This window comes from Chlamydiales bacterium (assembly GCA_016185065.1).
GTDB lineage: Bacteria > Chlamydiota > Chlamydiia > Chlamydiales > Rhabdochlamydiaceae.
On sequence record JACPOL010000004.1, the window covers coordinates 1 to 114,315 of the forward strand.

Here is a 114,315-nt window from a genome sequence, read left to right on the forward strand (position 1 = left end):
CAGCATTCAATCTGAACCAAGATCAAATTCTCAAAAAAAATTTAATCTGTAAAAAAACTCTTATTCTTTGACAGGCTTAGAGCAGTTAAAACTGCTCTATTTTGCACAAGCTTCTTTTGCTTGCACGTCACTTCTACTCTACTGTCAAAACATCTTATGCGGCTCTAACAGACCACATTGTTTCTTTGAAGACGATAAGTCATTCAAGGAAGCCAACACCATACAAAATGGTCTTCTTTTTGTGCAACGCTTTTTGAAAAAAAAGAAAAAAAATCTCTTTTTCCTCTATGGAAATCAGGAAAAGAGAAGATAGCAGCCCATGCCGGCAAGGTACCCAACCAGGACCGGAATAGTGGCTTTTTTGGCGTATGTGAAGAAGTGGATCTTCTCCATTCCCATCAGGGCTATCCCTGAGGCGGAGCCGATGATGAGAAGACTTCCCCCTGTACCTGCGGCATATGCGATCATGTGCCATAGAGAGGAGTCCATGGGGAATTCAGAAAGAGGGTACATCCCCATCGTTGCGGCAACGAGGGGTACGTTATCGATAAAAGCAGAGATGATACCGATAAGAGTGGCAAGCGTAGCTTGGCTCTGAATGACTCCGCTGAGGTAATGGGCAAGCCTATCCAGCAGTCCAGCGGTCTCTAAGGCGTTCATCGAGAGCAGGATCCCCAAGAAAAAGAGGACGCTAGAAGTGTCGATCTTCGTGAGGATAAAGGGAACGCGGAGGTGGTGGCGCTTCTCATGGTGATTGTGGTGTAAAATATCTGTTACTAGCCAGAGGACCGCAAGAGAGATGAGCATGCCCATGAATGGAGGTAGGCCCGTCCAAGCTTTGAAAATCGGAACGAAGATAAGCCCGCAAACTCCTAGATAAAAAATTAGGCGTCCATAGGGCTCTTCGTGAGACTTGTGCGACTCTTCAACAATTTTTGTGAACTTTCCCTTCTCTGTAAAAGAGAAAATAGCAAGCGGAACCAGCAGAGAGATGATGCTCGGCAAGAAGAGCGCTTTAATGACTGCAATGCTCGAGAGCTGGCCGTCGATCCAGAGCATCGTGGTGGTGATATCCCCGATCGGCGTCCACGCGCCCCCTGCGTTTGCTGCGATGACGATGATACAGGCGGGAACGATTCTCTCTTCGAGACGCGGAATCATCTTGCGGAGCAAGGAGATCATCAAAATCGTGGTGGTCAAGTTATCCAGGATAGAGGAGAGAAAAAAGGAGAAAATTGCCACGGTCCAGAGCATCTTTCGCTTTGATGGGGAGTAGATCGAGTCTGTAATGATCTTAAAACCTTTATGAGAGTCGACGAGCTCGACAAGGGTCATTGCACCGAGAAGGAAGAAGATGATCTGTGACGCTTTGGAGACGTGAATAGTGAGCTCGCCCAGCATCTCATTCGGGGGACCATTTGCCCATGTGAAGTAGATCATCCAGCAGGCTACTGCGAGGAAGAGGGAAACTGCAGTCTTATTAACTTTGACGTAGAACTCGAAGATCATCAGGAGGTAGCCGACAATGAAAACACCGACGAGAAAGCCTAGCGGAATACCCATGAGATCCATAATTCAGCTCCTATTTAAAAACCAACCAAAATTGAGGAATAAGAAAGGCGCACACAAGCACTACAGCTATCAGCAGAGGAGCGCGCACTTTCACTTTAACTCTCTCACGACTTCTTACATTCAGTGAAGAAAAAATGACAGCAAGAAGTGAAATTGCCACTGCAGCAATCGTCACATCAGCTCTTGGCATCGCTCGCTGAAGTGCTGCGACTGCAAAAGGAAAAGAGGTTAAAAGCACAAAGACGGGAGGAAGAATAAGCGCAACGAGATAGATCGCCCCAAGCAGAAATGCGACGAGAAGAAATGGGCTGGTTCCGATCATCCAGGAGAGAATGTTTCCAACTTGTGCGGGCAGAAGGGTCTGTTGCAGTGCTGCAGCGAAAAGAACTCCGCTTAAAGCGTAACTCCAAAAAGAGTCGTGAAGCAGTGGAGGAAGATCTTTAACTCTCCTAATTCGAATAGTTCGATCGAAGAGAGGTTCTTTGAGAGTGTAGGCTAGAGCAAAAAGAAAGACTGCTGTGAGCTGCGCACCGCTTGTGAGTGTGTACATGAACTCTTTTGCAGGTGTAATTCCCAAGAGTAGAGTGAAGGCGCCGCCGATTAGAAATATGAGGTCTTTTGGCACGCTTCTGCGGGTAAATGAAGCGATAAAAATAGTGGAAAAAATGAATAGAAGCTTTGCTGTCTTTAAATCCATTTGGTCGTCGTGCTCAAAAGTTATGCAAGTCCGGCCTGAACGACATCATGCATACGTATGATCCCTACAACTCTCTCATCATCGACGACTGGAACGACCATGACCCACTTCTTTGGATCTTTCTGCATGATCTTCACAGCATCCCATGCGAGGATGTTCTGAGGGACGCGGATCGCGGCTGCTGTCATCAGGCTCTGCATTTTCCTTTCTAACACATTTGCCCCCTGACTTTGCAAGGCCCGTCTTAAATCTCCGTCAGTAAAAATTCCGAGCAGCTTCTTTTTCTCATCGACAACAAGGAGACAGCCGCACTGTTTATTAGACAGCTCAACGAGGGTATCGACCAGACGATCATCGGGGCCACACAACGGGACCTTCCCCTCTTTAATCATGATATCATTCACTGAAAGGGTGGCCTTTTTGCCGATATTGCCCGAGGGATGGTTGAGGGCGTACTCATTCAATGAGAACTCTTTGGCCTTCATCATTGCGATGGCGAGGGCGTCGCCAAAAATAAGTTGGACTTCAGTCGAGGTGGTGGGAGCCAAGTCAAATGGACAGAGCTCTTTTTCGACGGGCAGAGAGATGCTTAGATCGGATTCTCTGGCAAGTCGGCTATGCGGATTCGATACAATAGAGAGGAGTTTAACTCCGCGTCGTCTTGCAAAGGGCAGGAGCGTTAGAAGCTCTTCTGTCTCTCCGCTCTTGCTGATGAGGATGAGCATATCATCAGATGTCATCATCCCGAGGTCGCCATGGAGAAAATTAGTAGGAGGCAGGTGCAGCGCCTTTGTGCCTGTTGAGACGAGTGTGGTTGCAATCTTCTCGGCGATGATGCCGCTCTTGCCTACTCCTGTAAATACGATCAGGCCTCTGCATTGAAGACACGCATCCAAAAAGGCTTGAGCCTGTTCTGCATCGATCTGATCGAAAAAGGTGTTTAGGTAGCGGCGCTGCTCGTTAAAAAGTTCTTTTATCATAATCTGTAGACTATAGTCCTTTTCCAAATTTGCTTGAAGTCTTCAAAAAAATCGCATAGAAGAAGGAATATCACAATTCACAAAAAAATTTTATGACAGAAGCAAAAGTCCCTATCGCAGTTGCCCGTGGAGATGGAATCGGCCCAGAGATCATGGAGGCGACCCTACATATTCTAGAAGAAGCTGGGGCCGCTATCGAAATCCATGAGGTGGAGATCGGAGAAAAGGTCTATTTAAAGGGCTCCCCTACGGGAATCGAACCGGCAACTTGGGAGACGATTCGCAGGACTAAGGCCTTTCTAAAGGCGCCTATCACAACCCCTCAGGGCGGGGGCTTTAAAAGTCTCAATGTGACGATCAGAACGAGCTTGGGGCTTTTTGCAAATGTCCGCCCCTGCGTCTCCTACTCCCCTTACGTTCAGACAAAACACCCCAACATGGATCTGGTGATCATCCGCGAAAACGAGGAGGACCTCTACGCTGGCATTGAGTATCGACAGACTCCAAATGTCTCCTGCTCTATCAAGTTAATTTCAAGAGCAGGTTCTGAAAAGATCGTGCGCTACGCTTTCGAGTATGCTAGGCGCTACAATCGCAAGAAGGTGACCTGCTTCACTAAAGATAATATTATGAAGTTTTCCGATGGTCTCTTTCACAAAGTTTTCGATGAGATTGCAGCGGAGTACCCAGATATCGTGAACGAGCACTGGATTGTAGATATCGGCGCGGCCAAAATGGCCGATACTCCTGAAGCCTTTGATGTGATCGTTCTTCCAAATCTCTACGGAGATATTCTTTCGGATGTTGCAGCCCAAATTTCTGGATCTGTAGGTCTTGCGGGCTCGGCAAATATCGGCGATTTCGGCGCGATGTTTGAAGCGATTCACGGTTCGGCTCCACGCCGGGCTGGGCAGAATGTGGCTAACCCCTCAGGCCTCCTGCTGGGATCTGTGCTCATGCTTCAACACATTGGACAGCCACACGTTGCAGCGCGCATACATAACGCTTGGCTAAAGACGATAGAAGAGGGAGTTCACACCTACGACATCTTTAAAGAGAAGACGAGCAAGCTAAAAGTGGGAACTAAAGAGTTCGCTCAGGCTGTGGCGCGCAATCTGGGGAAAAAGCCAGAGAAGCTGAAACCTGTGGCCTACGAGATGAGCCCGAAAGTGACAACGCTTCACGTCTCTAAGAGCGAGGAGTCAAAAAGGGAGCTGGTGGGCGTGGATGTCTTTATCTATTCTAACGATCCAGCTCAGACCTTTTATAAAAAGCTGGTGCCAGTCGATGTCTCTCCACTGCTGCTCAATATGATTAGCAATCGAGGAGCGCGCATCTGGCCAGAAGGACAGCCCGAGACCTTCTGCATCGAACAGTACCGCTGCCGGTTTATGCATAAAATGAAAAACCATAAGGTGGGCTCGGACGAGATCGTAGAGCTTCTAAAAAAGCTCCACTTCCTCGGCCATGACATCATCAAGACCGAGTACCTCTACACCTTCGACGGCACCCCAGGCTTCTCTTCCGCCCAAGGATGAGAAGTGCACAAGAAGAATTAAGATCGGGCACCGGCACGGGCACGCACACGTTCACGAAAGAGAAGAATAAGATCGAGCACGAAAGAGGGAGAGAGAGAGAGTCCTTTCCTATCCTTCGTGAACGAGCCCGTGTGCGTGCCCGTGCCCGATCTCCTGTTTTCTCTTCAGAGGGAGAGGTTGGTCTCGATCTGCTTTTTGAGGGCGCTTAAGAAGCCGCAGCCGTAGATGCCATCGAGGACGCGATGGTCGAACGTGAGCGAGACGTACATCAACGAGCGCACCGCGAGAAGGTCATCTTCAAGAGGGACGACCTGCTTGCAAGCGGCGCCGATTCCCACAATTGCAACCTCTGGATAGCGGATGATCGGAATTCCGATCTGAACGCCGGTCATGCCAAAGTTGGTAAGGGTGATCGTTCCCCCTGCACCTGAATCGGGAGCGAGCTTGCCAGAACGAGCTGCGGCAGAGAGGTCGCCAATTGCTTTTGCAAGTTCAGGGATCTCCATCTTCTGACTCTGTTTAATCACGGGCACCATGAGCCCCTGGTCTATACTTACGGCAATTCCTAAGTTCACAAAGTGCTTCACGACAATCGTATCTTTTTCAAGAGAGGAGTTGATGAGAGGATACTCTTGGAGCGCCTTCGCAATCGCTCGTGCGACAAAAGCAGTGAGTGTGAGCTTGGCGCCATGTTTAGCCTGGAAGCTCTCTTTCTCTTTCTGAATGAGTTTCAAGACATCGGTTACATCAACTTGCGTCACAAGGGTCGCATGAGGCGCTTCATAGAATGAGCGCACCATATTGTCGGCAATAGCCTTCCTCATGCCGCTCATCTTTAAATGTTCAACTTCTCCGGATGGAGGAGTTGGAGCGCACGCCTGTTTCGCTGCAGCAGCTGCTGGGCAGCTCTTCTTCTCTGCGTAACTTTCTAGGTCGCGTTTAGTGATTCTTCCCCCCTCTCCGGTGCCTGGAAGCTTCTGGAGCACATCTAGAGAAATCCCCTTCTCGGCAGCAAGGCGCAGAAGCGCTGGAGAGAAGAAGCCCTGCATCTCTGTGGAGGTAGAACTCTCTTCAACGCGTTTTTGAGCGGGCATCTCAACGCTCTTCTGAGCAGAGCTGCTTCCGCTTTTAACTACAATTGCAAGAGCCTCTCCTACGGAGAGCTCCTGATCGGGCTGCGCGAGAATCTCAGTGAGGATACCGGCTACGGGTGAGGGGATCTCGCTGTTAACCTTGTCGGTTGAAACTTCAAGGAGGGGTTCATCCAGCTGGACGGTGTCGCCCACCTTCTTAAACCACTGCACAATTGTCGCACTGACGATGCTCTCGCCAAGTTTTGGTAGAGCAATTTTATATTCTTCACTCATGGGCTTCTCTCACTATTTTTTTTATACATTCTTGCCAATCTGCCTGACCTGCGGTCCACTGGATCTCCACCTCAAGACTCTTGATGGGAAGCGAGAGTTCGAGAGCTCGCGGGAGCTTCACCGCATCTTTTTCTGTGCAGACAAGAAGATCGGCTCCTCTCTGTTTGCAGCGCTCTGCAAAGGCTTTAAGCTGTCTTTCGTCAAATGGTCTATGGTCTAAAGCGATCAGATCGTCGATGATGGTGCAGCCTGCCAGGCGAAGCAGCTCGAGGAAGCGCTCTGGACGGCCAAGAGCACAAAAAGCTCCTACCTTCTTTCCCTTTAAAAACTCCGTCTCTTTAAAGCTGTAGCGCATCGCCGCAACTGGCGCAGAGGTGTAGGGGGCGAGCTGCCTTAAACACCTGCCATAATGGATCGTATCGTAGACGTGATTGATGACGATGAGATCGGCCTGCTTCAATCTTTTGGGATCGTCGCGTAGAAGCCCTTTTGGGAGGAAGGCCCCTTTTGCAAAGAGATCTTTTCCATCTAGAATGACGATCTCGAAATCTCGCTCAAGGGCTCGATACTGCATTCCATCATCGAGAAGGAGAAGCGTTGCGTTTTTTTGCGCTGCAAGCTCGGCGGATCTCACACGATCCTTGCCAACCCAGACAGAGGCCTCTGGAAGTTTGTGCGATAGCCAGAAGGGCTCATCGCCATACCTCTTTGCTTCGGCCGGTTCAAGGGCGCTGATATTTAAAGAATTTCCTTTAAGATCGCCGCGGTATCCCCTAGTGAGAATAGCCACCCTCTTCTCGGCTCCCAGCTCTTTGGCAAGGAGGTGAATCAGGGGAGTCTTCCCGGTTCCGCCTGCTGCAATGTTGCCGATGCTGACCACAGGAAGGCTGGCCCTGACCCTTTTAAAAATTCTCTTGTCGTATCCCCAGTTGCGCGCACGCACAGCTGTCTGAAAAAAAGTGCTGAGGATAGAGAGGACCCCTCTTGTTAAAGGAGCGGGCCTCCGCTCTTCGATCACATCTAAAATATATTTTTCAATCTGCTCTTTCATGAGGGGACCCATGATCCCCCATTTCCCCTTTTTTGAACAGCTAGGCCTACATAACCACGCAGGCGCCGCTGGCCTCTGCCGAAGCTTCTGCCGGTTTTGCCGCCACTTGGACTCGAACTGCAGGCTCAGGATCAGCGTGTTTCTCATCAACACTTCTAGAAACGGCGCTGCTCAGCTGCACGGCGGGTGAGTGGACGCGGACTGCTGGCTCCGGTTCTGCAGCAGGTGGAGCCGCTGCCATGAGAGGTGCAGCCTGACCACTTTGACCTGAGGCTGTTGGAGATTCTGGAGCAACTGCAGCGGTAGCTACAGGTTCATCGTAGAGTTCCAGCTCAAAAGCGTGGTCTTCTTCTGTTGGTTCAGGTTGAGTTTCGGATTGAGCTACGTGTTTTTTATCGCCCTGCTCATCTGTTCGAGCTGCTGCGGCTCCTGCCGACTCGCCCATCTTTTCTTCTTCCTGAACATGCATTTTAAAGGGCAGCGCTCCCTCATCAGCTCCAGCATTTTCAACAGCCAGTTCGAATCTCGCTCCCGCTGCTTCAGGCTCTGCGACTGACTGCTGGCTCTCTTGGACACTATGAAGCTCGGCCTGAGACGGTGGTGCGACGCCTTGCGAAGGAGCAGGTAGAACCAGCCCCTCCTTTATCAGTGCTTGTCTTACCGCGCTCAGATCGGTTTTAGATGATTGTGAAGTATGCCTAAAACTTGCAGGAAGTGTCTGATGCCTGTTAGCAAAATTAACAAGTCTCTCCGCTTTAAAGCTCTTGCGGTACTTTTCAGGAAAACCGGACATTACTCGTCTTACTCTACTATCCAATTCGCTTCCGGTTCCTTTCAGTTGAGTGGGCATAGCTTTGAATATTTTTATGAGTCCCTCGGCACTACCAATCTCACTAGTTGCGAGATGAATAATTAGCCTTAATCTCATGATGTTGTGATTATGTCGATAGATCGCAGTTTGTATCTTCTCTTTGCCAACACCAGAAGCTTTTTCTAAGGTGATTAGACCGAATGCTGCTGCAGTAAATGCAATCCCCTTGTCGCCCTCTTGAGCCTGATAGAGGCCAAGTCCGGCGCCAGCTCCTGCTGCCAGATACAGCACAGGGCTCACTACGTAATAGAGTGCCTTTTCAACCGATAGGTAGGAGTAAGAAGAGCAGCAGGTAAGTTTTCTATTGTGTTGCTCATCCAATCTTTTCTGTGCAGTCTCTTTAGCTCTCTGAATCTCTTTAAGCTGAGTCTCGCAAAGACGAATACTGACAGCAAGGTCCACAAGTTCTGGATCTGTCTCTAAATTTTTTCCGACCCGACTTGCGATAGCATCAACAGCGCCTGCGGCTTCTTCAACGTTTTTGCCAAGTAGACTAACCTCTAGATCATCCCAGCGAGCGGCTGGATTTTCTGCGAATCCAAAAGAGCAGCAAGAAGCGACTTCTGCACAGCAAGAAGATTTGCATCCTGGTGGACAGGATGGCAATGAACAAGACGTCTTACATGAAACGGAACTACAGCATCCTGACATTTTGGCTCCTCCAATTGGAAATGAGGAGAGATGTTAAGACAAGTTTTTACTTAAATTCAAGAAATTACTGAGACTCTGCGCCCGCGTAAGCAAAGAGATGCTTTTCGACCATCTCTATGATGATGTGGATGGCGGTCATGTGCGCCTCTTGGATGCGATCGCTGTAGGTGAAGCCGCTGACTTGAAGCTCGAGGTCGCTCTGACCTCTGAGTTTACCGCCGCTCTTTCCGAGAAAGGAGATCGTTTTAAGGCCGCGAGCTCGTGCGAAGGGAACTGCTGTGACCAGGTTGGCGGAGTTGCCGCTTGTGGTGAGTGCGATGAAGACATCTCCCTCTTGGCCGAGGGCCTCGATCGAACGGGAGAAGACATCTTCGTAGCCGAGATCGTTGGCGACGCAGCTGATGTGGCCGGGGCAAGAGAGGGCGATTGCGGGAAGGGCTGGGCGCTTATGTCTGAAGACACCGGTGAGCTCTTCGGCAAAGTGCATCGCATCGCAGAGGCTTCCGCCGTTTCCTGCGATGAGAATCTTCTTCCCCTTCCTAAAACAGTCGCTGATCATCTCGGCAGCGCTCTCCATAAAGGCGAGGCTGCTGGGCTGTTTCAGAAATTCGATGGCGCGCACGCCATCTTCAACTGCTTGTAAAATCTGGTCTTTCATCTTGCAATCCTGGAGGAGAAGTCCCTATGATTACCGATGAGAAGGTTTTTTGACCAGAGAACAAAAAGATGCGAATTGCAATTGTCGGCGCAACAGGCGCAGTGGGCCGCGAGATGGTGCAGGTCCTTGAGAAGAGAGGGTTTCCGGTACGCTCACTTAGGCTCTTCGCCTCTCCTCGCTCGAGAGGAGTTCTTATCCCTTTCCGCGGAGAAATGGTCGCAGTTGAAGAGTTAAAGCCGGGCTGCTTTGCGGGAATCGATATCGCGCTTTTTAGCGCTGGCAAGAGGATCTCGCTCGAGTGGGCAGCAGAGGTCAAAAAGGCTGGTGCGCTGATGGTCGACAATAGCTCCGCCTTCCGCGAAGATCCTAAAGTGCCTCTCATCATCCCTGAAATTAATAGCCGCGCCTTTCAATCTCACGAGGGGATCGTCTCATGCCCCAACTGCACTACAGCGATCATGCTGATGGCGCTCGCTCCCCTTCACCAGAGAGTCGCGATTAAACGAATTGTCGCCTCCACCTATCAGGCAGCGAGCGGAGCAGGAGCAGTTGCGATGGAGGAGCTCCGCGAAGAGACGCGCGCGCATCTCGAGGGGAGACCTTTCGAGAGAACAGCGATGCCCTTCCCCTATGCGTTCAACCTTTTCACACACAACTCCCCTCTCTGCGAAGGTGGACACGTCGATGAGGAGGTGAAGATGGTTCGGGAGACGAAGAAGATCTTGGGATCCCCCTCCATTCAGGTGAGTGCGACCTGCGTGCGAGTCCCCGTGCTGAGAGCACACTCGATCTCTCTAAATGTGGAGTTCACGAGTCGTCTTACCAGTGAAGAGGCGTATAAAATTTTAGAAAAGAGCCCTGGCGTCTCGATCTTAGAAGAGAAGGGCAGAAATCGCTTTCCAATGCCGATCGACGCCTCCGGGCAAGATGCGATCCTTTGCGGACGCATCCGCGAAGACTCAACCCAGCCCAACACCCTCAACCTCTGGGTCGTCGGCGACCAGCTCCTCAAAGGCGCCGCCCTCAACAGCATCCAGATCGCCGAGTTACTAATCCTCTAGACAGATTGTTTTTTTATTCGGTGTACGTTTACCAGGAGAGATATGTCGGGTAGGCCAGGGGAAAGCTTCGCTTTCTCTCGGGGCCTCCCTGCGACCCTCTTGCGCTGCATGCAAAAGAAGGGGATCGGGCACCGGCACGGGCACGCACACGTTCACGAAAGAAAGACGGGAGAGGAGAATCGGACACGCTCTTCCGCGACCCCTCTCTTTCTCTCTTTCGTGAACGTGCCCGTGTGCGTGCCCGCGCCCGATCTTCTCTCCCTTCTCTTTATCTACAACTGCGACTGGACGCGAAAGGGGCCCCGCACCCGAGACGTTAGTCCGGCGGGGAATGAGCGCCTCGAGCAGCCCTTCGATGCATATCGCACAGCAAAATTGCACCCGCAGGAGAGCGCGGCGAGCGCGTTGGGGGGTCGTACAGAGGTACGCCCCTTCTCCGAGGACGCGATTTGGCAAAGCGAGATGCAGCGCAAGAGGGTCGCAGGGAGGCCCCTAGAGAAAGCGCAGCTTTCCCTTGGCCTACCCGACATGTCTCTCCTGCTATTATCACTTCATAAAACTAACAAAAAACTGAAAGCGCGAGGTGGGGGGGGAGGGAGAAGGAGAGGGGGGCTTTGGTGACGGGATGGGTGAGTTCGAGGAGGATGTGCTGGAGGGCGATTGCTTGAGTGTTGGGAGGGCCGAAGGGCTTCTGGCTTCCATACTTTCGATCGCCGATGATGGGACAGCCGATGGCTGCGAATTGAGCGCGTATCTGGTGGTAGCGGCCCGTTTCTAGATCTATCTCCACAATTTGAGGAGCAACCTGTTTATAGGTTAGGATCGCCTTCTTAGCTTCTGCGTTCTCTTTTGAAGCGACGCGTGCGCGGAAATCATCGTGAATGAGGTAGTGCTCGAGCCTTCCCTCTTGGGCGGGAACTCTTCCTTCGACGTGAGCGAGGTACCTCTTCTGAATCGTGCGCTCTCTCATCATCTCATTAAGCCTAGATAGAGCCTTGCTCGAGCGCGCAAAGAGTACGAGTCCACTTACAGGCTTATCCAGTCGGTGGATAGCAGCGAGAAAGACGTTTCCCTCCTTCTTCATCTCCGCCTTTAACCACATTTTTGCCCACTCCTCCAAATTCCTCCCGCCATCTCCAGAAGCTGGCTGCGTGGCAAGACCTGCGGGCTTGAAGGCGACAAAGAGGTGGTTGTCAAAAAAGAGGACGGCTGGGTTCATCTTCTTCTCTGCCTGAGAACTTCGTAAAGGAGGAGCGTTGCGGCGGTCGCCACATTCAATGAGTCTGCAACTCCAAGCATGGGCATGCGCACCTGTAGATCGCACGCGTTCATCCAGCCTTCGGTAAGGCCCAGCTGCTCTGTACCGACAACGATCGCCACAGGACCAGAGAGATCGACCTGAGTAAACTCCTTCTCTGCATGAGGCGTTGCCGAGACGATCTTGATCTTCTGCTCTTTTAGCCAGAGAAGGGTCTCGTGCCCTTTCGCCTCGATTACTGGCTGAGTGAAGAGCGTTCCGACGCTTGCGCGGACGACGTTGGGGTTGTAGATATCTGTGCACCTGTCGCAGACGATCACGCCATCTACAGCAACTGCGTCTGCAGATCTGAGCATGCTGCCTAGATTGCCAGGCTTTTCAATCGCCTCTGCAACAAGCAAGAATGGATTTTTGCTTCTGCTGACCTCTTTAGCAAGATCTGGAATTCCGTGTCTCATCTGACGCGCAACTGCGACGAGTCCGTCTGGGCGGTCGCGGTAGGAGAGCTTCTCAAAAATGTATGGCGCGCAAACGAAGATCTCGCACCCCTTTGCATGGATCTGCTCGATGAGTGCGGGCTCGTTTACACCGAGAAAAAATTCGTAACAGACAAAGAGTGCTACAAGCTCGACATTGCCCGCCGCAGCGCGCTGCACCTCGCGAAAACCTTCGATCAGAAAGAGGCCCGTCTCATCGCGTTCGCCGCGCTCTTTGAGTCTGCAAGCCTGCTTTATCTTGGGGTTCTGCGCGCTGCGAATGGTATCCCTATTTTCCACAACTCCACCTCGCGTAGCTCCCAGAAGGGACTGTTTTTTTACTTTCGGAAGGGAGAACCATCTCACCTGCCTCAATCACTCCATTTTTCATGAACTGCTCCATGAGCTGCTTCATCACGATTGGAGTCATCCCAGGTGTGTGTGTCGTAAAGATGACAAAGAGGGGTTTGTCGCTTAAAACTGCGCGGCACTTATCTAAGATTAGCAGAAGATCGCGCTCAATCTTAAACACCTCGCCCTGTTTCCCTCTTCCAAAGCTTGGAGGATCTAGAATGATTCCCTCATATCGCGAATTTCTCTTCTCTTCGCGTTGAAGAAATTTTAACACATCATCGACGATCCAGCGTATCGGAGCTCCAGAGAGCTGATTGAGTGCGGCATTCTCTCTTGCCCAGCTGACCATTCCCTGCGAGGCGTCGAGGTGGCAGACAGCAGCTCCTGCACGCGCAGCTGCGAGCGTCGCGCCGCCGGAGTAGGCGAAGAGGTTGAGTACGCGGACGCCTGCTGGTCGGCTTTTGATCTGCTCATCCATCCAGGGCCAGAAGAGGCTATGTTCAGGAAAGAGTCCGAGATGGCCAAAATCTGTCGGGGCTGTCTTAAATTTCAGCCCACCTAGCTCTGTCACCCACGATTCGGGAAGCGGTTTTTTTGAAACCCAGCGGTTCTCCACCTCTCGGGTGAATGTCGCATCGGCAGCCGCCCACTCTTTCTCCGGCAGCTCGGGCTCCCAAAGAGCTTGGGCGCAGGGTCGCACAAGCAGATGCTTTCCAAAGCGCTCTAACTTCCTCTGATTTCCACTATCCAGCAATGCGTATTTCATTTTAGAATCTTTGCAGTTTTTATTAAATGTCGAAAGACATAATACTATGCGGCATTAATTAATAAAAAGGTCATTATGAACCTATCTCACTATTTCCAAAATGCGCTTTTCGAGTCTTTTTCCCCACATTTTAGAGTCACTTCTTGGCCTACTTATTCAAGTATGTCCTGCGAAGTGACTCTAAAATCTGAGAAAAAATCCTTCAAAAATCATCAGTTTGAAATATTGAGATAGGTTCATGACAAGTGAAGTTGGAAGCAAAAGACTCCGCATTGCAGAAGAAGCACAGCAGGTCGCTTTCCCTGCTATGGGAAATCTAGACAGGATAGCTTATCGCCTGCGATTGCATATAACTACTTTTTTAAATCCACATGATAACGCCTTACTTGCAAGAAGTTGCAAAGGCGGATTGGAGATTGTTAGGGAGCTGTCGCTCACCAAGTTTGTTCAAGATTTTTTTCTTATGAATAACTTCTTTTTTCCTCAAGGAGCCTCAAGAGATAGATTTTTCCGAGACTGGCAAGGAGCGGTAAGTGCAACTAGAAATTTAAGTATCGACTGGGCATTTCTATCTCGAGATAATACAACCGCATTTCAAGATGCTCGCAAGATTCTGGGCATCGCTTCAGAATTCGATCCCCAATCTAGAAATGTGAGCTCTTATTCCACAAGAAGCTCTTCCCGTTTAATTCTATCTTCTTATCAAAGCAGAGAGATCGTAGCTCTTAGCAGCGCCGACGTGCTTAAACAGTGGAAGGAGTTTCTTTTCTCTCGCCCTTATCTCTCTTTTGCCGAAGCGGACTTCTTATTCATGTATGCAAAAGCCACCTGCGAGTATGAGGAGGCATTTGGATGCCAGCTGGTCGTCCATAAGTGGATGGTGCTGCTGTGCAAATTGATGGAGCTATTAACGGTAAAGAAGGTAGATCGAGTAAAAGAGAAGAGCGCTCTCATGGAGATCGCACGCAAAGCGATCGATGCGCCCTCTCCTCAGAAGGTCATTGTCGCCTTGATCGACTGTTTCAACTCTCTAGCAAACGATTCCAGAACTCTTCTGATGCACCACTTACTCGAGCATCTACTCTCTTTTTCACAAGAGCTCTCTCCTCCCGCCGTCATCTATCACGCTTCTGGGAAGATCAATGAGGGAAAATTCAGGATTCTAGTCTCAGCCTATTTTGACGAGAATCTTCCGACTACTATTCAGCGCGCTACCTTCTACTGCGATGATCGAATCGATGTGAATGTCAAGGGAGTTGCTTGGGCGCTAACTCAGATGGGATTCTTTAAAAAAGCGTAAAAGAGCTCTAGAAGGTGCGTCGCTGTTTGACTCATCATCTCCTCTCTTTCACCTTTGATAAAAAGAGAGTGAAGACGAGGAGCCTTCCCCCGCTCACCAAACGCCGCATAGACCGTTCCCACGGGCTTCCCTGCGCTTGCGCCTGTAGGCCCTGCGATTCCCGTAACGGCAATTCCATAGTCGGCGCGGGTTATGCGAAAGAGCCCAGAAAGCATCGCCTCTACCACCTCTTCACTCACTGCTCCCTTCTCTTCAATCAACTTGCTCGGAACTTGAAGTAGAGAGCTCTTAAGCTCATTCGAATAGACCACCAGCGATCCGAGAAAATAGAGAGAGGCGCCCGGCTCTCTTGTGAGCTCAGCTGCCATTCTGCCTCCCGTGCACGACTCCGCAAGCGCGAGCGTCTTCTTGGTTTTGATCATGTATTCTTGAATGCTCATTAGATCCTCGCGATTTGTATGTCGTGGGCATTAAGGCCTGGATGCTGACTAATCCACGGAAGGCAGGCCCTTCCCATGCGGATCGGCGCATTTGTTCGTTTCCCTTGAAAAACAAAGGGTGTTGGAAGGGTATTTGCTCTTAACCACTTCACAAGTTTATGAAAGAGGGCTGTGTTTGGAAATTCGGTAGAATCGACCACCTTTGCGTAGGCGTGAGTTTGCGGATCTTGATAGATCTGGGGATAAGAGAATTGGATGCCCCATGTGATGCTATCCTTTCCAAGAACCATCGAGTGAAATCTCCCGTCAATTGCCGAGACAAAGAAGCGGTGAAGCTGGAGCTGAATCACAGGCTTTATCGTTTTAATCAGATAGCGCTCTTTCCCCACCGGCATCGCATAGAGCGCTTCTCGCGAAACTGTAAATGCGGAAGAGAAGTAGGGGCGAAGTGAGGTCTCGTCTGGAAGAGCCCCCTCCTTCAGGGAGCGGATGTACTCTGCATATCTCTCCAAAAAACCCTCGTGTTCAATTAGCATCTGCTCCGCTACGACAGGATCGCTCACCCGAAAGATTTCAAAGGGAGAGAGGGCAGAAAAGAGATCTCGCATCTCTGTCTCATCCAGGAGCACCTGATGCTTTAGCGCCTTGGAAACGCGCATCACCCCCTGCTTTTCCGGGGAGCTAACTTGAATCGGTAGTGGATAGGAGTTCATTCGATCAAGGTAAGGTCATTACCCCCTTTATTTCAAGTCTCCGTGGCTGAGCTTTTTTAACCATCTAATAATTAGCATCTTATAAAATGATTGATCTGTAATTGTGTAACGGTATACAATTACACTCCTAAACGGAGCTAATAGATGAAAAATCCATCTGATAAGAAGAGCTATCAATCGTTCTTAAAACTGTGCACTAGAGCCTCATCTTCAGAAGAGCTTGAGAAAATTTTGGATCTCTTTTTGACGATTGAAGAGAAGGAGATCCTCTCTTCGCGCTACCAGATCATCCAAGCACTTCTTGAGGAGAAAATTAGTCAGCGAGAGATGGCTAAAACCCTCGGAGTCAGTATCTCACAGATCACTCGGGGTTCGAATGCTCTGAAGACAACCAGTGACGAATTAAAACAATTTATCAAGAAAAAATAGGAGCGCATCATGTCGACGGTTAATAGTTTCGAGAAACTTCCACACGGATGTGTGAGAAACACCTACCTCTTTTTAGACGCAACAGACGCCTTTTCGCTTAGAAGGGTCTGCAAAGAAGTCTACCCTCTTATTCGATCTAGTGCCTTTTTTGAGAAAGCCGCTGATATTTTATGCGGAGTAGAGCCTGTGAAACCTGCAAAACTCAAGCAGCTCTACCAGGAGTGTCTTTGGCAAGAGGAGAATCTCCGCTAATTTAAATAGTGCATTCGATCTTGGAACCCAGATCAACAAGCTATACTTCACTATACTGGGGTTAGAAAATCGTGTTCCACTCACCTCAATGGGACGAGGATCCAATCAGGCGCGTCTTCTAAGATGCTCAAATTCTTGCCAGGGAGAGTACGTTTTCAAATCGAGATCTCTGCTTGAGAGTTTCGGAGTTCCTAGTAGTGAAGGAGCCAAGAGAGAACAGCTAGCCTTCTTGATGGACGAGGGCCATGTCGCTTGCGTGCCCCCCACTTTCTATGTCGACTTTACTCAATTTGGATTGGGAGTCGGCTCCGTGCAGCATTATGAAGCATCTACAGCTCCTCTAGAAAGAGATAGATTTCACATGAAGGATGAGTCTCTTCAAGACGATTTACGCATTATCAGAATTTTTAACCTGATGATTCTGAATCTCGATGCCTTCTCTCACAACATCCTGATTACAGATAGATCTTTGGGAGCGCGTAGGTGCATCTCTATCGACCATGGATACAGCCTGCCAGAAAGGCTTGCTGGCGGTCCTCCGCGAGGGGATCTCTGCGGCGAAGCTCCCTTCTCTGAAAAAGAGAGACTGTACATCCGAAGCCTCTCCCAAGAGCGCACCCTCGCACTCTTGACAAAACACAAGATACATCCAGACGCCATCCAGATGCAGCAGGCCATGCTACAGACGCTTAAGGCAGCAGTGGAAACGCCTGGGGTTACCCTGTTTCACCTCTCTACCCTCTTCTACGGAAAGAGAAGAGAGCCCAGAGAGTTCGTGAGCGCAATTGGAGGATATGGAGCGATGGATCTGATGACTTTTAGTGATTCACTTGTCAGCCCTGAAGCAGACATGTGTGCCATTTTAAGCGCTAAGGCACCTGATGAGAGAAACGCGGCGATCAAAAAAGCTCTTAGAGCTTGTTAACACTCTCTAGACATTCTCTGAAGCGTCTACAGATTGCGGTTTAATGAGTGAGTGGATCATGAGCCAGGCGATTCCGCAGAAGATTGCGCTATCTGCGATATTGAAAACAGGAAAGGAGTGGCCCCAGAATCGAAAGTGGAACATATCGATCACATATCCATAGATAAGGTGGTCGAGAATATTCCCCAGGGCTCCCGAAATAATTAGAACAAGCGGAAGGCGCTGCTTTGAAACAGCGAACAGAAAGAAGTAGACGATCATGCCTCCTACAATTAGAAGGCGCGCATAGAAAAGGTATTGATGGAAATTCGAGAGCATTCCCCACGCGGCTCCTTTATTGAGCACGTGGTTGATCGAAAAATCGATACCAGCCCAGTTCTCGAACACTGCGACTCCCCCATAAGGATAGAGCTCGGAGCCCCATCCCATCATGGGAAGAAAGTGGTGCGCGTAGGACTTTAGAAAAAAGTCGGACGCCAGAATCAGCAGCGATGCAAGAAAAAGCAGAAGGGAACGATTCATCTAGAGCAGGCCCTTCTCAAACTTATCCTGCGCTTTCACTGTCATCGTTGCATAGGGAACTGCTTCAAGGCGTTTCACGGGAATCTCTTCGCCAGTAATGTCGCAGACTCCGTATGTGTTCTCATCGATCTTCTCCAGAGCGCGTTCAATCTGGCGCAAAATCGTATACTCTTTATTCGTCACTTCTAAGCTGATTGTGCGGACAAAGTCGTCTGTGCCCTCATCGGCCTGGTGCTGCGAATAGCCCTTAGACTTATCATCGGATTTAACTTCTTCTGTCGCTCCGCGAACGAGCTGTTGCAATTGAGCGCGCAATTCGAGCAGGCGCTGCTTAAACTTATCGATCTCACTCTTTTTCAAGGGCATGTCTTATCTCCATTTGTTCGTGTAGCACATCATCTTTGCCATCTTTTGTTTCAACATTCTGGAGTGCATCCACCAGTTCGTTAACATCTTTGAAACGGCGATAGACACAGGCGAAACGTATATAAGCAATTGCATCTAGTGCTTGCAAGTGCTTCATCGCAATTTCACCGAGCTCAGGAGTACTTATCTCCTTTATCTGCCGCTCCATCAGATCTGCAGTGATCTTGTAGGAGATCGCCCGAACCTGCTCGTGACTGATTCGCGTGTGTCGACATGCAGCATCAAGCCCTTTGATGAGCTTATCTTGCTGAAAGTCCTCATATCTTCCATCGCGCTTATGAACTTGGATCGTCAAATCGATCGTTTCAAAAGTCGTAAATCGACGGAGACACTTCAAACACTCGCGTCTTCTGCGCACCGCGTTGGTTTCCGCCGCGTTGCGAGAATCGGTTACTTTAGATTCATCATGACTGCAAAAAGGACAGCGCATATTCTGATGCTTTAAGCGATCGCGCGCTTTTTTGTGAACAATTTATTACCCAACAGCTGACAAAACGGAGGAGGTGGGATTCGAACCCACGAAACGTTTTCACGTTTACACGCTTTCCAAGCGTGCTCCATCGGCCACTCGGACACTCCTCCATAAAAAACCCATAAAAACTACTCCAGATTTTGTTTAACTACAAGATTATTTGCGTGCTTTGCAAAAACCTCAAACTAACTTAAAATGTCTCCCATGCGGACCTTCTTGCTTAAAATTTTTTCTATCCTTCTGCTTTTCGGGCTCACGGCTTGCCAGACTAGCCAGAAACCCGCTGCCTCCTCAAAACCGATCGTACTCGTCAGTATCGCTCCCTACGCCTACTTTATCGAGCAGATCGCAAAAGAGCGCGTTGCAATCGAACTACTCGTGCCTTATAGCGCTGATCCACACACCTATGAGCCCAATCCTAAGCAGGTTAAAACTGCCTACGAAGCGAAGCTCTGGGTGCGCATCGGAGATCCTTTTGAAGAGAAAATTTTAAAAATTTTGGAAAAACAGAGCTCCTCTCCTCTCACTCTGCAGATGTGGGAAGAACTCCCCCTCCTGCACTTGAAAGCAGATGAGCACGCACATTGTGAACATGGCCACCATCAGCATGGAGGCGAGGAGGCGCAAGACAGACACGTCTGGCTAAGCGCGAAGCTAGCAAAGATTCAAGCCGCTCGTATCGAGAAGGCTCTCTCCGAGCTCCTTCCTGAAGAGAGCGCTTTTTTCAAAAAAAACCTCACCATCTTCCTAGAAAAACTCGAGCATCTAGATCAAGAGATGGCGACTCTACTCTCTCCATTAAAAGGTAGAGCGCTTCTCGTCTCCCATCCAGCTTTTGGATACTTCTGTCAGGACTACAACCTAGTGCAGCTAGCGATTGAGGACGAAGGGAAAGAGGCGCTTCCGCAGAAAATTGCAACTACATTGAAAGAGGCGGGCTCCCTTCAGGCTCGTTGCGTGATCACTCAAGGCCAATACTCCACAAAGGCCGCCGAGCTGGTTGCAAAAAAACTTCGATTGCCTATTTTTCAGATCGATCCGTATGCTCGGGACTATTTTGAAAATTTGCACAAACTCGCAAGAATCCTCGCAGAAGCAGATACCGAGCAGAATGTCTCACAACGCCATTGAAATTGAAGATCTTAGCTTTAGCTATGAGAAGAGGCCCATCTTGTCTGGGGTCAACCTCTCTGTGCTCAATGGCGAATTCGTAGCTATTTTCGGCCCGAATGGCGGGGGAAAAACCACCTTTTTAAAGTTAGTGATGGGGTTTTTAGAACCAGATGCGGGAGAGATTCGCATTTTTGGAACTAGCCCAAAGAGAGCGAGAGGCTCGATAAGCTACGTACCTCAGGCAGCGCAGTTCGACAGACAGTTCCCCCTCTCAGTTCTCGATCTCGTACTGATGGGGTGTCTCTCAAAACAGACAGCCTGGGGAGCCCTTCCGAAGGAGTCGAAAGAGAAGGCTCTTCAAGCTCTTGATAAAGTAGGTCTTTTAGATAAGCAGCATCAGGCATTTGGAACTCTTTCTGGAGGTCAAGCGCAGCGCACGCTGATAGCACGCGCTCTTGTCTCAGATCCAGACCTGCTGATTTTGGATGAGCCAACAGCGAGCGTCGACCCGGAAGCGGAAGGGCGCATTCACTCTCTTCTGCTCGATTTAAAAAAATCGATGACGATTCTGATGGTTACGCATGATCTGCAGGGTATTATTGAAAAGGCGGATCGCATGATCTGCATCCACCGCACTCTGACAGCCTACACACCCAAGCAGGTGTGCGAACACTTCTCTGTAGGGCTCTACCACTCACCTCTCCTTAACCCCTCGAACCCCTTGCGGCGCCCAACATGACCTTTCTGGATATCTTTCAGACACACCCCTTTCTGCTGATGTCCCTGCTGGCAGGGCTCGCGGCATCGATTACCAGTGGAATTATCGGGTCTTATGTCGTCAGTAAGCGCATCGTATTCATCAGCGGCAGCATCGCCCATTCTGTCCTAGGGGGAATGGGCGTCTGCCTCTGGCTAAGACGTGTCTTGGGAATCGAGTGGCTCACTCCACTCCATGGGGCACTCTTCGCAGCGCTTCTCTCGGCTCTTTTGATCGGCTGGATCCACCTAAAATACAGACAGAGAGAGGATACCGTCATCGCAACTCTCTGGTCTACGGGTATGGCCATCGGCGTGATCTTTATCGCCCTGACGCCAGGGTATAATGTAGAACTGATGAACTTCCTCTTCGGAAATATCCTCTGGGTCAGCAGTTCTGATCTACAGCTTCTATTCGGACTCGACCTCATCACGATCGCACTCGTTGCGATCTTCCATCGTCGTTTTGTCGCTGTCTGTTTTGATGAGGAGCAGGCCCTACTTCAGGGCATCAATATCCGCGCAATCTACCTACTTCTGCTAGCGCTTGTCGCTATCTCGGTCGTGATTCTGATTCAAGTCGTTGGAGCCATTCTGGTGATCGCAATGCTCGCCATACCTGCGGCTATGGCAAGTGAGATGACCCATCGCATGGGCCTAATGATGCTCATTGCTATCGGTTTCGGATGCCTCTTCAGCATAACAGGAACAACAGCTTCCTATCTGCTGAACTGGCCTCCGGGAGCCACCATCTCACTTACCGCCGCCTGCTTCTACTCATTCTCTCTTCTTCGTAAAAAAAGAGAGAGGTGAGTTATCCCATTAATTTGTGCCAGAAATTGCTCCAAGCACCGCGTCTTTTTGCTGGTCTAGATTTTTTGCTTGTTGTTCTTCTTTTTCTGCTAGCTTTCATACAATTTCTCCTTAAATGGGTTTATTCCTGTTAGCTATAATATCTATGGGAGAAGATGCTCATTGCATTCTCTTCGCCCTTCTTCATGTTCTTGCTCTTGTGCTTACGGTGAGTCTTAAATGTCACTTTTGAAGACTTTCGCTTAGAGAATCTCTTCATAACAACACCCCTCGTTTAGATATGATTAATATCCGTTCCCTTATTTTTATATTATGAAATAGTTTAATTATTAATCAATTAATTTAGGTTAATTTAAAAAAATTATAATTAACTTAATTATACACAAAGAGAAAGAGCTTCGGCACCCCACATTAAGAATAGAGAGTTGACTAGGAATCTGCGGCTAGAGTATGATGCTTTTTCTATTCTTAGAGAGGAGATTTAAATGTACGCGATCATCGAAACAGGTGGAAAACAGTACCGCGTTGAGAAAGGCGACCTCATTGACGTAGAGCTACTTACACCTCCTTCTAGCGGTAAAGTAGAGTTCAAGAACGTCATTCTACTCAATGACGGCTCTTCAGTAAAAATCGGCGCTCCACACGTTGCAAAATCACGTGTTGTCGGCGAGCTGATCCAGGAAGTACGCGGACCTAAAGTCATCGCGTTCAAATACAAACGTCGCAAAGGAATCAGACGCAAGGTGGGACACCGCCAGCGCTACTCCCGCGTAAAGATTACAGACATCGAAGGTTAACAGAGGCTTCTCATGGCACATAAGAAAGGTCAGGGTTCTACCCGTAACGGACGCGACTCTAACGCACAACGTCTTGGCATTAAGGCAACAGCAGGCCAATTCGTCACAGCGGGAAGCATCCTCGTTCGCCAAAATGGCACAAAATGGCACCCGAGCAAGAACGTCGGTGTAGGTAGAGACTATACTCTCTATGCACTCGTAGACGGCTTGGTTGCATTCCGCAAGAGCAATCGGACTTTTGTTTCCGTGGTTCCTGCTACAACCTAATAACATATAAGTTAACCCGTGTTCATCGACTCAGTCACACTTACCCTTTCCGCCGGCAAGGGAGGCAATGGCGTCGTCGCCTGGAGACGGGAGAAGTATATCCCTAAAGGCGGCCCCTCTGGGGGCAACGGCGGCAAGGGAGCTTCCCTTGTTCTACGCGCCTACAATCAAGAAACCTCTCTCGAAGGCTTCAGAAATCGCCGCATCATCAAAGCGGAGAATGGAGGCGCGGGCGGAGGAGCTCACAAGCAGGGTCACAACGGGAAGAGCCTTGTTCTTAATGTCCCTTGTGGAACTCTCGTCAAAGACGCTCGCACTAAAGAAGTCCTCTTTGATTTCACAGAAGATAAGCAGGAGTGGATCGCCTGCAGAGGAGGAAGAGGAGGAAGGGGTAACGCCTCATTCCGCTCCCCCACTCACCAAGCTCCAAATATCTGCACAGAAGGGACTGAAGGAGAGAGCAGAGAGATCGAGCTCGAGCTTAAGCTCATCGCAGACGTTGGCCTAGTCGGCTTCCCCAACGCGGGTAAGTCAACCTTAATGTCAAAGATCACTAAGCTCCGCGTAAAGATCGGTGCTTATCCTTTTACTACCCTCTTTCCAAACCTCAGCTACATCGAACTTAGCAACTACTCGCGCATCCTCGTCGCTGATATTCCTGGCATTATCGAAGACGCACATGAAGACCGCGGCCTCGGCCTCTCCTTCTTGAAACACATCGAGCGCACGAGCGTCCTGCTCTTTGTGATAGACGTCTCCGGTTTTGAAGGAAGAGATCCAGTTCGCGACTATGAGATATTACGTGAAGAGCTCCGCTCTTACGATCCAAAGCTTCTAGAGAAGCCCTCCCTCGTTGCTCTGAATAAGATCGACATGGAAGGCGCAGAAGAGCAGATCGCTCGCTTCCGTGAGCAGTTCAACGGCAATCCTAAAACCATCTTTGAGATCTCCTCTCTCGAGGCACAGGGCTTAAAGCCGCTGCTCGCCGCTGTGGAAGAGCTCGTCTGCCCCGCACTCGCTCTCACCCCCTAAAAAGGAATCACGGGGAATTACACAGAGATCACAGAGAAAGAGGAGAAGATCATCTTTTCTGCTCTCCGCAGAAAAGATGGATGCTCTGCCGCTTCGCGGCAATTTTCTTCTCCTCCCCCTCTGTGTCTCTGTGATCTCTGTGTAAGATCTTTTTCTTTTTTCTAGTGGGCTTTGATCGTCACAGTTACAGGATCACTCTCGAATCCTGAGCTATTTACAGCTACGATGCCGTAGGTGTAGGTCTTGCCTTTTTTGCGATTGTGATCCTCAAATGTGAGGGGTGCGCTGCTGGAAACAGAGCCGATCTGCTTGCCATCTCTGAAGATGAGATAGTGTGTGACATCTGTTGAAGGGCTTGCGCTCCATTTGAGCACAATGAAGTAGTCGGCCTCTGAAAGAAAAATATCATGTTCGGCTTTTGCGCTCGCAGATGTAGGAGAGGAAGGAGCAGGAGAGGGAGAGGAGCCGCCAGCTATCACAACATTGAAAGGAAAACTTCCCGTTGCAAAAGGAATTGTTGCAATGACCGCATTACTTGCTGTTGAGATCACACTTACACTCGGACTGGGATTGGAGAGGTTTGTAACGTAAACTTCGCTTCCATCGGGAGTAATTGCCGACCCCTGCGGACCAGCGCCTACACCAATTGTGGCTGTGACCGTATTGCTTGTCGTCGAGATCACACTCACTTGATTTGTGCTTCTATCTGACACATACAGATCCGTTCCATGGAAGATAGCAAAAACAGGTCCAGTACCAGCACCCAAATCGATGGTTGCGACCACGCTATTTATCGCAGTGTCGATCACACTCACGCTATTACCGAGCGAATTCTCTACATAAGCGAATGCTCCAGTCACAGGAGTAAGCGCAATATATTCTGGCGCCTGACCTACATCAACTGTTGCTACCACACTGTTACTTGCTGTAGAGATAACGCTGACATTATTAAAACCGGCACCATTCCCAACATAGACATGAGATCCATCGGGAGAAGCTGCTATAGAAATGGGACTTGTACTCACCGCAACCGTTGCGATAACGGCATGTGTCGTTGGAGATATAACGCTCACGCTGTTGTTATTAAGAATGTAGGCCGTGCCGTTTGGAGTAATGACCACGAAACCTGGAGCAGCACCTACCGTTACTGTTGCAATTACTGCGTTAGTAGCTGTCGAAATAACACTTACATCGCCAGTGCTGAAATTAGGCACATAGACTTCCGTTCCACTTGCATTAATCGCAAGATCAAGAGGCAGACCTCCCACAGCGACTGTTGTGATGAGTGTATCTGTTGCCGTGTCGATGACAGCTACAGATCCGCCATCCAAGGCCACATAGACCTTGCTCTGATCTGGAGTGACCGCAGCAATCTCGCAACTATCACCGACGTCGATCGTGGCCACAATTGCGTTGGTTACTGTGTCGATTACTATTACGCTGTTGTTAGAGGTGGGAACATAAGCCTTGGCATCTGCTGCGATAAGCGCACCTGATAGAGCGACTAAAGCCATCAGCGACGATGCGAATATTCTAGAGTTCATGCGAGAGCCCCTCCATTTTTAAAAAATAGATTTTGCTCTAGTTGGAATAAAAAAGAAAATATTAAATTAGCTCCGCGGCAATCTTTGCGCGCCGTCTCTCATAAGAAATGAGAAGAGGCAGGACGAAGGCGACAGTGCCAAAGATGAGGATGGCAAGAGGATAGATGGTCGCATTGTAGAGGGCGCTTGTCAGCCCTACTACGAAGGCGGCGATGAGCAGGCGCGCACTTGTCATGAAGCTCGCTGTGATCCCTTTGATGTTTGGAAGAATCTCCATGCCTTCAGGGAAGTAGAGTCCGATGAGCCAGTTTGCACCAAATGCGTAGACGACCATTCCACTAGTTAGAAGGTAGGCGCTGCGCGGCGCAACAAGCGCAGCAATCGCGATCGCCACCCCACCGATTGCAAAAAGGAGAGTCCCCGCTCTTTTGATCTTGATAGTGCCCCATTTTGCAATGATGCGATTGAGGAGAAGTCCCGCAACAACCCAGCCTCCTAAAATCGCAGCTTGGAAAAAGGGAAAGGCCGCTTTACTCACACCCAGCTCAAGAACAAAGAGAACAGAGGTGTTAGAGAGAAAGGCGATGTATCCTGCGAAGACAAAACTGATCATCAAGGTGATCTGCCAGAAAGCGAGCGATGTTAACGCCAGCTTAAAATCGGTTGCGATCGCTTTAACTTTGAGCGGTGCTCTCTTCTCTTTGGGGAGCGTCTCTTCAAAAAAGAAGAGCGAAACAAAAAAGCTCACCAAGACAAAGAGGACGATTGCGAGAAAGTTTGAACGGAAGCCGTAGCTCTGATTGAGATAGCCTCCGAGCATGGGAGCTCCTGCCATGATTATTGGAATAGCCATGTTCAGCTTGTTAATCGCCTTTACAGCGTTCTCCTTCTGAAAGGCGTCGAAAATGATCGCCGTTCCAAGCGTGAAGCAGCCGCCGCTTCCAAGTCCCTGAAGGATGCGGCCCCAGAGCATCTCATTGAAACTCGAAGCAAAGAGAGTGAGCAGGCTTCCCGCTAAAAATGTCGCAAGAGCGATCATGAGAGGCCTCTTCCGTCCAAAAGAGTCGGAGACTGGACCATAGAGCGGCCCCGCTAGGCAGATCCCGATGAAATTCCAGGTAAGCAGCCCCTGAACAGCCCCCTCTGAAACGAAGAAGTGGCTCATCATATCGGGAAGCGCAGGCAAGAAGATATCCGTCTCAATGCACGCCGCGATAAAGATCACGAAGATAAGAAATAGGTATCTGAGCTCTTTAAGTCGATTCATAGGGGGTAAATTATACGACAGCAAAAAAAGGTTAGCAACTTCTAAAAGAATAAAACAAAAAATTTACTGTAAATGGTGACTCCATCTACTGTGTGTAAAAAATTGAGGTAGCTCTAATGGCCAGAAACCGGATAGAAAATTTTACGCTTAGCATCGCCACTCTCGCTCTCCTGGGGATCACCTTCCCCGCAGAGACAGTAACCACAAGTTGGAAAGCAACTCCTTCAACTAATGACATAAGAAATGGTTCCAACTGGAGCACAAATAGCCCCCCGGGAAGTTCCGATGTGGGACGTTTTTCCACCTCCACAATAACCGCTCTCCAGCTCTCTCCCACTGCAACTCCGGCTTTCTTCAACGTTGGAGAGTTTCACTTTGCCAACACAGCTCCCTCCTACACATTTGCCATCGCAGGATCACCTACAACCTCAAGCGCTCTTCGAATGCTGCAAGCGGGCATCACCGCAGACGTAGGCGCTGCAAGTCAGACATTTAACAGTGGAATTCAGGCCCAGATTCAATTTTCAGGAAGCTCATCTGCAGATGCTTCAGGAACTGGGCTTATTACCTATAACGTTACAGGTAGTCCGACAAATACCAGCACTATGGTGTTAGAAAACAGCGCAACTCTGGGAAGCGCAAACGTCAATCTTTCCAACCGTGCCCGACTTCTCATAGTAGACTCCTCCTCGGCAGGAAGCTCCACCATTACTGCAAACTCTTCATCACTGGTCTTTACAGATTCTACTACTGCAAGTAGCGCTTCTCTTAATTTAACAAATGGCGCCTCTCTGAGCTTTCAAGAATCTTCGTCCGCCGGAAATGCAACTATCACTCTTAGCGGAACTGATACAAAAGCATTTTTTTTAGGAGACCATTCAGGGGGAAACTCTGCTCTCACAGTCAACTCAAATGCAACTGTGAGCCTCTTTAGCAGCGATACATTTGGATCAATCGCAGGTAATGCAACGGGAATAATAGCATTTAATGATTTTCTTACAGTTACCGTGGGTGCAAACAGCAATAATACAACTTTCTCGGGGATCCTGAATGGCGCGGCAAACTTCACAAAAGTTGGCTCGGGCACCTGGATCTTCTCACCTTCAAACTCTAGCTCCTACGTCGGGACACTTATAATAGATGATGGCATCCTTGCACTCCCCGCAGTAGGAGCAATCGGCTCTAATTTAGACTTTCAAACAAATGGCCCAGGTATATTCCGTTTAGATGGAAGCAATGCCATTGGCTCCATTGGAAGCGACGCTTCTGGATCGATTCTATTTCAAGGCAATACGTTAACTACAGGCAGCTCCAATGCAAATACCGTGATTGCAGGTCCTCTAACAGGTCCAGGAAACTTAACGAAAGTCGGTCTCGGTAGAATGAATATCACGAGCGTCAATCCTGGCTTCTCTGGTGCGATCGCTGTGAATGAGGGAAATTTAGCCATAAACGGCTCCCTCGGAAGCAGCTTCTCTGTTGGACCAAGCGGAACACTCTCGGGATCGGGGGTGGCGTTTGGCGTTGTAAATAACAATGGGAAAGTAGCGCCTGGCAACTCGATCGGCTCGCTTGCTGTGGGCTCTTATGTGGCAAATGCAGGATCGATCACCCAGATCGAAGTGGGAGAGAATCTATCTTCTCAAATCGAAGCACAGAATGGGTTGGGTGCGGGAACTGTGACGATCAATAATGGAGCAGTACTCGAACTGACTTTTGATAATGGAGTGATTTACAACAACGGAGCCCTCTACACGATTATCACAGCTGAGAGCGGCTTTACAACTCCGACACACTTCGCTGTTGCGGGAATGCTTCCTGGCCACGTCTTCCAAGTGAACTATCTCACCAACGAGATCCAGCTGCTTCTAGCTGAGTTCGATTTTATGGAAAAGACGCTTTCCGGCGATGCGAAGACCGTTGCGGGCATTTTAGATCAGCTAAATCCCGCTTTTGGAAGCGATCTCAGCAACGTTATGGGTGTGCTGCAAGGGCTTAGTGGAGACGCTTACGCAGATGCGCTAGATCAGATGCAGCCCTCCGCTCTGAATGCTCTAGCCATCGCACAAGAGAACAATAGCACGCGCGTTACTCAAGCAATCTCAGACCGCATGCTCCAGCTCTACGAGACCTCCTGCTCAGGCGGCTGTGCACCTCAAAAACAGTGGACATTCTGGGGCGATATTCTCGCAGATTTTCAGAGGCAAGATGCTATCGAAGATCAGGTGGGCTTCAGAGCTAATACGGGGGGAATGATTGCAGGGGTCGAATATGGCTGCCTGAACCACTTCTTTGTTGGAGCAAGCACCGCCTACACCTATACAGCTCTCGATTGGAAGGCCTCCAGAGGCGATGCCTCCATTAATACCCTCTATGCCGACATCTACGCCGCCTGGTTTAGTAAGTATGCCTATGCTAACGCCTCTCTTCTCGGTGGTTACAACTGGTATGGGGTCGACCGCGAGATCGAGTTCATGGACCGTACTGCAGAAAGCGACCACACGGGCGTTGAATATGATGCGCACTTAGAAGCGGGCCTCCTCTTTTCGATTAAAAAATTTGAGATCCGCCCATTCGACTCTCTCGACTACATCTACTTGCATGAGAAGGCATTCTCCGAAACAGGAGCTAGAAGCCTCAACCTCGCTGTGAGCTCAAAAGTCTCCAACATGCTACGCAACGAACTTGGACTTGGCTTTGCGCGCTGCTTCGCCTTCACAAAGTGGAAGTTTGTTCCCGATCTAAAATTCAGCTGGATCCGCGAGGTGCGCTACCGCGGTGAGAAATATACGACTAGACTGATTGGAACGGGATTACCATTTGAGGTGTTTGGGATGAAGCCCAACAGAAGCCTCTTTGGCGCAGGCGCAGGTCTCACAACCCTCTTCCTCGAAGAGAGAATGGCAGCTACCCTGCGTTATAACGGCGAATTTCAAGGCCAGTACTCCGACCAGAATGTGAACTTCCAGCTAGCCTATAAATTCTAACTGGCTATTTACAAACAACTTGCATCCGACCAATTTAACGCCTATGTTAAATTGGTCGCGACCAAAATAACATCAAGGAGACAAAACATGTCTAAGAAGCTAGCAGGTAAGATCGCAGTCGTAACAGGCGCATCCAAAGGAATCGGGGCTTCTATCGCTCGCCTTTTCGCAAGTGAAGGTGCCACGGTGGTTGTAAACTACTCTTCTAGCAAAGAAGATGCCGGCAGAGTCGTGCAAGAGATTGAGAAGAACGGAGGCAAGGCACTTGCTATCCAAGCTAATATGGCAAACCAAAAGGAGATTCAGCGCCTCTTTTCCGAAACAGAGAAGGCGTTTGGCAAGCTCGATATCCTCGTAAACAATGCGGGCATCTATAATTTCCTCTCTCTCGAGGAGAACACCGCCGAACAATTTCACAAGATGTTTGATCTAAACGTACTTGGTCTAATTCTTGCTTCTCAAGAAGCTATCAAAAAATTTGGCTCACGAGGAGGAACGATATTAAACATCAGTTCGATTGTGAGCATCGACTCCCCTCCTGGAACATCGATTTATAGCGGGACAAAAGGCGCTGTCGATGCCATTACTAGATCGCTCGCAAGAGAGCTGGGCCCGCGCAAAATTCGCGTTAATAGCATTAATCCCGGATTGATAGAGACAGAGGGAACCCACGCGATGGGCATTGTCGAGAGCGAATTCCGCAAAGAGATCGAGCAGAGAACTCCTCTTGGAAGAATTGGAAAGCCGCAAGACATCGCCCAGGCAGCTCTCTTTCTCGCCTCAGATGACGCGTCATGGATTACTGGCGAATCGCTATTCATCACTGGCGGTTACAGATAGAGCGGTAACCCGCAGATACTACTGACCGGTGGTGAGGACAACGCGGAAGCGAGCCTTGCCACTCATCATCCGGTCGTAAGCTTCCGTTGCTTTTTCTAGAGGGAAGACCTCATTCATCGAGCGGATGCCGGCTTGCGCGCTAAAGTCCATTGTCTCTTGTGAATCCATAGCCGTTCCGGAGGCCCAACCAGCCACCGTACGACTTCCTGCGATCAGCCACATAGGTTGTACTTCTAGAGGAGCGTCTGCCACACCGGCGATAATCAGTTTTCCGTTGATAGAGAGACCGTTTAAAAGGGCTTGTATTGCTTTAGCATTAGTGATTGTAGAGAGGATGACTTTGGCGCCTCCGAGCTTGGTTAACTCTTGAGCAGGGTCTTGAGTTTGACTATCGATGTAGTGGCGCGCTCCCAGCTTTTTAGCCAGAGCCTCTTTGTCCTTACCTCGAGCAATCGCGATGGTATTAAAACCCATCTTGGCAGCGAACTGAACGGCCAGGTGGCCTAGTCCGCCTACTCCGAGAATAGCAACAGAGTCGCCAGCTCGGGCTCCGCTGTTTCTAAGAGCGTTAAAAGTGGTAATGCCCGCACACATTAATGGACCTGCTTCCACAGCAGAGAGCTCCTCTGGAATCAGAGCGAGCGCTTCTATCGGGGCGATCATATACTCTGCGTATCCACCATCATAGGAGATGCCGCACACTTTCATATTGCTGCAATTGACAAAGTCCCCATGGCGACAGGGAGTGCACCGCGTGCAGTAGCCACCATGCCAGCCAACTCCTACCCTCTGCCCCGGTTTCCAAGTGACAACACCCGGGCCTACGCTATCGATGACTCCAGCAACCTCGTGTCCAGGCACTCTAGGATACTGGATTCCAGGAAAAGTTCCCTCTTTGGCAAAACAGTCGCTATGACAGACACCGCACGCCTGCACCTTAATTCTTACGCTACCCGCTGGCGGCTCGGGTATATCCCTTTCTACCAGCTCTAAAGGTCCATTAGGTCGACTAACTTGCACCGCGCGCATCTTCTTCATAGGTCCTCCGTTTTCCCAAAACTCTCACAAGCTGTGGATTTTGTAAAACGGAGTTTTATCTGCGGCTTCTTAGAGACCGTTAACGGAAGTTTTCATTTGCTGTTCAATTTCTTTTTTGTTCGGATTAATTTTTCGAGCTCACCAACTTGATTTAAGTTGCTGTCGCTCTCCAAAAGTAATCCACTCCAAAAAATCGAATTGCCCCTCAAATGAACATTTCCGCTAACAGTCTCTTAGCTTAAGCTGTCTTGCTATCGCCCTTACCTTCCCAAGAATCTGCCAGAGCTTCGACCTCCTCTTCTACCGGCTTCCCTCCGGCACCCGAAGCAGACGCTAAACCAAGACCAGATTCTGAATCGTCATCAGAATCCGCCTTTCTATCCTTGGAGGCTGCCGCTCTTTCCCTCGCTCTCTCTGCGTCCATCTCTCTAACCGCTCTTTCTGCAGGACTTCTAAAGGAGTCCCAATACGCTTTATCATAAGCATAAGGATCTGTCTTAGTGAGATGGCGGACTGGATCGACTACAATCGTCTGCTCTGCAGCATCTTTTGGAAGAGCCTTTCTAGCTGCGTCTATACCATTACTATGATCTATGATCCCATTCTTAGTTTGACCTGCATAGGAGTTGTCAATCACCTCAATAGCACGAGCTGAAAATGGAATTTTCTCTCCTCGAAAGATCGTCTGTGAAGTGTTTTGCGCGCCGTCTGTGTGAACAACAAACTTAACTGAAGTTGCGCTTCCTGGCACGGTTACGTGAAGAGTGGTGGGCTTCCCAATAGACTGACTTGCCACCTCCCACTTACACCAATCACCCTTTTTTACACATGCAGATTGCTTGAATTTGATCACCTCGAAAAAAAGTCTGCAGACGACTTTTGGAAATACGATGAGATCAAACTGAAAACTCTCCTGAGAAGAGCTTGCAGTTGAAAGACCCTGAACTTCTGTTTTTGCACCTGCACCTGCGCCTAAACTTGTTGCTGAACCTGCTGACATACTTACCTCCGTTGTTATTAAGTTATTAATCGCCCGAAGATAGTAGATCGCTTATCGAGAATTTGTAAATCCAAAAACTCTGCTCAAGATGCTCTCTTGCTTTCCGTCTTTTTTTCTACTGCACCTTTGGCAGGCACTGAAACAGCTTTAGACTCGGACGTATCGCCGATAATAATCGTCAGATTGCGGGAACTTTTAGAAACAAGCTTTTCAATTTTAGTTACATCATGAGTGAAAATGTCATTCTGACAACCATTTACTGAGCATGTATACTCGTACACCTCAATGCCGCTCGACGCGAATGGGATCTTCTCGCCTCGATAGATCGTATGCGATGCGCTGTTGCGCGCCTTCTCTGTATGGACAGCAAACTTAACTTGGGTTGCACTTCCTGGAACAGTTATGTGAAGAGTGGTGTGATACACCATGCTCTCAGTTTTTGCCGTCCATCTTGACCAATATCTCGGCAGATCGGATGTTTTCATTCCGGGAAACACTCTGTTTTTGATCACCTCAATAGAGAGCGTGCATGCAACCCTAGGAAGCACTATCAGATCAAACTGACAAGTTCCTTCTGAAGAGCTCGCACCTGCTACTTTTGAAGCTCCCACTGATGTTGTTGAACCTGCCACACTCTCCTCCAATATAATAAATTAGACCTCTTTCGAAACTCCATTTGCTCGTAAAAAGAGGTCTATTGGCGTGAGACAGTAGATCGCTTATCTCAAATTTGTAAATGGAAAAACGGCGAGCTTGGGCAAACTCACTTTTCTGCTAGCGATAAGCTATTAACAGGAGCGGTAAAAAGATGATAAGTGGCGCTTGCGAGGCAAAGTTAGATAAAAGCGGCAGGGGTCCGAGTGAGGAGGCTATAGCAGAACTATGATCGACGAGAGAGGATTGATAAGGCAAAACCGCAGTAAGACAATTCTCGCCTTTTTACCGCCTCTGCTAATGAACACGCCTTCTTGGATTTTGATGCGGATAGATGCCCTCATCGACAATTTGAAGAAGGCGAAGAGCCGCATGGCTTGGAAATCTTTCGCCTGATTCCCATGACTGAACGGTCTTAACACTTACATTAAGAACTTTTGCGAAGATCGACTGAGAATATCTTCTAGCTGCCCTAATCCTCTTGACATCCTTCGCTCTATATATAGCTGGGGGCTCAGGAATTTCAATTTCTTCAGAAGTAAGAGTGAGCTTACCTTTTTTGTATGCGATGACATCTTCAAGACCTGCTTTCAAGCCTTCAAAAAGCCTGCTTCCGCTTTTATCTTTTTTTGATTTCATCGGTAAACTCCTTCAATACTTTTTTCTCACCAGAAGAGAGGTCTTCTTTTTCATTCTTTCCATATACGAAGATCAAAAAAATCTCCGCGTTAGCGACATCTTCAAAATAACACACTCTAAATCCTCCCCTCGCTCCTTTGGAAGAGGATTTTAAACGAACCTTTCGAACGCCCCCAGTTCCTGAGATAACGTCACCCAAATCAGGATACTCCGTTATCTTCTTTTTAAGAGCTTCATAATCTTCATGAAAAACTCTTCTCTTTCTGATTAGCTCACCTATTTCCTTCTCAAAACATCTGGATAAAGTGATGCGTCTTTTCATACCAACATATACTACACTGTAGTATGTTTCAGTCAAATAAAAAACTTTGCATCAGGATAAGCACAGAAGCGAAACCGTTCGCCTGCTTTCAGGCACAAAAAAACCCCGCAAAAGCGGGGTTTTGATTGGCCAGAACTGTGAACCCGGTGCCCGCCGGTTCGGTCGCAAGCAACCTTCACTTCGATTCCAGACGCAAGCCAAGCTGTTGGCTTGCTTTCGTTCAAGTTTTTTAAGGAAAATGTGGCCAGAACTGGAATCGAACCAGCGACACAAGGATTTTCAGTCCTCTGCTCTACCGACTGAGCTATCTGGCCATAGAAAAACAGGAAGATTCCTGTTAAAATGGATCAATTAACATAGGAATCCCCGACATTTTCTGCAATCCTTATTAAGCGGGGGATAGTTTAAGAGGCCTTGCTCTGCTCGATGATCATATCCTTGAGAATATTGACAGCTTCGTTCATCTGCAGATCGGCATCGCCCCAGTTCTCTTTTTTCTGGAGGGGGGTGTCAGCTTTAAGGCTTTTTAAGAAGGTCTGAAAGTTTTTGCTCTTTTCTAAGCGCTGAGCGCTGTTGGCTTTCAGGAGAGGACAGATCTGGGTCCAGAAGGACTGCTTTTGTGTTTGGGGAAGCGACCTCTGCCACCAGTGCTCTTTCTTCTTGTCCAGCTCGCTTGCGGGCTCGACATAAGCCGAGGGAAGGCGGTCATTTTTTAAAGGATATTCTAGATAGCGCTCGCCGATCTTATATACGGAGTAAGCGGTAGGAACGACGATATCGGCTTTTACCCCTTCAATCTGAGTGGATCTTCCGGAGACGGTGTAATATTTACCGACAGTCACTTTGAAGAAGGTTGAAGGACCCCTCTCCGTAACATTCTGATACTGGATGCTCCCTTTACCATAGGTCCTCTCATCGCCGACGACGAGAGCTGTTCCATAGTCTTGGAGAGCCTGTGCGACGATCTCGGCGGCTGAAGCTGAGGCCTTTGATGTGAGAACAAGAAGAGGGCCGGTATAATAGACTCTTCCATCGATATCTCGAAGGTACTGGAGCTCGCCTTGAGCATACTTGGAGATCACGATGACTCCGCTATTGATAAAGAGCCCTGCTACCTTAACCGCTTGATTTAGGAATCCGCCCAAATTCTCGCGAAGGTCCAGAACGACTCCGCGGATCTTTCCATTCACTTTCAAACGTCTTAGCGCCTCTCTCATGTCTCTTTCGCAGCTGGAACCCTCATCGCTCTCATAGAAGGAGGGGAGTGTAATCTTCGCAATAACCCCATCTCCAAAGGCCTCAGCAACTGCGCTTAAACGCTCGCTCTGCATCACGATCTTTTCGCGTTTTAAATTCACACGCAGGAGCCTCTCATCCCCTCCATTCAAAAAGCGCTTAACTCCCAGAGCAACCTCTTTTCGCCCGTCGCCTTTCAGCTTTTCAAGGACCTCTTCATAAGGGTCTTGGACCACAGACTTCCCATCGATTTCCACGAGAAAATCTCCAGGCGCAATCATGCCGCATCTCTCTGCCGGGCCGCCTTTAATTAGATCGACAATGATTACACCTTCGACATCCTCCCTTAAGACAACGCCGACACCTTCAAACTGCTTCTCTAAGCTCGTACGCATTTCAAACGCCTCTTCAGGGCTAAAGAATGCGGTATGGGCATCTAAACTCTTCGCCATCGCTTTCAGAATGTGTGTAGCGAGGTAGTGCTCTCCCTTCTTTCCTGATAGATAAGCCTCTTCATAACGTCTTAATCGCTTTTCTAAAAAAGCGAAGATCTTGGCTCGTCGTTCGATCGTCCAGGGCATCCCAGGCGTTTGGCGTTTTTCTGCATAAAGAAAGCGGAGAAGTTTTTTTCGGATGCGCTCTCTCTGCTCATCTTCAGAGGCGGCCTGGTTTAAATAGGACTCCCCTGGCACTGCGCTAGGCTGATCTACAGTTAGGATGAGCTCCCTTTCAACCTCTTCGCGCACCTCGCGAGCCCGTTCGATTGCTTTTGCAATAGTGGCATTGAGGTGGGCATACTCTTTATAATCATCATTATAGTAGGACTCGACAACCTCTTCAGCGCCCCTATCTGAAAGCTCTAAAAATCTGCGGGTTTCATCTTGTAGGAGGTAGCTTCTCTCCAGATCAAACTGCTCTAAAAATAATTTAAATGAACGTCGAGCAATGAGTGGAGAAAATTCTTTAAATTCCACGTGATAGCTGAGCATCTGCTGCATCGTAGGGCGGATATCCCCTCGATTCAGAGACCTTTCATAGGAGGTGCCCCTATCTGCAAAAGAGAGAAGAAAGAGCAGAATTATGAGAAAATGGCGATGCATCGCTCTCCTATTATTTGGAGCTTAAGACTCTGTTTACCTCATTTAAATTTATTTTTTACATCTATTTTTTCGATGAGGGCTCTCTCTATTAGCCGAGAAACACAGCGACTCTCGAGGCCTCTATCGGGGCCCAGAGCGGTAGTTTTAGCAGGGGAAAGGATTAGTTTTTGCAAATAATTCAGTGTCAGGATATATTCGCCGGTTATCTTATGTTTTTATGAGGAGAGAGGCTCAATGCCCACCATTAATCAGCTGATCCGCGACGGACGCGCAGTGAGAAAAAAGCGCAAAAAATCCCCTGCACTGCAGCACTGCCCTCAAAAAAGGGGTGTGTGCCTCCAAGTGAAAACTAAAACTCCCAAGAAGCCTAACTCGGCGCTTAGAAAGGTCGCTTGGGTGCGTCTTTCTAACGGTCAAGAAGTTATCGCCTATATCGGCGGTGAGGGCCACAACCTCCAAGAGCACAGTATCGTTCTCGTTAGAGGCGGTCGTGTAAAGGATCTTCCAGGCGTTCGCTACCATATCGTCCGCGGAACGCTGGACTGTGCGGCTGTAAAAGACCGCAAACAGAGCAGATCGAAGTACGGGGCAAAACGTCCTAAGAAATAATTTCCAATTTTCCCAACTTGCAACGCGAGGAAGAGTAGATGTCACGTAGACGTCGCGCAGTAAAAAGAGAGACCGCTCCAGATCCCGTTTATGGCAGTCACATGATTGCTAAGTTCATCAACAAAGTGATGAAAGACGGCAAGAAAACTACAGCTCGTCGCATTTTTTATAATGCGCTCGACAAATTCGTAAAACGCGTGAAAGCTGAAGATCCTTTGACAGCATTCGAACAAGCGCTTGAAAATGCGAAACCCACACTTGAAGTAAAATCTCGCAGAATCGGCGGCGCAACCTACCAGGTGCCTGTCGAGATCTCTCCAGATAGACGCACTTCAATGGCATCGAACTGGATCATCGCCCATGCTCAGCAGAAGGCGGGCCGTTCTATGGAAGAGGGTTTAGCTTCAGAGCTTGCGGACTGCTACCAGAATCAGGGCGCGACAATTAAGAAAAAAGACGACACCCACCGCATGGCAGAAGCGAACCGCGCTTTTGCTCACTACAAGTGGTAACGAGATAGGGAGAGATATGGCCAAGCGATCAGAGACTGATAAGTTAGAGAATGTGCGCAACATCGGGATCATGGCGCACATCGATGCCGGAAAAACGACAACGACAGAGCGTATTCTATTCTATTCCGGACGTCTCCATCGTCTCGGCGAAGTTCACGAGGGCGCTGCCACCATGGACTTTATGGAACAGGAGCGTGAGCGTGGAATCACGATCACCTCTGCTTCCACAACTGTCTATTGGAAAGACTCCAAGATCAACATTATCGACACCCCTGGCCACGTCGACTTCACAATTGAAGTGGAGCGCTCCCTGCGCGTTCTCGACGGAGCAGTTGCAGTATTCGACGCGGTAGCCGGCGTGCAGCCGCAATCTGAAACTGTTTGGAGACAAGCGGAGCGTTATAAAGTTCCTCGCATCGCCTTTATCAACAAGATGGATCGCGTTGGCGCAGACTTCTTCAACAGCTTAAAATCGATGATCGAAAAACTGGGCGCTAATGCTATTGCAGTCCAGTGCCCGATTGGCTCTGAATCTGAGTTCAAAGGGATGGTCGACCTCGTTACAATGAAGGCTTACCTCTTCCTCGATGAAACTCTCGGCGCAAAATACACAACTACAGAAATTCCAGCAGATCTTCTCGACAAGTGCAAACAGATGCGCTCTGCTCTTTTAGAAGAGCTCGCAACAATCGATGAGAGCAATGAAGCCTTCATGATGAAGGTTCTGGAAGATCCAGCTTCTCTTACTGAAGCAGAGATCCATGCAGCTATCCGCAAAGGCGTTGTCACCAACAAGTTCACACCTGTTCTCTGCGGAACCGCCTTTAAGAACAAAGGGATTCAGCCGCTTCTCGATGCAGTTGTGCACTGGATGCCATCTCCTCTCGATCGCGGTATGATTAAAGGGATCAACATTGACACTGGCGAGCCGATGGAGCTCAAGCCAGACGATAACGCTCCCCTTGCTGCGCTCGCATTCAAAATCATGTCTGACCCTTACGTGGGCAGACTCACATTCGTACGTGTTTACGCAGGAACGCTCACAAAGGGCACCAACCTGATTAACACGACAAAAGACAAAAAAGAGCGCGTCTCTCGTCTTCTTGAGATGCACGCTAACCAGCGTAAAGATCGCGACGAGTTTTTCACCGGCGACATCGCAGCTTGCATCGGCTTGAAATACACGAGCACCGGAGATACTCTCTGCTCTGAGGACAGCCCTCTTCTCCTTGAGAAGATGGAGTTCCCAGAGCCTGTAATCTCTATGGCGATTGAGCCTAAGTCTAAGGGCGATCGTGAGAAGCTCTCTATGGCGTTAAGCTCTCTCTCCGAAGAAGATCCTACCTTCCGCGTTCAGACCAACGAAGAGACTGGTCAGACAATTATCGCGGGAATGGGAGAACTTCACCTAGAGATCTTAAGAGATCGTATGTTCCGCGAGTTCCACGTAGAAGCGAACGTCGGTAAGCCTGAAGTGGCATACAAAGAGACGATCACTCAGCCTGGAAACAACGAGACCAAGTACGTTAAGCAGACAGGCGGCCGCGGTCAATACGCGCACGTCTGCATCGAGATCGAGCCGAACGAGAAGGGCAAAGGAAACGAAGTCGTCAGTAAGATCGTCGGCGGCGTTATTCCAAAAGAGTACATCAATCCTTGTATTAAAGGGATTGAAGAGGGACTTACAACTGGCGTACTCGCAGGCTATCCCCTTGTCGACGTTAAAGTGGCAATTACCTTCGGTTCTTACCACGAAGTCGACTCGAACGAGATGGCGTTTAAGATTTGCGCATCTATGTGCGTAAAAGAAGCTGCGCGTAAGTGCAGACCGGTTCTCCTTGAGCCGATCATGAAAGTGGTTGTAACCACACCTGATCTCTCTATGGGTGATGTAATCGGCGACTTAAACCGCAGACGCGGCAAGATTTTAAACCAGCAGACGCTCAAAAATATTATTGAGATTGAAGCTGAGGTTCCGTTGAGCGAGATGTTTGGTTACTCGACACAATTGCGTTCTATTAGTTCTGGTCGTGCGTCATATACGATGGAACCGAGCCACTTTGAGCGTGTACCAGCGAAGATCCAAGAAGAAATTACGAAAAAATAAGCGAGGGCTAGGCGGCTATTACGCCGCCTGTCCACAGCCAAAAAACAAAGAGAGTTATGGCAAAGCAGACCAAGAAGAAGATAAGAATAAGACTCAAGGGCTACGATTCAAGAGTCCTCGACCGTTCAACTGCGGATATCGTTGAGACTGCAAAACGCACTGGTGCGAGAATTGCAGGACCTATCCCTCTTCCAACGAAGAGAGAGATCTTTACAGTCCTACGCTCTCCTCACGTCGACCGCAAGTCGCGTGAACAGTTCGAAATGCGCACTCACGTTCGCATGCTCGACATCCTCAACCCAACTCCAGACACGATCGACAAGCTGAAAGTATTGCCTGTTGCTGCTGGCGTTGACATCAAAATCAAAGCGTCATAATTCCATGAGCCAACCCTTACGCTGCTTCCTAGATGCGCCTAATGCTGACATGGCGTTTCTAGGATGCTTACTCCCTTCCAAAGAGCAGGCGCCCATTGAAGGGTCTCAGTTTTCCCCTAAAATTACTGAACCCTCTTCATCTTCTGGGCAGACTTGCGAACAGCTTAAGTTTCGACTCACAATATGTGATTCTTCGCACTCATTTACTGTGGAACAACTTTTTCAATCTCATCTAGAAGCTTTTAAAGCTGGCATGAAAGCCCAGAAAGAAGCTTCCCCCGCTTGTGCCATCCTCTAGTTTTTTTAAAAATCAAACAAAAAGAGTAACAGGATAAATAGGATCACCCCTTGCATAGCAAGGGAGCGGCAAGATAAGCAGGATCAGAATTTTTCCCTATTCTACTTATCCTGTAACTCTTCTCACAGATTATTTGAGGGGGATGTAGGGGTAGTTGGGATCTTCTTGGTAGATTAGATCGTATGCGGGCTCTTTCTCTCTTGTAACCCGTTTAGAAACGACCTTTCCTTGAGAGACTTTAAGAAAATAGTGGTACTCGGAGACGAACTGGTTGTCGACGGCAAAACGCTCATGGTACTCATACTCTTCAAGCCCACCGCCTTTAGAATGAATAGCATAGGGCTCGCCCGCTTTCGCAACGACATCGGAGATTGGGGTTCCCAGTGAGATGCTATCAAAAGTTTCGCGCGTCATGATTGCGCTTCTAGAAAAGCATGAGGTGAGAAGAATAAGGGCAAGAATCATTAGACCTCTTACGCAATTCCATTTAATTGCGAATTTTTCCAAACAAAGCGAATTACGCAAGAGGTCTATTAAAGATTTCACTGATTTTCTTCCTCTGTTATCTCTTTGGTCTCGCTCGCAGCCCTCATCCAGACCTTCCCTCGGATTACAGTCCGGAACTGATCAGCAGTCGCATACTCTGCTCGCATGAGATAGCTGCCATCTTCTTGCTTCTCGTAAAATTCAAAGCCCTCAAATCCTAAATCTTCAACTCTAAACTCCCAACCGATCACCTTCTCGCTGATCACGCCAGTCCCGGTTACCCTGCCGAGTGCGGGGTTCTCGAGATCTACAGAGAAGCCATTCGGAGATAAGTTAAAGAAAGAGAACTGGTTGTGCATCACATCTGATAAGCCCTTCACCTGAATCTCTTGAACACACTCAATTTTGCCTGTTGGGTCAACCTCTGAAACAGACCAGCGGGTCACAAAGCCGAGCTCCTCGTCGACCATGTTAAGCTGAATCTTACCCTCTCCAAGCCAAGAGCTCGGTGCAAAAATGAATGCGTGATTTGTCATTAGAACATGAACCTTCTGCTGTAAATACTCTGCAAAATCCCTAGCGCAGTCATTGTCGATAGTATCGATGAACCGCCATAGGTAACCAGAACAAGCGGCACCCCCGTAATCGGCAAAAAGCCGCACATCATCCCCATATTGACGATCATGTGCATAGCTAAATACACTGTGATCCCCGCAGAGAGAAGGCGCCCAAAACGGTCCTTAGCTACTGCTGTTACCTGAAAACTAAAATAGATTAAACCAAAAAAGAAGAGGAGGAGCAAAAAGACCCCTACTAGACCAAACTCTTCAGCATAGGCGGCAAACACGGAGTCGGTATGAGCTTCCGGAAGCCACTGCCTGCCTGTGAATTCGCTCTTGCGCCAGCCGCTGCCCGTCAGCCCTCCAAGAGCGATTGCCGTCTGCGAAGCCCTCTGGTGGTAGGTATTAGGATTGAGACGCTCATACTGATACTCTTTAATCACCTTAGTGGCGTAGGGGCGCAGCTCCTCGTGCGATAGTATCCCAAGGAACATCAGGCTGACGAAAACGAGCCCGGCGATGCCCAAAAGAGACATGATCGCAGTCACTCTCTTCTTAATCCCTCCAAAGTAGAACATGACAAGGGCAATTGGATAAAGCACGAGTGCAGTTCCAAGGTCGGGCTGTTTCAAAATTAAAATAAAAGGAATGAGGACGATCAGAATCGCCTGCCAGGTCGACCTTCGCTGCTGCGTCTCATTTGTCCGATTTTCAAGAAACCAGCTGAGCGCAATCACAACGATGAGCTTGGCGTATTCAGAGGGCTGCACGGCGATCCCGATAAATGGCAGGCGGTACCAGCGGTGAACATTCTGAATCGGAGCGGTAAAAAAGAGGCCAATAAGGAGGATGAGCATCCCGATATAGAGGATCCACGCCCACTCTCGAAACTTTCGATAGTCGAAGCCTGCAAAGAAGAGGAAGACGGCAGAACCCAAGGCAAACCACTGGAGCTGGCTCTGCGTTAAAGGCGTGAGAAAGCCCTCCTCACCGGTTGTTGCTGAGATGACCAGTAGACTGATCATCATGAGCCCCAAAAGGATAGGGATCACTCTAAAATCGATGCGGCTTAGATACCTATGATCCCACATTTTTCTTACCTCTTCTTCAGGATATGGTAGGCCTCTAGTGAAGTCAAGGCAGGAGCAAAAGATAGAGATTTTATCTAGAATCTCAACTATACTTTCTAAAAAATAGTGAACGCTTACGCTCTTAAGATGCGAAAAAATATTTACTATCTTCACTTTGATACGATCGACTCGACCAATACCTGGGCAAAAAAGAATGCCGAGACATTGGATCCCGATCATTTAACTTGCATCACAGCTCTTGAACAAACCGCAGGAAGGGGCCGATTTAAAAGAAGCTGGACCTCAGGCAGAGCTCAGAACATCACCGCTACTCTCTTTTTCACACTTCCGAAAGAGAGCACAATTCTTTCAAATATCGGTCAGATTCTCTCCCTCTCTTGCGCATTAGTTCTGGAGAAGCGGGGCTTCTCTCCTCAAATCAAGTGGCCCAATGATCTGCTCCTATCTGGAAAGAAAGTTGCGGGAATATTATGCGAGACAGTCACATTAGAAAAACGACTCGCAATCGCGCTTGGAATCGGCATTAACGTCAACATGACAGAAGAGCTTTTAGAGACGATCGATCAGCCCGCAACTTCGCTTGCACAACTCAGTGGACACACCTGGGATCTCGAGCAGATTCTCGAACCAGTGCTGAAACAGTTCCTTATCGACCTCGAGCTTCTAGAAAAAAAGGGGTTCTCGGCATTTCAAGAGGCTTATCAGGCGCGTCTGGCCTTCGCTGGGCAGACGATCACTTGCGCCGATGGGATGCAGAACACGCGAGGCACATGCCACTCAGTCAGAGATGACGGCAGACTCAACCTTCTTCTCCCCAATGGCAGCATGACCACCGTCTCAGCGGGTGAGATCTTCTAAGTTATGTTGGAACAATGATGAGGTCGGGATAGATCTTGGCGCGCAGAATCTGTTGAATTGAGTTGAGCGTCGCACCAGTTGATGAGTAGCACGTTGTGCAGGCGCCTTGATAGGAGATGAGCACTTCGCGCTCACCTACGAAATCGACGACTTGAACGCCGCCTGCATCGAGCTCCACGTAGGGTCGGATATCTCTAGCAATTACCTCTTCGATCACACTCATCTTCTGAGCCACAGAGAGCCCTTTCCAGCCAGGATACTCAACCTTCTCGCCTAGATCCATCTCCTCATCCGAAATAGGAGGAGCCACATAGGCGTCGACAATTGGAATGTCCATGCACTGCTCTGCCGCGCGCTCCACTGCTTCTATCACCTGGTTGAAAACCCAAGCTGTCTCTTCAGAAAAGGCGCTCTCCTCGTTCTTTCCTCGCATCTGCTTATCCAGAAGCTCCGCAGAGAGCCTTCTCGCTTGCTCATAGTTTTTGCGAAGGAGAAGTCCGCACGCGTAATCGGCTATCGCGATCAATTCAGGCGGGCCAAAGGCTTGAAATTTCGCATCTGCAATCACCCCATCTGTCGGATCGACCAGAAGATAGAATTGCACGAGGCGCCCAAGCTCCAAAGAGCCCTCTCTGCCTATCGCAAGTCTCATCATCTTCGCTGCAGCTTCTTCAGCTGTGATGTGACCTGCGCTTAGCGCATTTTCTAAATGGCTTAAATTCTTTTTACTGAGCTGTTGCATAGTCACTGATTAATTTTGACGAGTAGGTGCGAAGCTTTCTAACCGCAGCTACAATTTTTTCAAGCGCATAGTCGATCTGCTCTTCAGTTGTCTCGTGGGAGAGCGCAAAACTAAGCGTCGTATGCGCAAGCGAGCTCTCCACTCCTGAGCTCTGAAAGAGCTCACCAAGAAGTGGACTTCCTAGAGCTGCATGGATGCCATCTTTCTGCAGAAGAGAGAGAAGAGCTTCTTTATGAGCGCCCGGAAATGCGATTGCGCTAATATGCGGCACTCGATCGCTCTGAGAAAAAAGCGGAGCGACATCTGGAAGGTGCCTTGCAAGCTCCTCTTCTAACTTAGCTCTTAATCTAGCCGTCTCTAAACAGACATGGTCTATCGAGTCGTAGAGCAGCTCCTGTGAGTGAGAGAGTGCGGCTATTGAAGCTGCAAAACTCTCTTCATCACTATCTCTGATTGCTGAAGCAAAGACTCCTTTTTTTAAGAGCAGCCCGGCTGCTTCAGGAGCATGAAGGGATCTGCCCTCAAAAGTGAGAAAATCGGCTTGGAGGTCTTGAAAACGAAAGAAGAGCTTGCCAAGCACTGCGCTTGCATCGAGGTGAAGAAGGACCCCCTTCCTCTTGCACACCTCACTTAAGTCTAGAGCGGGCTGAATCACACCCGTAAAAGGATGCGCCCAAGAGAGAGAAACGAGAGCAGTGCGAGGTCCAATTGCAGCTTCCAGTGCTTCCGGAGTGAGCAGACCGCGAGAGTCGAGAGAGGTAGTTTTTAATGTGCAGCCCAGTTTTTGTAGATGTTTGGCTCCCGATGCTTCAGAAAGGTCTCCTGGAGCAAAGAGAAAGTGATTGCGCCCTGTCTCTCGTGCTACTTCGAGATACACAGCTAGCAGGAGCCGCTGAATAGCCACCTCTCCGCTGCTTGCAAAAACAAACTGATCATCCGCTGCCGCACCTAGTCGCAAGCAGATATTTTGAGACTCTTTTTTATAAACCGAAGCGAGAAGCGCGCTGATAGGCTGTCCATGATGAGGCGCCTCCCACATCTCTTTTTGAAATGAGAGAGCTCTCTCTTTCACAGACGGAAAAGGAGGTGAAAGTGTCTGATTGTCTAGATATGCGCTTCTCTTCATTTTACAGAAGGCTCTTTTTCCCACACGTGGTCGTGGAAGTTGTAGATCACAGGCTTACCGGTAGGAAGCTCCAGCTCTACGACCTGTTCTTTCGTTAGACCATCGAGATGCATCATGATTGCACGCAGAGAGTTTCCATGGGCGGAGATAAATACATTTTTACCCGCTTCGAGATAGGGAACGACCATCTCTTTAAAATAGGGTATAGCACGCGCTGCCGTCATCGCCAGGCTCTCGCCTTCAGGCGGGGCAACGTCAAAACTGCGTCTCCAGATCTTGACCTGCTCTTCTCCGTATTTGTCCATCATCTCGCGCTTGTTCATACCTTGCAGGCGTCCATACATTCTCTCATTGAGCTGCCATGCGGCAATCACAGGAGTGCACGTCTTTTCAGCTTCTTTGCTATAGATCTGGGCCCACTCTTCGAGTTTGCCTTGACCCCGGTGGAGAATACGTGGAACTTTCTTCGAATCATGAACGCTCATTACGAGCATGGCTGTCATTTCCGCGCGCACAAGAGAGGAGATGAAGATAACGTCGAACGGAATGTGCGCAATCTTTTTTCCCGCATCTAGCGCTTCCTGGATTCCTTCAACACTCAGAGGGATATCCACCCATCCTGTAAAAAGGTTGAGCTTATTCCACTCCGACTGCCCGTGTCTCATCATGACAAGTTTTGCTTTCGACATAATCTCAATCCTACCAGGCGCATACCTATTCGGCAATCAGCGTCTTTGATATGTTCTCATGCTTTTCAAGGACCGGAAGCCCATTTGCGATGTGAAAGAAGTAGGCTGTATTCATGGGCGATTGCAGAGCTGAAATGAGCACAGATCCTGTAGCTGGATCGATGATCGTTAAATGGTAGCCGCCTTTGTATAGGAGAAAATCCTCTCGAATCAGAATCTCTTCGCTGCTCTGATTAGATATGATAATTCCACCATGCAGTGCGATCTTCTCTCCCGGCCGCAAAGAGCCCTCCATGGGACGTGTATCGTAAGGAATGCGCAAAGCCTCTTGATGACTCTGCTTCTGGATATGATGCTGGATATTTTGATGTAACTCTGCTTGCATAAAAAACCTTCTTTTTAAAGAAAAATATGGTAATTAATTACAACAAAGATACCACGATTGTTTATATAATAAAATTAAAATAGTTTCTGCGGAACTCTTGATTTTCTATTTGTGGTTTTTGCTTTCATTATTCTATTATGTCCCCTATGGAAACAAAAAAACGTCTAAGTAAGGCGCTTGCTGCTGCAGGTGTCGCCTCAAGAAGAGCTTGTGAAGAGCTCATCTTCGCCGGAAAAGTGAAGGTAAATGGAAAGGTGGTCTTCGTTCCCCAAACTCTTGTCTCTTGGGAGCACGACACCATTCAGGTGCATGGAAGGCTGATTTCGAACGAAGAAAAAAAAGTCTATTATATTCTTAATAAGCCTACGGGATACATCTGCTCGAACGCCCGTGTAGGCACAAAAAAAATTGTCACAGATTTATTTGAGCCTCTCACACACCGCCTCTTCACAATTGGCCGTCTCGATAGAGACACAACAGGACTTATACTTGTTACCAACGATGGCCACTTTTCTCAGAAAGTGATCCACCCCTCATCGAACGTTCAGAAAGAGTATCTCGTAAAAGTTCAAGAAGAGATTAAACACGAGCATCTTGAAACAATTGGACGCGGAGCTGAAATAGAAGGCACTTGGGTAAAACCTCAGCGTGTTACCAAAGTTCGCCGCGGCACCTTAAAAGTCGTCGTCCTCGAAGGAAAAAAGAGAGAAGTTCGCTATCTAGTAGAAAAAGCAGGATTGCAGATTCTCTCCCTCGAACGCATCCGTATCGGCGGCCTCACACTCGGACGTCTCGCCCTCGGCGCCTGGCGCTCCCTCACCGAAAAAGAGAAAGAAGCCATCTTCCAATAGGAAGAGAGCGCTCGGAGAAGAAATGGACATAAACGGACGAGAACGGACAGGAAATGGACGAAAATGGACACGCGCTAAAGAAAGAATTCTTTTCCTCTCTCTTGCCCGCCTGTCCATTTTCTGTCCGTTCTTGTCCATGAATGTCCGTGTTCTCAGGCGGGCTAGGCCGTAGGCCTTCTTCTCCGAGCGCTTCCCAGGCGGGCTAGGCCGCAGGCCTTTTTCCCCACGCGCTCTTCGCGAAGACCGAAGGCCTTAGCAATAAAAAGAAGAAGTTGTATAATGCGCTTTCTTTTTGCAAGGTCAAACGATGCTCACAATAGCCAGACTTTTCGGAAAATCTCCTTTTGCTCCTCTACAGAGCCACATGAATAAGGTGGCTGGCTGCGTGGAGAAGCTCTCGCAAGTGATCTCCTCCCTTTCTGAGATCAGCAAAGGAGATCTCGAAAAGCTCGTGGACGAGCTATGCAAGTTAGAGCATGAGGCCGATCTAACAAAAAACGATATCCGCAACCACCTGCCGCGAAGCCTCTTCCTCCCGATCGACCGCGGTCAATTTCTTGAAATTCTATCGATCCAAGATAGCATCGCTGACAAAGCGGAAGACATCGGCATTCTCCTAACTCTGCGTCCACTGGTTCCATTTAAAAATTTCAAAGAAGAGATTCTTGCACTCTTTCAAAAAAGCGCGGTGGTCTTCTGGGATTCAAAACACATTATTGAAGAGATAGATGAGCTTCTCGAATCCTCATTTGGAGGCATTGAAGCGGAAAAAGTTAAGGAGATGGTCGAGCAGACTGCCTACAAAGAACACGAGGTCGATCTCATGCAAAGAGGGCTCATGAAACAGCTCTTTTCAAGTGGCGATTCGCTCTCGGCTCCCGATTTTCATCTATGGCATAAACTGATTGAAGAGATCTCTGGGCTCTCCAATCTCTCTGAAAAATTGGCAAACCGCATCCGGATGGTGCTAGAACTTAAGTAGAGGAATGGAAGTCGAATCGATTCTTAGAATCCTTGTTCTCGCCATCGGTTTTTACATGGCGTGGAATATCGGCGCAAATGATGTCTCCAATGCGATGGGAACATCAGTGGGGTCAGGAGCGCTGACGCTGCGTAGAGCCGTAATTCTCGCTGCTATTCTTGAATTTTGCGGTGCTTTTTTTGTAGGCGCTCCCGTAACGGAGACGATGCAAAAAGGGCTAATAGATACCACTCTCTTTGCCTCGCAGCCTTTAATTCTAATTCTTGGCATGTGTGCAGCCCTCTTGGGTACAGCCCTCTGGCTTCAGATCGCTTCGATATGCGGCTGGCCCGTCTCGACCACTCACGCAATTGTCGGAGCCATTCTGGGCTTTGGAGCTCTAGTAGGCGGAGCAGATGCGATCAACTGGGGAGAGACCGGTTCAGTCGCCATCAGCTGGGTGCTCTCACCAGTCTTAAGCGGGCTCTTCGCCTTCCTGCTTTTCAATCTTCTGCAGAAGAAAATTCTATTTACGATGAATCCGACGGAGTCGACACTCAAGCTCTTCCCCCTGCTCATCTTTTTCGTCTTCGGGACCTTCACTCTCAGCCTCATCTTCAATGGCCTCGAAAATTTAGACCTCAGCCTCTCCTTTCCTGAAGCCCTTGGAATCGCACTCCTCGTCGGCCTCATTTGCGCCACCATATGCTACTTCATTCTTAGAAGAGCTGCCTTCCCTCTCGCCGCTGAAGCGACCGTCTCAAGACATCTACCGCAGCATGTTATCAGCTTGGAAAAAGCGGTTAAACACTTGCAGCGCGTACACGTCTCTTCCTCCCACGATACGCACGAGAAAGTTGGAACGCTTCTGGAAGAGGTAAAGACTCTCTCTCAGAGATTACGCAAGGAGACCAGCTTTGCTGAAAGAGCCTCTGAATACCATGTTGTGGAAAAACTATTTGGTTACTTGCAGATCTTCAGCGCCTGCTTTGTCGCTTTCGCCCATGGAGCCAACGACGTAGCGAATGCGATCGGTCCCGTCGCTGCAGTTCTCGACATCATTAAAAATGGCGTCATCCCAGAAGTTGCTTCTGTGCCTACCTGGCTGCTGGCCTTTGGCGGTCTTGGTATTGTCATTGGTCTTGCCACCTTCGGCTGGCGCGTGATGGAGACAATTGGCAAGAAGATCACAGAGCTCACTCCAACACGCGGCTTCTGCGCTGAGTTTGGAGCAGCAACCACCATTCTACTCGCCTCAAAAATGGGCCTTCCGATCTCGACGACTCACTGCCTTGTAGGAGCGGTCCTTGGCGTCGGAATGGCGCGCGGTTTTCGCGCCCTAAACATGTCGACCGTCCGCGAGATCATCCTCTCCTGGATCGTAACAATCCCCGCCAGCGCCATCATCAGCATCCTCTGCTTCTACATCCTCAAATTCATCTTCGTCTAGCCACATCTGTAATTAATTTTTGCATTCAGCAGAATAGACATGTCGGGTAGGCCAGGAGAAAGCTTCGCTTTCTCTCGGGGCCTCCCTGCGACCCTCTTGCGCTGCATCTCGCTTTGCCAAATCGCGTCCTCGAAGAAGGGGTGTACAGAGTACTACCCCGTTGGCGCGCTCGCCGCGCTCTCCTGCGGGTGCAATTTTGCTGTGCGATATGCATCGAAGGGCTGCTCAAGGCGCTCATTCCCCGCCGGACTTACGTCTCGGTTGCGGGGCCCCTTTCGCGTCCAGTCGCAGTTGTAGATAAAGAGACTGAAGACCTTTCTCTTCAAACTCTTTGCCTAGCCCTGCGACTGGACGCGAAAGGGACCCACGACGTAGGAAGTGGGATGAGCGCCTCGAGCAGCCGATGGCCGCAAGTACTCAGTTCGTACAATTTTTGCACTTTGGGCTGACGTGAAAGCTCCCGCGGTTGAGATGGCGTGAAGGGGGCCGTATTGCATTAATACTGTCCCCTTTCTCGCCATCTCAACCCCGGGGCTTTGACGCAGCCGAAAGCGTAAAAATTTTGCGCACTGAGTACCGGGGCAAAGAGCAATTGCGTCGAAGTTGCGAAGAGCAGTGCTCCGCACGGCGAGCAACCCGAGACGCGATAGCCTCACGTCAGTGAGCGGTGATCAAAGCCCTAGTTAGGCTCAAGGGGGGCAGCTGGGGGGCTCGAGAGAAGGCTGAAAGCACTTCTCCTAGACCCCCGACATGTCTATTCAACTAAAAACACTAGCCCGTTTGTAAAATCATTGCCTGATAAGGGGGGAGTTTTCGGAGTGGGGGCCGTCATGGAGGATTTGGGGGATGGCCGCTAGCCAGTCGGGACGCTGGTTGAGAGCGGGGCAGCGGTAAGCCTTAAGTCCCGCTTCGCGGATCTTCGTCAGATAGAGGGTCTCGATCTCAAAGAGAGTTTCGATGTGATCTGAAGTGAAAGAGAGAGGGATTAACACCACGTGCACTCTATCCTGATTCCATGATCTGATCGACTCGCAAACTTCGTCAGTATAAGGACGAAGCCACTCTCCTCTCCCAAACTTGGACTGGTAAGAGAGGTTAGAAATTGCTAGAGGAAAGGCCTCTGCAATTGCAAAAAAGGAGGCGACGCACTCCTGCTGGTAGGGATCTCCCCTATTCACAAATTTTTGTGGAAGTCCGTGAGCAGAAAAGAGAAGTACCACCTCTTTTTCAGCCAGCTTCTGTTCGGCAAGATACTCTCGTATGCAGCTCTGCATCGCTCTAATATAAGCGGGATGGGTCGCATAAGATTTAATCCAGCGCAGCTTTGCAACCTGTTCCTCAGGCAAATTCTTCTGAAAGAAGCGCGCAATACTCCCGGTAGTGGCATAGCTAAATTGTGGGAACATGGGGAAAACTAGGGTCTCTCTTGCTCCAAAGTCTGCAATCTTCTGTAAAGAGCTGGCGTGAGTTTCAAGAAGATAGCGATGAAAAGTCGCAATGCGGTGACCTGTCATCCGCCGCATAGCCTCTGCAACCGCCTCTGTGTCCTCAAAAATTGGAGAGCGCCCGCCTATCTGCTCATAGTCGTGCTTAACTTTAAGTGTTCTTTTTTTTGCAATGCGTGTGAAAAAAGACCTCTGCAAAAATGAGGGAAAGGGCGTCCGTATCACATCTTCATCGGTCAATAGCTCGATGAGAAAAGACTCGATCTCATCGAGATTTCTCGGGCCACCAAAATTCACAATCAGAGTATTTTTTTCCATCACAGTGACATTTCTCTTTTAATCTGCTAATCTGTGCAGTATGCAAAGAATTCGATTTTCGCTCCTCCTCTTTATCTCTCTTGTAGCATTCGTCTGCGGCTGCTCCGGCGGCTTCAATGGCAGAGAGTGGAAAATTGCAATCGATGAGAGCTGGTATCCGCTTAATCTGATGGGAAGAGATAAACAGGTCATCGGCTTCACCACGGATCTTTTGCAAGAGGTTTCGGCCCTGCAACGAATCAGAATCGTCAGAGTACAAGAGAACTGGAATAACCTACTCTCTCACCTACAGCAGAAACAGTATGAGGGGATGCTCTCTTCGATGTACCCCTATACTTTTTATGAAAAACAGTACGACTTCTCCAAGCCCTTTCTCCTCACTGGGCCTGTTCTAGTCCTCCCTTTCTCCTCAAAAGAGACCTCATTGAAAGCTTTTTCAGGTAAAGAGATCGCTGTCGTCACAGGCTCTCACAACTCTCTTATCGTGGAGAAGTACCCCGGGGTTATCATCCGCAATTATGAATCGATCCCAGATGCGTTTAACGACATCGTAGCAGGCGTCATCGATGGTGCCGTGGTCGATGTTCTCCCTGCCACAGCCTATTGTCAGGATCTCTTTCAGAATCAACTAAAAGTTGCCAGCGCTCCCATGAACGACCAGGGGCTTCGTCTAGTAACTCTGCACGACCAGTCTCCCGAACTCATCGAGTCGTTCAACTCCGCTCTCGAAAAACTGCGAGCAAGCGGAAAATACGCAGAGCTCTCCCGCAAATGGGGCCTCCCCCCTCAATAAGAAAAGATCTCATACAGGAAGTTCTCTATCCAACGGCGCGCTTGCCATTGGGAGGAAAGATGCGGCACTTGTCGTGTTCGCTATAATCTCCGCGCACCTTCTCCAGCTCCTGCGTGTCAATCGGACACTTCTCGAGGCCCCAAACGAGTTTGGCATAATTCGAAATCGACTCATCGGAAGAGAACTTTCCCATCGATGCGATATTGTGGATTGCAAACTCGGCCCAGCTCTCTGGCTTCTCGTAGAGCGCTTCGACCTTTTTTTGCGTCTCGTAATAGGAGGCAAGATCGGCAAGAACGAGGTAGCGGTCTCCAGGATCTGCACCTTGACGCTCGACAAGCGAGTGGTAGATCGAAGAGAGAGCCAGATGTTCAGACTCATTTTCAGCAAACGAGTGGTCGTATAAGGAGTCGACAGCTTGTTTGATCAAAGGGTTGTGCATGTAGATTTCAGCGGGGTTGTAGCTCTTCTTCTCACGAAGCTCCGCATTCTGATTTGCACTCTGTCCAAAGCTGAAAGGCCACCACTTATCTGAGACCTCTGCATGCATCTCTATGTTTGCGCCATCCTCTGTTCCGATCGTAAGCGCCCCATTGATCGCAAGCTTCATGTTGCCCGTTCCAGACGCCTCCATCCCGGCCGTTGAGATCTGCTCCGAAAGATCTGCAGCTGGAATGATAAGCTCAGCACGTGAGACGTTATAATTTTCAATAAAGGCGAGTTTGAGCATATGGCACGTAGCCGGATCCACATTGATCTTTCGCGCCACACAATAGACTAGATGGATAACATTCTTAGCCATCTCATACCCTGGAGCCGCCTTCCCTGCTAAAATTACCATCCGTTTGACTCTGCGTGCAGAAGGGTTAGCTTTCAGCTCGTGATAGACCATAAGCACGTGAAGCACGTTCATGAGCTGGCGCTTATACTCGTGCATTCTCTTCACCTGCACATCGAAAAGAGCATCCTCTTCAAGCACGCTAAAGTGACCTACTGGCATCCCTCTGAAGTCGCGAATCGGATCGCCTTCGATTAGATACTTGATTAAGGCTCTCTTATTCTCTCTTTTAATGGCGAGGAACTCTTTCTGGCTCTCTGCATCATTGGCAAATTTTGAGAGATCTCGAATCAGCGGAAAGTCGCAGATCCACCCTTTTCCAATGCGTTTGCAGATGAATTCCGCAAGTTTCGGGTTGGCGTGCACGAGCCAGCGTCTATGAGTGACTCCATTTGTCACATTGACAAACTTATCGGGGAACATCTCATAGAAATCCCTGAAGATCGTGCTCTTTAATATCTCCGTATGAAGCGCTGCAACGCCATTCACGCGATGCGATCCGTAGATCGCAAGATTTGCCATGCGCACCTGCCCGCCCTCAATGATCGACATGCGACGCACTCTCTCTTCATCTCCTGGAAAGCGCTTTCTTACTGCGTTGCAAAACTCTAGGTTCAGCCTCTCGATAATCTGGTATTGACGCGGGAGAAGGTAGTGGAGACGATTCTGGTTCCACTCCTCAAGTGCCTCTCTAAGAATTGTGTGATTGGTGTAGCTGCAGCAGGACCTTACAGTCTCCCAAGCCTCACCCCATCCAAAATCGTGATCCTTTACAAGTAGGCGCGTGAGCTCTGCGATCACAAGAGCCGGGTGCGTGTCGTTGATCTGAATGCGCACCTTATCCCCGAAGTTCGAGAGATCTGGATTGTGTTTAAGATGGTGCTTGATAATGTCGTGGATCGAAGCGGAGGCGAGTAGAAACTCCTGCTTCAGACGGATCCGTTTTCCAACTTCGTTATTGTCGTTTGGATAGAGCACGTCGGTCAGAATCGAGTTCTCTGCAGCTTGGTCTAATTGTCCGGCATTGAAGCGCTGCAGAAGAAAGTTGCGCGGCGACTCTTTCGTCGTCCAGAGGCGTAGCGTCAGCACCATGAAGTCGGAAGTCTCTTTATATCCGATGATGGGCACATCGTAAGAGAGTGCCCGCACCTCTTCGTAGTCGACGAGGTCGAAGACCTCTACCCCCTTCTTATTGACCGCTGGCACCATCCTGCCCGTGTAGTTAACCGAAACCGCGTGATCATCTCTTCTGAACTCCCACGGATTTTCATGCAGCAGCCAGTTGTCCGGACGCTCCACCTGGACGCCATCCCAGACCTCCTGATCGAAAATTCCATACTGATACCGGAGGCCATAACCCATCGCAGGATACTGCTGGCTGGAGAGAGAGTCGAGTAGGCAAGAGGCGAGACGTCCCAGGCCACCATTACCGAGGCCAGGATCTGGCTCCATAGCCAGCTCCGTCTCCAGCCTCCTGTTCATCTTTTTCATCACCAGCTGCATCAGATCCATCGCATGGATATTCGTGATGTTATTGCCCATGAGACGACCTGGCATGTACTCCATGCAGAGATAGAAGAGAATACGCGCATGCTTGTTTCTGAATGTGTGCGAGGCCGCCGTCCAGTTGATCATGATCTCTTCTCGCAAAGTCAGTGCAAAAGCGCGGTAGAACTCCTCATTATTCGCCTCATCGATCGTCACACCCATCGTCGTAATCAGATAGTGTTTGATCTTGCTCGCCAGCATCTCCGCCTGATAATCCAGATTAGCGTCCATTTTTCCACCTTATTATTTATTAGTTTTATTATTGATTTGCTGAAGAGACATGTCGGCATTCGATAACACTCAACGGGAATCCCATAACAGCAATACTCTCCAAATCTCATTGTGAGGATTAAAAATTTTTATACTAGTTAAAAACGCGGGACGTTATGAGTTGGGGAATGAAAAAGTATGAACTGATTGTCATTGGAACGGGACCTGCGGGTGAAAAGGGAGCTGTTAAAGCTGCTTATTTCGGTCACAAGGTGGCCATCATCGAACGGGAAAATCTCTTCGGTGGAGCGGAGGTGGTTACCGGCACGCTCCCCTCAAAAACACTCAAAGAGACCTCGCTCTACCTCTCCGGGAAGTATGAGAAGGGGCTCTACGGCGTCAGCCGCGATCTAGAACATGAGGCTTCGATCGAAGACTTCATGTTTCGAAAGGATAAGGTCACCCAGTCGGCCAATCAGGAGATCTACGAGAACCTTTTAAGACATGGCGTCCATATCTACTACGGCAGCGCCTCGTTCGAAGATCCTCATACGATACGCGTTGTAGGCGCTCAAGAGGAGCTCATCTGGGGAGAGAAGATCCTCATTGCGACCGGCTCATATCCCTACCATCCTCCCCACATCCCCTTCGACGGCGTCCGCATCCATGACTCGGACACGATTCTCCAGATCAAACGCTTCCCTCGCTCGCTCTGTGTTGTTGGTGCAGGCGTCATCGGATGTGAATATGCGACGATCTTCTCGACAATTGGCACCCATGTCTATCTCGTTAACGACAAGGAGCAGATCCTCCCCTTCATCGACCAGGAGGTCGCAAAAGATCTCGTCGTTCAGATGCAAGAGAATGAGGTAGAGATCCTCTTTAACACCTCGATCGAGTCGATGCAGATGACAGAAAATGAGAGCGATCCGATCGCCGTACGGCTTAAAAACGGCAAAGTACTACACGTCGACATGTTCCTCTTTGCAGCGGGAAGAAGCGGAAACACAAAGGCGCTCGACTGCGAAAAGATCGGCCTGAAGCTCGGCCACCGTGAGACAATCGATGTCGACTCCACCTACCGCACGAATATTCCCCACATCTACGCCGCAGGCGACGTCATCGGCTTTCCCGCACTCGCCAGCACCAGCATGGATCAGGGAAGAGTTGCCGTCGCCCACATGTTCCAGACAGCGGATCTCGATCACCTCCCCACCTTCTTCCCCTACGGGATCTACACAATCCCCGAAGTCTCGATGGTCGGAATCACCGAAGAGGAGGCGCGCGCTCAGCAGCTCTCCTACTGCGTAGGCAAAGCGCGCTATTCGGATATGGCGCGCGGCAAGATCATGGGAGCCAAAGCCGGCTTCCTTAAACTCATCTTCAATCGGGAAGACCTCGTCATCCGCGGCGTCCACATCATCGGCCACATCGCAACCGAGCTGATCCACTACGGCCTCAACCTCGTCGAAGAACAAAAAACTCTCTATGATGTCATCGGCCACGTCTTCAACTTCCCCACCCTCCATGACCTCTACAAGTACGCCGCCTACGACGGCCTCAGCAACCTCTCCGGCCACAAGGTCAAACCCTAACCCACCGAAGATTAACGCAAAGACGCCAAGCCGCAGTAGAGACACGGGAAAAATCGAAAATTTTTCAGAACCTTTGCGTCTTCGCAGCTTGGCGTCTTTGCGTTAATCTTCCTAACTGGATAATAACGCATGTTCGTTGATCATACAGTTACACTCATAAGATATGGGGCGATGTTAAATCGAAGTTTTTTAGCATACTTCTGAAGTTTCATGAGATCAATTCGATTTTTACCACCTATAGCTATTGCAGCTTTAAGCGCCTTAATTGCAGTCTCCCGACTAAGCAGGCGAAAGGCATCAATGATCGTTCGTTCACGGTCAAATATAGATATATTCGTTCCTTCAAGCTCTATTGCTGTTCTTCCGAGTTCCATATCGCGATAACGAAGAATCTTTACGCCTCTTGTAGTTTTAACAGATGTGCCGTGACGAACAGCAATCCAATGTTGGCGAGGAATTTCTTCAGTTAGATCATAGATCGCTAGCGCAGAAATGAGACAAACAACTCCCTCTTTAACTGAGTAGACGGCTTCGACAAGATCTTCCCATCGGAAAGCAGAAGGATTATGATAGTCCACTCTTTGGTATACCCCTCTTCGCACTCTTTTTATGCGGCCAGTTTTGACATAGTAATCAAGAACAGCGGGATGTACCCCTATATCTCTAGCTTCCTTAGAAGTGAAATAAGGTTTCCCGAGAAGCGAGGCCAGTGTAAGCAGAGCAGCGGCGGATCTCATGTTTTTTGCCTTTATTTATAACTTAACAAAAACACCCAATATTGTCATCTGGGCGTTTTTGTTAAGTTATTAACCGATCATAACAATCTTAAACACAGGTAAATACATCGTATTCATACATAAAAGTTATGCAAACTATAACATTTGTGCTGAGCAGGGAGCGACTTGAAAACAGAGCAGAAGGACGATGAAAAGAAGCCGTAAGAGGTTTGTTTCACCGCTCCCGCGGTTCTGGCATGTTTTGGGGTAGGGTCTCCATCCCCATGTTCCGCTTTTAGCTTCACAAGGGGCTAACACCTGACATCGCTTCCGCGATTAAGAAAACCTTCTTCTCGCCCCTCTTATCAAGTAAAATCTTTTTAGTTAGCGCGTCGCTAGCAATCAAGAGATTAATAATTAATAAAAATACTTATAATTCTTTGCGTAAACACAGAGTTAATTGTATATTCGTTCTTTTGAAAAACAAGAAAGGAGTCAATTTATGACATCAACAGCTGTTGTTGCGGAAGCACCAAAAACTATTACGCCTTTTTACCAGCACCACGAGTCGGGGTTATTTGATCTTTGCCGAGTGAAAAACGGAGCTGTCTTTGCAATTTTTTGCAAAGCGATGACTTTTGCCGATATCCAATTCACACCAAAATTTGAAGGAGTCCCTGTCAACTGCATCTTTCTTGCCCCAATGAAAACCACTACGGGCAGCATCAGTCTTGAGGGGCGCACTCTCCTATTCTTTGATAAGATCACTACTGGGAAAGACCTTACACTCTCTGGCGAACCTTTTGTTTTTATTGATAAGGCTCACAGACAGATAGATGTTCCAGGACTTTGGAAACCGATTGGAGCTCTCCATTCTTTCGGCGTGTCACCCGCACAGCACACAAAAATGGTCTTGGCCTTTTTAAAAGCAGCTCAAGAAAAGAGTACAGACCAGGTGGAAGCAGCACTCCATCTATTTCTGGAATCACACCAGTTGGCTATAGGCGAAAGTCTTGCACCCGTACATAAAGCATGGGGAATCGAAGATCACACATCTTACAAAGCTCTAGAGGCTCCGGCTATAGCGGCTTCTGCGGGAGCAGCGGCGGAGAGTAAGGGCGATGCAAAAGCTCAGGAGAAGAAAGAAGAAAACCCGAAGAAAGCTTAAAAACAAGGAAGCAAATTCATGGCAACGACCGCTCTAGTTTCTAAAGGATCCTCGGAAGTCTTCACACCTTTTTATCAGTCAGATGTGGAAGAAAATTTGGATATATGTCGGTTAAAGAGCGGTCATGTTTTTGCTATTGTGAAAAAAGCTGCTAGCGATCTTGAAACAATCCATTTCCCCAAAATGCGCCTGGGCGAAATACCCATGCACTACATCTTTCTAGCGCCCCTTCAAGCCAAGGGCGATATCCTTGTTGAAGGAGGCTCAGCTCTATTTTTGGATCGAATCACTACAGGGGGAAACATCACTGTCAATGCTGAAAACGCTGTACTGGTTATTGCTCCTGTAAAAGGCAACAAGATGAAGATCGATTGTAAGACTCTAATTTTTGAAGCTCCTCCTCTTGCTATAGATCTTCTTTTAAAGATTCAAAACGCCTTTCTAGAAGCAGTTTCTTCTAGAAATCTAGAAAAAATTGAACAAGCTCTATTACTAACTTTCGCATCCGTAAGTTCAAAAAAAGAAGAGTCTCTCCAACTCTCGAGCACTCTTCTAAGTCGCCACGCAGTAGCCGCTCCGGCAGCGGCGGAGAGCAAGGGCGACTCAAAGACTGAGGAGAAGAAAGATGAGAGCCCGAAGAAGGCATAAGAGGCTGTCCATAAACATCCTCTAGCGCAGTAATCGGCGCTTCTGCTATTTTCCCTACTTGATGATTCCGTCAAGGCTTGTACTTCAAGAGGGAGAAGTGTTCGAGGGCCTGGCTCCAGCCTGGCAGGATGGCACTTTTTTTGGAGAAGTCGTTTTTTCTACGGGGATGATGGGCTACGTCGAGTCGCTCACAGACCCCTCTTTCGCAGGTCAGATTCTCACCTTCACCTTTCCTCTCATTGGCAACTATGGCGTTCCCGACCGCGCACTCTGGGAGTCGAGCAAGATCCACGCCCATGGCGTGATCATCAGCGAGCTATCTTCGTCATACCACCACCACACAGCAGTTTGCTCATTTCAAGAGTGGCTTCAGGCGCAAAAGGTGCCCCTTCTTACGGGCGTCGATACGCGCGCGCTGACTAAACTCCTGCGCGAGAGGGGTGTTACGCTTGGCGCGATCACAAGCGAGAAGAAGCTGCCTAAAAAATTTTTAGATCCAAATAAGACCCACCTTGTGAAAGAGGTGAGCATCGATGAGCCGCGCGAATATGGGCACGGCAGAAAGAAGATCATCGCCGTCGACTGCGGGATGAAAGAGAATATCATCCGCTGCCTGCAGGAGTTCCCCTGGAAGATCAAGAGAGTGCCTTTTGACTACGACTACTCGCAAGAGGAGTTCGATGGAGTCTTCATCTCAAACGGTCCTGGTGATCCCGCTGTTTGCAAAGAGACGATTGCGATCTTGAAGAAGGCGATGCTGAAGAAGAAGCCGATCTTCGGCATCTGTCTGGGCTCGCAGCTGATGGGGCTTGCGATCGGCGCGCGCACCTACAAGCTGCCCTACGGACACAGAGGACACAACCAGCCCTGCATTCACGTTCCCGACAGCCGCTGTTATTTAACTTCGCAGAACCACGGGTATGCGGTGAGCGAGAAGAGCCTCCCGAAAGGATGGAAGGTCTCCTTCCGCAATCTGAATGATGGCACCATTGAGGGAATCGAGCACACAAGCCTCCCCTTCTTCTCTGTGCAGTTTCATCCGGAGGCCTCCCCTGGTCCTGTCGATTCGCGCTGGCTTTTTGAAAAATTTTATAATTTAGTAAAATGAAGAAGACACCACTCAAAAAAGTTCTCCTTCTGGGCTCTGGAGGTCTGCGCATCGGGCAGGCTGGAGAGTTCGACTACTCGGGATCTCAAGCGATTAAGGCGCTTAAAGAGGAGAAGATCTCCTGCGTGCTCGTGAATCCCAACATCGCCACTGTGCAGACAGATGCGATGATGGCAGACGAGGTCTATCTTCAGCCGCTATCTGTGCCTGTTGTCACGCGCATCATCGAAAAGGAGAAGCCCGACGGGGTGCTTCTCGGATTTGGCGGACAGACAGCTCTCAATCTCGGCCTTAAGCTGGAAGAGCTGGGTGTCTTTAAAAAGCATGGCGTGCGCGTTCTGGGAACGTCGGTAAACTCGATCCGCATGACAGAGGATCGCGAGCTTTTCAAAGAGAGCTTGGAAAAGATCGGCATCAAGTCGCCAAAGAGCTACGCAGCCTCAACGATCGAGCAGGCTGTGCGCGCAGCGAGAGAGATCGGCTACCCTGTGATGATGCGCGCCGGCTTCTCCCTTGGCGGCCTCGGCTCAGGAAGAATTTCAGATGAGGCAGAACTTAAATACCGCGCAAAAGAGGCGCTCAGCGGCGCTCCTCAGATTCTCATCGAAGAGTATCTCACGGGCTGGAAGGAGCTCGAGTATGAGATCGTCCGCGACGCCTACGACAACGCGGTGACGATCTGCAACATGGAGAACATCGATCCGATGGGAATCCATACCGGAGAGAGCATCGTGGTCGCTCCCTCGCAGACGCTCACCAATCAGGAGTACCACTCTCTTCGCGAGATCGCAATCCGCGCCGCGCGCAACTTTAATATCGTGGGCGAGTGCAACATTCAGTACGCACTCAATCCGGCAAATGGCGACTACCGCGTGATCGAGATGAATGCGCGCCTGTCGCGCTCTTCTGCTCTCGCCTCAAAAGCAACGGGCTACCCTCTCGCCTTTGTCGCAGCTAAACTGGCTCTCGGCTTCCGTCTTTCCGACATTAAAAATACGATTACAAAAAAGACGTGCGCCTTCTTCGAGCCCGCTCTCGACTATATCGTCGTGAAGGTGCCTAGATGGGATACGCACAAGCTGAGATCTGCAGAGAGAACGATCGGCAGCGAGATGAAGAGCGTGGGCGAGGTGATGGCAATCGGCAGATCCTTCCCTGAGGCGATTCAGAAAGCGGTACGCATGCTCAACATCGGCGCCTCTTCGATCTCCGACTATCCGCACCCGATCGAAGATGCAAAGAAAGAGATCTCCCAAGCAACCGACAGGCGCCTCTTCGCTCTCTACAAATTTTTCAGAGAGGGCGGAAGCGTTGATGAAGCGGCGCGCCTCTCCCATATCGACCGCTGGTTCCTCCATCAGATCCATGCGCTAAGCCTCTGTGAGAAGAAGATCGAGAAGCAGCCTCTATCAAAAGAGCTGCTGCTAGAAGCCAAAAAGTCGGGATTCTCCGACCGCACGATCGCAAAGCTTAAGAAGCTGCCTGAAGAGAGCGTCCGCAAGCAGCGCATAAAGATGGGCGTCATCCCCTTCATCAAGCAGATCGACACCCTCGCAGGAGAGTTTAAAGCAGAAACCAACTACCTCTATCTCACCTACCATGCACAGCTGCACGATATCGCCCCCTCTACTAAACGCCCCGTTGTGGTTCTAGGTTCCGGCCCCTACTCGATCGGCTCTTCGGTGGAGTTCGACTGGTGCGCAGTGAACACAGCGCGCGCCTTGAGAAAGTTGAAAGAGCAGACGATCATCATCAACTCCAACCCTGAAACGGTCTCCACAGATTACGACGAGTCTGATCGCCTCTATTTCGAGGAGCTCTCGCTCGAACGGGTAAGAGATATCGCCGATTTTGAGAGGCCCAAAGGAGTCATCGTTTCGGTAGGTGGTCAGATCGCAAACAATCTGGCGATGCCGCTTCACGAGGCTGGCTACCCTCTTCTGGGAACCTCCGCCACCTCGATCGATATCGCAGAGAATCGGCAGAAGTTCTCAGCCCTCTTGCAGAAGCTAAAAATAGATCAGCCCCACTGGGAGAAGGTCACCTCGCTCGACAATGCGAAGAAGTTCGCTGAGAAGGTGGGCTACCCGCTTCTCATCCGCCCCTCCTACGTCCTCTCTGGCTCTGCGATGAACGTGGTTGCAACAGAGCAGGAGCTAACCCACTACCTAAAAGAGGCGCTCCGCATCTCTCCAGACCACCCCGTCGTGATCTCGCAGTTTATCACCGATGCGAAAGAGCTTGAGGTAGATGGCATTGCACAAAACGGGGAGATCGTGATCGAGGCGATGACCGAACACATCGAAAATGCAGGTGTCCATTCGGGGGATGCAACGGTGGTTCTTCCTCCCCAGCGCCTCTATCTCGAGACGATTCGTAGAGCGAAGAAGATCACGCAAGAGATCGTAAAAAACCTTGCGATCACAGGCCCCTTCAACATGCAGTTCATCGCCAAAAATAATGCGCTCCAAGTGATCGAGTGCAATGTGCGCGCATCGCGCTCATTCCCCTTCGTCTCAAAAGTTACCGACAACAATTTCATCGAGATCTCGACGCAAGTCATGATGAAGAAGCACAAGCCAAAGCACTATGAGACGCTCGAGCTCTCCTACGTTGGCGTGAAGGCTCCACAATTCTCCTACCAGAGGCTAAAAGGTGCAGACCCGGTCGCGCACGTGGAGATGGCCTCTACCGGGGAGGTCGCATGCCTGGGAGGAGATCTCCTCGAGGCCTTCTTCAGCTCCTGGCTTGCAACAGATCAGAAGACTCCGAAGAAGCGGCTACTCGTCAGCATCGGCGGAGATAAGAAGGTGAAGCTACTCGATCAGCTCAGAATACTAGAGGAGAAGGGGTGGGAGCTCTATGCGACGGAGGGAACCCACGACTACCTCTCGAAACATGGCATCGCCTCGATCTGCCTTTATAAAGCGAGTGAGAGAATCGAACCGAATGTGATGACACTGATTGCAGGAAGGGAGATCGACCTGATCATCAACATCCCTCGCACGACAGGGACCAACCATCGCACCGATGGGTATAAGATCCGCAGGCTCTCCATCGACCATCATCTCCCTCTGATTACCAACCTGCAGATCGCACAGATCTTCCTCCAGTGCTTGGGAGAGTTAAACCCTGAAAAAATCCCCGTGAGATCCTGGAGAGAGTACCTTGAGTTGTAAGACAGGCTTTAAGAACTCTGTGATTAAAGCTCTCTCCTCCTGTTTCAAGGGGAAGAAGAGAGCTCCTGCGGATGAGCGCCGCTTTCTTGTCGTGAGCACGACGGGTCTCGGAGACACTCTCTGGGGAGTTCCCGCCATCCGTGCGCTGCGTCAGAACTTTCCTGGCGCCTACATCGCAGTGCTCACAAGTCCTGTCGGAGGCGAGCTTCTCAAAAACAACCGGATGATCAACGAGCTCTTCGTGCTGAAAAAGCCGCACCTCTTCTCGATCCTCTCCCACTTTTTCCAGCTGCGAAAGCGCAAGATCGAGACGATCCTACTCTTTCACGCCTCTCAGCGCATCGTCTTCCCCTTCTGTGCTTTTTTAAATCCGCACGAGCTAATTGGAACCCGCGGAATTAACAAGGGGCTCGATATCCTATTCTCTAAAACGCTTGAAAATATACCTATCCACGAAGTTGAACGGCGCCTAAAAATCGTGAAGGAGACTGGAGCTGAGATCCTGGATCCCTCTCTGGAGTTCACACTCTCACCCGAGGATGAGAAGCGCGCCGAACGTTTTTTAAAAGAGAAGCAGATCTCTCCCATACTGCCACTGGTCGGTATTCACCCCGGCTCAAAAGATGAGTTTAAGAGGTGGCCCGAAGAGCACTTCATCGAAGTGGGAAATCGGCTCGTGAACCATCTTGGCTGCCAAGTTGTTGTCACGGGAAACAGATCTGAAAAAGAGCTAGTTGAGCGTATCGCCTCTAAAATCCGAGGCGCCGTCGCTATGACAGGTGAGCTCGGTTTGGGTCCGCTGGCAGCTCTCATCGGAAGGTTCTCTCTGATGCTCAGCAACGACACTGGCCCCATGCATATCGCGTTTGCGATGAAGACGCCAACTGTTGCGCTCTTTGCTCCTACAGATCCAAAACTCTGCGGCCCCTACTACGCTCCGAGAAGCGTTCCTATCTACAAAAAGCGCACCTGCACCCCGTGTCTGCGCAAAAAGTGCGCCGCCCCTTTTTGCCTCTTGCAAATCTCTCCGCAGGAAGTTTACGATGCGGCACTCACTCTCTTTTATCAGGCAGGAGCCGAAAAGCATGTCTAAAAAGAAAAGCACTCAAACTCTTGAGAATCGCAGTCTGATCTCCATTGCCGATCTCTCCAAAGAGGAGATTGAAAAGCTGCTTAAATCGGCTGCGCAGTTCAAGAAGAGTCCTCCCAAAAATCTGCTTCAAGGCCAGATTCTCGCAAGCTGCTTTTTCGAGCCTTCAACACGCACGCGCCTCTCATTTGAAGCTGCGATGCTAAAACTCGGTGGCCAGGTAATCGGCTTCTCCGATGCCAGTTCGACATCGATGAAAAAAGGCGAATCTCTAAGCGATTCGATGAAGATCATCGGAGGGCTCTCCGACCTAATCGTGATTCGCCATCCGATGGAGGGAGCAGCTCGCCTTGCAAGCCAATCGACAACAAAGCCCGTCATCAATGCGGGCGATGGCGCAAACCAGCACCCCACCCAGACGCTGCTCGACCTCTTCTCGATCAAAGAGTGCCAAGGAAGACTGGAAGGGTTAAATGTCGCCATCGTGGGCGATCTAAAATATGGCAGGACGGTCCACTCTCTCGCTTACGCGGCAGCGCTCTTCGACATGCGCCTCTACTTCGTCTCACCGGAAGAGCTTACGCTTCCTGAAACAGTCTTGCAGCAACTGAGAAAGATGCGAGGAAAGTTCTCCTTCCACCACACGATCGAAGAGGTCATAGGAAAGGTAGACATTCTCTACATGACAAGGCTTCAGAAAGAGCGGTTTGACGAATCGGTCTACGAGAAGGTGAAAGAGAGCTACATTCTGAAAGAGGCTCTTCTTAAAAAGGCGCAGAAGCATCTAAAGGTGCTGCATCCTCTTCCACGCGTGAACGAGATCGAAATCTCAATCGATAAAACTCCATACGCCTACTACTTTCAGCAAGCGGAAAATGGGCTCTTTGTACGCCAAGCTCTTTTAGCTCACATCCTGGGCAAGAAATAGGGGATAGCTTCATGGAAAAAAAAGTCTCTGTATCAGCAATTCGCGATGGCACAGTGATCGACCACATCACTCAGGGATCTGCACTCATCATCATCCGCCTGCTTAAACTACCGCGCGATCAGAATCGCGTGACTGTAGGGTTGAACCTCTCTTCTCGATCCATGGGATTTAAGGATCTAATCAAGATAGAGAACTGCTTTCTGACAGAGAAAGAAGCCAATGACATCGCCGTCTTTGCACCTGAGGCGACACTCAGCATCATCCGCGATTATAAAGTTCAGCAGAAGATGAAAGCGCGCCTACCAGACGTTCTCGAAAACATTCTCGTCTGTGCAAACCCCTGCTGCATCACGCGCAAAGAGCCCGTAAACACTCTTTTCTATGTTGAAGAATTCAAACAGAAGATCTTCCTGCGCTGCGGCTTCTGTGAAAAACTTTTTGAACGCAGTGAAATTCGGGATTACAAGACGTGATTGAGATTAAAAATGCACGCACGATAGACGGTAAAACTATCGACAAGCAGATCCCCTCCTCTGAACATCGAGTCATCGATGCCAGCGGGCTCACTCTTTTTCCAGGACTTATCGATCCACATGTACACTTCCGCACCCCAGGCCTCGAACACAAAGAGAACTGGATGAGCGGAGCAAGAGCTGCGATCCGCGGCGGCATCACCACCGTGTTCGATATGCCCAATACGCAGCCTCCTACAACGACAAGAGAGCGTCTGCTCGAAAAAAAACAGCTGATCGACAAGCAGCTTCAAGAGGTCGATATCCCCCTGCGCTATCAACTCTATTTTGGCGCGGATAAGAACCATTTTGATGAGATCCACAAGTGCAAGCCCGATATCGTCGCAATTAAAGTTTTCATGGGCTCATCAACTGGAGAGCTGCTTATGGATGACGATAGCAGCCTGCATGCGATATTCAGTCTCGCAAAAAGCCTCGATCTCATGGTTGCAGTCCACGCTGAAGATGAGGCGCTCATCCACCAGCGGAAAGAGCTCTTTGTTGGGCAGACTGCACCCGAGACGCACTCAAAGCTCCGAAGCCGAGATGTGGCAATCAGAGCCACCCAGCACGCAATCGCCCTCGCTCAGCTCTACCACACACGCCTCTACATCCTTCACGTGAGCACAAAGGAGGAGGTCGAGCTGATTGCTCAAGCAAAGAAAGAGAAGGTAAACGTCTTTGCAGAGACGACACCTCACCACCTCTTCCTCACAGAAGAGAGCTACAAGAAGTTTGGCACTAAAGTTCAGATGAATCCTCCAATTCGCACGCAAGAGGATTGTGAAGGCCTCTGGAGAGGGATTCTGCAGGGAGCAATCGACACCATCGGCTCCGATCACGCCCCTCATACTTTAGAAGAGAAGAGCAAGCCTTATGGCCTGGCACCTTCTGGCATTCCCGGTATCGAGACGACCCTGCCCCTTCTCTTAGATGCTCACCACAAGGGGCGTCTTTCGCTTCCTCAGATCGTCCGCCTCATGCGGGAGCGCATCCTCGAGATCTTCCGCCTCCCCTCGAATGACGATTTTGTTCTTGTCGATCTCGCCAAAGTAAAAACAGTTAAAGATGAAGAGCTCAAAACAAGAGCGGGCTGGTCTCCCTATGCTGGATGGGAGCTAAAGGGGTGGCCAGTATATACGATAGTCAAAGGGAGGGTTTATGAGTCGGGATAGTTTGCCTAACTGGTATCCAGAGAATCCTCCAATTTATGACATCCACAAGACCTATTTAGATAACGCACTCCATGGCCCTTTTTTTAAAGGCGAGCCACCAGCTCGCATCTTCCCTCCTAAAAGCGAGTGGATCGATTTTCTAGACGTAAAAATCGCCTCTCGTCTTGGAGTGCCTGCAGGACCTCTACTCACTGCAAACTGGATTAAACTCGCAGCGAATCTCGGCTTTGATGTCGTCACCTATAAAACGATCCGCAGCAGACAGCATCCCGCGCATCCCCTTCCAAATATGATCTATGTCGATACACATGGAAGCACGAATGTAGAGGGAGAAGAGGAGAAGCGCGCCGCCCAGACAGCTCTGCTTCCCTCCGATATCGAGCAGCTTGCCGTTACAAACTCCTTTGGCATGCCATCGATGGCTCCCGACTTTTTAATGCAGGATATCGCCCGCGCAAATAGCTATTTAAAAGCTGGCCAGGTGATGATCGTCTCTGTTGTGGGAACTCCGCGCCCAAATGAAGATTTCCGAGATGATTTCGTTCAAGCTGCCCGTTTTGCAAAAGAGGCGGGCGCTAAAATCATCGAAGCGAACTTCTCCTGTCCTAATGTCGAGAAGAGCGAAGGTTGCCTCTACATGTCTCCACAGACTGTTCTGGATATTGCAAGCGCTCTAGTTAAGGCGATTCATCCCACCCCTCTGATTCTGAAGATGGGAGTCTTTTCAAACGAAAAGCAGATGCGAGATGTCCTTATCGCCTCTGCAAAAGCAGGCGTGCGCGCTGTTGAAGGGATTAATAGTGTGAGTATGCGTGTCGTTAATGAGAAAAAAGAGCCAGCTCTGGGGCAGAGCAGGCTCACGTCAGGGATATGCGGAGGGCCCATCAGACAGGCGGCGCTCCACTTCATCAGGCAAGCGGCCCAGATTAATAAAAAAGAAAAATTAGGGCTTACCCTCATCGGCTGCGGAGGAATCACTGCTCCAGCACATTTCGATCACTTCCTAGAAGCAGGAGCTGAAGTTGCCATGAGCGCAACCGGCATGATGTGGGACCCCTATCTCGCCCTCAAATACCACCAATCCAGATAAGAAAGAGAAGGGAAAAGATCGGGCACCGGCACGGGCACGCACACGTTCACGAAAGAAAAAAGTGAGAACAATCAGGAACAAAAAAAGAGAGAAAGATTCTGTATTTTTCTTTCTTTCGTGAACGAGCCCGCGTGCGTGCCCGTGCCCGATCTTCTTCTTGCCCCGATCTTCTATCTTAGTGGCGGGTGATCTTCCAGCTGTCGATCGATCTTATGAATGCTTTTGCAAGCTGAAGCAGCGCTCTGCGGTCTTCAAAGCTTTTGGAGACGATGAGGCGTGCGTGCTCTGCAATAGGAGCAGGGCCGCCCACTAGAGTCTGGCCATAGATCTCTCGCATTCCCTTTGGCTTGCGCCCTAAAAGCTCTTCGAAATCCTTCGCACAGAGAAGTTGGCTCTCTTGAGACATCTGATCCAATACTTCAAAGGCGTTCACGGAGTAGGGAGCAATCCTTCCCATTGGAAAGTGCTCTGCAATGCAGCGCGCAAACTTATAAGGAATGTGAATCACCCATCTTCTTCCATCTCTTCCAACAAGCGTGAAAAGCTCCTTTTGCGTTACAACATCAGAGCCAACCGCATTGATAATTTTAGCGAAGTCGCCATCTCGTTCAGCACCATTAAGTGCGGCGTCGTATAAGCAGTGCTCTGAAACTGGCTGTTGGAACTGATTTCCAGAGCCGAGCACAGGAACAACACGGGACGCCCAGAACTGATCTGGAGAGTAGGCGTGGCCCATATCAACCCTTCCACATGGAGTTGGATCGGGGAGAACGAGTCCGGGGCGCAGAACGGTCACGCTCCCTTTCTCGGGCTTCTTCAAGAGGATTCTCTCATCTGTCTCGTGTTTAAGACGGGCATATTCGCAGTCGGAACCCATGCCATTAACGGTTGCAGCAATAGATGAGATATGGACAAGGGAGAGCCTTTCCGCAGCCCTCTCAGCAATGTTTTTTACTCCTTTAAAAAAAGCAACAGGGATATCTTGATTGAGCTTTTTAAGAGTTGACCCTTTAGGAGCTACTGCTCCTCCTATCAAGTTCAATGCTGTGCACTGGGAGACCTTCTCAACACCCAATTTTTTCATCCCCTCTTGCGTAGCTTTTGCAAAGTGGTCGGGATCTTCCATCTTGTTTCGCTCGACAAGAACGAACTCGAGTCCAGGAACGCTTGCAGAGAGATTCTCTTTATTGCTGGTTAGAGCAACGACGTTATAACCGCGCTCCATCAACTTAAGAATTGGGGTACGCGCAGTTGTAGCACCAGCACCCGAGACCACAGCGAGCTTCTTGGGAGATTTTGGAGTAGCAGGTTCTGATGTGCTATTCGTTACAGTGCGTAAAGCGAGTTTGGAAATACCTTTTGGACTCCCTAACCCTCTCGGGCTTCCTAACGAGTTAGAGGATCTCGAGAAGTTCTGCGCTCTTCTGCAACTTGTTCTAGCGGCTCTCATTGACATAACAAACCTATTTATTTAGTATTAATATGTAAAATTATACATTATGATTAATTAATAAAAAATACTTATTTATATATCATAAAATATTTCATATTATACTAATAATAAACAACTTACAATAACAAAAATCCTATTTTTATTGAAATTAACCGCCTCTCATGCCATAATTGCTGAAAACAAACGAAATTTAGGTGCTTAATATGGCTTACAGAGTAGCTCCACGTGCCCTTCCATACGCCCTGCTAAGAGAGGCTTACACTCAAACTCGCCAAGTTCACTCTTTTAAACCCCTAGATTTCTTTCAAAAAAAACCTTTACATTCCGAGCCTGCTGAAAAAAAACAGATCACAGTTCTATCAAAAGAGGAGCTAAAAGCTCTTTGCGATAAGAACTTTAGAGAGGCCCTTCTTAAAGCCTCCAAGCAGTTTGAACAAAAGCCCAAGACTTCGAAAAGCTAGACCTCTTCACAATTTTCTCTAAAATCTATAATCTCGTGCTTTTACATCTGAGGCACGATGAATACCCGTCAGCTAGCTCTCGCCCTTTTTGAAATTCAAGCAATAAAATTTGGCTCTTTTACGTTAAAGAGCGGCCTTGAATCTCCCATCTATCTCGACCTTCGCCTCATCATCTCCTTCCCCTCTCTTCTCAAAGAGATCTCAGAAATGATGTGGAAAAAGGCTGAAAATCTCTCTTTTGATCTGGTCTGCGGCGTGCCCTACACCGCCCTTCCCCTTGCCACTTGCCTCTCTGTTCTGCATGACGTTCCGATGATTCTGCGCCGCAAAGAGGTAAAAGAGTATGGAACAAAAAAGAGAATTGAAGGGGTCTTCGAGCAGGGACAATCCTGTCTTATTCTCGAAGATGTCATCACAACTGGAAGCAGCATCTTAGAGACGTGCCACTCTCTTTCTGAAGAGGGGCTACAAGTAAAAGATGCCATTGTTATCGTCGATCGTCAGCAAGGAGCAAGAACTCATCTCCAAGAAAAAGGGATCCGCACCCACTCTTTAACCACACTTTCAGAACTCGTAAACCTTCTCTACGACTCGCAAAAAATCGATCGCCAGCTCTTTCAAACAAGCATGAGTGTGCTGCAACAATGAAACCACTTTCATACGGAGAGAGAGGCAACCTCTGCCAGAATCCTACCGCAAAAAAACTCTTTCGCATCATGGAAGAGAAGCGCACGAATCTATGTGTTTCTGCAGACTTTACAAAAGCGGAAGAGCTATTGAGCTTCGCAGACAAGATCTCCCCTGAGATCTGCCTTCTAAAAACGCATATCGACATCCTAGAAGACTTCTCTCCATACGTTACAGAAACGCTCAAACGGCTATCAGAAAAGAAGCAGTTTCTCATCTTTGAAGATCGCAAGTTTGCAGACATTGGAAACACCGTCCTTCAGCAGTACCAGGGGGGAATTTATAAGATTGCCGAGTGGGCGGACATCACCAATGCGCATATCGTTCCGGGACCTGGGATTATCGCCGGATTGAAAGAGGTAGGACTCCCTAGAAAACGAGGACTCCTTCTCTTAGCAGAGATGAGCTCTGAGGGGACTTTAGCTCAAGGAGGCTATACGACAAGAGCTGTAGAGATGGCTAAACGTCACGACGATTTTGTCATCGGATTCATCAGCATGCGCAAGCTCAGCGACGACCCTCGAATGATTCACATGACGCCCGGAGTTCAGAGGGGCGCTTCAAAAGACGCCCTCGGCCAGCAGTATCAGACGCCCGAAAATGTGATTAATGCAGGCAGCGACATCATCATCGTCGGCAGAGGAATTACTGCCGCAAAAGACCCCCTTATCGAAGCCGTTCAATATAAAAATGAAGCGTGGAAGGCGTATGCCTCACGCAGATAGCAGCCCCTTTATCTCCATCGTAATTTTAAACTGGAACGGCAAGAGGGATACCCTTGCTTGTCTAGAGTCGGTTGCAAAAATTGATTACCCGCGTTTTGAGACGATCCTCGTAGACAATGGTTCAACAGACGACTCTGTGAAAGCGGTCCGCGAAAAATTTCCTGGAGTTACACTTCTTGAGACGGGAGCAAATCTCGGATTTGCCGGAGGAAACAATGTGGGAATTGCGCATGCGCTTAAAACTGGCGCAGATGCCATTCTTCTCCTTAACAATGATACCGAAGTTGATCCCGGCCTTTTGAAAGCCTTTGCGGCGCAACTCAAAAACCAGCCCGAGGCAGGGATTCTGGGGGCTACGATCTACCTCTTCGATGAGAGGGAAAGACTCGACCATCTCGGTGGCAATTGGAACAAAAAGAGAGCCGCCTTTGATTTTATCGGCCACAGAGAACGCGTTACAAACCAAGTTAAGACCCTGGCTCTCGACTACGTCTGCGGCGCAGCTCTTCTCGCTAGAAGAGAGGTTTTTGAAAAGGTCGGAGAGCTCGAGCCCCTCTTTTTTCTCATCTGGGAAGAGGCCGACTTCTGCATGAGAGCAAAGCGCGCTGGCTTCCTCTCGATGACCTGTCCCGATGCGCAAATCTGGCATAAGGTCTCCGCCTCTTTTGTGGGAGGCAAGCGCCACACCACCTACTTCTGGTGGAGAAACCGTCTCTTATGGATTGAAAGAAACTGCTCGCGCATGGAGATCCTCTCTCTCTACTTGCGCGTTCTTCTTCCCGAAATTTCTCACCTTCTAAAATTGCGCCTCTTGAAAGGCCTTCAGCTCCACTGCTTAGGCTTTCTTCAATCCCCAGAAAAAAAGGCCGAAAAACGCCAAAAGCTCACTCAATACCGAGCCGCCCTCCGCGGCATCTCCGACTATCTCCTCCGCCGCTTCGGCAGCGCCCCCCCTTGGATCTTCCAAAAATAAAGCGCGGAAGAAGCGCTCGGCCCGGGAAGAGCGCTCGGCCCGCCGGGAGAAATGGACGTCAATGGACAAGAAACGGACGAAAATGGACGGAAAATGGACAGGCGGGCAAGAGAGAGAAAGAATTCTTTCTTCAGCGCGTGTCCATTTTTTGTCCATTTCCTGTCCATGCTCGTCCATTTTCGTCCATTTCTTCCTCCGAGCGCTTCTTCTGAAAATGAGCGGGACGATAAATAGGGCGGGTGATATAAAGAGATACAGAGGGTAAGCATTCTATGAACCTATCACGATTGCGCGCGCTTGCAAGATGGCTGCTTTGTGCTGTCTTTATTCTACTTGCAGCTTGCGAAGCCAACATGGTTATCGTCAATGATGTCGAAGAGCGAGAAGCCAACGAGATCATCGTCTTTTTAGCCAGCAAAAACATCTCAGCAGATAAGGTCCCCTCTCCTAGTGCAGGTCCCGGCGGAGGCACTTCAGCTCCTCTATGGAGTATTGCTGTTGAACCAGGTAAAAGCACAGAGGCGATGGCCTTTTTAAATCAGAACGGCCTTCCGAGAAGAAAGGGAACTAATCTCCTCGACCTGTTTGCAAAAGCAGGGCTCATGTCGTCAGAAAGAGAAGAGACCATACGCTACCAAGCTGGCCTTGCCGAGCAGATCGCCAACACTATTCGCAAAATCGACGGCGTCATCGATGCTGATGTGCAGCTCTCATTCCCTCCAGCAGAAACCGGTATCCCGGGCGCAGCAGCTCCAAAAAAAGTCACTGCATCAGTTTACGTTAAGCACCAAGGGGTCCTCGACGATCCCAACAGCCACCTAGTCACTAAGATCAAAAGGCTAGTTTCAGGCAGCGTTAGCGGGCTCGATGTCAACGATGTGACTGTAATCTCCGACCGATCAAGACTAACAGACATCACCCTCATGCCCCAATCTGAGGAGCTCACTCCCAAATCAAAAGAGTACGTGAGCATCTGGTCGATAGTAATGAGCAAAAATTCGGCAGGAAGATTCCGCACCCTCTTTTTCCTCTTGAGCGTCTTCACTCTCCTTTTAGGCGCTGGAATTGGCTGGATGGTCTGGAAATTCTATCCTCTTCTCAAAAAAGGCAGAGGGTTGAAAGAGCTTCTTAATCCAATCCCCGTAGAGGCGCAAAAGCGCACAGGAAAAAAAGAGAGAGAGCCGCCTCCAGAAAAGAGAATGTAAAGGATGAATGCTACAGCTTCTATCGTTTGCAAAGCATTTTTGGAGCGCTCTCCTCCTGAAAAACAAGCGAAGCTGCTCAGATTCCTGTCTGCTCACGACCAGCAAAATCTTCAAGAGCTCCCAGTCTCCTATCACAAAGATCCAACAGAGGGATTTTCAACAGAAGAAGCTCTGCTGAAAAGGATCCACTACTCATGGCTCGATCCCCTTTTTAGAACTTTCTCTGAAAGTGAAGTAGGGCTCTTCTTATCGGCGCTCGATCCTTTGCAAGCAAAAGGGTTAAAAAAACTGCTCCTCTTCTCTAATCATGGAGCTTCTCTCACGAAATTAGGCCGCACTTTTTTACAAAAAACACTCTGGAAGAGACTTTCTGATGAGCAGATCGTCCCAATAGAATGTCTTCCTGAATCGCCTTTAAACGTCCTGCTAGAGCTCGAAACCGATGATCTTCTTCTCATGATCAGCTTCCTTGGACTACACGATCTAGGCGCTGAGGTAAAGCAGATCATTGAGACCGCAAAGTTAAAACAGATCTACGCAGCCCTCTCCCCAAGCGAACTCGCATTTTTAAAAACCCTTCTCCACAGAAAAGAGCCCCTTACATTTAAAAGATTGGATCTCCAGACTTGGGATGGCAAAAAGGCGAGCCTCCGACAGCTCCTCGATCAGCGAGGCATTAACAGATTGGCAAAAGCTCTCTATCGCAAGGAGAAGAGCCTCCTCTGGCATGTGAGCCATAGACTTGACAGAGAGATCGGCGAAGCGCTCGTAAAACTTTCCACTCCCCTTGAGCATGTGCGCGCTCAGGAAATCCTAATCGGTCAAGTTACAGAACTACTCCCTCTTATCCAAACGCAGCAACCCTCATAAAACGTATGAAATTCTTCTCTCTGATCTATCAAGGCGAAATTCATCCAGAATCCGAGGAGAAGGTCATCCCCGCAGACCAGTACAGCATCCTTCTCGAAGCTAAAGAGATCGTTGCCAAGGCAAAAGAAGATGCAAAGCGTTTGCATTTACAGACCGAAGAGGAGTGTGTAGAGCTTCGCAAAGCAGCCGAAGAGAAGGGATTTCAAGATGGCCTTGTTAAATTTGATGAACATCTTCTATTCTTTGATAGCGAATTGAAAAGGATCCGCCACGAAGCGATGCAAGCGGTTCTTCCTCTCGCTTTAAAGGCTGCGAAGAAAATTGTCGGCAAAGAACTTGAAACGCACCCAGAAACGATCGTCGATATCGTTATTCAAGCTCTTGCACCAGTCACTCAGAGCCATCGGATTAAGATTTATGTGAGCCGCGAAGAAAAAGAAGCGGTTGAAGCAGAAAAAACAAAAATCCGCGCGATTTTAGAGCAAGTAGAGAGCCTCTCCGTCCTTGAAAGACACGATATCGCTCCTGGAGGATGCATCATAGAAACTGAAGCTGGCATTATTAATGCCACGATCGAAAACCAGTGGCGCGCCCTAGAGGCCGCCTTTGAACGCTACATGAAACGGTAACATGCGCTCCAAACTTAAGTTCCTTCTGCTTTTTGCATGTCTATACATCTGCTTTTCTGTTCCTCTTCTCGCTCAGGATGAAGCTCTTCGCTCCGCAGGAATCCCCGCACTTAACCCTGGAGAGGGAGAGCCTCCATCGCTTGTCGTTGAGCTCGCCATCCTCGCTGGACTCTCGATCTTACCCTTTGCGATCATGCTGCTCACCTCTTTCGTCAAAATCGTCGTGGTTCTCTCGCTCTTAAGAAACGCGATCGGAGTGCAGCAATCTCCTCCCAACCAGGTCATTAACGGGATTGCACTTCTGATGACTGTTTACGTCATGTTTCCCACGGGCCTTGCGATGTATAACGCAGCTGGAGACTATGTAAAAAAGAGCGCCCCAGAGAACCTCTTCTCCGCCCCTACGGCCGCCTTCGTCGTCAACGTCGTAGATAAGGCCAAAGAGCCCCTTCGCACCTTTTTGCAAAAAAACACGATGAATAAGCACATGACGAGCTTCTACCAGCTCGCTTACAAGAGCTTTCCTGAGAACTTCCGCTCCTCTCTCCAGCCAAATGATTTCATCGTACTGATACCAGCCTATATTACTTCGCAGCTAAAGGCTGCCTTTGAAATTGGCGTGCTGATCTATCTTCCCTTCTTTGTGATCGACCTTGTTACTTCGAACATTCTACTTGCAATGGGAATGATGATGCTCTCGCCCCTTACCATAGCGCTCCCCCTGAAACTGCTGCTGCTTGTGATGGTCGATGGATGGACCCTTCTGATTCAGGGCCTTGTTCTCTCATTTAGGTAAAAAAGGAAAGAATAGGTTATGTTCTCTGCTGAAATCTACCAGCTCTCCTACCAGGCGCTTCTTCTTATCTTAATTCTATCGGGGCCTCCCATCCTCATCAGCACCCTCTTAGGCCTCTTCGTCGCTATTTTCCAAGCTGCAACCCAGATTCAGGAGCAGACCCTCTCCTTCATGGTCAAACTCTTTGCTGTGATGATCGTTCTTCTCGTGATGGGCGGCTGGCTCGGCGGACAGATCATGCAGTTCAGCAGCACCATCTTTCTCAACTTCTACAAGTGGGCCTCCTAAGAAGGTATAAAGGATTTTCATTGAGTGTTAATAAAAGCCGAAATAGACATGTCGGATGGTGTGTGCCCTGCCACACCTCTCGCAACCAGTCGCAGTTGTAGATAAAGAGAGGGGAGAGAAGATCGGGCGCGGGCACGCACACGGGCACGTTCACGAAAGAGAGAAAGAAAAGAGCGTGCCCGATTCTCCTCTCCCGTCTTTCTTTCGTGAACGTGTGCGTGCCCGTGCCGGTGCCCGATCCCCTTCTTTCGTATGTAGCGCAAGAGGGTCGCAGGGAGGCCCCGAGAGAAAGCGAAGCTTTCCCTTGGCCTACCCGACATGTCTCTTCAGCTAATTTATAACTTAAAAACTATAGAAATCATTAAGCTGGGTAAATGAATTCACCGACGTCAGATTATCTCTCTCTTGTGCTGAGCTTTCCGAATGTCTCGCCTGTATCGGTGTTGATTTTTTTTCTGCTTGGGTTGATGAGACTGGCCCCAATCGTAGCGCTCGCTCCTTTCTTGGGGTCGAAGCTTCCTCAGGGCGTTAAAATCGCCCTTGCAATGTCGCTTGCGGCCGTTTTTTTGCCTCACATCGTCCTGACGAGCACCAAACCAGCAGTCTTTGACATCTCTCTCTTGGGCTACATCTTCAAAGAGCTCTTCATTGGGGTTCTTCTCGGATTCATGGTTTCTATCCCCTTCTACTTCTCGCAGGCGGCCGGCGTGCTCATCGATTTCATGCGGGGATCCTCCTCTCTTGGGGTGACAGATCCAACCACTCAGGCGCAGATCACTCCTATCGGCCTTCTATACAACTACGTCCTGATCGTCCTCTTTTTTCAGATCGATGGCCCCTTCTTCTTCTTTGACGGCGTTCTCCAGTCTTATACCGCCATCCCCGTCGACAAGTTCTTTCAGGCCTCTTTTTTCACACTCGACGCCCCATTTTGGCAGGCGGTGAGTAAACTCCTCACCCAGTTCACCGTGATCTCTATCCAGCTCGCAGCTCCCTCTATCGTTGCGATCTTGATGGCCGAGATGTTCCTTGGAATCGCCAACCGCCTAGCTCCTCAAGTGCAGATCGCCTTCCTGGGAATGTCTCTAAAATCTCTCTTGGGCATCGCGCTCTTGTGGGCAGGGTGGTTCTTCATCATGCAGCAGATGGCAAAACTCTCTCTGCAGTGGCTAGGTGGATTTATGCAGCTTCTAAACACGATCAAAACTTAAAAGCTTTTCCCTAGCTATTTCTCTAGAGAGAAATTGATGAAAGAGAAAAAAATCTCAGTTTTTTTGTTGACGGTAAATAAAAATTGAAATTAGAGTGAGGTTATTAAATGGTACGCACATGGAGACATGTGTTGACAGGTAAAAGTACCACGTAGTTTTTTTCACACGATCCAAAACCTAGGGGGATCTTATATGGATTGGATTTTCAAAAAGATGGGGCCTGCAGCGGCTTTATCACTCGTTGCTTTCACAAGCATCGTGAATGCTGCCGATGATTCGCAAATGCGAAATCTCGAAAACCGTGTTAACGCTCTCGAGCAGAAAAAAGGCGGAAATGGCGGGATGATCAACCCACCAGCTCGCCCTGTTGTGAAAGATGGCGTTGACCTTTTCGTAATGGGTGAAGTTCTGATCTGGAAAGCCAGAGAAGACGACCTAAACTTTGCTACTCAACTGAACGCAGTTCCAACTGACGACGGAGCAACTTCTGGTAGCGCTGTAAACTTCAAGTCTAAGTGGAACGTTGGTTTCCGCGTAGGTATCGGTTACAACATGGCTCATGATGGTTGGGATGTAGCTCTTAACTGGGCTCGCTCTAACAGCCATAGCAAAACAAGCAACGAAAACGAGTGCGGATGCGTAAGCGAAGTTTTCCAGCCTGTTTACTATCCTAAAGACTACGACGCTAACTCTTTAACAGTTCCTCCATATGTTACAGAAGCGCAAGCTAAGTACTGGAGAACTAACCTCAACCTCGTAGACCTAGAATTAGGCAGAGAGTTCTTCGTAAGCAAGTGGATGACTGTTCGTCCCCACGTTGGCTTAAGATACATGAGCCTCCGTCAGAAGCAGCGCTTCGAATACGAAGGCGGCAACTTCTTGACAAACTACAGTGCTACTGGCGAAGTTCTTCCTGGCGCAACAGAAGACTTCGTATTCCTGAAGAACAACTTCTGGGGTATCGGTCTCCGCGCTGGTTTGGACTCTACTTGGGGTCTCGGAGCTGGTGTTAGCATCTACGGCAAACTCGCACTTTCTGCTCTCTGGGGCAAGTTCAAGTTAGCTCAGACACACACACTCAGATCTCCAGCAACAACAACTGCTGATTCTGATGATGATAACGACAACCGCGCAACAGCGTCTCTCTCTAACTTCACAGACACACTGCACGTTACACGTCCAGTGGCTGACTTAGCAATCGGTCTGCGCTATGACACAACTTTCAGCAATGACAGCTGGGGTTTTGGAATCTGGGCAGGTTGGGAGCAGCACTACATGTGGAGCCAAGCTAAGTTTCTTAAATTCGTAGGCGATCGTTACACATCGCTCGAAGAAAGCAACGGCGACTTCGATGTAGGCGGCGTAAACATCGGTATGAGCTTCGACTTCTAAGTCTAAGTTCCTACTGTGTTAGTCAAAAAGGCCTGGGTGTTTTCACCCAGGCCTTTTTCATTTGTAGAAGAGAGCATTTCTTCTAAGTTGACGGGAAATAAAAGCTGGAATTAGAGTGCGGTTATTCCAACATGTAGGGGGATTTAATATGGATTGGATTTTCAAAAAGATGGGGCCTGCAGCGGCTTTATCGCTTACTGCTTTCACAAGTATCGCGAATGCTGCCACCGATTCGCAAATGCGAAACCTCGAAAACCGCGTTAATGCCCTCGAGCAGAAAAAAGGCGGAAATGGCGGGATGATCAACCCACCAGCTCGCCCTGTTGTGAAAGATGGCATTGACCTTTTCGTAATGGGTGAAGTTCTGATCTGGAAAGCCAGAGAAGACAACCTGAACTTTGCTACACAATTGGATGCAGTTCCAGCTGCTAACGGCGCCACTTCTGGTAGCGCAGTAAACTTCAAGTCTAAGTGGAACGTCGGTTTCCGCGTGGGTGTTGGCTACAACATGGCTCATGACGGTTGGGATGTAGCTCTTAACTGGGCTCGCTCCAACAGCCATAACAAAACAAGCGACGAAAACGAGTGCGGATGCGTAAGCGAAGTTTTCCAGCCTGTCTACTACCCTAAAGACTACGACGCTAACCAGCTAACGCTTCCTCCATACGTTACAGAAGCACAAGCTAAGTACTGGAGAACGAACCTCAACCTCGTAGACCTAGAATTAGGCAGAGAGTTCTTTGTAAGCAAGTGGATGACTGTTCGTCCCCACGTTGGCTTAAGATACATGAACCTCCGTCAGAAGCAGCGCTTCGAATACGAAGGCGGCAACTTCTTGACAGCATACAATGCTGTTGGTGTTGGCGACGTTCTTCCTGGAGCAACAGAGGATTTCGTATTCCTGAAGAACAACTTCTGGGGTATCGGTCTCCGCGCTGGTTTGGACTCTACTTGGGGTCTCGGAGCTGGTGTTAGCATCTACGGCAAACTCGCACTTTCTGCTCTCTGGGGCAAGTTCAAGTTGAGTCAATCACACACGCTTAGGACAAGTGCCACAGAAGGCACAACAGCGTCTCTCTCTAATTTCAGAGACACCCTGCACGTCACACGTCCAATGGCAGACTTAGCAATTGGTCTGCGCTACGATACAACTTTCAGCAACGACAGTTGGGGTTTTGGAATCTGGGCAGGTTGGGAGCAGCACTACCTCTGGAGCCAAGCGAAGTTTCTTAAATTCGTAGGCGATCGTTACACATCTCTTAACGAATCTAACGGCGACTTCGATGTAGGCGGCGTAAACATCGGTATGAGCGTCGACTTCTAAGCTCTACTTCTTAACTTTGTTAGTCAAAAAGGCCTGGGTGAAAACACCCAGGCCTTTTTTTAGAAGAGCGCTCGGAGAAGAAGCCCACCCGGAAAAAGACGCGCTCGGAAAAGAAATGGACGAAAACGGACGAAAACGGACGAGCATGGACAGGAAACGGACAACAACGGACACGCGCGGAAGAAAGAACGGACCTACTTCTTTCTCTCTTGCCCGCCTGTCCGTTTTCGTCCATTTCCCGTCCGTGCTCGTCCATTGATGTCCATTCTCCCGGGCGGGCTGCGAGCTAGGCCGAAGGCCTTAGCGAGCACAAGACTTCTTTGAGGGTGAGGATGAACTGGTCGATTTCGGAGATGGTGTTGTAGATGGCAAACGAGATGCGAGTGGCAGCTTTAACATGAAAGCGGTGCATCGTCGGCTGCGCGCACATGTGGCCTGTACGCACGCAAATGCCCTTTAAATCGAGTAACGTGCCGATATCAAGCGGATGTGCGCCTTCGATCATAAAACTGATTATAGGCCCCTTATCTTTGGCCGTACCGATGATCCGGAGTTCGGGTATCTCAAGCAGCTTCTGAGTCGCGTACGCAAGGAGCTGATCTTCCCACGCTGAAATCTTCTCTCGCCCGATCTTCTCTATGTAGTCAAGGGCCTCACCAAGGCCGATCACTTCGGCGATCATTGGAGTTCCAGCTTCAAATTTCAGAGGAGGCTCGCGGTAGGTAGTGGCAGCAAGGGTAACCTGTTCGATCATGTCTCCACCACACTGGTAGGGGGGCATCGCTTCGAGCAGCTCTCTCTTTCCGTAGAGGATCCCCACTCCTGTCGGCCCATAAACCTTATGTCCCGAAAAGAGAAAGAAGTCGGCATCCAGCTTCTGGACGTCGATCGGAAGGCGTGCAGCGCTCTGCGCCCCATCGATTAGCACCTTCGCGTGCTCGGAGTGGGCCATGCGAATGATCGTCTCGATCGGATGCAGGCTTCCTGTGGCATTTGCAATGTGAGCGACTGCCACGAGCTTGGTCTTGGATGAAAGAAGCTCCCCATAGGCCTTTAAATCGATCTCTGCTTTGTCGTTTACTGGAATGATCTTTAATAGGGCTCCATGTTCAGCACACGCCTTCTGCCAGGGCACGATGTTTGCATGGTGCTCTGTCTCGCAGATGAGAACCTCATCGCCATGCCTCAAAAACGCCTTTCCAAAGCAGTCTGCAACGAGATTGATCCCTTCGGTTGTGCCCTTGGTGAAAACGATCTCATCTGCGGATTGAGCATTGAGAAAGCGCCTAACCTTCTCTCTGACCCCACAGTAGCGCTCAGTGGCTGCGATCGAGAGGCCATAGATGGCGCGGTGTACTGTTCCATACTCGCGCGCATAGAAGTGGCTCATCGCCTCAATCACCTGTCGAGGCTTTTGTACTGTGGCAGCGGAATCGAGATAGATTAGGGGGTGTCCATTCTGGGTCTTCTCAAGAATCGGGAAGTCTCTGCGGATACGCTCAATGTCAGCCTGAGTGAGTGAACTCATAGATATCTGGCAAGCTCCTGCGCAAGCTGTGCACGCATTGAGGGGAGAGGCAGCTTTGCACCGACCTCTTGGCAGAAGGCCCTGACGAGAAGGCGAGAAGCAATAGAATCTGGAATACCACGCGTTTTTAGGTAGAAGAGTAGATTCGCATCGAGCTGGCCAATGGTGGCTCCATGAGAGGCCTTTACATCATCTGCAAAGATCTGCAGGTTGGGCTTACTGAATGCTAGAGCTCTCTCTCCGAGAATGAGGTTATTATTAAGCTGATAGGCCTCGGTCTTCTGAGCTTCAGGATGGACGAAGATCTTCCCTTCAAAACTCGACTGGCTGATTCCATCTAAAACGCCCTTGAAAAGCTGTCTAGAACGGGTGTGCGGCGCACTGTGATCGACGAGTACATGTGCGTGACAGGAGAAGTCGTTATTGAGAAGCCAGGTGCCATTTAAAGAGGCCTCGGCATTTTCTCCTGTTAGTGCGATGTTAAAACTCTGCCTGTGACTCTTCGCTCCGCGGCTAATGCTAACTGTCTCTAGAGAGCTATCGCGTTTCTGAGTGGCGCGGATGGCATCAAATATCCAAGATCTACTCTCGTTTAAAAGAGTGCTCGCCTGCTTTACGCGTGCCCCCTCTTCTAGAGTGAGGTCGAGCATGCTATTGATCCATGCGCCTTCTGCAGGTTGAAAGGAGGAGATAATCTGAAGTTCCGCTTCGCGCCCAATGAAGGCGTGTATCCTGGGAGAAGCAATCACCCCTTGCTGCCGAGAGAGATGAAGGCACTGTAGAGGAGCTTCTAGACTCTTCTTTGGAGGGAGGTAGATGAACACCCCAGCCTCTCCAGCTGCAAAAGCGAGGTTTAAAAGCGCAAATGGATCGCTCTCACCTGCTATCGCCCCCTCAAGTCGCCCCTGAAGAAGGGTCTGGTAAGAGCGGAGGGCTTTTGGCAGTGGAAGAACGATAAGTCCGGGGGGAACTTTAGAGAGTTCTGGGGAGTAGACTCCCTCTACAAAGACGAGACAGGAGTTTGTGCATTCGGGAAGAATAAGAGAAGAGAGCTCCTCCGTTGAAGGAGCTGCCATCTTCTCAGGCAGCGCATAGCTCTTCTCGTAGAGTTCGCGTAGATGCACGTATTGAAAAGCCTCCTCCTTCTTCTGTGGAAGGCCGCGCTCGAGGAGACGGGTCCACGCGTTTCCACGCAGCCGTCCCATCACCTCATCGCTTTCAAGGCGCATGAACTGCTTTTGAAGTTCTTCCAGGAAGGGGCCTGTTTGAAGAAGCATACCTACTCCTTACACCCGCTTGCGTAGTCTACCATGTATCCGTTTGCTTCGAGTTCCAGGGCGAGTTCCGCAGGTCCTGAGCGGACGATGCAGCCATCGATCATCACGTGGACAAAGTGGGGTTTAATGTAGTCGAGAAGGCGCTGGTAGTGGGTGATAAGCAGGAGAGAGCGCTCGGGATTCATCAGAGCGTTTACTCCCTTGGAGACGATGCGCATCGCGTCGATATCAAGTCCAGAATCTGTCTCATCCAGAACCGCGAGGCGAGGCTCTAGCATCGCCATCTGCAAGATCTCATTTCGCTTCTTCTCACCACCAGAGAAGCCCTCGTTTAACGAGCGCTCTTTGAACTCTTTTCTCATTTCAAGAAGTTCCATCTTCTCATCAAGCTTCTTGTCAAACTCCTCTTTAGAAAGAGGCGCTCGTCCAGAAGCTTTTGCATGTGCATTTTCGGCTGCGTATAAGAACTCCGCATTGCTGATACCAGGAATTTCAAGCGGGTATTGAAAGCTCATGAAGAGGCCAAGGTGGGCTCTCTCCTCTGGTGCTTTTTCAAGAATGTTCTCGCCTAAAAACCAGATCTCACCAGAGAGAATCTCGTATGAAGGATCTCCGGCTAAAATTTTTGCAAGCGTGGATTTACCCGCTCCGTTGGGACCCATGATCGCGTGGATCTCTCCAGGCTGGATCTGTAAACTAAACCCCTTCAGAACGATCTTATCTTCAACGCTGGCTGTCAGATTTTTAATTTCTAGCAACATTATGAACCTATCCCACCGAGTTTTCTAATTTTAATGTGAGTAGCTTCTGCGCTTCAGCTGCAAACTCCATGGGGAGCTCTTGGAAGACCTCTTTGCAAAAACCACTGACAATCATACTAATTGCATCTTCGCGGGAGAGGCCTCGCGACTGCAGATAAAAGAGCTGGCTCTCATTCATTTTGGAAGTTGAGGCTTCATGCTCGACTTGCGAGGAGGCGTTCGCCGATTCGATGTAGGGGAAGGTGTTGGCAGAGCAAGCTGCTCCGACAAGCATCGAGTCGCACTGCGTGTAATTTCGAGCCCCTTCGGCGCGAGGAGCGATCTTGACCAGACCGCGATAGGTATTGTGCGACTGATCGGCAGAGATCCCCTTCGAGATGATCGTAGAGCTGGTGTTCTTTCCTAAGTGCATCATCTTTGTGCCGGTGTCAGCCTGCATCTTTCCGCTCGTCAGAGCGACCGAATAGAACTCACCGACAGACTCATCCCCTTGAAGAATGCAGCTAGGATACTTCCATGTGATCGCAGCTCCTGCTTCCACTTGCGTCCAGGAGATCTTCGAGCGAAAACCCGCGCAGCGCCCTCGCTTAGTTACGAAGTTGAAGATCCCTCCAGCGCCCGTCTGAGGGTTGCCGGAATACCAGTTCTGCACTGTCGAATATTTAATCTCAGCACGATCTAGCGCCACAAGTTCTACAACAGCTGCGTGCAGCTGATTATTATCGTAGGCTGGGGCTGTGCACCCTTCTAAATAGCTAACGTAAGAATCTTCTTCAGCAATGATCAGCGTTCTTTCAAACTGGCCACTCTCTTTATCGTTGATGCGGAAGTAGGTAGAGAGCTCGATAGGGCAGCGAACCCCTTTCGGCACATAGACAAAAGAGCCGTCGGAGAAGACAGCAGAATTTAGCGCTGAAAAGAAGTTGTCTCCGATAGGCACAACCGAACCGAGATAGCGTTCGATTAGCTCCGGATAGGTGTGAACCGCCTCCGAGATCGGGCAGAGAACGACACCCGCCTCTTTGAGCTGCTTCTGAAAGGTGGTTCCAAGAGAGACCGAATCAAAAACGATATCGACAGCGACATTGGTCAGACGCTTCTGCTCGTCGATCGGCACACCGAGCCTCTCAAAAGTTTTTAAAAGCTCTGGATCGACCTCATTTAAACTATCTAGCTTCTGTTTCCGTTTTGGAGCGGAGTAGTAGGTGATCGCTTGGTAGTCGATCGGGGGATAAGAGACGTTGGGCCACTTCGGCTCTTCTAGCTCTTTCCAGCGGTGAAACGCCTTCAAACGAAAATCCAAGAGGAAGGAGGGCTCCTCTTTTTTTGCCGAAATAGCACGGACTGTATCTTCAGTTAATCCCTTCGGGAAGCTCTCAGTTTCAATCTCAGTAACAAAACCATATTTGTACTCAGATCTTTCCTTCAGGATCTCTTCTGTCGTCATAAATTAAAAAATATCTTTTTCAGGAAATTATAGACGATTTCTCAATTGAGAGATAGTAGAAGTAGCGAAGAGGTAACAGGATAGGCAGGATCGCCGCTGATCGCGTCGGCAGGATATATAGGATAAATTTTTTTCTTATCCTGCTCATCCTGCCGACGCGATCAGCGGCGATCCTGCCTATCCTGTTTGTTCTTTCTTAAATAATTATTTAGCAGCGGGTGAGTTCTTGAGCTTTTTTGTGAGCGAGAGCGAGGTGTTCAGGGAGGTCTATTCCAAAGGGCTCCTCCTGCGTCTCATGCACCCGAACAGATAGGCTATTATAGAGGAAGCGGAGCTGTTCAAGCTGCTCCGCCTCTTCTAGAGGGCAGGGCTTTAGAGAGGAGAGTTTAAGAAGGGCTGCATCCGAATAGGCGTACATGCCAATGTGCTTAAAAAATTCAATTGATGATTGGGGTTTAATATCTCGGACAAATGGGATGGGATGGCGAGAGAAGTAGAGGGCAAAACCCTCTGAGTTTGTCACAACTTTACAAACGTGAGGAGTGAGCGCCTCTTCTTGTGTAATTTTTTTCTTTAGAGTCCAGACGTCGGCTCCATCTTCTCCGCACGACTGCAGCAGGTCCGTAAGGGTTCGCGCATTGATAAAGGGCTCATCGCCCTGCCAGTTAACCCAGATATCCGCCTTTATACTCCCGCGCTTACGCAGCTCGATCAGACGATCGCTGCCCGTTGCGCACTCTTCAGAGGTCATGTAGCACTTGGCGCCGAACCCGCGCGCAATGGCCGCCAGCTCTTCCGAATCGGTTGCAATGGCTAGTTCGCTAAACAGAGAAACGCGGCTCGCTGCCTCCCAGACCCATTGAATGAGCGGTTTACCGAGAAGAGGAGCGAGCATCTTTCTTGGAAAGCGGGTCGACTTAAGCCTGGCGGGAATTACGCATGCAATTAACACAGGGCACTCTCCTTATTCTGCAGGTACCAGCTCACAGTTTTGGCAAGCCCCTCTTTCAGTGTATGGCGAGGCTTCCAACCTATCTCTCTTCTGATCTTCTCCGTATTTAGGGCATACCTAAAATCGTGGCCGAGACGATCGGGCACAAAGGTGATTAGTTGACGCAGGCACGAGGGATCTTCACCCGTCTGCTTCGCGACCTCATCAAGGAGCTCTCCTAGAAGCTCGAGGTTGCTTCTCTCGCAGCTGCTGCCAATGTTGTAAGCTTCACCCTTCTGCCCCTTCTTTAAAATTTCCCAGACCGCTTCTGCATGGTCATCGACGTAGAGCCAGTCGCGGACATTTCTTCCAGATCCATAGACTGGAAGCGACTGCTGATTGATGCAGTGCGTGATCATGCGCGGAATGAACTTCTCTGGATACTGGTGCGGACCGTAGTTGTTCGTGCTGTGGGAGATCGTGACGGAGAGCCCGAAGGTGTGCGCGTAGCTACGCACGAAGTGATCCGCTGCAGCTTTTGATGCTGAATAGGGTGAGTTTGGCTCGTAACGAGAGCTCTCAGTAAACACGCCCGTTTCATCTAGAGAACCGAAGACCTCATCTGTCGAGATCTGATGAAAGTGAATATGAGGCAGTCTGCGCACAACTTCAAGAAGGTGGAAGGTTCCTGCTACATTCGTCTCTAAAAAGGCCGCCGGTCCTGCAATGCTACGATCTACGTGCGTTTCGGCAGCGAAGTGGACGATGGTGTCGATCTGATGCTGAATGCAGAGGCTCTCTACGAGCTTCTCATCGGCAATGTCTCCTCGCACAAATCTGTAGCGCGCGTCCCCTTCGATCTCTTCAAGATTTTTCAAGTTTCCTGCATAGCTGAGAAGATCGAGATTAATCAGAAAATCCAGCGCAGAACTCTTCAGCCCCTGCCGAATGAAGGCGCTCCCCATGAATCCCGCACCGCCTGTAATCAGCACTCTCTTATTAGACCTCTTTCGACACTCCATTTGCTCGTTAAAATTCGTCTTTTTGGCATCTTTGCCAGAAAATTTTTCATCCATGTGTTTACACATGCTTTCAAAATTTTGTGGCAAATCTGCACAAAAATCCTTAATTTTTCCGAGCAAAGCGAATTTCGAAAGAGGTCTATTTGATCGCATCTAGATACTCACCTAATACAGTTTTCCAAGGACGTATTTTTATTAACTCTTCAATCTTATCCGTAGCGAGAATTGCAGAGTCGGGCCTTGCTGCTGGCAGCGTAAACTCGGATGAGGGCACAGGAAGGATCTCTTCACAGGCAAGAGGGATGCCGCGCTTTTCAGCTTCGGCTCTGATATCGCAAGCCGCCTGGTAGCGCGAAATAGCCCCGTGGTTTGCAAAATGGTAGATGCCGCTCTTATCGAGGAGCACGAGAATCGCCTCAGCGAGATCTCTACTATAAGTTGCTCTCCCCCACTGATCGTGACACGCGCGGATCACCCTCTCTTTCTTTAACGTCTCGTAGAGTGAGGAGATAAAATTCTTTCCGCCCCTGCCAAAGAGCCAAGAGGTGCGGATCACACACGCTTCTGGGTAGCAGTCCAAGACTCGCCTCTCCCCTTCTAGCTTGCTCGCTCCATAAACGTTTAATGGATCGCAAGGATCGGTCTCATTCTGAGGTGCAGATCGTTTGCCATTAAAAACATAGTTTGTAGAGATGTGAATGAGAGGAAGAAGTCTTTTCTTAGCGAGCTCTGCCAGATTTGCTGGGCCAGCTGCATTCACTGCATAGGCCTTATCGCGCTCCGTCTCTGCACGGTCGACCGCCGTATACGCTGCGCAGTTAATGATATGCGTGGGAGAGTTGTCATCGATAAAACGAGAGGCCTGGTCGCAATCTGTGACGTCGAGGTCAGCGCGCGCGGTTGAAAGATAAGAAATTTTTTTATCTTTGCAATACTGCTTTAAGGCCTCTCCTAAAAGTCCACCAGCTCCTGTGATCCACAATTTCATTTGAGCGCCTCATGGAAGGAGGGAGCCTCCAAGTCTTTTTTAGAGAGCAGAGGGCTCATCTCCGGCCACTCGATGCCCACAAAAGGATCGTCGTAGCGGAATCCGCGCTCTTCAGCTGGGTCGTAGATCTGGCTGACCTTATAAAGAACATGGGCCTCGGGGCTCACAGCGCAGAACCCGTGGGCAAATCCGACGGGGATGAAGAGCTGCTCCCGCGCCTCATCATCCAGCATGAGACCCTCCCACTTGCCAAAAGTGGGCGAATCGGGGCGGATATCCACGACGACATCAAAAATTTTTCCTGTAATCACCGTGACGAGCTTCGCTTGTCCGGGAGAGCGTTGAAAGTGCATTCCGCGAATCGTGCCCTTCTTGGAAAAGGAGTGGTTAACTTGGACAAAGCTCTCCTCGATCCCCAAAGCGCGATATAGAGGCTCGCGGTAGCACTCCCAGAAGAACCCCCTTTCGTCGTGGAAGACTCTTGGGCGGATACGTCTGGGTCCTTCAAGGACAAGTGGAATAGCTTGTAAGTTCATGGAATCAGAATACCAGTTCGAATGTTATAGAGGATAGAATCCTTGCCTTTTTTCCTCCAAATCCTTTAATTTTGCAGGTATTTTAGATTTTTTTACTTTTAAAAGGGAAAGTTTATGCAAGTTTTTCGTCCCATGGGTCACGTACTCGGAGGAGCTCTCCTCATCGCAGGAACCACAATTGGAGTGGGAATGCTTGCCCTACCAGTTGCAACAGGGCCTGCCGGATTTCTCCCTTCCGTCTCCGTCTACATACTCACCTGGCTATTCATGCTCTGCACAGGCCTTCTCATGCTCGAAGTCTGCACATGGATGCCAAAAGACTCTAACTTGATCACCATGGCAACCCGCCTTCTCGGCAAGACAGGTAGATATGTCTGCTGGGCGGTCTACCTCTTTCTTTTCGTGACGGTGATGATCGCTCACGTCGCAGGGGGTGGAAGCGTGATGAACGAGCTCATCGGCGGAAAACTCCCCGAGTGGGCTGCGATGCTCATCTACGTAGTTGCTTTTTCACCTGTTGTTTATCTTGGAGCACACTCTGTAGACCGTTTAAACCTCGGCCTCATGATCGGAGTGATCGGCTCCTACCTGCTCTTTATCTTTGTATCTTATAGCCACGTCAACGTTCAGCTGCTTACCTATACAAGCTGGACCAAAGCTTGGCTTGCGCTTCCTGTACTGTTCACAGCCTTCACCTATCAGGTGATCATCCCAACACTGATGACCTACATGGATCGAAATGTGAAGAGAGTGCGCCTCGCAATTCTCTTTGGAACCACGATCCCTCTCGTCGTCTACCTGGTCTGGGAGTTCGTGATCCTTGGAATCGTTCCTGTTGAAGGCCCTGGAGGCCTGATCGAAGCTGGAGCACTCGGCCATAACGCCGTGATGCCGCTTAAGCACTACGTTGGAAGCTCGTCGCTCTTCTCAATCGGGAAGTACTTCGCCTTTTTCACCCTCACAACTTCCTACATCGCTCTTGCACTTGCCTTTTTAGACTTCTTGGCAGACGGCTTGAAGATGCAGAAAAAGGGGATCAAAAAGGTCTTCCTCTGCCTCTTGATCTTCGTTCCTCCAACGATCATCGCACTGATCAACCCCAATATCTTCCTGAAGTCGCTTAGCTATGCGGGCGGGATCAGCTGCGCAATCCTATTCGGTCTCTTTCCCCCACTCATGGCGTGGATTGGAAGATACAAAAAAGGACTTGGAGAAAAGGGCAAAGAGCTCGTTCCTGGCGGACGCGTCTTTTTAACAATGCTCCTGATCTTCGTCGCGTTTGAACTTGCGATCGAGATCAGCCAAGAGATCCTCAAGCTCTAAGAAGAGAAACGGGAAAGGGGAATCGGGCACGCACACGGGCACGGGCTCGTTTACGAAAAGAAAGCGTACCCGATCTTCCCTCCCCCCTCTCTCTTTCGTGAACGTGCCCGTGTGCGTGCCCGCGCCCGATCTTCTCTCTCTCCCTCCCCCTCTGCGGTAAAAAAATTTTTTGCTTCAAATATAAAATCAAAGTGGTGCAGAAAACAGCGCACTCCAAGGATTTCACTCCGCTAAACCAAAACATAAATAAGCAGCTTAAATAATTGTTAAAATGGAAGTTATTGAAATTAACTGTTATAATTTTATCACATTTACTATGCACTTCTTGAAAGGTCGAAGAGTTGCAAAAAGAGCGCAAAAAAGCATAGGCTATACGCCACCAAGAATTTATTAAATTTTGAATAGGAGAATTTATGGTATTCATGCCGGACCGCTCTGTCTTTGATGACTCTGATAAGACCCCTTATTTCCTGCAAGCGATGGATTGGACAACCGAGTTTGTTGCTCCTCACGGCGCGCAAGCAATAGATAAAGCGACGGGCCAGCCGATTACTGAGCACAGATACAGAACAGGCACATCACTAGAACTGGAATTTGTACAAGTCCCGAAAATGACGGGAAATATAGAATTAGACTGCCTCGAGAGCATGGGGCGAAGAGTCGTGGGAGCGCTCTGCTATGCAGCCCTTGCAGTGGCAGTAGAGGTCGAGCTTGTTGTGCGAACTGTGCTTCTTCTCGCTCTGACCCTTCTTGTTACACCTTGCGCGCTCTGCTCGGGAGAATTTACAAGGGTAATGAAAGAAACTGGAGGGCAGCTACTATTGAATGGCGTCTATGCCATCGATGCACCCATCCGCGCCCTCTCTGGAATCGTTCAGAAGTGCCTACTTAACCTTCAGAACGATGAAGGCGGCAAGACCTACCGAGAGCTTACGCTCTGCTAGCAATTCACCGATCCAATTCTTAAAAGAGCGCTCGGAGAAGGCCCGCCTGGGAAAATGGACAGGCGGGCAAGAGAGAGGTTTTTTCTTTTTTGGAGTGCGGCGACCTGGCGCCGCTTTTCTCAACATCGACTCGGCGATGTTTCTTTAAAGAGAGATCGCCTCAAGAAAAGCGGCGCCAGGTCGCCGCACTCCAAAAAAGAGTTCTTAGCTCTATCTTCCTAAGAAAATGTTTGTAGGGTAGTGTGTGATCATGAAGCGCACGCCCCTTTTTCTATTTGCTCTCATCGCCTCTCTTCTTGCCACCACTGCGGGCTACTGCAGGCATGGAGAGTTCCCTGAGTTTTCCAAGAAGGAAGAGGAGCTTGAAGGCCCCTGGTTTACAGGGCCGCTCTTGTCGAGCTCTCCGCATATCGTTCCTCTCGGCTACATCAACTTTGAACCCTACCTAGTCGCACAAAACTACTATGGGGAGTATGACAAAAACTGGCATCCGCACTCGACTCCTCGCACGCAGACTATTACTCCCATCTTCTTCTTTCAGATGGGTCTAACAAAAGATCTAGACTTTCAGTTCAATCCCCAATTTTTTTATCAGCAGTCCCAAGGAGCCTCTGCCACGCGTTTAGGAGACACTTCGGTTGCCCTTGACTACCAGCTCTTGTGGGATAAAAAAGGCGAGTGGTGGCCTGCAATCAAGCTCTTTGTGCGCGAATTCTTCCCAACCGGAAAATATCAGCACTTCGATCCGAAAAAAAACTTCACAGATGATGCGGGAGCCGGCGTCTTTGAAACAGATTTCGGCGTGGTGATTGGCCGCATCGTTCATCTTACGGGCATCCACTACTTAAGTCCTCGCTTCACCTTCATCTACGGCGTCTCTTCAAACGTCCATCTTGAAGGCTTTAACAACTACGGCGGCGGCTTTGGAACAAAAGGGACTGCAAAAGTTGGAAGCACTTTCACAACAGTATTTGGAACTGAGCTCAACATCTCAAAGAACTGGGCCCTTGCAGTCGATATCGCTTACCTCTATGGAAATAAGACAACCTTTCATGGAAAACGAGGCTTTAATGCTGACGGGACCCAAGCGGTTGTTGGCGGCCCCTCTTTTAATCAGGTGAGCGTAGCTCCCGCTTTAGAATACAACTTTAGCGAAGAGGTGGGAATCATCGCAGGAGCCTGGTTTACCGTCGCTGGGCGCAACGACTTTGAATTCGCAAGCGGCGTTCTTGCCATCAACTGGTACTTCAATTTTAGAAAAGGAAAGTAGCAGAGAGGGAGAGGGCTTGAATAGAGAGACTCTCATGGTTCAGAGTGAAGGGGCGCCTGCCTGAAGAGAGGAAGTGAAAGAACTGATTCTGCGCAAAAAAGAGATACTGCTCCCATCCTGCTCGAAAAAGGAAGCGCTCCTCTCGCTTCCTGCCAAAAGAGGGGGTCTCCCACTGGATGCCAACTGCCCAATCAACTATCGGCTTTGCCATATAGAAACGGTCGTAGATATTGCCTCGCTTAAACTTCTCCGTGGAGAGTTGTTCGATCTCGTGAACATAGACCTGGCCGACTTGAATCGAAAATCCTGCATGCGAATATAGGCTCCAACTTCCCTTGATCTTCCAGTCGATATCTACACCCGTGCAGACCCCAGGAGCTAAAAACTTATTCTTCATGCTCAGATAATCTTTCGCGCCGGGAAAGAGAGCTCCTCCAAAATAGCTCAGCAGATACTTCTGCCTGATAATGGCGTATCGCAGGCCCAGAAAAGGGCGTATCGCAAGTGTTGGGCCAGCGAGAAACGTGTTTCCCAATTCGAGGTCGACCATTCCAAAGTGGAGTCTCCAGTGGCCTCTTGCTTCATCTACAAAACCGGTTGGATTAGTCTGAGAAAGGGACCAGAGAGGAGTGAGCTCCGCCCCTTCTTGATGAACAGAGGCTCTGCTGTGCAGATGTGTAAGTCTAAGAGCGATATCCCACTTGTCGTGAGGAAGAGGAGCTCCGAGTTCAAATTTGAATCCAATTGCAGGTTTAAATGAGGGGTTTAAAGCGCGGCTCTTCTTGCCTTCTCCTTCGATTGCGTACGCAAGATCGGCCTCGGCTGTCCATGCATAAAGAAGAGCCGCTTCCGCGTGATAAGCTGGGCTCTCATATGCGGAAGGAGCGATCACCTTAAACCTTCTACCCGCACGGGCTCAATCTCTTCAGAAAGAGAGAGTTTTAAGACTTGCGCGTAGAAAGAGAGTTCAGCCTCGATTGCTCGCATGATGTTAGGAGCCATCTTGAAGCCGTGCTGCTCTCCCTTAAAGACGAGAAGAGCAACGGGCGTTCCCTTTGCGATTAATGCCTCATAGACCAGTTCAGCTTGATTGAGAGGAACGACGGGATCGTCGCTTCCTTGAAGCAGCAGGAGAGGCCTTGAAAGGCGATCGATGTGCTGCAGAGGAGAGCGCTCTTCATAGATCTTCTTCTGCGCGGGATAGGGAGCTACAAGCCTGTCTAGATAGCGAGACTCGAACTTATGCGTGTCTTTAGCGAGAAGTTCGAGATCGCTCACGCCATAGTAGCTTGTGCCAGCAGCAAATAGGTCGTAAAAAGTGAGCGCGCATAGTGTTGTATACCCACCTGCACTTCCGCCTCGAATGAGAAGCTTCTGAGAATCTGCAAGCCCTTTTTCTGCCAAATAAAGAGCTCCGTCAAGACAGTCTTCAACATCGCGCACTCCCCAGGTCCCTTCTAGACGCTTCCGATAGAGGCGTCCATAGCCGGAACTTCCGCTGTAGTTCATATCCAGAAATGCAAAGCCGCGGCTCGTCCAGAATTGCGTCTCCATTGAAAAGACGGGCTGGACGTGTCCAGTAGGACCTCCATGACTCTTTACGATGAGAGGAGGAAGCTCTCCCTTTGGAGCTTGATAGTCGGGATTTGTAGGTGGGTAGTAGAAGCCGTAGCTAAGGTCGCCATGTCTTGTTTGAAAAGCGATTGTTTGAGGGATTGAGATCCACTCCTCATCCAACCCTCTCGAGACGCTCTCTTTCAGAATCCTATGCTTGCCTGTGGAGAGATCGAGCTCTACGAGTGAAGGGGGCTGCGTAGCCGACCCTCCATGAAAGTAGGCGCATCCACTCCCGAGCACCAGACTCCTCATCATCGTAAAAGGAAGAGGAATCCGTTTAAGCGTCTTTTGTGAGGGATTTAGAAGCGCGAGGTGGTCGGCCCCCTCTCGAGTATAAATGCAGACGATCTCTCCACTTTCTGTGAAACCATAGCTCTCTCGTCCGAAAACCCATGGAGGAAGTGCAAAGTCGGCCTCTTCTTTGTAAACAGAATCGATCTTTCCATCTGCTGTGCGTCTATACAAATTCCACCAGCCACTCCGATCGGAGACAAAGTAGAGCTCGCCAGTTTTTGCCCAGACGGGGTTGCAGATCGACTCCTCCACTCCTCCCGCTACCATGCGAGCTTCTCCCACCTCTCCCGTTGAGGAGAGATCTGCGAGCCAGAGATTCGACCCATCCCAGGGCATCTGTGGATGGTCCCATGTGATCCATACGAGCTGTTTCCCGTCGGGACTAATGCGTGGAGAGCTATAAAAATCATGGCCGGATGCGACCACTTCTGCTGGAGCGCCTTTTGTGAAGCTCACGATCTTATTCTCTACTTCGCTACCTTCTCTGTGCTCCTCAGCAACAGCATAGAGTGTGCCTCCCGGTGCAACAGCGATGTCTGCAAGGCGCAGGCTGCTTGAAGGAGTGATAGGAATCGCCCTTCCTCCCTCTTCAAGCCTATAGATACGACCATCCACGCTATTTACAAAGTAGATCGCCCCATCACACCCGCGAAGCGCCCCACCACCATACTCGTGAACTCGTGTGCGGATGCTCATCTCTGGAACGGGATCCAGAACGTTCTGCTGCTCATCAAAAAGTGCGAGTTGCACGCGCCCCTTTTTTGCAGGGACAAGCTGCGTCCAGTAGAGAGTCTTTCCATTATGGGCAAGCTCTTGGAAAACCACTGCATCTTTTACTAGATGCTCAGAAGTAATGGGGGAGTTCCACGCTCCAAATGAAGCCGTGTGCATGAATTTATCTCACAGTAAAAAATCGGTGAAGACGATTTTCTAACTAGAAGAGATACTTGTCAATTTCGTTTGCTCTCTTTGGACTCTTTGAATTCCTCTTTGGATTCCAGTGGAGGATCGATCACTCTGAAGAGCGGAGCCTCTGGAAGTTCCGGCGTCTTCATGCGCATGCCGATCTTTACCATCGTCTCAAAGAAGAAGGGAAGCGTCTCTCTAAAGCTCTCTTTGGGAGTAGGAATAGGCAGTGCTGCCGTTTCGATCTCTTTTGAGGGTTTAAACAGGCCATTTATCTCTTGCGTTCTGCAGTGCACTCCACCGCCGTCAGCTAAACTCTCATCTGCATAGATATATTCTAGTCCACCTGTTGCAGAGATTGCGCCTCGCGAACCTCTCCCTGTGAAATAGACCCTTTCAATTCCATGGGCTTTATAGAACTCGACGATGTGCATTCTTAATAGCTCGTCTGCTGGATGAGAAGATCCATTGCTAATGCAGAATGCTCCCTTTTTTCCCTTTCCTACAATGGAGTTTAGAAAATTTACTCTCATCGCAGAGTGTCGATCGAAAAAGAGACCCGGCGCACCCACCACTTCAAAACCTCGAGCCGCTAAAAGCTTAGCAGTTCTTTCGAGCTCTCCGGACTGCGAGCCCTGTTTAATTTTTGCAGCTTCTAAATACTCTTTAAGACGTGCGCGGTGGCTCTCTGGTAGTTTGGCCGTCCGGATCAAGCGCTCTAGCAGCTGTATGCATAGCAGGTGGTCTTGAATAAAGATCTTCCCATTCGGAGCCGGAAAAATAAAAATATCGAGGTGAAACTCTAATTGGGGGCGGAAGGGATCTCCGATGTGAATTACAGGCAGACCAAGCGTCTCCTCCATCATCTCTTTGATATACTCAATTGCGGCAATGGAAAGCTTAGCAAGCCAGACTTGAGTCTTCTCATCACAAGGAGGCATCACCTTGCCCCTGCATAATCTACTTTTTACCAGCGCGACTCTCTCTTTAGAAAAAGCAGTTGTATATTTTGATAATCTTCCAAGATCTCCCATCCCCTCCATGTATTTTATAAGCGCCTCTTCTCTCCCAGAGAAGGTAAAGGCGCTATTTAAAAATGAGAAGAGTAGGTTTTGAGCTCCGGAAAGAAAGAGCAGCTCATCTTTTCCGTTCATTGCATAGAGCAGATTTCCAGTCTCAAAATAGAAAGGAGCCTCTTGCTGCGAAGGAAAGTCCCCTTTTAATAGTATCTCGGTCTGCTCTCCCTGCGCAACAGCTCCCATGATATAAGCGCTTCGGTTATTCAGAATGTCCCTTACTGCTTCAGTGTCTTTACATGTTCCATTTTTATTGAAACAGAGACGTGCAGGCAGAAGGATCGTCCCATCTTGCAGGCAGAGCATCGGATCGCGAAGCCAGTCAATTTTATGTCCATAATCAATAGAAGAGACTTTAAAACCCTCCTGATCTCCTATGTCTTCTAGATTTCTCAAGCAGAGCTGCTGACTTTTATCTGAACATAATCCCCCTATCTTCCAAAAGCGGTTGTGAAGCTTTGAATTACTGTTTGAGCAGCTGGCAGATAAAACCATGGGCGGAGAGCTTAGCGCATTGAAGGGACGAATAGGGAAGTTAATCTCTAGACGCTCTCTTTTTCCTCTTGCGTAATGTACTAATGAAAAAAAGGCCCCATCCCTATCTTTTTTCAGTGCTGTCTTATCTTTTACAGTTCGGATTAGCTGGTTGATTCTTTTAAGATGAGGATCGGTTTTTTCGAGTAGAATTAGGGCATATCGCGCCTTCTCTCTAATTGCTCTAGCGAGTCCGTGGCCAAAAACGGTTCTTACAAGACGTTGAACAATTGTGGGAATTGGTCGTTCAGATACAAAACCCTTGATATAAAAAAGAGTCGGAAAGAATCGCATCTCGGGGGATTGATAGAAGCGGCGAATATGCTCTGCAATTTTGCGGATTTTTGCAAAGTCATCTTTTAACAGCGCCTCTCGACCTGCGCGCACATCGACGAGAGCTGTTTTTCCAACCAGATGCCAGAGAGATTTCGTGAGCAGTTCTATGGTATTTCGTCTATTTGACTGCACGTAAAATACACCCGGAGCAAAAAGCTGTTCGGGATCGAAACTCTTCTTAAAACGATCGTTTGAAAAACCAATAGAAGTCATAACAAATACTTTTTAATTTCGTTTGCTCTCTTTGAATTCCACTTTGGATTCAAGTGGAGGATCGATCACTCTGAAGAGCGGAGTCTCTGGAAGTTCCGGCGTCTTCATGCGCATGCCGATCTTTACCATCGTCTCAAAGAAGAAGGGAAGCGTCTCTGTAAAGCTCTCTTTTGGTGTAGGAGCAGGTTGAGCCGCCGTTTTGACCTTTGTCGATGATTTAAAGAGAGCATTTATTTCGCGAGTTAGACAGTGCACCCCGCCGTGTAAACCAAGCCGCTGATCCGCGTAAATATATTCTAATCCACCAGAAGCTGTGATCTCACCCGTCGTCGCCCTGCCCGCAAAATAGACCCTTTCAATTCCATGCGCTCTATAAAACTTGACGATATACTCCCTCAAAATTTCGTCTACAGGATGCGAGGATCCGTTGGTAAGGCAGAATGTTCCTTTTTTTGCTCCCCCCACAACGCTATTTAGAAAGTTAACACCCATTTTAAAGTTTCGATCAAAGAAGAGACCTGGCGTTCTCACCATCTCAAATCCTCGATCAGTTAGAAATTTGAAAATAACTTCAAATTCTCCAGATTGCGCCTGGTATTTAAGTCTTGCAGATTCGTGATACTCTCCAAGACGCAAGCGATGGCTCTCTGGCAGTTTGGGCGTTCGAATCAAGCGCTCGATCAGCTGCATGCAGAAGAAGTGGTCTTGAATAAAGATCTTCCCGTTGGGAGCCGGAAGTAGAAAAATATCGAGATGGAACGCTGGCTGGGAGATAAAAGGATCTCCGATATGGAGCACAGGCAGGCCAAGGACCTCTTCCATCATCTCTTTGATATACTCAATAGCAGCAATCGCAAGTTTGGCGAGCCAGACTTGAGTCTTCTCATCTTCAAATGGCATCACCTTCCCGCCGCACAGTCTCTCTCTTACAAACGCAACACTCTCTTTGGAAAAAGAGAGCCCCTCCATGTATTTTACAAGCGCCTCTTCTCTGCCGTAGAAGGTAAAAGCAGCATTTAAAAGCGAGAAGAGTAGATTCTGAGCCCCAGAAAGACAGAAGAGTTCATCCTTCTTGTTCATCGCATAAAGCAGATTTCCACCCTCAAAATAGAAGGGAGCCTCTCTCTGCGTAGTAAAACTTCTGTCTAGTAGCTTCTGCGTTGTTCCATTTTGCGCAACAACTCCCATAACTTGTGCATAAGAATCGCCCAGAAGAGTGCGTACAGCGTCTAAATCAGAAACCTTATCATTTTTTATGAAACAGTAGCGTGCAGGCAAAAGGATCGTTCCATCTTGCAGAGGGAGCATTGGATCGCGCAGCCACTCAACTTCGTGCCCAAAATTAACAACAGAAACTGCGAACCCCTCTTGCTGGCCCACATCTTTTAAATTCTCTGTCCAGATCTCTTGATCCTTGTCGACACATAAACTTCGTATCTTCCAGAACTGGTCGTGAACTTTCGAATTCTTGCTAAGGCGGGAGATTGCCAGAGGCGCATTACGGGCGTTTACTCCTCCAAGCGGACGGATGGGAAGGGTGACCTGGAGAGCCCCTCTCTTATTTCTCGCATAACATTTTAATAAGTCGAAAGCCTCTCTTCTCTCCTCTTTTAACGCCGTTTTGTCTTTAACAACTCGTATCAGGTGGTTAATTGTCGCAAGATGGGGATCGGCCTTTTCAAGCAGAATCAGAGCATACTCTGCCCTTCTTCTAGTTGCTCGAGAGAGATCCTGATCAAAAACAGTCGTTACTAGTCGCTGAACAATTGAAATTACAGAAGGGCGATCCGGCCCAAATCCTTTGACGTAAGAGAGGGTAAAATAAAAACGTCTCTCAATAGATTGATAGAAGCGATAGATGTGCCCCGCAATCTTGCGGATCTTTTCGTAGTCATTTTTTAATAGAACATCTTCACCCGAACGCACCTCTACTCGATCACTTTTTACAACCAGATGCCATAGAGATTTTACGAGCAGGTCTATGTTATTGTATCTGTCATCCTGTAAGTGAAGTGGACCTCGAACAAATGGCTGTTCAGGATTGAACAATCTCTTGGAAGAATAATTCGACGAAATAGTTGAAGTCATAATAAATAATTGCAGTTTTGATTACGCAATTATACACTATTTCAACTAAAACGATGAGCATTTAAATAATAAGTGCGATTGTACAATTACGCCCAGTAACTTTATCTCTCCGATAGGAAAAATAGTCCTCCCTAATATCAAAGGTGCAGATACTTGCAACCTGAATATGGTGAGGCAAGATGCCGAGAGCGAGCAGCTGAAAGCGGCTCACCTCCCAGAGATTAAAATAGGTAGATTTTATTTGAAATTGCCAGAAGCTCTCTGGGAGCTCTTCTCGGTAGTTCTTAAACTCAGCATTTTGAGGTCCCAAGCTGGGAGAGATCCCCACCAGAAGGTTCTCCGGCTTCGACCCATACCTGCTGCTAAGGGCTGCGACCGCTTCAGCGTAGATGTTCTGAACATTCCCCCTCCAGCCGCAGTGGACATTTGCTAGCACATTGAGAATGGGATCGTAGATGATCGCCGCTTGACAGTCCGCATGTTTGATCATTAGAGCTGCGCCTTTCTGATCCGTGGCAAGCCCGTCGCAATCTCCTACCTCTTGCCCACGCTTTTCGAAGTGTGCAATCACCTTTCCGTGCACCTGCTTGCCAGAGATGAGCTCATCCACGCCCATACACCGTTTCACTCTTTCGCGGTTCTCTTCGATGCACTTCGCATCATCATTCGTTCCGCCTCCCACATTCAGAGACGCAAATGGGCCAGAGCTCACGCCTCCATGACGCAAGAAGATCGCGTGTTTTAGTTTTGGTTCATCTGCTAATAGTTCGAACTCTAACCATTCGACGCCTTGATCTTTTTTTCTGAGCATGAGATTGTGTGGATTATGGATTTTTGGCAGGTGATTCTAAATACTCTCTCTTTCTTCGCCCTGATGATGGCGACTCTAAGCTTTTGGGTCAAACGCACCTTCTGGCTCTGGGGTACTTTCACTCTATTAGCCCTTCTCCTCGGATACCAGGCCAAAATCATCGGACCTGTCGGGCTCATTCCACTCACCCTTCTCGGCATCTCTCACTGGATGATTGTACATAAAGCAACAACTGGCCATCCGCGCAATGTCTTTATCGGCCTTGCAGTCATCCTATCGATCGGCCTCAACTTCCACCTCTTTCCGGGATTTCAAAATTGGAAGTTCGCAGAGTCGCTGACTTTAGGAGAGGGAGCCACGAGCTACACCTTCTGGATCAACTTCGACAAGCCCTTCATCGGTATCTTCCTGCTCGCATGGATGATTCCGCTTGCCCAGTCTAAAATTGAGATTGTGAAGATCCTAAAGAAGGCGATCCCACTCAGCATCTTGGGAACCGCCCTCATGATCGGCCTCTCTCTTTATCTTGGAGTGATCAAGTGGGATCCAAAACTCCCCTGGATCATCTGCATCTGGCCGCTTACAAACCTCTTTTTTGCGGTGATTCCCGAAGAGGCCTTTTTCCGAGGCTTCATTCAAGAGGAGATCTTCCAGCGCTTTAAACCATTTACTGGTCTCGCGAGCATCTTCGCCGTCTCTCTTACCGCGGTCTTCTTTGCACTGATGCATATCGGATGGGTGAGGGATCCAACCTTTCTCTCTCTCGTCTTCGTCGCAGGATGCGTCTACGGCACGATCTATCAACTCACAAAGTCGATCGAAAGCAGCATACTCTGCCACATCCTCGTCAACCTCACCCACATCCTCCTCTTCACCTACCCCACCCTCCAACATAAGTAAAAAGAAGGGGTTTCTAAGAAAAATAGACATGTCGGTGGTCCAGGAGAAAGGCCTTCGGCGTTCTCTCGGGGACCCCCAGCTGCCCCCTTGAGCCTAACTAGGGCTTTGATCATCGCTCACTGACGTGAGCTATCGCGTCTCGGGTTGCTCGCCGTGCGGAGCACTGCTCTTCGCAACTTCACCGCAATTGCTCTTTGCCCTAGCGGCCGCGGCCTGCGCCTTACTGCGTGGCGCAGAAGTGATGCGGCTTCGCCGCAATAAAAAAATTCCGGATCTTCTCAATTGCATCCAAGTTTGATGCAAGAAAAGCTTTGCTTGGAAAAATCTTGCGCTTAAAAAATATTGGATAGATACTTTTTTTAGTTGCAGAATCTTCTAGGCAGATTTTTATGAAAAAACTGATAAAACTCTTGTTTTTTCTCTCTACAGTTACAATCTTTAACATTTCTAACGGTGAACAGGTAAATTACGCTTCTTTCTCATCTCTTGAAGAAGTGATATGCTTTGAAACGTCATGCATTTCAAACATACCAGCGTTTCAATACGAGCAGTTATCTGATGCTTATTCTTCAAGAGGTGAAAGCTTTTTGCTTTGTAACCGTTTCCTGAATGCGCTTGAAGATTTCCAACATGCGTACGACTTAGCCATTAGTGTAAGAAATACAGCGACTTCTCACTCTCTCATTTTTAGAGCTCTTTTCGGTCAGGCCATCGCTTATGGAAATTTAAATAAGCCTGATATGGCCGACCTCGCTAGTAAAGCTCTTATTAATATCATCAGTAAAATCCAGTGTTCAGAATGCCTACAGAGCGAGCTTTCTAGAGACTTTGATTTCCAAGATCCACTTCCTATTCTTTACTGCTCGAATAACAATGTTCCAATCTACGGCCCCGATGAAATCTCAATCCACGATTGCATCGATTTTATCAACAATACGGTGGGTTTTTGCAAAATTTTGATCCAAAAAGCTCCTTCCAATAGCAGAGAAACTTTGAAATTTATTATCGACCAGCTAGCAGAAGAGACTCGGCGTTGTTGTCGCGCTGGAGGTTTATGGAAGGGCTGTTTCCAGAAGCTAGGCAACAAATATCATCTTTGGAATGAGAAATGGAAAATGTTTGGAATTCCCCCAGACCCTTCTTGGGATTAAGAGGACTCATGAAAACAAGAACATTGCAAATTTTATTACTCTGCATTCCCTTTCTCCTAAAGGTCCAGATAGTGGAAGGTGCATCGGAACCAGCTGCAGTTAGTCAGATTAAATCAACAGAAACTAGTGCTGCAGTCGTCGATGCGGATACGTTGAGAGGCTTCTCTTCGCTTACTTTTTTTCTATATGTTCCTGCCTCTTCTTCAACATCTTCTAAAAAAATGGAAGAGTCGGCTAAGCAGTTGCTGGAAAAATTTGGTCGAGTCATTTCCAAAACGCTGTCCGTACAAAGTCCATTTTCTGAAGAGGATAACAAGAATGGATTTTTGAAAAATCCATTCCTGACTTATGAAATAAAAAACATTCAAGACTTAACTGGAAAAGAACTTCCAATTCTTAAAGCTTCTCTTACTTTTGAAGCGCCCGCCACTATCATCAAAAACAAAGAGTATTGCCATTCTACTCTATGGAGCCGTAATTGCTACATTCAACAGAATGCCAATACCTCTATGGAAAAAGCGGTCTCCCAAACTCTAACAATCCTCTTGAAAGATTTTGAAAAAGATTATGCTGAAGCGAACAAAAGTAGTCCGCTAAAACCCACCATCTACTTTGCGGAATAATAGGTCTCTTGCGAAAGCTTCTTCTTGTTTGAACGGCCCCTCGCCTGAGGAGGCGCTCGGAAGAAGAAGTGGACGAAAACGGACGAGAATGGACAGGAAACGGACAAAAACGGACACGCGCCAAAGAAAGAAATTCTTCCCCTCTCTCCTGCCCGCTTGTCCATTTCCCGTCCATTTTTTGTCCGTTTCCTGTCCATTGACGTCCATTTTCCCTAGCGGGCGAATCGACAGGCGAAGGCGCCTTCGCGGGTGGCTTCGTGGGGGAGGTGCTTGTGGGGGGCGGAGGGTTTGAGAGAGAGCTCGCGCGCTGCGCGCGCCACGATCTCTTCATTCTCTGCATGCAGGATGCTACAGGTGGTGTACCAGATCTCACCGCCGGGAGCGAGAAGGCGCTGCGCTTTCTGCAGGCAGGCCCACTGAATTTTCTTAAGCTCTTGAATCTTTTCAGGTGTAATTCTCCAGCGCGCCTCGGGCCTCTTATGTAAGACGCCCGAGTTGCTGCAAGGAACATCAAGAAGGATCAGATCGAAGAGCTCTCCTTCCGGATACTCCTCAGCAGGCAGATTGGTCAGAGTAGCCGCGATCTGATACTTCGAAAGATTATCGCGCAGCCTTTTAAGCCGCTTTTCAGAGATCTCATTTGCAACCAGCTCCGCATGCGGAAAGTGCTCTTGAAGCGCAATGAGTTTGCCACCTGGCGCAGCGCAGAGATCGATCACCCGCTTCGGCGGTTTTTTCATCTGACCAGCAAGCTGGTCGATGAGCAAACCTTGCGTTGCGCTCTGAAAATAGTAGTCTCTACTTGTGGCGTACTTCTCTAGCTCAGAAGGATCAATCTCTATAGATCCTTTAAAACGCTCCCTTATCGTAAGAGGAGGAGGTTGATTGAGCGCATCCAGAATCTTGCGTGTAGTCTGTATGTGATACTCTTCGAGCAGCAGTTCGACGAAATAGAGCGGATAGGAGTAGCAGATCGACAGCTCTTGCGGCGTATCCCCTTCAGGAAGGCTCCACTTCTCGGCTACGAGTTTGCGCAGCGCTGCATTTAGAAACTTCACAAAGAGAGAGTGGCAGTGGGATCTGGCGAGCTCCACCATCTCATGCACAAGGGCGTGCGGTGGAATTCGATCCATAAATAGATGCTGGTAGATCGCCATCCGCAGCAGCATCTTCTCCTTTAACTTCAGTTTGAGAGCGCCACGGCTAGCCAGCTTTGCTCCAATATAATCTAGAGTGAGGAGACGCCTCTCAGTGCCAAGCGCAATTTCGCGTGCAAGAGAGTCGTGCGGAGGAAGAAGATGGGTGAGAAATAGCCCCTCCTCTTTGTGCACTGCACAGAGAGCGAGAAATGCGATCTCACGTGAATTACTATTTGCAGTTAGGTTCATAAAATAGAAACAACCGCTCACGAGATCCAAGGTTAAACTTGCATTCGAGAACGGTTGATTTAAAAGCTAAGTAGAAAACTACTTAACTTGAACAGCTTGTACAGCTTCTTTCTTTTCTACAACAACAGCGCTGTTATCTTTCATAACTTTTTGTACGGCGTCGTTAGGAGCAAGAGCTGCTTTTTGGCTATTCTGGCAAGCGCCAGTTGCGCAAGAAGCACCCATTGCTACTTTTCTCTGCTCTTCAGAAAACTGAGTCGAGAACACTTTGCGGTTCTGGTCGTTCAGTTTTGCAGCAAAAGCGAGTTCATCAGCAGAAAGGCTAGATGCGCTTTTTTCTTGTGCTACAGCAGCAGCAGGTTGTGCTGCTTGGTTAGCAGAAAGTCCTGCAACCATGCATACAGCAGCCAGAGTCATAAAAAATTCTTTCTTCATAGTTTTCTCCTAAAATTCTAAGTGCGTTGTCACTTAGTATGGTGTCGAATGTACGGTGGTAGCGTTTTTTTGTCTAGAGGATCCCAAAACCCTCTAGACTTAAAAGCCCCCTACTTAGCCGGGCAGCTGCCCCCTTGGCGTGCTGCGGGAGCTGCTGGCATCATCATGTTATTGTCTTTTGCCACTTTCTCGACAGCTTGATCATTTGTGATCATATTGCCATCAGGACCCATCTCTCCGGACATCTGCATCGCACTGTTGCGCATGTCTGAGCTAAACTTACCGCAGAACATCGCCTTATTCATAGGATTGAGCTGATTTGCGAAGTCCATCTCATCTGGAGTCATCTGGCTGCAATCGGCCGCTTTTGGACTCATCATCGCTTTGCCATTTCCGTTAGGCTGAGCAGGTTGTGGCTGAGCAGCAGGCTGTTGCGGCTGAGGCTGGGGAGCTGGCTGCTGCGGCTTTGTCGGAGCAGGAGCTCGGGGGCCTTGGTAGGGCTGAGCGCCTGTGTTTGGGGGAGTTACATCTTGAGCGGATAGGCAGAGAGCCCCTGCTGTGCAAACGAGCATTAGAGCGAGCCATTTTGTTCTTCTCATCATCTTCCTCATATTTAGGGTTGTAAGCGTAAAGGGGTATCGTAATCATCAAAGTTTTTTTTGTCTATATGCCCAATCCCGCGCCAAATCAGGTTGAACGGCCTCTCGCCGCAATCTCGGCTCTTGAGGGCCGAGTCTAGGCGGGATTCATATTCTCTTTTATCCTTAAGCCGAAGAGAATCTCCTTTCTACAGGAAGGAGTTCTTTAAATAATTATTAATATTACAAAAATTTAATTTTTAATTTGATTCAAAATTATAATTAATTAAAATGAGGGAAAGAGAATTCTGTTAATTCCAGGTGCCGCCGCATGTCCTCCCTCACAAAAAGCCTATGGTTTCTGTGGCTTAGCCACCTCTTCATGGATTTTTTTACAGGAATCTGGCCTATCTACAAGACGCTAGCGAACATCGACATCGCTCAAGCGGGTCTCATTGCGGGCGTAAGCGGCTTCCTGGGAGAGATCTTCCAAGTCCTCTTCGGCTACTTTTCAGACCGCGGCTACCGCAAGCGCGTTCTGCTACTTGGGCTTGTACTCTCATCATCGATCCTCTGGATCACCTTTGCTCAGGGAATCTCGGGCTCATTTCTTCTCCTTCTGCTTCTCATGCTCGGATCTGGATCTTTCCATCCAGCCGCTATGGGTATGGCAGGAGCTCTCGCCGGCGAGAAGAAGAAGGGGTCATCTATCCTCTTTTTTGCTTCAGGCGGCGCAATTGGCCTCGGCATCTCTCAACTCGCTTTTACAAAGCTGCGCGAGGTCTTTCAGGGTCACGCTCTCATCGTCTTCGCCCCTCTTCTAATCCTGATCGTTCTTCTTATCTTCCATCAATTCCCTAAACAGGTCTTTGCGCAACCTACCCTTTCGCTACGTGGTTTTTTTCAACCGATCATGCACTGCCGCAAGCCTCTCCTCCTCCTCTACCTCTCTCAGGTCGCGGTCCAAGGGCTCGTCCTCTCTTTTATGTTTCTGCTGCCCGACATCCTCGCTACGAGAAAGTGCGACAGCTGGCTCTGCATGGGCGGCGGCCACCTCTGCTTCGTTCTGGGTTCTGCCCTCACCATGGTTCCTGCTGGATGGCTCTGCGATAAGTATGGCCAGAAAAAAGTTCTTCTCACGGTTGTGTGCGGAGCTGGGCTGCTCTTCTATACTTTTTTAACTCATCCGGCAACATCGATAGGCCAGATCGCCCTCATGCTGAGCGGCCTCGGCGCCTTCCTGGGCATCATCAATCCAATTATCGTCTCGTGGGGCAATCGCCTTGTCCCCGAAAGTCCAAGCACCGTCTCCGCTCTCCTCATGGGCTTCGCCTGGTGCTTCTCAAACTTGGGCCCCGCCTTTGCGGGCTTCCTAGCCAAGTTCTACGTCGAAGAGCCCTATCTCAATGCGATCGCAAGCTTGGGTGGCCTCCTCTTCCTCATCTTCTTCTTCGTCCTCTTCATGCCCCGCCCAGAAATGGCCAAAAAAGCTGTTCTAGTGAACGACGATCAACAACCACTCCAGTAAACCTCAAACTAAGATTCAGAGTTTATAGTCGAGAATTATGAAGTGCTAGGATAGACATGTCGGATGGTGTGCGCTTTGCCACACCTCCAGCGACCACCTTGCGCTTCACCTCGCTTTGCCAAACCGTGTGCTCGAAAGCAGAGTGGGCCTTCGCCCTACCCTGCACGCCTGGCCGGCTTTTCTGTGCTACGGTTTTGCTGTGCGATCTGAATCGATTGGCTGCTCGAGGCGCTCATCCCACTTCCTCCGTCGTGGGTCCCTTTCGCGTCCAGTCGCAGATGCAATTAAGAGTGTAAGAACTTCCCTCTTCATTCTCTTTTCATTGCGGCGAAGCCGCATCACTTCTGCGCCACGCAGTAAGGCGCAGGCCGCGGCCGCAAGTACTCAGTTCGTGAAATTTTTGCACTTTGGGCTGACGTGAAAGCTCCCGCGGTTGAAATGGCGTGAAGGGGGCCGTATTGCATTAATACTGTCCCCTTTCACGCCATCTCAACCCCGGGGCTTTGACGCAGCCGAAAGCGTAAAAATTTTGCGAACTGAGTACCGGGGCAAAGAGCAATTGCGTCGAAGTTGCGAAGAGCAGTGCTCCGCACGGCGAGCAACCCGAGACGCGATAGCTCACGTCAGTGAGCGGTGATCAAAGCCCTAGTTAGGCTCAAGGGGGCAGCTGGGGGTCCCCGAGAGAACGCCGAAGGCCTTTCTCCTGGACCTCCGACATGTCTATTCTCTTTTACCTACAAAATAGGACTAGCGATTTCGCAACAACTTATCTGATGAAGATTGAGAGTGAATTAAACAGGGAGCTCTGGTTAGTATCCGGAAACGGGGGCAAGAGATGACTGAGAGACCGGTAGAGTGCGGCCATTGCAAAAAGCCAGCTAAAGTTCTGTACAAGGAGATCGAGGGCAAAACGACGACCTGCACAGAGATGTGTGCAGACTGTCCCATCCTTCAGCAGAAACTGCATGGCGAGGTGACCCCTCCTAAAACCGCAGAGGGAAGCACCTCAGGTCTCTGCTGTGGAAACTGCCTTACCACTCTCGAATCCGTAAAAACTGGCAACCCCGTCGGCTGCAGCGAGTGCTACTCTGTCTTTTCCGATATTCTTGTCTCTCAGCTCATGGAATCCGATAGCATCCCCTCTCGCCTAAAAAAGAGTCTAACGATGAAGCGCGGGCAGCCTCTTCATGTGGGAAAATCCCCAGACAAGACCGTCACCATCGCGGCCTCTTCGAGGCTCCTCGCCTTAAATCAGGCTCTGAACGACGCTCTCAAACAAGAAAATTATGAGCAGGCCGCTTGGCTGCGCGACCAGATCAAAGCACTTACCGAAAGATCCAATGACGCAAAATCCTGAACTCTCGGCATTTCTGTTTGAGCACACCCCTTGGCAAGATGAGGTGAATCCGATCTGGCCCATTTCAGCCTTTACTCTCCACCGCAACCTAGCCCGACACAACTTCCCTCCCAAGCTCCAACCAAATCAGTATGCCCAGGTTCTCACCTCCCTTAAAAATAGCCTCCTCTCTTGCAAGGAGCTCGACCGGCCTAGACTCATCGGTGCAGAGGAGCTCTCCGCTCTCGATAAAGAGCTCCTATTCGAACACTTTCTCTGTTTTGAGAGCTTTCAGAATACCACCGCCGGCCAGGCGTTTCTCATCGATCAGAGCGCGAAGTTTCTCGCTCTTATCAATATTGGAGATCATCTGCAGATCCAGCTGCTCGACAGCTCTGGAGGCTGGGAGAAGAGCTGGAACATCTTGAGTAAGATCGAGGGCGCAATTGCAGAGACGCTCGGCGTCGCCTACTCCCCAAAATTCGGCTACCTCACCTCCGACCCCAACATCTCTGGTACTGGCCTCATCGTACAGGTCTTTCTCCACCTCCCCGCCCTCACCCACACTGAGCAGCTTCAAGAGGCTCTTGTTAAGCAGAAAGAGGAGGAGGTCGCTGCCATCAGCCTGCAAGGCCGTATCGAAGAGATCGTCGGAGATATTATCGTTTTAAAAAACGGCTTTACACTCGGCATCTCTGAAGAGAACATCCTCAGAGCGCTTCACACCGCAGCCATGAAATTCATGGCTCTTGAGAAAAACGAGCGCGTCCGCCTTAAAAATGAGGGGAGCGTCGCAATTAAAGATCAGGTCAGCAGAGCCTACGGCCTCCTTCTCCACTCCTATCAACTACAGACCAAAGAGACCATGGACGCCCTCAGCCTCCTCAAGCTCGGCCTCGATCTAGGCTGGGTCACAGGCATCTCAGATACCAAGCTAAATGATATCCTCTTCAAGTGTCGCCACGCCCACCTCTCTCACCTCTCCCAAGAAAAGAGCAGCGACCCCAACCAGCTCTCCCACCGCAGGGCAGAGTTTATCCATAAAGAGCTCCAGGGCGTCTCTCTAAAAACAGAAGAGACTTGAATAAGCATAAACCTATAAAATCGGCTATATCACCTATTGGATAGGTATGACATTGAATCAAACTAAATATGTAAGTGCAATTTTGCTGATGGGAGGAAAGGGCGCAAGGTTCAAAAGCGCGCTGCCCAAGCAGTTTCATGCGCTTGCGGGTAAGAAGATCTACCTCCACACGCTAGAGCGCTTTCTGAAGAGCAGCCTCTTCGCTGAGATCATCCTCGTCTGCCCTGAAGAGTGGGCCGAAGAGGTGAAGAGCGATCTTGAAGGCTGCACAGATAATATTCGCATTGCAGTTGGCGGCGCAACGCGCCAGGAGTCATCCTATCTCGGGCTACTCGCCTGCTCTCCCCAAACCACTCATGTGGTGATCCACGACGCTGTACGCCCCTTTGTCACTGAGAAGATCCTGCGCGAAAACATCGCCGCCTGCCAGGCTTTTGAAGCTGCAGACACCTGCACGCCCTCTGCCGATACGATCGTCCACTCAAAAGATGGCCAGAAGATCGACGAGATCCCCCAGAGAGCCCACTACCTGCGCGGGCAGACTCCCCAGAGCTTCTCCTACCCGCTTATCCTCAAAGCTCACGAGCTCGCGGAAAAGGAGGGGCGCGCCGCAACCGACGACTGCTCCCTCGTGCTTGCGCTCGGGCATCCCGTGCGGATCGTCGAGGGGGATGAGTCGAACATCAAAATCACCACCGATCTCGACCTCTATCTCGCAGAGCAGCTCTTCAGACGCACCTCCCCTCCTTCCGAAGCAGGTAGCGCGCAGAGATCTTTAAACGGCAAGCTCTTTGCCATTACGGGAGGAACGGGCGATATCGGCAGAGCGATCGGAGCTGCTCTGGAGAAAGAGGGAGCGCGCGTCCAACTGATCTCGCGCAGCTCAGAGCCCTACATGGCCGATCTCTCATCACCCAGCCAGTGCGAAGCTCTTTTCAAACAGCTCGCATCAATTGAGGGGCCTCTTGACGGACTCATCAACTGCATTGGGCTCTTTAAATTAAAAGAGGTGGACGCTCTAGATTCGAGCGAGATTGAAGAGCTGATCAGCACCAACCTGACAAGCGTCATTCTCTCTTGTAAGCATGCAGAGATTAAGGAGGGGGGAGATATCATCAACATCGCCTCTTCCGCCTACTCTCGCGGCAGAAAGGGGTATGCCGTCTACTCTGCGGCTAAAGCCGCTGTCGTGAACTTCACACAGGCTCTAGCAGAGGAGAGACCTTGGCTGCGCATCAATGCGCTTGCTCCACAGCGTACTCAGAGCCGCATGCGCAGCTCCTACTTTCCTGAAGAGGAGCCCTCATCTCTTCTCACTCCGACGCAAGTTGCAGATGCTGTGCTAGCTCTTCTCAAAGAGGAGAGCTCCACGACCGGCATCACCCTTGAAGTCCGCAGAGCTGACCCACTTGTTAACAGTCGTTAAGAGTGACAGAGCTTGATATCGTCAAAATCTAGCCCTCTGCCTAGCAGCGCGTTCTGGACAAGCGCGGAGATCGCTCTTGCGGGAGCATCCACAATTGAAAATAGCGCTCCGATCATCAGCAGAAAGGAGATCTCGAGAAGATCATCTCTACAACGCACCAGTGTAATTGCAAAACAGGGAAGAAGTGCAATAAGGCCAAGGGCGAGGCGGAAGGCAGCCTCCACCTCTATCGCAACCATGAGAGCCAGATAGCCGAGCGCGCCTACCACTCTTCTCGCCATCGCCTCTAAACCATCCGCCTTCACATTGCAAAACTCATTCAAATCATTGAAAGTTGTGTAAGCGAAGGGAGCAAAGAGCTCCTTGCCATAAGACTCCACATTGCTTTTTGAGATGCCAACACACATAAAAATCTCTCTACTCTTTTCTAATATGGATCAATTCACAAACGGTGAGCTCTGAAAAATCTTTTCGCACGCGCCGCTCATTGCACACATCGAGCAGACATTTTTGTACGAGAGCAGAGATTGTTCGAATGGGCGCATCGACAAGGAAGATGCAGGCTAAATATGTTAGATCTCGAAATAGCGTAATAAATTCTGGATCGTCCTTCTGTAAGTAGTAATACACACTATAGAGAAAACCCAGAAAGTAGAGAGGGATGCGCACGAGCATCTCTATCTCTGCAACCAGAAGAAGCCCCGCATAGCAGAACGCTCCAACGATTTTTCTGCCCGTCCTTTCGGCCATCCCTATCTCAGCGTCCAGAATCAGCTGCTTGCCTCCTGCTCTCACCTCTATACCCGTGATCGCGCGGCTCATCTCATTTGTTCTGACCACCATGTGCCTAGGGCTTATAAACTCTGTGACGCCATCCATCAGTGCATAGGTTAGCGGATAATCTATGCAATCGCAGGTCTCATCATCATTGTTTGCTAGGACTCTCCTCTCAATAAATGCTACCATAAATTTCGCCTTAGCTTAGCAGAGTGAAAGTTCTCTTAAGTTTTTGCGTCCATGCGCTCCTTGCGCATCAAGTAGACACTTCTGAACTAGCGCTGAGATGATTCTTACTGGAGCATCGACAATGAGTATGCCAGATAGAATAGCGTGCTCCAGTGCTTGATCCCCAATCGCTGCCATATCACCAACACAAGTGCTAAATAGAAACGAAACGGCTGCGACAACTAGAGCCAGAACAAGACGCACAACTACCTCAACCTCTGCAGCAACCAGAAGCCCTGCAAAGCAGAGAGCTCCCACAACCCTCTTCTCTAAGCTCTCGATACAATCCAGCTCTTTATCAAGTATAACGGGCTCTCCAGGCAGGCCTGTAGCACCATCAGCATAAGCTCTTGGAGGCTGCTTCGGATTCATCCACTCGGTTACATCATCCATCCACTGGTAGGTAACTGGAGTATCTAAAAAGCTACCTTTTCTTAGTACCTCTAGATTAAGCGCTGCGATAACCATAACTCTCTCCCTTTTTGATTCTTAATTTTTTAAGGCGGGCGTACAGCCTACACCTCTTGATATTCTTTTTGCAAGGCTCTCCTTTCTAAAAAGCCTTTCGAAAACATTATAAATATTGATAAGATTATAACAATTAATTGCAATAACTTCCATTTAATGATTATTTTAATCCATTCTTTATTACTCTTTGATTGAGCGAAGCGAAATCCCTGGAGTGCGCGCGCTCTGCGCCGCCCTTAATTTTTATTTGAAACAAAAAATTTTTTTACCACAGAGAAGAGGGAAAAGAGCGCATTTGCAAGCGTTCTACGAAGCTTCGGTCTCTAAACCTTTGCAGCTACAGAGCGTGAGCTCTTCAAAGTCTTTGGGATTCTCATTCTCGTTATTAAGATCCAACAGACACTTCTGAACGATTCCGGAGATTGCGCGCACCGGCAGGTCGACTATTAAGCCAAGATCTTTAATAAACAGAAGGTCTAAAAGAAACGTCGTATCATCGAAATCATAATTATCAAACAAACACGCATGAGCAAAAGAGAGCGGAATCAGAAAAAGCGTAACCACAGCGCGCACGACAAGCTCTATCTCTACTGCCACAGCAAGAGCTACATAGCAGAGAGCTCCGATAACTCTTCGCGCCATGCTCTCTATGCACCCTACTCGTTGATAGCGAACTCTTTCTCGCTGTTCAATCTTGCCATCTGCAGCTTCGACATCGACTTTATCATAAATGTACTTGCCCTCTGCATCTCTTACAGGCTGGTCCAAATCCATAAAATCATTAGTTACCCAACGCATTCCCTCCATTGCGAAAGGAGTTATTGTTTGATTGTCGTAGTCGCTCCAGTCGATCACTTTGAATACCAAAATTCTTCTCCTTCTAATTTTTTGCAGAACGTTATAAAATAGTGATAAATATTATAACAATTAATTGCGATGGCTTCCAACTTAATAATTATTTTAATATCTTTGATTGAGCGGAGCGAAATCCTCCAGGGATCTCTCTTCGTTCGGTCAAAGAAAAAGGAAAAAAGAAAAGAGCGCATTTGCATGCGCTCTTTGAGAGGGAGAGGCTTGCTCTGCTTACCAGCAGATCGAAAGATCCCAGTATGTGACGCCCAGACCTTTTTCGTTCTGAACATTGAACAGACACTTCTGAACAATCCCAGAGATGGCGCGCACAGGCGCATCGATAGCAAAAAAAGCATCGACGAATAAGAGCATAGTAAAAGCACCCGCCGTATCAAAATCGCAATCATCACAGAATAATCCATATGCAATAAAGACCGGAACTAGAACAGCTGCAACCAGAGCACGGAAGATAAGCTCAACCTCTCCAGCTACTGCAAGCGCTGCGAAGCAGAGCGCTCCAACGACTCTTCTTCCAAGGCTCTCCAGGCAGTCCATTTCGACGTTCTGCATCACTGGAACATTAATTGTCCTATCTCCCCTTTTGACCGCTTCGAACCTCGGACCATCCCCATCCACAACTTGTTCGCTGGGGGTAATAAAGTCAGCTGTCCAGTCCATTCCCCAATGGAAAGCGGGGGTTATGAATGCGTTACCAAAATCTTTTGTTTCCGGTGTAAATACCATAAATTCTCCAAATCAAGTTGTGTAAGAGGGCGTCTACAAAGTCAGAAACTTTGATTTTTTAAGGTTTTTTGGCAGAATTTAAATTGTTTTTCGCAGGACATACTTGAGAAAGTAGGCCAAGAAAGACAATTTATAGTCTGCCGAAAAGACTAAAAAAGCATGTTGCTGCCTTTGTAGATACCCTCTAAGTTATACTATCTGGCAGAGCGCAAGCTCTCTGTATGTTTTGCCGCCTTCATTGTTCTGGAGATTGAGTAGACACTTTTGTACAATTCCGGAGAGGGCGCGAATGGGCGCATCGATGGCATAGAGCCCATTTTTCATCATCTGATCTACATAATTTCCCAGCTCGTCACTCCAATCTCCATCATCGCAGTACTCACAGGCTATAATGAACGGAAGTAGAGCAGTATAAAGCAGAGTTCTGAAAACAAGCTCTACCTCTACTGCTACAGCAAGAGCTGCATAGAAGAGCGCTCCTACAACTCTTCGTCCCATGCTCTCGAGGCAGTCCAGCTCTTTATTTGCCGTCATCCTGGCAACTTGCACTTTTTCATAATCTCCCTTTTGGGAGTTCCATCTTCGTATCTCATCAGTAAGCAGTGCGCCCGAATGTTTATCAATTGCTTGCGTGCGAGGAGTAATGAACTCTGTTGTCCAATCCATCGCCTGTAGAGAAAAGGGGGTTATTCCGGCATTGTTAAATTCGGATCTAGTTGGTGTGTATACCATAAATTTTTTCCCTGTTTAATTTTTTATCAAAACTCGGGTTAGCAGAAGAGAGCGAGGTCATCGAACTCTTTAGGATCGCCCCACTTATTCTCAAGATTCAGCAGGCACTTCTGCACGATCCCGGAAATTGCGCGCACCGGCGCGTCGATCGCCAGGCCAATATCCTTGATAAATAGAATATCTAAAAACTGTAGCACACCTGTGAAGTCACAATTATCGCACAAGCATGCGTAAGCAATCCTGATAGGAATCAGGACTAGGGTAAGCGCAGCGCGCACAACAAGCTCTACCTCCACCGCCACCGCAAGGGCCGCATAGCAGAGTGCTCCGATAACTCTGCGCGTCATGCTCTCCAGGCACCCCATCTCCGCTCGCTCCATTATGGGCTCATTTCTTGAGCTTACGATCTTATTTTCATGATTGCGTATTGGGACAACTCGCACCTTTAGATCGCCTTTTGCATCTTTCGCCTGCTCCATTGGATGTAGAAAATCTTCAGTTA

At 49.2% G+C, this 114,315-nt stretch carries 113 protein-coding genes and 2 tRNA genes (1 of these 115 only partly in view); 56 read left to right on the forward strand and 59 right to left on the reverse strand.

The genetic code is table 11. The features are described 5' to 3' along the window. Positions 1-294 precede the first annotated feature (294 nt). Genes nhaD through HYX48_01940 form a run of 3 tightly spaced genes read right to left on the reverse strand, consistent with a single transcriptional unit; the run spans position 295 to position 3,249 of the window. Positions 295-1,563 carry a sodium:proton antiporter NhaD gene (nhaD, locus tag HYX48_01930; protein MBI2742659.1) on the reverse strand — a complete coding sequence of 423 codons (1,269 nt, stop codon included), beginning with the start codon at positions 1,561-1,563 and terminating at the stop codon, positions 295-297. A 19-nt stretch (positions 1,564-1,582) separates the two neighbouring features. Beyond that, positions 1,583-2,269 (reverse strand): hypothetical protein, encoded by a 687-nt coding sequence (locus HYX48_01935; protein MBI2742660.1) that lies wholly within the window; start codon positions 2,267-2,269, stop codon positions 1,583-1,585. A 20-nt stretch (positions 2,270-2,289) separates the two neighbouring features. Then, positions 2,290-3,249, reverse strand: coding sequence for a KpsF/GutQ family sugar-phosphate isomerase (locus HYX48_01940; protein ID MBI2742661.1), 960 nt, complete (start codon positions 3,247-3,249; stop codon positions 2,290-2,292). Between the two features lie 92 nt (positions 3,250-3,341). Between HYX48_01940 and HYX48_01945 the strand changes: the two genes are divergently transcribed. Next, a complete protein-coding gene (locus tag HYX48_01945) occupies positions 3,342-4,787 on the forward strand; it encodes an NADP-dependent isocitrate dehydrogenase (GenBank protein MBI2742662.1) in 1,446 nt (481 codons plus the stop codon). Between the two features lie 164 nt (positions 4,788-4,951). Here the strand turns inward: HYX48_01945 and HYX48_01950 are convergent, their stop codons facing one another. The 4 genes from HYX48_01950 to HYX48_01965 all read right to left on the reverse strand — a co-directional run bounded on the left by HYX48_01950 (position 4,952) and on the right by HYX48_01965 (position 9,385). Next, entirely contained in the window at positions 4,952-6,154 is a 1,203-nt protein-coding gene (locus HYX48_01950; protein ID MBI2742663.1) for a 2-oxo acid dehydrogenase subunit E2, read from the reverse strand. Further along, complete coding sequence (lpxK, locus tag HYX48_01955; protein ID MBI2742664.1) at positions 6,147-7,217, reverse strand: tetraacyldisaccharide 4'-kinase; 1,071 nt, start codon at positions 7,215-7,217, stop codon at positions 6,147-6,149. The genes HYX48_01950 and lpxK overlap by 8 nt, the downstream gene beginning before the upstream one ends. A gap of 34 nt (positions 7,218-7,251) precedes the next feature. Beyond that, complete coding sequence (locus HYX48_01960; GenBank protein ID MBI2742665.1) at positions 7,252-8,682, reverse strand: hypothetical protein; 1,431 nt, start codon at positions 8,680-8,682, stop codon at positions 7,252-7,254. Between the two features lie 109 nt (positions 8,683-8,791). Beyond that, entirely contained in the window at positions 8,792-9,385 is a 594-nt protein-coding gene (locus HYX48_01965) for an SIS domain-containing protein (GenBank protein MBI2742666.1), read from the reverse strand. Between the two features lie 68 nt (positions 9,386-9,453). Here HYX48_01965 and HYX48_01970 point away from each other — a divergent pair, with 68 nt between their 5' ends. Beyond that, positions 9,454-10,446 carry an aspartate-semialdehyde dehydrogenase gene (locus tag HYX48_01970; protein ID MBI2742667.1) on the forward strand — a complete coding sequence of 331 codons (993 nt, stop codon included), beginning with the start codon at positions 9,454-9,456 and terminating at the stop codon, positions 10,444-10,446. Positions 10,447-11,005: 559 nt separating this feature from the next. Here HYX48_01970 and HYX48_01975 read toward each other — a convergent pair. From HYX48_01975 to HYX48_01985, 3 genes are read right to left on the reverse strand one after another with little or no spacing between them, the layout of a single operon-like run. Next, the gene (locus tag HYX48_01975; GenBank protein ID MBI2742668.1) at positions 11,006-11,665 is read right to left on the reverse strand and encodes an RNA pseudouridine synthase; all 660 of its coding nucleotides are present in this window, start codon (positions 11,663-11,665) and stop codon (positions 11,006-11,008) included. Next, positions 11,662-12,480 (reverse strand): RNA methyltransferase, encoded by an 819-nt coding sequence (locus HYX48_01980; GenBank protein MBI2742669.1) that lies wholly within the window; start codon positions 12,478-12,480, stop codon positions 11,662-11,664. The genes HYX48_01975 and HYX48_01980 overlap by 4 nt, the downstream gene beginning before the upstream one ends. Continuing rightward, complete coding sequence (locus HYX48_01985; GenBank protein ID MBI2742670.1) at positions 12,470-13,300, reverse strand: class I SAM-dependent methyltransferase; 831 nt, start codon at positions 13,298-13,300, stop codon at positions 12,470-12,472. The genes HYX48_01980 and HYX48_01985 overlap by 11 nt, the downstream gene beginning before the upstream one ends. Positions 13,301-13,538: 238 nt before the next feature. On the opposite strand from HYX48_01985, the gene HYX48_01990 reads away from it, so the two are divergent. Continuing rightward, positions 13,539-14,600, forward strand: a complete 1,062-nt coding sequence (locus HYX48_01990; GenBank protein ID MBI2742671.1) for a hypothetical protein — start codon at positions 13,539-13,541, stop codon at positions 14,598-14,600. Here the strand turns inward: HYX48_01990 and HYX48_01995 are convergent. Both HYX48_01995 and HYX48_02000 read right to left on the reverse strand, forming a co-directional pair. Further along, entirely contained in the window at positions 14,573-15,040 is a 468-nt protein-coding gene (locus HYX48_01995) for a CinA family protein (protein MBI2742672.1), read from the reverse strand. The two genes, HYX48_01990 and HYX48_01995, sit on opposite strands and share 28 nt — an antisense overlap. Then, positions 15,040-15,753 carry a hypothetical protein gene (locus tag HYX48_02000; GenBank protein ID MBI2742673.1) on the reverse strand — a complete coding sequence of 238 codons (714 nt, stop codon included), beginning with the start codon at positions 15,751-15,753 and terminating at the stop codon, positions 15,040-15,042. The genes HYX48_01995 and HYX48_02000 overlap by 1 nt, the downstream gene beginning before the upstream one ends. Positions 15,754-15,897: 144 nt before the next feature. Between HYX48_02000 and trpR the strand changes: the two genes are divergently transcribed. The 3 genes from trpR (at position 15,898) to HYX48_02015 (ending at position 17,359) form a co-directional block, all read left to right on the forward strand. Next, on the forward strand, positions 15,898-16,182 hold the full coding sequence (trpR, locus tag HYX48_02005) for a trp operon repressor (GenBank protein ID MBI2742674.1): 285 nt from the start codon (positions 15,898-15,900) through the stop codon (positions 16,180-16,182). A gap of 9 nt (positions 16,183-16,191) precedes the next feature. After that, positions 16,192-16,434 carry an F-box protein gene (locus tag HYX48_02010; GenBank protein ID MBI2742675.1) on the forward strand — a complete coding sequence of 81 codons (243 nt, stop codon included), beginning with the start codon at positions 16,192-16,194 and terminating at the stop codon, positions 16,432-16,434. 88 nt (positions 16,435-16,522) lie between these two features. Continuing rightward, positions 16,523-17,359: a hypothetical protein gene (locus tag HYX48_02015; GenBank protein MBI2742676.1), complete on the forward strand. Its 837-nt coding sequence runs from the start codon at positions 16,523-16,525 to the stop codon at positions 17,357-17,359. Between the two features lie 6 nt (positions 17,360-17,365). Here HYX48_02015 and lspA read toward each other — a convergent pair whose 3' ends face one another. From lspA to HYX48_02035, 4 genes are all read right to left on the reverse strand, one after another. Beyond that, positions 17,366-17,881 (reverse strand): signal peptidase II, encoded by a 516-nt coding sequence (gene lspA / locus HYX48_02020; protein ID MBI2742677.1) that lies wholly within the window; start codon positions 17,879-17,881, stop codon positions 17,366-17,368. Continuing rightward, the gene (locus HYX48_02025; GenBank protein MBI2742678.1) at positions 17,882-18,247 is read right to left on the reverse strand and encodes a TraR/DksA family transcriptional regulator; all 366 of its coding nucleotides are present in this window, start codon (positions 18,245-18,247) and stop codon (positions 17,882-17,884) included. Then, on the reverse strand, positions 18,228-18,737 hold the full coding sequence (nrdR, locus tag HYX48_02030) for a transcriptional repressor NrdR (GenBank protein MBI2742679.1): 510 nt from the start codon (positions 18,735-18,737) through the stop codon (positions 18,228-18,230). Before nrdR ends, HYX48_02025 begins: the two co-directional genes overlap by 20 nt. Positions 18,738-18,802: 65 nt before the next feature. Beyond that, a tRNA-Ser gene (locus HYX48_02035) sits at positions 18,803-18,889 on the reverse strand. A 106-nt stretch (positions 18,890-18,995) separates the two neighbouring features. On the opposite strand from HYX48_02035, the gene HYX48_02040 reads away from it, so the two are divergent. The 6 genes from HYX48_02040 to obgE all read left to right on the forward strand — a co-directional run bounded on the left by HYX48_02040 (position 18,996) and on the right by obgE (position 23,557). Further along, positions 18,996-19,910, forward strand: a complete 915-nt coding sequence (locus tag HYX48_02040) for a zinc ABC transporter substrate-binding protein (GenBank protein MBI2742680.1) — start codon at positions 18,996-18,998, stop codon at positions 19,908-19,910. After that, positions 19,891-20,631, forward strand: coding sequence for an ABC transporter ATP-binding protein (locus HYX48_02045; GenBank protein ID MBI2742681.1), 741 nt, complete (start codon positions 19,891-19,893; stop codon positions 20,629-20,631). The genes HYX48_02040 and HYX48_02045 overlap by 20 nt, the downstream gene beginning before the upstream one ends. Continuing rightward, complete coding sequence (locus HYX48_02050) at positions 20,628-21,461, forward strand: metal ABC transporter permease (protein MBI2742682.1); 834 nt, start codon at positions 20,628-20,630, stop codon at positions 21,459-21,461. Before HYX48_02045 ends, HYX48_02050 begins: the two co-directional genes overlap by 4 nt. Positions 21,462-21,946: 485 nt before the next feature. Next, on the forward strand, positions 21,947-22,258 hold the full coding sequence (gene rplU / locus HYX48_02055; GenBank protein MBI2742683.1) for a 50S ribosomal protein L21: 312 nt from the start codon (positions 21,947-21,949) through the stop codon (positions 22,256-22,258). A gap of 12 nt (positions 22,259-22,270) precedes the next feature. Beyond that, positions 22,271-22,525, forward strand: coding sequence for a 50S ribosomal protein L27 (gene rpmA, locus HYX48_02060; protein ID MBI2742684.1), 255 nt, complete (start codon positions 22,271-22,273; stop codon positions 22,523-22,525). An 18-nt stretch (positions 22,526-22,543) separates the two neighbouring features. Continuing rightward, a complete protein-coding gene (gene obgE, locus HYX48_02065) occupies positions 22,544-23,557 on the forward strand; it encodes a GTPase ObgE (GenBank protein ID MBI2742685.1) in 1,014 nt (337 codons plus the stop codon). A 161-nt stretch (positions 23,558-23,718) separates the two neighbouring features. On the opposite strand, the gene HYX48_02070 is transcribed toward obgE, so the two are convergent. Next, complete coding sequence (locus HYX48_02070) at positions 23,719-25,071, reverse strand: YncE family protein (GenBank protein ID MBI2742686.1); 1,353 nt, start codon at positions 25,069-25,071, stop codon at positions 23,719-23,721. Positions 25,072-25,162: 91 nt separating this feature from the next. Next, the gene (locus tag HYX48_02075; protein ID MBI2742687.1) at positions 25,163-26,368 is read right to left on the reverse strand and encodes an MFS transporter; all 1,206 of its coding nucleotides are present in this window, start codon (positions 26,366-26,368) and stop codon (positions 25,163-25,165) included. Between the two features lie 116 nt (positions 26,369-26,484). On the opposite strand from HYX48_02075, the gene HYX48_02080 reads away from it, so the two are divergent. Next, positions 26,485-29,355, forward strand: coding sequence for an autotransporter domain-containing protein (locus tag HYX48_02080; GenBank protein MBI2742688.1), 2,871 nt, complete (start codon positions 26,485-26,487; stop codon positions 29,353-29,355). A gap of 87 nt (positions 29,356-29,442) precedes the next feature. Further along, on the forward strand, positions 29,443-30,195 hold the full coding sequence (locus HYX48_02085) for a glucose 1-dehydrogenase (GenBank protein ID MBI2742689.1): 753 nt from the start codon (positions 29,443-29,445) through the stop codon (positions 30,193-30,195). A gap of 18 nt (positions 30,196-30,213) precedes the next feature. On the opposite strand, the gene HYX48_02090 is transcribed toward HYX48_02085, so the two are convergent. The 7 genes from HYX48_02090 to HYX48_02120 all read right to left on the reverse strand — a co-directional run bounded on the left by HYX48_02090 (position 30,214) and on the right by HYX48_02120 (position 36,184). Beyond that, positions 30,214-31,233, reverse strand: a complete 1,020-nt coding sequence (locus HYX48_02090; GenBank protein MBI2742690.1) for an alcohol dehydrogenase catalytic domain-containing protein — start codon at positions 31,231-31,233, stop codon at positions 30,214-30,216. 238 nt (positions 31,234-31,471) lie between these two features. Beyond that, positions 31,472-32,233 (reverse strand): hypothetical protein, encoded by a 762-nt coding sequence (locus tag HYX48_02095; protein MBI2742691.1) that lies wholly within the window; start codon positions 32,231-32,233, stop codon positions 31,472-31,474. 83 nt (positions 32,234-32,316) lie between these two features. Then, positions 32,317-32,865: a hypothetical protein gene (locus tag HYX48_02100; protein ID MBI2742692.1), complete on the reverse strand. Its 549-nt coding sequence runs from the start codon at positions 32,863-32,865 to the stop codon at positions 32,317-32,319. A 319-nt stretch (positions 32,866-33,184) separates the two neighbouring features. Continuing rightward, on the reverse strand, positions 33,185-33,526 hold the full coding sequence (locus tag HYX48_02105; GenBank protein MBI2742693.1) for a helix-turn-helix domain-containing protein: 342 nt from the start codon (positions 33,524-33,526) through the stop codon (positions 33,185-33,187). Then, positions 33,507-33,848, reverse strand: coding sequence for a type II toxin-antitoxin system RelE/ParE family toxin (locus HYX48_02110; GenBank protein MBI2742694.1), 342 nt, complete (start codon positions 33,846-33,848; stop codon positions 33,507-33,509). The genes HYX48_02105 and HYX48_02110 overlap by 20 nt, the downstream gene beginning before the upstream one ends. Before the next feature lie 241 nt (positions 33,849-34,089). Continuing rightward, positions 34,090-34,162, reverse strand: a tRNA-Phe gene (locus HYX48_02115). 90 nt (positions 34,163-34,252) lie between these two features. Continuing rightward, positions 34,253-36,184 carry a PDZ domain-containing protein gene (locus HYX48_02120; protein MBI2742695.1) on the reverse strand — a complete coding sequence of 644 codons (1,932 nt, stop codon included), beginning with the start codon at positions 36,182-36,184 and terminating at the stop codon, positions 34,253-34,255. 234 nt (positions 36,185-36,418) lie between these two features. On the opposite strand from HYX48_02120, the gene HYX48_02125 reads away from it, so the two are divergent. The 5 genes from HYX48_02125 to HYX48_02145 are packed head-to-tail and all read left to right on the forward strand — an operon-like array spanning position 36,419 to position 40,087. Then, complete coding sequence (locus HYX48_02125) at positions 36,419-36,793, forward strand: 30S ribosomal protein S12 (protein MBI2742696.1); 375 nt, start codon at positions 36,419-36,421, stop codon at positions 36,791-36,793. Positions 36,794-36,831: 38 nt separating this feature from the next. Then, positions 36,832-37,305 carry a 30S ribosomal protein S7 gene (gene rpsG, locus HYX48_02130; GenBank protein ID MBI2742697.1) on the forward strand — a complete coding sequence of 158 codons (474 nt, stop codon included), beginning with the start codon at positions 36,832-36,834 and terminating at the stop codon, positions 37,303-37,305. A 16-nt stretch (positions 37,306-37,321) separates the two neighbouring features. Continuing rightward, complete coding sequence (fusA, locus tag HYX48_02135) at positions 37,322-39,412, forward strand: elongation factor G (protein MBI2742698.1); 2,091 nt, start codon at positions 37,322-37,324, stop codon at positions 39,410-39,412. A gap of 56 nt (positions 39,413-39,468) precedes the next feature. Next, on the forward strand, positions 39,469-39,789 hold the full coding sequence (gene rpsJ, locus HYX48_02140) for a 30S ribosomal protein S10 (protein ID MBI2742699.1): 321 nt from the start codon (positions 39,469-39,471) through the stop codon (positions 39,787-39,789). A gap of 4 nt (positions 39,790-39,793) precedes the next feature. Next, a complete protein-coding gene (locus tag HYX48_02145; GenBank protein ID MBI2742700.1) occupies positions 39,794-40,087 on the forward strand; it encodes a hypothetical protein in 294 nt (97 codons plus the stop codon). Between the two features lie 129 nt (positions 40,088-40,216). Here the strand turns inward: HYX48_02145 and HYX48_02150 are convergent, their stop codons facing one another. From HYX48_02150 to HYX48_02160, 3 genes are all read right to left on the reverse strand, one after another. After that, positions 40,217-40,552, reverse strand: coding sequence for a hypothetical protein (locus HYX48_02150; protein MBI2742701.1), 336 nt, complete (start codon positions 40,550-40,552; stop codon positions 40,217-40,219). 77 nt (positions 40,553-40,629) lie between these two features. Then, positions 40,630-41,109 carry a hypothetical protein gene (locus HYX48_02155; protein MBI2742702.1) on the reverse strand — a complete coding sequence of 160 codons (480 nt, stop codon included), beginning with the start codon at positions 41,107-41,109 and terminating at the stop codon, positions 40,630-40,632. Further along, a complete protein-coding gene (locus HYX48_02160) occupies positions 41,109-42,224 on the reverse strand; it encodes an FtsW/RodA/SpoVE family cell cycle protein (protein MBI2742703.1) in 1,116 nt (371 codons plus the stop codon). Before HYX48_02160 ends, HYX48_02155 begins: the two co-directional genes overlap by 1 nt. A 126-nt stretch (positions 42,225-42,350) precedes the next feature. On the opposite strand from HYX48_02160, the gene HYX48_02165 reads away from it, so the two are divergent. Beyond that, on the forward strand, positions 42,351-43,082 hold the full coding sequence (locus HYX48_02165) for a biotin--[acetyl-CoA-carboxylase] ligase (protein MBI2742704.1): 732 nt from the start codon (positions 42,351-42,353) through the stop codon (positions 43,080-43,082). 1 nt (position 43,083) lies between these two features. Here HYX48_02165 and HYX48_02170 read toward each other — a convergent pair whose 3' ends face one another. The 4 genes from HYX48_02170 to HYX48_02185 are packed head-to-tail and all read right to left on the reverse strand — an operon-like array spanning position 43,084 to position 46,024. Beyond that, positions 43,084-43,824 (reverse strand): NifU family protein, encoded by a 741-nt coding sequence (locus HYX48_02170; GenBank protein MBI2742705.1) that lies wholly within the window; start codon positions 43,822-43,824, stop codon positions 43,084-43,086. Beyond that, positions 43,808-44,950, reverse strand: a complete 1,143-nt coding sequence (locus HYX48_02175) for an aminotransferase class V-fold PLP-dependent enzyme (GenBank protein MBI2742706.1) — start codon at positions 44,948-44,950, stop codon at positions 43,808-43,810. Before HYX48_02175 ends, HYX48_02170 begins: the two co-directional genes overlap by 17 nt. Next, positions 44,947-45,639 carry a 2,3-bisphosphoglycerate-dependent phosphoglycerate mutase gene (locus HYX48_02180; protein MBI2742707.1) on the reverse strand — a complete coding sequence of 231 codons (693 nt, stop codon included), beginning with the start codon at positions 45,637-45,639 and terminating at the stop codon, positions 44,947-44,949. Before HYX48_02180 ends, HYX48_02175 begins: the two co-directional genes overlap by 4 nt. 25 nt (positions 45,640-45,664) lie before the next feature. Then, positions 45,665-46,024: a hypothetical protein gene (locus tag HYX48_02185; protein ID MBI2742708.1), complete on the reverse strand. Its 360-nt coding sequence runs from the start codon at positions 46,022-46,024 to the stop codon at positions 45,665-45,667. A 146-nt stretch (positions 46,025-46,170) separates the two neighbouring features. On the opposite strand from HYX48_02185, the gene HYX48_02190 reads away from it, so the two are divergent. The 3 genes from HYX48_02190 to HYX48_02200 all read left to right on the forward strand — a co-directional run bounded on the left by HYX48_02190 (position 46,171) and on the right by HYX48_02200 (position 49,286). Beyond that, positions 46,171-46,875 (forward strand): rRNA pseudouridine synthase, encoded by a 705-nt coding sequence (locus HYX48_02190; protein ID MBI2742709.1) that lies wholly within the window; start codon positions 46,171-46,173, stop codon positions 46,873-46,875. Between the two features lie 307 nt (positions 46,876-47,182). After that, positions 47,183-47,857, forward strand: a complete 675-nt coding sequence (locus HYX48_02195; GenBank protein MBI2742710.1) for a TIGR00153 family protein — start codon at positions 47,183-47,185, stop codon at positions 47,855-47,857. 4 nt (positions 47,858-47,861) lie between these two features. Then, a complete protein-coding gene (locus tag HYX48_02200; GenBank protein MBI2742711.1) occupies positions 47,862-49,286 on the forward strand; it encodes an inorganic phosphate transporter in 1,425 nt (474 codons plus the stop codon). A gap of 788 nt (positions 49,287-50,074) precedes the next feature. Here HYX48_02200 and HYX48_02205 read toward each other — a convergent pair. Next, complete coding sequence (locus HYX48_02205; protein MBI2742712.1) at positions 50,075-51,049, reverse strand: ferrochelatase; 975 nt, start codon at positions 51,047-51,049, stop codon at positions 50,075-50,077. A 40-nt stretch (positions 51,050-51,089) separates the two neighbouring features. Here HYX48_02205 and HYX48_02210 point away from each other — a divergent pair, with 40 nt between their 5' ends. Next, positions 51,090-51,842 carry an amino acid ABC transporter substrate-binding protein gene (locus HYX48_02210; protein ID MBI2742713.1) on the forward strand — a complete coding sequence of 251 codons (753 nt, stop codon included), beginning with the start codon at positions 51,090-51,092 and terminating at the stop codon, positions 51,840-51,842. 25 nt (positions 51,843-51,867) lie between these two features. Here the strand turns inward: HYX48_02210 and glgP are convergent, their stop codons facing one another. Then, positions 51,868-54,459 (reverse strand): glycogen/starch/alpha-glucan family phosphorylase, encoded by a 2,592-nt coding sequence (gene glgP, locus HYX48_02215; GenBank protein MBI2742714.1) that lies wholly within the window; start codon positions 54,457-54,459, stop codon positions 51,868-51,870. A 167-nt stretch (positions 54,460-54,626) separates the two neighbouring features. Between glgP and sthA the strand changes: the two genes are divergently transcribed. Next, positions 54,627-56,033, forward strand: a complete 1,407-nt coding sequence (gene sthA / locus HYX48_02220) for a Si-specific NAD(P)(+) transhydrogenase (GenBank protein MBI2742715.1) — start codon at positions 54,627-54,629, stop codon at positions 56,031-56,033. 140 nt (positions 56,034-56,173) lie between these two features. Here the strand turns inward: sthA and HYX48_02225 are convergent, their stop codons facing one another. Then, positions 56,174-56,770, reverse strand: coding sequence for a type IV toxin-antitoxin system AbiEi family antitoxin domain-containing protein (locus HYX48_02225; GenBank protein MBI2742716.1), 597 nt, complete (start codon positions 56,768-56,770; stop codon positions 56,174-56,176). Positions 56,771-57,251: 481 nt separating this feature from the next. On the opposite strand from HYX48_02225, the gene HYX48_02230 reads away from it, so the two are divergent. The 9 genes from HYX48_02230 (at position 57,252) to HYX48_02270 (ending at position 67,647) form a co-directional block, all read left to right on the forward strand. After that, positions 57,252-57,917, forward strand: coding sequence for a hypothetical protein (locus HYX48_02230; GenBank protein MBI2742717.1), 666 nt, complete (start codon positions 57,252-57,254; stop codon positions 57,915-57,917). An 18-nt stretch (positions 57,918-57,935) separates the two neighbouring features. Next, complete coding sequence (locus HYX48_02235) at positions 57,936-58,565, forward strand: hypothetical protein (protein MBI2742718.1); 630 nt, start codon at positions 57,936-57,938, stop codon at positions 58,563-58,565. A gap of 61 nt (positions 58,566-58,626) precedes the next feature. Further along, positions 58,627-59,673 carry a glutamine-hydrolyzing carbamoyl-phosphate synthase small subunit gene (gene carA, locus HYX48_02240; GenBank protein ID MBI2742719.1) on the forward strand — a complete coding sequence of 349 codons (1,047 nt, stop codon included), beginning with the start codon at positions 58,627-58,629 and terminating at the stop codon, positions 59,671-59,673. Beyond that, positions 59,670-62,852 (forward strand): carbamoyl-phosphate synthase (glutamine-hydrolyzing) large subunit, encoded by a 3,183-nt coding sequence (gene carB, locus HYX48_02245; GenBank protein MBI2742720.1) that lies wholly within the window; start codon positions 59,670-59,672, stop codon positions 62,850-62,852. Before carA ends, carB begins: the two co-directional genes overlap by 4 nt. Further along, complete coding sequence (locus HYX48_02250) at positions 62,842-63,945, forward strand: glycosyltransferase family 9 protein (GenBank protein ID MBI2742721.1); 1,104 nt, start codon at positions 62,842-62,844, stop codon at positions 63,943-63,945. Before carB ends, HYX48_02250 begins: the two co-directional genes overlap by 11 nt. Continuing rightward, positions 63,938-64,870: an aspartate carbamoyltransferase gene (pyrB, locus tag HYX48_02255; protein MBI2742722.1), complete on the forward strand. Its 933-nt coding sequence runs from the start codon at positions 63,938-63,940 to the stop codon at positions 64,868-64,870. Before HYX48_02250 ends, pyrB begins: the two co-directional genes overlap by 8 nt. An 11-nt stretch (positions 64,871-64,881) precedes the next feature. Then, complete coding sequence (pyrI, locus tag HYX48_02260) at positions 64,882-65,343, forward strand: aspartate carbamoyltransferase regulatory subunit (protein MBI2742723.1); 462 nt, start codon at positions 64,882-64,884, stop codon at positions 65,341-65,343. Then, positions 65,340-66,557, forward strand: coding sequence for a dihydroorotase (gene pyrC, locus HYX48_02265; protein ID MBI2742724.1), 1,218 nt, complete (start codon positions 65,340-65,342; stop codon positions 66,555-66,557). Before pyrI ends, pyrC begins: the two co-directional genes overlap by 4 nt. After that, a complete protein-coding gene (locus HYX48_02270) occupies positions 66,544-67,647 on the forward strand; it encodes a tRNA-dihydrouridine synthase (GenBank protein ID MBI2742725.1) in 1,104 nt (367 codons plus the stop codon). Before pyrC ends, HYX48_02270 begins: the two co-directional genes overlap by 14 nt. A 175-nt stretch (positions 67,648-67,822) precedes the next feature. Here the strand turns inward: HYX48_02270 and HYX48_02275 are convergent, their stop codons facing one another. Then, positions 67,823-69,103: a hypothetical protein gene (locus tag HYX48_02275; GenBank protein ID MBI2742726.1), complete on the reverse strand. Its 1,281-nt coding sequence runs from the start codon at positions 69,101-69,103 to the stop codon at positions 67,823-67,825. Between the two features lie 200 nt (positions 69,104-69,303). Between HYX48_02275 and HYX48_02280 the strand changes: the two genes are divergently transcribed. The 12 genes from HYX48_02280 (at position 69,304) to HYX48_02335 (ending at position 79,661) form a co-directional block, all read left to right on the forward strand. Continuing rightward, positions 69,304-69,561 (forward strand): hypothetical protein, encoded by a 258-nt coding sequence (locus HYX48_02280; GenBank protein MBI2742727.1) that lies wholly within the window; start codon positions 69,304-69,306, stop codon positions 69,559-69,561. A 57-nt stretch (positions 69,562-69,618) separates the two neighbouring features. Further along, entirely contained in the window at positions 69,619-70,209 is a 591-nt protein-coding gene (locus HYX48_02285; protein MBI2742728.1) for an orotate phosphoribosyltransferase, read from the forward strand. Then, entirely contained in the window at positions 70,206-70,973 is a 768-nt protein-coding gene (pyrF, locus tag HYX48_02290; GenBank protein ID MBI2742729.1) for an orotidine-5'-phosphate decarboxylase, read from the forward strand. The genes HYX48_02285 and pyrF overlap by 4 nt, the downstream gene beginning before the upstream one ends. Then, entirely contained in the window at positions 70,957-71,946 is a 990-nt protein-coding gene (locus tag HYX48_02295; protein MBI2742730.1) for a glycosyltransferase family 2 protein, read from the forward strand. Before pyrF ends, HYX48_02295 begins: the two co-directional genes overlap by 17 nt. A gap of 272 nt (positions 71,947-72,218) precedes the next feature. Continuing rightward, positions 72,219-73,151 carry a type III secretion inner membrane ring lipoprotein SctJ gene (sctJ, locus tag HYX48_02300; GenBank protein MBI2742731.1) on the forward strand — a complete coding sequence of 311 codons (933 nt, stop codon included), beginning with the start codon at positions 72,219-72,221 and terminating at the stop codon, positions 73,149-73,151. A gap of 3 nt (positions 73,152-73,154) precedes the next feature. After that, a complete protein-coding gene (locus tag HYX48_02305) occupies positions 73,155-74,021 on the forward strand; it encodes a hypothetical protein (GenBank protein ID MBI2742732.1) in 867 nt (288 codons plus the stop codon). A 5-nt stretch (positions 74,022-74,026) separates the two neighbouring features. Further along, a complete protein-coding gene (locus HYX48_02310) occupies positions 74,027-74,650 on the forward strand; it encodes an HrpE/YscL family type III secretion apparatus protein (GenBank protein MBI2742733.1) in 624 nt (207 codons plus the stop codon). Position 74,651: 1 nt separating this feature from the next. Next, positions 74,652-75,446: a type III secretion system export apparatus subunit SctR gene (gene sctR / locus HYX48_02315; protein ID MBI2742734.1), complete on the forward strand. Its 795-nt coding sequence runs from the start codon at positions 74,652-74,654 to the stop codon at positions 75,444-75,446. A gap of 18 nt (positions 75,447-75,464) precedes the next feature. Beyond that, positions 75,465-75,734 (forward strand): type III secretion system export apparatus subunit SctS, encoded by a 270-nt coding sequence (gene sctS / locus HYX48_02320; protein MBI2742735.1) that lies wholly within the window; start codon positions 75,465-75,467, stop codon positions 75,732-75,734. Between the two features lie 467 nt (positions 75,735-76,201). Next, positions 76,202-76,945, forward strand: coding sequence for a flagellar biosynthetic protein FliR (locus tag HYX48_02325; protein MBI2742736.1), 744 nt, complete (start codon positions 76,202-76,204; stop codon positions 76,943-76,945). Positions 76,946-77,137: 192 nt separating this feature from the next. Continuing rightward, a complete protein-coding gene (locus tag HYX48_02330) occupies positions 77,138-78,337 on the forward strand; it encodes a hypothetical protein (protein MBI2742737.1) in 1,200 nt (399 codons plus the stop codon). Between the two features lie 148 nt (positions 78,338-78,485). After that, a complete protein-coding gene (locus HYX48_02335; protein MBI2742738.1) occupies positions 78,486-79,661 on the forward strand; it encodes a hypothetical protein in 1,176 nt (391 codons plus the stop codon). A 286-nt stretch (positions 79,662-79,947) separates the two neighbouring features. Here the strand turns inward: HYX48_02335 and sufS are convergent, their stop codons facing one another. The 8 genes from sufS to rfbC all read right to left on the reverse strand — a co-directional run bounded on the left by sufS (position 79,948) and on the right by rfbC (position 88,151). After that, positions 79,948-81,189: a SufS family cysteine desulfurase gene (gene sufS, locus HYX48_02340; protein MBI2742739.1), complete on the reverse strand. Its 1,242-nt coding sequence runs from the start codon at positions 81,187-81,189 to the stop codon at positions 79,948-79,950. After that, a complete protein-coding gene (sufD, locus tag HYX48_02345) occupies positions 81,186-82,466 on the reverse strand; it encodes a Fe-S cluster assembly protein SufD (GenBank protein ID MBI2742740.1) in 1,281 nt (426 codons plus the stop codon). The genes sufS and sufD overlap by 4 nt, the downstream gene beginning before the upstream one ends. Positions 82,467-82,468: 2 nt before the next feature. After that, a complete protein-coding gene (sufC, locus tag HYX48_02350) occupies positions 82,469-83,224 on the reverse strand; it encodes a Fe-S cluster assembly ATPase SufC (GenBank protein MBI2742741.1) in 756 nt (251 codons plus the stop codon). Between the two features lie 10 nt (positions 83,225-83,234). Continuing rightward, positions 83,235-84,674 carry a Fe-S cluster assembly protein SufB gene (gene sufB, locus HYX48_02355; GenBank protein ID MBI2742742.1) on the reverse strand — a complete coding sequence of 480 codons (1,440 nt, stop codon included), beginning with the start codon at positions 84,672-84,674 and terminating at the stop codon, positions 83,235-83,237. A 208-nt stretch (positions 84,675-84,882) separates the two neighbouring features. Next, positions 84,883-85,626, reverse strand: coding sequence for a 3-deoxy-manno-octulosonate cytidylyltransferase (gene kdsB / locus HYX48_02360; GenBank protein ID MBI2742743.1), 744 nt, complete (start codon positions 85,624-85,626; stop codon positions 84,883-84,885). Then, the gene (gene rfbB, locus HYX48_02365) at positions 85,620-86,627 is read right to left on the reverse strand and encodes a dTDP-glucose 4,6-dehydratase (protein ID MBI2742744.1); all 1,008 of its coding nucleotides are present in this window, start codon (positions 86,625-86,627) and stop codon (positions 85,620-85,622) included. The genes kdsB and rfbB overlap by 7 nt, the downstream gene beginning before the upstream one ends. Positions 86,628-86,766: 139 nt before the next feature. Continuing rightward, on the reverse strand, positions 86,767-87,615 hold the full coding sequence (rfbD, locus tag HYX48_02370) for a dTDP-4-dehydrorhamnose reductase (GenBank protein ID MBI2742745.1): 849 nt from the start codon (positions 87,613-87,615) through the stop codon (positions 86,767-86,769). Beyond that, on the reverse strand, positions 87,612-88,151 hold the full coding sequence (gene rfbC / locus HYX48_02375) for a dTDP-4-dehydrorhamnose 3,5-epimerase (protein MBI2742746.1): 540 nt from the start codon (positions 88,149-88,151) through the stop codon (positions 87,612-87,614). The genes rfbD and rfbC overlap by 4 nt, the downstream gene beginning before the upstream one ends. Before the next feature lie 132 nt (positions 88,152-88,283). On the opposite strand from rfbC, the gene HYX48_02380 reads away from it, so the two are divergent. The 3 genes from HYX48_02380 (at position 88,284) to HYX48_02390 (ending at position 91,688) form a co-directional block, all read left to right on the forward strand. Then, on the forward strand, positions 88,284-89,474 hold the full coding sequence (locus HYX48_02380; protein ID MBI2742747.1) for a tyrosine transporter: 1,191 nt from the start codon (positions 88,284-88,286) through the stop codon (positions 89,472-89,474). 413 nt (positions 89,475-89,887) lie between these two features. Then, positions 89,888-90,418, forward strand: a complete 531-nt coding sequence (locus tag HYX48_02385) for a hypothetical protein (GenBank protein MBI2742748.1) — start codon at positions 89,888-89,890, stop codon at positions 90,416-90,418. Between the two features lie 250 nt (positions 90,419-90,668). Next, on the forward strand, positions 90,669-91,688 hold the full coding sequence (locus HYX48_02390) for a hypothetical protein (protein MBI2742749.1): 1,020 nt from the start codon (positions 90,669-90,671) through the stop codon (positions 91,686-91,688). Here HYX48_02390 and HYX48_02395 read toward each other — a convergent pair. The 5 genes from HYX48_02395 to pgeF form a co-directional block, all read right to left on the reverse strand. Then, the gene (locus HYX48_02395; protein ID MBI2742750.1) at positions 91,672-92,580 is read right to left on the reverse strand and encodes a hypothetical protein; all 909 of its coding nucleotides are present in this window, start codon (positions 92,578-92,580) and stop codon (positions 91,672-91,674) included. The genes HYX48_02390 and HYX48_02395 overlap by 17 nt on opposite strands. After that, a complete protein-coding gene (locus HYX48_02400; protein ID MBI2742751.1) occupies positions 92,577-94,490 on the reverse strand; it encodes a S9 family peptidase in 1,914 nt (637 codons plus the stop codon). Before HYX48_02400 ends, HYX48_02395 begins: the two co-directional genes overlap by 4 nt. A gap of 59 nt (positions 94,491-94,549) precedes the next feature. Then, positions 94,550-96,664, reverse strand: coding sequence for a hypothetical protein (locus tag HYX48_02405; GenBank protein ID MBI2742752.1), 2,115 nt, complete (start codon positions 96,662-96,664; stop codon positions 94,550-94,552). Between the two features lie 12 nt (positions 96,665-96,676). Next, positions 96,677-98,713, reverse strand: coding sequence for a hypothetical protein (locus tag HYX48_02410; GenBank protein ID MBI2742753.1), 2,037 nt, complete (start codon positions 98,711-98,713; stop codon positions 96,677-96,679). Positions 98,714-98,813: 100 nt separating this feature from the next. Further along, on the reverse strand, positions 98,814-99,563 hold the full coding sequence (gene pgeF, locus HYX48_02415; protein ID MBI2742754.1) for a peptidoglycan editing factor PgeF: 750 nt from the start codon (positions 99,561-99,563) through the stop codon (positions 98,814-98,816). Positions 99,564-99,578: 15 nt separating this feature from the next. On the opposite strand from pgeF, the gene HYX48_02420 reads away from it, so the two are divergent. The 3 genes from HYX48_02420 to HYX48_02430 all read left to right on the forward strand — a co-directional run bounded on the left by HYX48_02420 (position 99,579) and on the right by HYX48_02430 (position 102,237). Next, positions 99,579-100,463, forward strand: coding sequence for a CPBP family intramembrane metalloprotease (locus HYX48_02420; protein MBI2742755.1), 885 nt, complete (start codon positions 99,579-99,581; stop codon positions 100,461-100,463). A gap of 389 nt (positions 100,464-100,852) precedes the next feature. Next, positions 100,853-101,614 (forward strand): tetratricopeptide repeat protein, encoded by a 762-nt coding sequence (locus HYX48_02425; GenBank protein ID MBI2742756.1) that lies wholly within the window; start codon positions 100,853-100,855, stop codon positions 101,612-101,614. A gap of 8 nt (positions 101,615-101,622) precedes the next feature. Beyond that, on the forward strand, positions 101,623-102,237 hold the full coding sequence (locus HYX48_02430) for a hypothetical protein (GenBank protein MBI2742757.1): 615 nt from the start codon (positions 101,623-101,625) through the stop codon (positions 102,235-102,237). A 212-nt stretch (positions 102,238-102,449) separates the two neighbouring features. On the opposite strand, the gene HYX48_02435 is transcribed toward HYX48_02430, so the two are convergent. The 3 genes from HYX48_02435 to HYX48_02445 all read right to left on the reverse strand — a co-directional run bounded on the left by HYX48_02435 (position 102,450) and on the right by HYX48_02445 (position 104,662). After that, positions 102,450-103,625: a methyltransferase domain-containing protein gene (locus tag HYX48_02435; GenBank protein ID MBI2742758.1), complete on the reverse strand. Its 1,176-nt coding sequence runs from the start codon at positions 103,623-103,625 to the stop codon at positions 102,450-102,452. 78 nt (positions 103,626-103,703) lie between these two features. Beyond that, positions 103,704-104,060 carry a hypothetical protein gene (locus HYX48_02440; protein MBI2742759.1) on the reverse strand — a complete coding sequence of 119 codons (357 nt, stop codon included), beginning with the start codon at positions 104,058-104,060 and terminating at the stop codon, positions 103,704-103,706. A gap of 110 nt (positions 104,061-104,170) precedes the next feature. After that, positions 104,171-104,662 (reverse strand): hypothetical protein, encoded by a 492-nt coding sequence (locus HYX48_02445; GenBank protein MBI2742760.1) that lies wholly within the window; start codon positions 104,660-104,662, stop codon positions 104,171-104,173. Positions 104,663-104,969: 307 nt separating this feature from the next. Here HYX48_02445 and HYX48_02450 point away from each other — a divergent pair, with 307 nt between their 5' ends. From HYX48_02450 to ispD, 4 genes are all read left to right on the forward strand, one after another. After that, positions 104,970-106,166, forward strand: a complete 1,197-nt coding sequence (locus HYX48_02450) for an MFS transporter (protein MBI2742761.1) — start codon at positions 104,970-104,972, stop codon at positions 106,164-106,166. Positions 106,167-107,001: 835 nt separating this feature from the next. Further along, entirely contained in the window at positions 107,002-107,523 is a 522-nt protein-coding gene (locus tag HYX48_02455) for a UvrB/UvrC motif-containing protein (GenBank protein MBI2742762.1), read from the forward strand. Beyond that, on the forward strand, positions 107,507-108,586 hold the full coding sequence (locus tag HYX48_02460; protein ID MBI2742763.1) for a protein arginine kinase: 1,080 nt from the start codon (positions 107,507-107,509) through the stop codon (positions 108,584-108,586). The genes HYX48_02455 and HYX48_02460 overlap by 17 nt, the downstream gene beginning before the upstream one ends. Positions 108,587-108,632: 46 nt before the next feature. Beyond that, positions 108,633-110,012 (forward strand): 2-C-methyl-D-erythritol 4-phosphate cytidylyltransferase, encoded by a 1,380-nt coding sequence (ispD, locus tag HYX48_02465; GenBank protein MBI2742764.1) that lies wholly within the window; start codon positions 108,633-108,635, stop codon positions 110,010-110,012. Here the strand turns inward: ispD and HYX48_02470 are convergent. The 7 genes from HYX48_02470 to HYX48_02500 form a co-directional block, all read right to left on the reverse strand. Continuing rightward, complete coding sequence (locus tag HYX48_02470) at positions 110,009-110,419, reverse strand: hypothetical protein (protein MBI2742765.1); 411 nt, start codon at positions 110,417-110,419, stop codon at positions 110,009-110,011. The two genes, ispD and HYX48_02470, sit on opposite strands and share 4 nt — an antisense overlap. Before the next feature lie 10 nt (positions 110,420-110,429). Next, entirely contained in the window at positions 110,430-110,978 is a 549-nt protein-coding gene (locus HYX48_02475) for a hypothetical protein (protein MBI2742766.1), read from the reverse strand. 15 nt (positions 110,979-110,993) lie between these two features. Next, positions 110,994-111,485 (reverse strand): hypothetical protein, encoded by a 492-nt coding sequence (locus HYX48_02480; protein MBI2742767.1) that lies wholly within the window; start codon positions 111,483-111,485, stop codon positions 110,994-110,996. 306 nt (positions 111,486-111,791) lie between these two features. Beyond that, positions 111,792-112,352 carry a hypothetical protein gene (locus tag HYX48_02485; GenBank protein ID MBI2742768.1) on the reverse strand — a complete coding sequence of 187 codons (561 nt, stop codon included), beginning with the start codon at positions 112,350-112,352 and terminating at the stop codon, positions 111,792-111,794. A gap of 216 nt (positions 112,353-112,568) precedes the next feature. After that, the gene (locus HYX48_02490; protein ID MBI2742769.1) at positions 112,569-113,081 is read right to left on the reverse strand and encodes a hypothetical protein; all 513 of its coding nucleotides are present in this window, start codon (positions 113,079-113,081) and stop codon (positions 112,569-112,571) included. A 189-nt stretch (positions 113,082-113,270) separates the two neighbouring features. Further along, positions 113,271-113,813, reverse strand: coding sequence for a hypothetical protein (locus tag HYX48_02495; protein MBI2742770.1), 543 nt, complete (start codon positions 113,811-113,813; stop codon positions 113,271-113,273). Between the two features lie 38 nt (positions 113,814-113,851). Next, on the reverse strand, positions 113,852-114,315 hold the 3' portion of the coding sequence (locus tag HYX48_02500; GenBank protein ID MBI2742771.1) for a hypothetical protein. It continues 79 nt past the right edge of the window; only the last 464 of its 543 coding nucleotides appear in the window; its start codon lies off the right edge, out of view; the stop codon is at positions 113,852-113,854.

Bases quoted from the DNA above. Each gene is read 5' to 3' on its own strand.
- nhaD (MBI2742659.1), bottom strand. From the start codon at position 1,563: ATGGGTATTCCGCTAGGCTTTCTCGTCGGTGTTTTCATTGTCGGCTAC.
- HYX48_01935 (MBI2742660.1), bottom strand. From the start codon at position 2,269: ATGGATTTAAAGACAGCAAAGCTTCTATTCATTTTTTCCACTATTTTT.
- HYX48_01940 (MBI2742661.1), bottom strand. From the start codon at position 3,249: ATGATAAAAGAACTTTTTAACGAGCAGCGCCGCTACCTAAACACCTTT.
- HYX48_01945 (MBI2742662.1), top strand. From the start codon at position 3,342: ATGACAGAAGCAAAAGTCCCTATCGCAGTTGCCCGTGGAGATGGAATC.
- HYX48_01950 (MBI2742663.1), bottom strand. From the start codon at position 6,154: ATGAGTGAAGAATATAAAATTGCTCTACCAAAACTTGGCGAGAGCATC.
- lpxK (MBI2742664.1), bottom strand. From the start codon at position 7,217: ATGGGTCCCCTCATGAAAGAGCAGATTGAAAAATATATTTTAGATGTG.
- HYX48_01965 (MBI2742666.1), bottom strand. From the start codon at position 9,385: ATGAAAGACCAGATTTTACAAGCAGTTGAAGATGGCGTGCGCGCCATC.
- HYX48_01970 (MBI2742667.1), top strand. From the start codon at position 9,454: ATGCGAATTGCAATTGTCGGCGCAACAGGCGCAGTGGGCCGCGAGATG.
- HYX48_01975 (MBI2742668.1), bottom strand. From the start codon at position 11,665: ATGAACCCAGCCGTCCTCTTTTTTGACAACCACCTCTTTGTCGCCTTC.
- HYX48_01985 (MBI2742670.1), bottom strand. From the start codon at position 13,300: ATGAAATACGCATTGCTGGATAGTGGAAATCAGAGGAAGTTAGAGCGC.
- HYX48_01990 (MBI2742671.1), top strand. From the start codon at position 13,539: ATGACAAGTGAAGTTGGAAGCAAAAGACTCCGCATTGCAGAAGAAGCA.
- HYX48_01995 (MBI2742672.1), bottom strand. From the start codon at position 15,040: ATGAGCATTCAAGAATACATGATCAAAACCAAGAAGACGCTCGCGCTT.
- HYX48_02000 (MBI2742673.1), bottom strand. From the start codon at position 15,753: ATGAACTCCTATCCACTACCGATTCAAGTTAGCTCCCCGGAAAAGCAG.
- trpR (MBI2742674.1), top strand. From the start codon at position 15,898: ATGAAAAATCCATCTGATAAGAAGAGCTATCAATCGTTCTTAAAACTG.
- HYX48_02010 (MBI2742675.1), top strand. From the start codon at position 16,192: ATGTCGACGGTTAATAGTTTCGAGAAACTTCCACACGGATGTGTGAGA.
- HYX48_02015 (MBI2742676.1), top strand. From the start codon at position 16,523: ATGGGACGAGGATCCAATCAGGCGCGTCTTCTAAGATGCTCAAATTCT.
- lspA (MBI2742677.1), bottom strand. From the start codon at position 17,881: ATGAATCGTTCCCTTCTGCTTTTTCTTGCATCGCTGCTGATTCTGGCG.
- HYX48_02025 (MBI2742678.1), bottom strand. From the start codon at position 18,247: ATGCCCTTGAAAAAGAGTGAGATCGATAAGTTTAAGCAGCGCCTGCTC.
- nrdR (MBI2742679.1), bottom strand. From the start codon at position 18,737: ATGCGCTGTCCTTTTTGCAGTCATGATGAATCTAAAGTAACCGATTCT.
- HYX48_02045 (MBI2742681.1), top strand. From the start codon at position 19,891: ATGTCTCACAACGCCATTGAAATTGAAGATCTTAGCTTTAGCTATGAG.
- HYX48_02050 (MBI2742682.1), top strand. From the start codon at position 20,628: ATGACCTTTCTGGATATCTTTCAGACACACCCCTTTCTGCTGATGTCC.
- rplU (MBI2742683.1), top strand. From the start codon at position 21,947: ATGTACGCGATCATCGAAACAGGTGGAAAACAGTACCGCGTTGAGAAA.
- rpmA (MBI2742684.1), top strand. From the start codon at position 22,271: ATGGCACATAAGAAAGGTCAGGGTTCTACCCGTAACGGACGCGACTCT.
- HYX48_02070 (MBI2742686.1), bottom strand. From the start codon at position 25,071: ATGGCTTTAGTCGCTCTATCAGGTGCGCTTATCGCAGCAGATGCCAAG.
- HYX48_02075 (MBI2742687.1), bottom strand. From the start codon at position 26,368: ATGAATCGACTTAAAGAGCTCAGATACCTATTTCTTATCTTCGTGATC.
- HYX48_02080 (MBI2742688.1), top strand. From the start codon at position 26,485: ATGGCCAGAAACCGGATAGAAAATTTTACGCTTAGCATCGCCACTCTC.
- HYX48_02085 (MBI2742689.1), top strand. From the start codon at position 29,443: ATGTCTAAGAAGCTAGCAGGTAAGATCGCAGTCGTAACAGGCGCATCC.
- HYX48_02090 (MBI2742690.1), bottom strand. From the start codon at position 31,233: ATGAAGAAGATGCGCGCGGTGCAAGTTAGTCGACCTAATGGACCTTTA.
- HYX48_02095 (MBI2742691.1), bottom strand. From the start codon at position 32,233: ATGTCAGCAGGTTCAGCAACAAGTTTAGGCGCAGGTGCAGGTGCAAAA.
- HYX48_02105 (MBI2742693.1), bottom strand. From the start codon at position 33,526: ATGAAATCAAAAAAAGATAAAAGCGGAAGCAGGCTTTTTGAAGGCTTG.
- HYX48_02110 (MBI2742694.1), bottom strand. From the start codon at position 33,848: ATGAAAAGACGCATCACTTTATCCAGATGTTTTGAGAAGGAAATAGGT.
- HYX48_02120 (MBI2742695.1), bottom strand. From the start codon at position 36,184: ATGCATCGCCATTTTCTCATAATTCTGCTCTTTCTTCTCTCTTTTGCA.
- HYX48_02125 (MBI2742696.1), top strand. From the start codon at position 36,419: ATGCCCACCATTAATCAGCTGATCCGCGACGGACGCGCAGTGAGAAAA.
- rpsG (MBI2742697.1), top strand. From the start codon at position 36,832: ATGTCACGTAGACGTCGCGCAGTAAAAAGAGAGACCGCTCCAGATCCC.
- fusA (MBI2742698.1), top strand. From the start codon at position 37,322: ATGGCCAAGCGATCAGAGACTGATAAGTTAGAGAATGTGCGCAACATC.
- rpsJ (MBI2742699.1), top strand. From the start codon at position 39,469: ATGGCAAAGCAGACCAAGAAGAAGATAAGAATAAGACTCAAGGGCTAC.
- HYX48_02145 (MBI2742700.1), top strand. From the start codon at position 39,794: ATGAGCCAACCCTTACGCTGCTTCCTAGATGCGCCTAATGCTGACATG.
- HYX48_02150 (MBI2742701.1), bottom strand. From the start codon at position 40,552: ATGATTCTTGCCCTTATTCTTCTCACCTCATGCTTTTCTAGAAGCGCA.
- HYX48_02155 (MBI2742702.1), bottom strand. From the start codon at position 41,109: ATGACAAATCACGCATTCATTTTTGCACCGAGCTCTTGGCTTGGAGAG.
- HYX48_02160 (MBI2742703.1), bottom strand. From the start codon at position 42,224: ATGTGGGATCATAGGTATCTAAGCCGCATCGATTTTAGAGTGATCCCT.
- HYX48_02165 (MBI2742704.1), top strand. From the start codon at position 42,351: ATGCGAAAAAATATTTACTATCTTCACTTTGATACGATCGACTCGACC.
- HYX48_02170 (MBI2742705.1), bottom strand. From the start codon at position 43,824: ATGCAACAGCTCAGTAAAAAGAATTTAAGCCATTTAGAAAATGCGCTA.
- HYX48_02175 (MBI2742706.1), bottom strand. From the start codon at position 44,950: ATGAAGAGAAGCGCATATCTAGACAATCAGACACTTTCACCTCCTTTT.
- HYX48_02180 (MBI2742707.1), bottom strand. From the start codon at position 45,639: ATGTCGAAAGCAAAACTTGTCATGATGAGACACGGGCAGTCGGAGTGG.
- HYX48_02185 (MBI2742708.1), bottom strand. From the start codon at position 46,024: ATGCAAGCAGAGTTACATCAAAATATCCAGCATCATATCCAGAAGCAG.
- HYX48_02190 (MBI2742709.1), top strand. From the start codon at position 46,171: ATGGAAACAAAAAAACGTCTAAGTAAGGCGCTTGCTGCTGCAGGTGTC.
- HYX48_02195 (MBI2742710.1), top strand. From the start codon at position 47,183: ATGCTCACAATAGCCAGACTTTTCGGAAAATCTCCTTTTGCTCCTCTA.
- HYX48_02200 (MBI2742711.1), top strand. From the start codon at position 47,862: ATGGAAGTCGAATCGATTCTTAGAATCCTTGTTCTCGCCATCGGTTTT.
- HYX48_02205 (MBI2742712.1), bottom strand. From the start codon at position 51,049: ATGGAAAAAAATACTCTGATTGTGAATTTTGGTGGCCCGAGAAATCTC.
- HYX48_02210 (MBI2742713.1), top strand. From the start codon at position 51,090: ATGCAAAGAATTCGATTTTCGCTCCTCCTCTTTATCTCTCTTGTAGCA.
- glgP (MBI2742714.1), bottom strand. From the start codon at position 54,459: ATGGACGCTAATCTGGATTATCAGGCGGAGATGCTGGCGAGCAAGATC.
- sthA (MBI2742715.1), top strand. From the start codon at position 54,627: ATGAAAAAGTATGAACTGATTGTCATTGGAACGGGACCTGCGGGTGAA.
- HYX48_02225 (MBI2742716.1), bottom strand. From the start codon at position 56,770: ATGAGATCCGCCGCTGCTCTGCTTACACTGGCCTCGCTTCTCGGGAAA.
- HYX48_02230 (MBI2742717.1), top strand. From the start codon at position 57,252: ATGACATCAACAGCTGTTGTTGCGGAAGCACCAAAAACTATTACGCCT.
- HYX48_02235 (MBI2742718.1), top strand. From the start codon at position 57,936: ATGGCAACGACCGCTCTAGTTTCTAAAGGATCCTCGGAAGTCTTCACA.
- carA (MBI2742719.1), top strand. From the start codon at position 58,627: ATGATTCCGTCAAGGCTTGTACTTCAAGAGGGAGAAGTGTTCGAGGGC.
- carB (MBI2742720.1), top strand. From the start codon at position 59,670: ATGAAGAAGACACCACTCAAAAAAGTTCTCCTTCTGGGCTCTGGAGGT.
- pyrB (MBI2742722.1), top strand. From the start codon at position 63,938: ATGTCTAAAAAGAAAAGCACTCAAACTCTTGAGAATCGCAGTCTGATC.
- pyrI (MBI2742723.1), top strand. From the start codon at position 64,882: ATGGAAAAAAAAGTCTCTGTATCAGCAATTCGCGATGGCACAGTGATC.
- HYX48_02270 (MBI2742725.1), top strand. From the start codon at position 66,544: ATGAGTCGGGATAGTTTGCCTAACTGGTATCCAGAGAATCCTCCAATT.
- HYX48_02275 (MBI2742726.1), bottom strand. From the start codon at position 69,103: ATGTCAATGAGAGCCGCTAGAACAAGTTGCAGAAGAGCGCAGAACTTC.
- HYX48_02280 (MBI2742727.1), top strand. From the start codon at position 69,304: ATGGCTTACAGAGTAGCTCCACGTGCCCTTCCATACGCCCTGCTAAGA.
- HYX48_02285 (MBI2742728.1), top strand. From the start codon at position 69,619: ATGAATACCCGTCAGCTAGCTCTCGCCCTTTTTGAAATTCAAGCAATA.
- pyrF (MBI2742729.1), top strand. From the start codon at position 70,206: ATGAAACCACTTTCATACGGAGAGAGAGGCAACCTCTGCCAGAATCCT.
- HYX48_02295 (MBI2742730.1), top strand. From the start codon at position 70,957: ATGCCTCACGCAGATAGCAGCCCCTTTATCTCCATCGTAATTTTAAAC.
- sctJ (MBI2742731.1), top strand. From the start codon at position 72,219: ATGAACCTATCACGATTGCGCGCGCTTGCAAGATGGCTGCTTTGTGCT.
- HYX48_02305 (MBI2742732.1), top strand. From the start codon at position 73,155: ATGAATGCTACAGCTTCTATCGTTTGCAAAGCATTTTTGGAGCGCTCT.
- HYX48_02310 (MBI2742733.1), top strand. From the start codon at position 74,027: ATGAAATTCTTCTCTCTGATCTATCAAGGCGAAATTCATCCAGAATCC.
- sctR (MBI2742734.1), top strand. From the start codon at position 74,652: ATGCGCTCCAAACTTAAGTTCCTTCTGCTTTTTGCATGTCTATACATC.
- sctS (MBI2742735.1), top strand. From the start codon at position 75,465: ATGTTCTCTGCTGAAATCTACCAGCTCTCCTACCAGGCGCTTCTTCTT.
- HYX48_02325 (MBI2742736.1), top strand. From the start codon at position 76,202: ATGAGACTGGCCCCAATCGTAGCGCTCGCTCCTTTCTTGGGGTCGAAG.
- HYX48_02330 (MBI2742737.1), top strand. From the start codon at position 77,138: ATGGATTGGATTTTCAAAAAGATGGGGCCTGCAGCGGCTTTATCACTC.
- HYX48_02335 (MBI2742738.1), top strand. From the start codon at position 78,486: ATGGATTGGATTTTCAAAAAGATGGGGCCTGCAGCGGCTTTATCGCTT.
- sufS (MBI2742739.1), bottom strand. From the start codon at position 81,189: ATGAGTTCACTCACTCAGGCTGACATTGAGCGTATCCGCAGAGACTTC.
- sufD (MBI2742740.1), bottom strand. From the start codon at position 82,466: ATGCTTCTTCAAACAGGCCCCTTCCTGGAAGAACTTCAAAAGCAGTTC.
- sufB (MBI2742742.1), bottom strand. From the start codon at position 84,674: ATGACGACAGAAGAGATCCTGAAGGAAAGATCTGAGTACAAATATGGT.
- rfbB (MBI2742744.1), bottom strand. From the start codon at position 86,627: ATGGAGTGTCGAAAGAGGTCTAATAAGAGAGTGCTGATTACAGGCGGT.
- rfbD (MBI2742745.1), bottom strand. From the start codon at position 87,615: ATGAAATTGTGGATCACAGGAGCTGGTGGACTTTTAGGAGAGGCCTTA.
- rfbC (MBI2742746.1), bottom strand. From the start codon at position 88,151: ATGAACTTACAAGCTATTCCACTTGTCCTTGAAGGACCCAGACGTATC.
- HYX48_02380 (MBI2742747.1), top strand. From the start codon at position 88,284: ATGGGTCACGTACTCGGAGGAGCTCTCCTCATCGCAGGAACCACAATT.
- HYX48_02385 (MBI2742748.1), top strand. From the start codon at position 89,888: ATGGTATTCATGCCGGACCGCTCTGTCTTTGATGACTCTGATAAGACC.
- HYX48_02390 (MBI2742749.1), top strand. From the start codon at position 90,669: ATGAAGCGCACGCCCCTTTTTCTATTTGCTCTCATCGCCTCTCTTCTT.
- HYX48_02400 (MBI2742751.1), bottom strand. From the start codon at position 94,490: ATGCACACGGCTTCATTTGGAGCGTGGAACTCCCCCATTACTTCTGAG.
- HYX48_02405 (MBI2742752.1), bottom strand. From the start codon at position 96,664: ATGACTTCTATTGGTTTTTCAAACGATCGTTTTAAGAAGAGTTTCGAT.
- pgeF (MBI2742754.1), bottom strand. From the start codon at position 99,563: ATGCTCAGAAAAAAAGATCAAGGCGTCGAATGGTTAGAGTTCGAACTA.
- HYX48_02420 (MBI2742755.1), top strand. From the start codon at position 99,579: ATGGATTTTTGGCAGGTGATTCTAAATACTCTCTCTTTCTTCGCCCTG.
- HYX48_02425 (MBI2742756.1), top strand. From the start codon at position 100,853: ATGAAAAAACTGATAAAACTCTTGTTTTTTCTCTCTACAGTTACAATC.
- HYX48_02430 (MBI2742757.1), top strand. From the start codon at position 101,623: ATGAAAACAAGAACATTGCAAATTTTATTACTCTGCATTCCCTTTCTC.
- HYX48_02435 (MBI2742758.1), bottom strand. From the start codon at position 103,625: ATGAACCTAACTGCAAATAGTAATTCACGTGAGATCGCATTTCTCGCT.
- HYX48_02440 (MBI2742759.1), bottom strand. From the start codon at position 104,060: ATGAAGAAAGAATTTTTTATGACTCTGGCTGCTGTATGCATGGTTGCA.
- HYX48_02445 (MBI2742760.1), bottom strand. From the start codon at position 104,662: ATGATGAGAAGAACAAAATGGCTCGCTCTAATGCTCGTTTGCACAGCA.
- HYX48_02450 (MBI2742761.1), top strand. From the start codon at position 104,970: ATGTCCTCCCTCACAAAAAGCCTATGGTTTCTGTGGCTTAGCCACCTC.
- HYX48_02455 (MBI2742762.1), top strand. From the start codon at position 107,002: ATGACTGAGAGACCGGTAGAGTGCGGCCATTGCAAAAAGCCAGCTAAA.
- HYX48_02460 (MBI2742763.1), top strand. From the start codon at position 107,507: ATGACGCAAAATCCTGAACTCTCGGCATTTCTGTTTGAGCACACCCCT.
- ispD (MBI2742764.1), top strand. From the start codon at position 108,633: ATGACATTGAATCAAACTAAATATGTAAGTGCAATTTTGCTGATGGGA.
- HYX48_02470 (MBI2742765.1), bottom strand. From the start codon at position 110,419: ATGTGTGTTGGCATCTCAAAAAGCAATGTGGAGTCTTATGGCAAGGAG.
- HYX48_02475 (MBI2742766.1), bottom strand. From the start codon at position 110,978: ATGGTAGCATTTATTGAGAGGAGAGTCCTAGCAAACAATGATGATGAG.
- HYX48_02480 (MBI2742767.1), bottom strand. From the start codon at position 111,485: ATGGTTATCGCAGCGCTTAATCTAGAGGTACTAAGAAAAGGTAGCTTT.
- HYX48_02490 (MBI2742769.1), bottom strand. From the start codon at position 113,081: ATGGTATTTACACCGGAAACAAAAGATTTTGGTAACGCATTCATAACC.
- HYX48_02495 (MBI2742770.1), bottom strand. From the start codon at position 113,813: ATGGTATACACACCAACTAGATCCGAATTTAACAATGCCGGAATAACC.